The 115,343-nt window shown below is 51.9% G+C and carries 89 protein-coding genes (1 of these 89 running past the window's edge); 40 read left to right on the top strand and 49 right to left on the bottom strand.

The window, feature by feature from the left end; translation table 11 throughout:
- The 7 genes from ACN0YN_RS11135 to ACN0YN_RS11105 all read right to left on the bottom strand — a co-directional run.
- Positions 1-1,043, bottom strand: the 5' portion of a protein-coding gene (locus ACN0YN_RS11135; protein ID WP_417385090.1) for a hypothetical protein. Its footprint begins 658 nt before the window's first position; only the first 1,043 of its 1,701 coding nucleotides appear in the window; it begins with the start codon at positions 1,041-1,043; its stop codon lies off the left edge, out of view.
- Positions 1,044-1,112: 69 nt separating this feature from the next.
- Complete coding sequence (locus tag ACN0YN_RS11130; RefSeq protein ID WP_417385089.1) at positions 1,113-2,804, bottom strand: hypothetical protein; 1,692 nt, start codon at positions 2,802-2,804, stop codon at positions 1,113-1,115.
- Positions 2,805-2,855: 51 nt separating this feature from the next.
- Positions 2,856-4,517, bottom strand: a complete 1,662-nt coding sequence (locus ACN0YN_RS11125; protein ID WP_417385088.1) for a hypothetical protein — start codon at positions 4,515-4,517, stop codon at positions 2,856-2,858.
- An 18-nt stretch (positions 4,518-4,535) separates the two neighbouring features.
- Positions 4,536-6,209 carry a hypothetical protein gene (locus ACN0YN_RS11120; RefSeq protein ID WP_417385086.1) on the bottom strand — a complete coding sequence of 558 codons (1,674 nt, stop codon included), beginning with the start codon at positions 6,207-6,209 and terminating at the stop codon, positions 4,536-4,538.
- A gap of 18 nt (positions 6,210-6,227) precedes the next feature.
- Positions 6,228-7,886, bottom strand: coding sequence for a hypothetical protein (locus tag ACN0YN_RS11115; RefSeq protein WP_417385085.1), 1,659 nt, complete (start codon positions 7,884-7,886; stop codon positions 6,228-6,230).
- Positions 7,887-7,989: 103 nt separating this feature from the next.
- On the bottom strand, positions 7,990-8,895 hold the full coding sequence (locus ACN0YN_RS11110) for an ABC transporter ATP-binding protein (protein ID WP_417385084.1): 906 nt from the start codon (positions 8,893-8,895) through the stop codon (positions 7,990-7,992).
- Entirely contained in the window at positions 8,892-9,290 is a 399-nt protein-coding gene (locus tag ACN0YN_RS11105; RefSeq protein WP_417385083.1) for a GntR family transcriptional regulator, read from the bottom strand. The genes ACN0YN_RS11110 and ACN0YN_RS11105 overlap by 4 nt, the downstream gene beginning before the upstream one ends.
- A gap of 223 nt (positions 9,291-9,513) precedes the next feature.
- On the opposite strand from ACN0YN_RS11105, the gene ACN0YN_RS11100 reads away from it, so the two are divergent.
- Positions 9,514-10,983 carry a sulfatase gene (locus ACN0YN_RS11100; RefSeq protein WP_417385082.1) on the top strand — a complete coding sequence of 490 codons (1,470 nt, stop codon included), beginning with the start codon at positions 9,514-9,516 and terminating at the stop codon, positions 10,981-10,983.
- A gap of 11 nt (positions 10,984-10,994) precedes the next feature.
- The gene (locus tag ACN0YN_RS11095; protein ID WP_417385081.1) at positions 10,995-11,393 is read left to right on the top strand and encodes a glyoxalase superfamily protein; all 399 of its coding nucleotides are present in this window, start codon (positions 10,995-10,997) and stop codon (positions 11,391-11,393) included.
- A gap of 382 nt (positions 11,394-11,775) precedes the next feature.
- Here ACN0YN_RS11095 and ACN0YN_RS11090 read toward each other — a convergent pair whose 3' ends face one another.
- On the bottom strand, positions 11,776-13,152 hold the full coding sequence (locus ACN0YN_RS11090; protein ID WP_417385080.1) for a DUF1501 domain-containing protein: 1,377 nt from the start codon (positions 13,150-13,152) through the stop codon (positions 11,776-11,778).
- 630 nt (positions 13,153-13,782) lie between these two features.
- On the opposite strand from ACN0YN_RS11090, the gene ilvB reads away from it, so the two are divergent.
- From ilvB to ACN0YN_RS11075, 3 genes are all read left to right on the top strand, one after another.
- Complete coding sequence (ilvB, locus tag ACN0YN_RS11085; protein ID WP_417385079.1) at positions 13,783-15,564, top strand: biosynthetic-type acetolactate synthase large subunit; 1,782 nt, start codon at positions 13,783-13,785, stop codon at positions 15,562-15,564.
- A gap of 417 nt (positions 15,565-15,981) precedes the next feature.
- Complete coding sequence (locus ACN0YN_RS11080; RefSeq protein WP_417385078.1) at positions 15,982-17,415, top strand: hypothetical protein; 1,434 nt, start codon at positions 15,982-15,984, stop codon at positions 17,413-17,415.
- Positions 17,416-17,529: 114 nt separating this feature from the next.
- On the top strand, positions 17,530-18,918 hold the full coding sequence (locus tag ACN0YN_RS11075; RefSeq protein ID WP_417385077.1) for a glutamate decarboxylase: 1,389 nt from the start codon (positions 17,530-17,532) through the stop codon (positions 18,916-18,918).
- Between the two features lie 71 nt (positions 18,919-18,989).
- On the opposite strand, the gene ACN0YN_RS11070 is transcribed toward ACN0YN_RS11075, so the two are convergent.
- Both ACN0YN_RS11070 and ACN0YN_RS11065 read right to left on the bottom strand, forming a co-directional pair.
- A complete protein-coding gene (locus ACN0YN_RS11070) occupies positions 18,990-19,406 on the bottom strand; it encodes a hypothetical protein (protein ID WP_417385076.1) in 417 nt (138 codons plus the stop codon).
- Between the two features lie 117 nt (positions 19,407-19,523).
- Positions 19,524-20,534 (bottom strand): DUF1559 domain-containing protein, encoded by a 1,011-nt coding sequence (locus ACN0YN_RS11065; RefSeq protein WP_417385075.1) that lies wholly within the window; start codon positions 20,532-20,534, stop codon positions 19,524-19,526.
- Between the two features lie 602 nt (positions 20,535-21,136).
- Here ACN0YN_RS11065 and ACN0YN_RS11060 point away from each other — a divergent pair.
- Positions 21,137-21,919, top strand: coding sequence for a 3-keto-disaccharide hydrolase (locus ACN0YN_RS11060; protein ID WP_417385074.1), 783 nt, complete (start codon positions 21,137-21,139; stop codon positions 21,917-21,919).
- Between the two features lie 9 nt (positions 21,920-21,928).
- On the opposite strand, the gene ACN0YN_RS11055 is transcribed toward ACN0YN_RS11060, so the two are convergent.
- Complete coding sequence (locus tag ACN0YN_RS11055; protein WP_417385073.1) at positions 21,929-23,491, bottom strand: alkaline phosphatase D family protein; 1,563 nt, start codon at positions 23,489-23,491, stop codon at positions 21,929-21,931.
- A 242-nt stretch (positions 23,492-23,733) separates the two neighbouring features.
- Here ACN0YN_RS11055 and ACN0YN_RS11050 point away from each other — a divergent pair, with 242 nt between their 5' ends.
- Positions 23,734-24,516: an SGNH/GDSL hydrolase family protein gene (locus tag ACN0YN_RS11050; protein WP_417385072.1), complete on the top strand. Its 783-nt coding sequence runs from the start codon at positions 23,734-23,736 to the stop codon at positions 24,514-24,516.
- 30 nt (positions 24,517-24,546) lie between these two features.
- On the opposite strand, the gene ACN0YN_RS11045 is transcribed toward ACN0YN_RS11050, so the two are convergent.
- Positions 24,547-25,662 carry a WD40/YVTN/BNR-like repeat-containing protein gene (locus ACN0YN_RS11045; protein WP_417385071.1) on the bottom strand — a complete coding sequence of 372 codons (1,116 nt, stop codon included), beginning with the start codon at positions 25,660-25,662 and terminating at the stop codon, positions 24,547-24,549.
- A 53-nt stretch (positions 25,663-25,715) separates the two neighbouring features.
- On the bottom strand, positions 25,716-25,985 hold the full coding sequence (locus ACN0YN_RS11040) for a MoaD/ThiS family protein (RefSeq protein WP_417385070.1): 270 nt from the start codon (positions 25,983-25,985) through the stop codon (positions 25,716-25,718).
- Between the two features lie 211 nt (positions 25,986-26,196).
- On the opposite strand from ACN0YN_RS11040, the gene ACN0YN_RS11035 reads away from it, so the two are divergent.
- Both ACN0YN_RS11035 and ACN0YN_RS11030 read left to right on the top strand, forming a co-directional pair.
- Positions 26,197-28,551: a redoxin domain-containing protein gene (locus ACN0YN_RS11035; RefSeq protein ID WP_417385069.1), complete on the top strand. Its 2,355-nt coding sequence runs from the start codon at positions 26,197-26,199 to the stop codon at positions 28,549-28,551.
- Positions 28,552-28,777: 226 nt separating this feature from the next.
- Positions 28,778-29,440 (top strand): DUF6348 family protein, encoded by a 663-nt coding sequence (locus tag ACN0YN_RS11030; protein ID WP_417385068.1) that lies wholly within the window; start codon positions 28,778-28,780, stop codon positions 29,438-29,440.
- Between the two features lie 391 nt (positions 29,441-29,831).
- Here ACN0YN_RS11030 and ACN0YN_RS11025 read toward each other — a convergent pair whose 3' ends face one another.
- A complete protein-coding gene (locus ACN0YN_RS11025) occupies positions 29,832-30,851 on the bottom strand; it encodes an IS110 family transposase (protein WP_417385067.1) in 1,020 nt (339 codons plus the stop codon).
- A 544-nt stretch (positions 30,852-31,395) separates the two neighbouring features.
- Between ACN0YN_RS11025 and ACN0YN_RS11020 the strand changes: the two genes are divergently transcribed.
- Entirely contained in the window at positions 31,396-31,914 is a 519-nt protein-coding gene (locus ACN0YN_RS11020; RefSeq protein WP_417385066.1) for a hypothetical protein, read from the top strand.
- Between the two features lie 573 nt (positions 31,915-32,487).
- Here ACN0YN_RS11020 and ACN0YN_RS11015 read toward each other — a convergent pair.
- Positions 32,488-34,329, bottom strand: coding sequence for a hypothetical protein (locus ACN0YN_RS11015; RefSeq protein ID WP_417385065.1), 1,842 nt, complete (start codon positions 34,327-34,329; stop codon positions 32,488-32,490).
- Positions 34,330-34,902: 573 nt separating this feature from the next.
- Between ACN0YN_RS11015 and sppA the strand changes: the two genes are divergently transcribed.
- Together sppA and ACN0YN_RS11005 are read left to right on the top strand one after the other, a co-directional pair.
- Entirely contained in the window at positions 34,903-35,934 is a 1,032-nt protein-coding gene (gene sppA, locus ACN0YN_RS11010; RefSeq protein ID WP_417385064.1) for a signal peptide peptidase SppA, read from the top strand.
- A 44-nt stretch (positions 35,935-35,978) separates the two neighbouring features.
- The gene (locus tag ACN0YN_RS11005) at positions 35,979-36,809 is read left to right on the top strand and encodes a tetratricopeptide repeat protein (protein WP_417385063.1); all 831 of its coding nucleotides are present in this window, start codon (positions 35,979-35,981) and stop codon (positions 36,807-36,809) included.
- 21 nt (positions 36,810-36,830) lie between these two features.
- Here ACN0YN_RS11005 and ACN0YN_RS11000 read toward each other — a convergent pair whose 3' ends face one another.
- From ACN0YN_RS11000 to ACN0YN_RS10990, 3 genes are all read right to left on the bottom strand, one after another.
- Positions 36,831-37,769, bottom strand: coding sequence for an alpha/beta hydrolase (locus ACN0YN_RS11000; protein ID WP_417385062.1), 939 nt, complete (start codon positions 37,767-37,769; stop codon positions 36,831-36,833).
- A 28-nt stretch (positions 37,770-37,797) separates the two neighbouring features.
- Entirely contained in the window at positions 37,798-38,475 is a 678-nt protein-coding gene (locus ACN0YN_RS10995; RefSeq protein ID WP_417385061.1) for a hypothetical protein, read from the bottom strand.
- Between the two features lie 257 nt (positions 38,476-38,732).
- On the bottom strand, positions 38,733-40,562 hold the full coding sequence (locus ACN0YN_RS10990) for a UbiD family decarboxylase (protein WP_417385060.1): 1,830 nt from the start codon (positions 40,560-40,562) through the stop codon (positions 38,733-38,735).
- A gap of 219 nt (positions 40,563-40,781) precedes the next feature.
- Between ACN0YN_RS10990 and ACN0YN_RS10985 the strand changes: the two genes are divergently transcribed.
- On the top strand, positions 40,782-41,954 hold the full coding sequence (locus ACN0YN_RS10985) for a metallophosphoesterase (protein ID WP_417385059.1): 1,173 nt from the start codon (positions 40,782-40,784) through the stop codon (positions 41,952-41,954).
- 5 nt (positions 41,955-41,959) lie between these two features.
- Here ACN0YN_RS10985 and ACN0YN_RS10980 read toward each other — a convergent pair whose 3' ends face one another.
- Positions 41,960-42,991, bottom strand: coding sequence for an exonuclease/endonuclease/phosphatase family protein (locus tag ACN0YN_RS10980; RefSeq protein WP_417385058.1), 1,032 nt, complete (start codon positions 42,989-42,991; stop codon positions 41,960-41,962).
- A gap of 270 nt (positions 42,992-43,261) precedes the next feature.
- On the opposite strand from ACN0YN_RS10980, the gene ACN0YN_RS10975 reads away from it, so the two are divergent.
- Positions 43,262-44,410, top strand: coding sequence for a glycosyltransferase family 4 protein (locus tag ACN0YN_RS10975; RefSeq protein ID WP_417385057.1), 1,149 nt, complete (start codon positions 43,262-43,264; stop codon positions 44,408-44,410).
- On the top strand, positions 44,395-44,769 hold the full coding sequence (locus ACN0YN_RS10970; RefSeq protein WP_417385056.1) for a DNA polymerase ligase N-terminal domain-containing protein: 375 nt from the start codon (positions 44,395-44,397) through the stop codon (positions 44,767-44,769). Before ACN0YN_RS10975 ends, ACN0YN_RS10970 begins: the two co-directional genes overlap by 16 nt.
- A gap of 25 nt (positions 44,770-44,794) precedes the next feature.
- Here the strand turns inward: ACN0YN_RS10970 and ACN0YN_RS10965 are convergent, their stop codons facing one another.
- Positions 44,795-45,460: a hypothetical protein gene (locus ACN0YN_RS10965; RefSeq protein ID WP_417385055.1), complete on the bottom strand. Its 666-nt coding sequence runs from the start codon at positions 45,458-45,460 to the stop codon at positions 44,795-44,797.
- Between the two features lie 238 nt (positions 45,461-45,698).
- Here ACN0YN_RS10965 and gltX point away from each other — a divergent pair, with 238 nt between their 5' ends.
- Positions 45,699-47,270 carry a glutamate--tRNA ligase gene (gene gltX, locus ACN0YN_RS10960; RefSeq protein WP_417385054.1) on the top strand — a complete coding sequence of 524 codons (1,572 nt, stop codon included), beginning with the start codon at positions 45,699-45,701 and terminating at the stop codon, positions 47,268-47,270.
- A gap of 63 nt (positions 47,271-47,333) precedes the next feature.
- Positions 47,334-49,025 (top strand): glutamine--tRNA ligase/YqeY domain fusion protein, encoded by a 1,692-nt coding sequence (locus tag ACN0YN_RS10955; protein ID WP_417385053.1) that lies wholly within the window; start codon positions 47,334-47,336, stop codon positions 49,023-49,025.
- A gap of 103 nt (positions 49,026-49,128) precedes the next feature.
- Here ACN0YN_RS10955 and ACN0YN_RS10950 read toward each other — a convergent pair whose 3' ends face one another.
- Entirely contained in the window at positions 49,129-50,274 is a 1,146-nt protein-coding gene (locus ACN0YN_RS10950; RefSeq protein ID WP_417385052.1) for a hypothetical protein, read from the bottom strand.
- 603 nt (positions 50,275-50,877) lie between these two features.
- Here ACN0YN_RS10950 and ACN0YN_RS10945 point away from each other — a divergent pair.
- Positions 50,878-53,850: an MMPL family transporter gene (locus tag ACN0YN_RS10945; RefSeq protein ID WP_417385051.1), complete on the top strand. Its 2,973-nt coding sequence runs from the start codon at positions 50,878-50,880 to the stop codon at positions 53,848-53,850.
- Positions 53,851-53,856: 6 nt separating this feature from the next.
- On the opposite strand, the gene mnmA is transcribed toward ACN0YN_RS10945, so the two are convergent.
- From mnmA to ACN0YN_RS10895, 10 genes are all read right to left on the bottom strand, one after another.
- The gene (gene mnmA / locus ACN0YN_RS10940) at positions 53,857-54,966 is read right to left on the bottom strand and encodes a tRNA 2-thiouridine(34) synthase MnmA (RefSeq protein ID WP_417385050.1); all 1,110 of its coding nucleotides are present in this window, start codon (positions 54,964-54,966) and stop codon (positions 53,857-53,859) included.
- 148 nt (positions 54,967-55,114) lie between these two features.
- Positions 55,115-56,122 carry a cation diffusion facilitator family transporter gene (locus tag ACN0YN_RS10935; RefSeq protein WP_417385049.1) on the bottom strand — a complete coding sequence of 336 codons (1,008 nt, stop codon included), beginning with the start codon at positions 56,120-56,122 and terminating at the stop codon, positions 55,115-55,117.
- 199 nt (positions 56,123-56,321) lie between these two features.
- Positions 56,322-57,206, bottom strand: a complete 885-nt coding sequence (locus tag ACN0YN_RS10930; RefSeq protein ID WP_417385048.1) for an ATP-grasp domain-containing protein — start codon at positions 57,204-57,206, stop codon at positions 56,322-56,324.
- Between the two features lie 199 nt (positions 57,207-57,405).
- The gene (locus ACN0YN_RS10925; protein WP_417385047.1) at positions 57,406-59,541 is read right to left on the bottom strand and encodes a c-type cytochrome domain-containing protein; all 2,136 of its coding nucleotides are present in this window, start codon (positions 59,539-59,541) and stop codon (positions 57,406-57,408) included.
- 69 nt (positions 59,542-59,610) lie between these two features.
- A complete protein-coding gene (locus ACN0YN_RS10920; RefSeq protein ID WP_417385046.1) occupies positions 59,611-62,280 on the bottom strand; it encodes a DUF1549 domain-containing protein in 2,670 nt (889 codons plus the stop codon).
- A 92-nt stretch (positions 62,281-62,372) separates the two neighbouring features.
- The gene (locus ACN0YN_RS10915) at positions 62,373-64,823 is read right to left on the bottom strand and encodes a PPC domain-containing protein (RefSeq protein ID WP_417385045.1); all 2,451 of its coding nucleotides are present in this window, start codon (positions 64,821-64,823) and stop codon (positions 62,373-62,375) included.
- A gap of 133 nt (positions 64,824-64,956) precedes the next feature.
- On the bottom strand, positions 64,957-66,255 hold the full coding sequence (locus ACN0YN_RS10910) for a DUF1501 domain-containing protein (protein WP_417385044.1): 1,299 nt from the start codon (positions 66,253-66,255) through the stop codon (positions 64,957-64,959).
- Positions 66,256-66,686: 431 nt separating this feature from the next.
- On the bottom strand, positions 66,687-68,594 hold the full coding sequence (locus ACN0YN_RS10905; RefSeq protein WP_417385043.1) for a CRTAC1 family protein: 1,908 nt from the start codon (positions 68,592-68,594) through the stop codon (positions 66,687-66,689).
- 66 nt (positions 68,595-68,660) lie between these two features.
- Positions 68,661-71,474, bottom strand: a complete 2,814-nt coding sequence (locus ACN0YN_RS10900) for a tetratricopeptide repeat protein (RefSeq protein WP_417385042.1) — start codon at positions 71,472-71,474, stop codon at positions 68,661-68,663.
- Between the two features lie 150 nt (positions 71,475-71,624).
- Complete coding sequence (locus ACN0YN_RS10895; RefSeq protein WP_417385041.1) at positions 71,625-72,023, bottom strand: hypothetical protein; 399 nt, start codon at positions 72,021-72,023, stop codon at positions 71,625-71,627.
- Positions 72,024-72,383: 360 nt separating this feature from the next.
- On the opposite strand from ACN0YN_RS10895, the gene ACN0YN_RS10890 reads away from it, so the two are divergent.
- The 6 genes from ACN0YN_RS10890 to ACN0YN_RS10865 all read left to right on the top strand — a co-directional run bounded on the left by ACN0YN_RS10890 (position 72,384) and on the right by ACN0YN_RS10865 (position 77,113).
- Positions 72,384-73,364 (top strand): lysophospholipid acyltransferase family protein, encoded by a 981-nt coding sequence (locus ACN0YN_RS10890; RefSeq protein ID WP_417385040.1) that lies wholly within the window; start codon positions 72,384-72,386, stop codon positions 73,362-73,364.
- A gap of 126 nt (positions 73,365-73,490) precedes the next feature.
- Complete coding sequence (locus ACN0YN_RS10885) at positions 73,491-73,805, top strand: Rieske (2Fe-2S) protein (protein WP_417385039.1); 315 nt, start codon at positions 73,491-73,493, stop codon at positions 73,803-73,805.
- 28 nt (positions 73,806-73,833) lie between these two features.
- On the top strand, positions 73,834-74,487 hold the full coding sequence (locus tag ACN0YN_RS10880) for an HAD family hydrolase (RefSeq protein WP_417385038.1): 654 nt from the start codon (positions 73,834-73,836) through the stop codon (positions 74,485-74,487).
- A gap of 352 nt (positions 74,488-74,839) precedes the next feature.
- Entirely contained in the window at positions 74,840-75,058 is a 219-nt protein-coding gene (locus tag ACN0YN_RS10875; protein WP_417385037.1) for a hypothetical protein, read from the top strand.
- Positions 75,058-75,615, top strand: a complete 558-nt coding sequence (locus ACN0YN_RS10870) for a hypothetical protein (RefSeq protein WP_417385036.1) — start codon at positions 75,058-75,060, stop codon at positions 75,613-75,615. Before ACN0YN_RS10875 ends, ACN0YN_RS10870 begins: the two co-directional genes overlap by 1 nt.
- Before the next feature lie 139 nt (positions 75,616-75,754).
- On the top strand, positions 75,755-77,113 hold the full coding sequence (locus tag ACN0YN_RS10865; protein ID WP_417385035.1) for a glycerate kinase type-2 family protein: 1,359 nt from the start codon (positions 75,755-75,757) through the stop codon (positions 77,111-77,113).
- A 23-nt stretch (positions 77,114-77,136) separates the two neighbouring features.
- Here the strand turns inward: ACN0YN_RS10865 and ACN0YN_RS10860 are convergent, their stop codons facing one another.
- The 5 genes from ACN0YN_RS10860 to ispF form a co-directional block, all read right to left on the bottom strand.
- Positions 77,137-78,447: an HD-GYP domain-containing protein gene (locus tag ACN0YN_RS10860; RefSeq protein WP_417385034.1), complete on the bottom strand. Its 1,311-nt coding sequence runs from the start codon at positions 78,445-78,447 to the stop codon at positions 77,137-77,139.
- A gap of 260 nt (positions 78,448-78,707) precedes the next feature.
- Entirely contained in the window at positions 78,708-79,328 is a 621-nt protein-coding gene (gene ruvA, locus ACN0YN_RS10855; protein ID WP_417385033.1) for a Holliday junction branch migration protein RuvA, read from the bottom strand.
- A 29-nt stretch (positions 79,329-79,357) separates the two neighbouring features.
- Positions 79,358-79,888, bottom strand: coding sequence for a crossover junction endodeoxyribonuclease RuvC (gene ruvC, locus ACN0YN_RS10850; RefSeq protein WP_417385032.1), 531 nt, complete (start codon positions 79,886-79,888; stop codon positions 79,358-79,360).
- 31 nt (positions 79,889-79,919) lie between these two features.
- Positions 79,920-81,476, bottom strand: coding sequence for a cysteine--tRNA ligase (gene cysS / locus ACN0YN_RS10845; protein ID WP_417385031.1), 1,557 nt, complete (start codon positions 81,474-81,476; stop codon positions 79,920-79,922).
- Between the two features lie 81 nt (positions 81,477-81,557).
- A complete protein-coding gene (ispF, locus tag ACN0YN_RS10840) occupies positions 81,558-82,070 on the bottom strand; it encodes a 2-C-methyl-D-erythritol 2,4-cyclodiphosphate synthase (RefSeq protein WP_417385030.1) in 513 nt (170 codons plus the stop codon).
- A gap of 335 nt (positions 82,071-82,405) precedes the next feature.
- Between ispF and ACN0YN_RS10835 the strand changes: the two genes are divergently transcribed.
- Positions 82,406-83,290, top strand: a complete 885-nt coding sequence (locus tag ACN0YN_RS10835; RefSeq protein WP_417385029.1) for a hypothetical protein — start codon at positions 82,406-82,408, stop codon at positions 83,288-83,290.
- A gap of 85 nt (positions 83,291-83,375) precedes the next feature.
- Here the strand turns inward: ACN0YN_RS10835 and fbaA are convergent, their stop codons facing one another.
- Both fbaA and ACN0YN_RS10825 read right to left on the bottom strand, forming a co-directional pair.
- Complete coding sequence (gene fbaA, locus ACN0YN_RS10830) at positions 83,376-84,407, bottom strand: class II fructose-bisphosphate aldolase (protein WP_417385028.1); 1,032 nt, start codon at positions 84,405-84,407, stop codon at positions 83,376-83,378.
- A gap of 531 nt (positions 84,408-84,938) precedes the next feature.
- A complete protein-coding gene (locus ACN0YN_RS10825) occupies positions 84,939-87,848 on the bottom strand; it encodes a hypothetical protein (RefSeq protein ID WP_417385027.1) in 2,910 nt (969 codons plus the stop codon).
- Between the two features lie 504 nt (positions 87,849-88,352).
- Here ACN0YN_RS10825 and ACN0YN_RS10820 point away from each other — a divergent pair.
- On the top strand, positions 88,353-88,631 hold the full coding sequence (locus ACN0YN_RS10820; RefSeq protein WP_417385026.1) for a transcriptional regulator: 279 nt from the start codon (positions 88,353-88,355) through the stop codon (positions 88,629-88,631).
- Here the strand turns inward: ACN0YN_RS10820 and ACN0YN_RS10815 are convergent.
- Complete coding sequence (locus ACN0YN_RS10815) at positions 88,628-89,602, bottom strand: bile acid:sodium symporter family protein (RefSeq protein WP_417385025.1); 975 nt, start codon at positions 89,600-89,602, stop codon at positions 88,628-88,630. The two genes, ACN0YN_RS10820 and ACN0YN_RS10815, sit on opposite strands and share 4 nt — an antisense overlap.
- A 138-nt stretch (positions 89,603-89,740) precedes the next feature.
- Here ACN0YN_RS10815 and ACN0YN_RS10810 point away from each other — a divergent pair, with 138 nt between their 5' ends.
- From ACN0YN_RS10810 to mutL, 4 genes are all read left to right on the top strand, one after another.
- Positions 89,741-91,222, top strand: a complete 1,482-nt coding sequence (locus ACN0YN_RS10810) for a UbiD family decarboxylase (RefSeq protein ID WP_417385024.1) — start codon at positions 89,741-89,743, stop codon at positions 91,220-91,222.
- 23 nt (positions 91,223-91,245) lie between these two features.
- Positions 91,246-91,959, top strand: coding sequence for a bifunctional demethylmenaquinone methyltransferase/2-methoxy-6-polyprenyl-1,4-benzoquinol methylase UbiE (gene ubiE, locus ACN0YN_RS10805; protein ID WP_417385023.1), 714 nt, complete (start codon positions 91,246-91,248; stop codon positions 91,957-91,959).
- Positions 91,960-91,988: 29 nt separating this feature from the next.
- Positions 91,989-92,681 carry a UbiX family flavin prenyltransferase gene (locus ACN0YN_RS10800; protein ID WP_417385021.1) on the top strand — a complete coding sequence of 231 codons (693 nt, stop codon included), beginning with the start codon at positions 91,989-91,991 and terminating at the stop codon, positions 92,679-92,681.
- A 123-nt stretch (positions 92,682-92,804) separates the two neighbouring features.
- Positions 92,805-94,739: a DNA mismatch repair endonuclease MutL gene (mutL, locus tag ACN0YN_RS10795; protein WP_417385020.1), complete on the top strand. Its 1,935-nt coding sequence runs from the start codon at positions 92,805-92,807 to the stop codon at positions 94,737-94,739.
- Positions 94,740-95,795: 1,056 nt separating this feature from the next.
- Here mutL and ACN0YN_RS10790 read toward each other — a convergent pair.
- Together ACN0YN_RS10790 and ACN0YN_RS10785 are read right to left on the bottom strand one after the other, a co-directional pair.
- The gene (locus ACN0YN_RS10790) at positions 95,796-95,933 is read right to left on the bottom strand and encodes a hypothetical protein (protein ID WP_417385019.1); all 138 of its coding nucleotides are present in this window, start codon (positions 95,931-95,933) and stop codon (positions 95,796-95,798) included.
- Positions 95,930-96,445 (bottom strand): hypothetical protein, encoded by a 516-nt coding sequence (locus ACN0YN_RS10785; protein ID WP_417385018.1) that lies wholly within the window; start codon positions 96,443-96,445, stop codon positions 95,930-95,932. Before ACN0YN_RS10785 ends, ACN0YN_RS10790 begins: the two co-directional genes overlap by 4 nt.
- Positions 96,446-97,107: 662 nt before the next feature.
- Here ACN0YN_RS10785 and ACN0YN_RS10780 point away from each other — a divergent pair.
- The 3 genes from ACN0YN_RS10780 to ACN0YN_RS10770 all read left to right on the top strand — a co-directional run bounded on the left by ACN0YN_RS10780 (position 97,108) and on the right by ACN0YN_RS10770 (position 100,238).
- A complete protein-coding gene (locus ACN0YN_RS10780) occupies positions 97,108-98,451 on the top strand; it encodes a DUF1501 domain-containing protein (RefSeq protein WP_417385017.1) in 1,344 nt (447 codons plus the stop codon).
- A gap of 631 nt (positions 98,452-99,082) precedes the next feature.
- Complete coding sequence (locus ACN0YN_RS10775; protein WP_417385016.1) at positions 99,083-99,718, top strand: hypothetical protein; 636 nt, start codon at positions 99,083-99,085, stop codon at positions 99,716-99,718.
- Between the two features lie 10 nt (positions 99,719-99,728).
- Entirely contained in the window at positions 99,729-100,238 is a 510-nt protein-coding gene (locus tag ACN0YN_RS10770; RefSeq protein WP_417385015.1) for an Imm26 family immunity protein, read from the top strand.
- 497 nt (positions 100,239-100,735) lie between these two features.
- Here ACN0YN_RS10770 and ACN0YN_RS10765 read toward each other — a convergent pair whose 3' ends face one another.
- The 3 genes from ACN0YN_RS10765 to ACN0YN_RS10755 form a co-directional block, all read right to left on the bottom strand.
- Positions 100,736-101,698, bottom strand: a complete 963-nt coding sequence (locus tag ACN0YN_RS10765) for a prenyltransferase/squalene oxidase repeat-containing protein (protein ID WP_417385014.1) — start codon at positions 101,696-101,698, stop codon at positions 100,736-100,738.
- Between the two features lie 180 nt (positions 101,699-101,878).
- The gene (locus ACN0YN_RS10760; RefSeq protein WP_417385013.1) at positions 101,879-102,451 is read right to left on the bottom strand and encodes a TetR/AcrR family transcriptional regulator; all 573 of its coding nucleotides are present in this window, start codon (positions 102,449-102,451) and stop codon (positions 101,879-101,881) included.
- A complete protein-coding gene (locus tag ACN0YN_RS10755; RefSeq protein WP_417385012.1) occupies positions 102,429-102,923 on the bottom strand; it encodes a cupin domain-containing protein in 495 nt (164 codons plus the stop codon). The genes ACN0YN_RS10760 and ACN0YN_RS10755 overlap by 23 nt, the downstream gene beginning before the upstream one ends.
- A gap of 369 nt (positions 102,924-103,292) precedes the next feature.
- On the opposite strand from ACN0YN_RS10755, the gene aroE reads away from it, so the two are divergent.
- From aroE to ACN0YN_RS10740, 3 genes are read left to right on the top strand one after another with little or no spacing between them, the layout of a single operon-like run.
- Positions 103,293-104,789 carry a shikimate dehydrogenase gene (aroE, locus tag ACN0YN_RS10750; RefSeq protein ID WP_417385011.1) on the top strand — a complete coding sequence of 499 codons (1,497 nt, stop codon included), beginning with the start codon at positions 103,293-103,295 and terminating at the stop codon, positions 104,787-104,789.
- 10 nt (positions 104,790-104,799) lie between these two features.
- Positions 104,800-105,327, top strand: coding sequence for a shikimate kinase (locus ACN0YN_RS10745; protein ID WP_417385010.1), 528 nt, complete (start codon positions 104,800-104,802; stop codon positions 105,325-105,327).
- Between the two features lie 24 nt (positions 105,328-105,351).
- Positions 105,352-106,632, top strand: a complete 1,281-nt coding sequence (locus tag ACN0YN_RS10740) for a prepilin peptidase (RefSeq protein ID WP_417385009.1) — start codon at positions 105,352-105,354, stop codon at positions 106,630-106,632.
- A 43-nt stretch (positions 106,633-106,675) separates the two neighbouring features.
- Here ACN0YN_RS10740 and ACN0YN_RS10735 read toward each other — a convergent pair whose 3' ends face one another.
- A complete protein-coding gene (locus ACN0YN_RS10735; protein WP_417385008.1) occupies positions 106,676-107,098 on the bottom strand; it encodes a DUF1801 domain-containing protein in 423 nt (140 codons plus the stop codon).
- Between the two features lie 169 nt (positions 107,099-107,267).
- Positions 107,268-107,621: a hypothetical protein gene (locus ACN0YN_RS10730; RefSeq protein ID WP_417385007.1), complete on the bottom strand. Its 354-nt coding sequence runs from the start codon at positions 107,619-107,621 to the stop codon at positions 107,268-107,270.
- Between the two features lie 392 nt (positions 107,622-108,013).
- Between ACN0YN_RS10730 and ACN0YN_RS10725 the strand changes: the two genes are divergently transcribed.
- Positions 108,014-108,988: a DUF1559 domain-containing protein gene (locus ACN0YN_RS10725; RefSeq protein ID WP_417385006.1), complete on the top strand. Its 975-nt coding sequence runs from the start codon at positions 108,014-108,016 to the stop codon at positions 108,986-108,988.
- A 221-nt stretch (positions 108,989-109,209) separates the two neighbouring features.
- Positions 109,210-109,575 (top strand): carboxypeptidase regulatory-like domain-containing protein, encoded by a 366-nt coding sequence (locus ACN0YN_RS10720; protein WP_417385005.1) that lies wholly within the window; start codon positions 109,210-109,212, stop codon positions 109,573-109,575.
- Between the two features lie 166 nt (positions 109,576-109,741).
- Here the strand turns inward: ACN0YN_RS10720 and ACN0YN_RS10715 are convergent, their stop codons facing one another.
- Together ACN0YN_RS10715 and ACN0YN_RS10710 are read right to left on the bottom strand one after the other, a co-directional pair.
- Positions 109,742-110,302: a hypothetical protein gene (locus tag ACN0YN_RS10715; protein ID WP_417385004.1), complete on the bottom strand. Its 561-nt coding sequence runs from the start codon at positions 110,300-110,302 to the stop codon at positions 109,742-109,744.
- Positions 110,303-110,502: 200 nt separating this feature from the next.
- Entirely contained in the window at positions 110,503-110,958 is a 456-nt protein-coding gene (locus ACN0YN_RS10710; protein WP_417385003.1) for a DUF6882 domain-containing protein, read from the bottom strand.
- Between the two features lie 432 nt (positions 110,959-111,390).
- Between ACN0YN_RS10710 and ACN0YN_RS10705 the strand changes: the two genes are divergently transcribed.
- Complete coding sequence (locus tag ACN0YN_RS10705; RefSeq protein ID WP_417385002.1) at positions 111,391-113,154, top strand: phosphate ABC transporter substrate-binding protein; 1,764 nt, start codon at positions 111,391-111,393, stop codon at positions 113,152-113,154.
- A 179-nt stretch (positions 113,155-113,333) separates the two neighbouring features.
- Positions 113,334-114,530: an NAD(P)/FAD-dependent oxidoreductase gene (locus ACN0YN_RS10700; protein WP_417385405.1), complete on the top strand. Its 1,197-nt coding sequence runs from the start codon at positions 113,334-113,336 to the stop codon at positions 114,528-114,530.
- 127 nt (positions 114,531-114,657) lie between these two features.
- Here ACN0YN_RS10700 and ACN0YN_RS10695 read toward each other — a convergent pair whose 3' ends face one another.
- Positions 114,658-115,047 carry a DUF2513 domain-containing protein gene (locus tag ACN0YN_RS10695; RefSeq protein ID WP_417385001.1) on the bottom strand — a complete coding sequence of 130 codons (390 nt, stop codon included), beginning with the start codon at positions 115,045-115,047 and terminating at the stop codon, positions 114,658-114,660.
- Positions 115,048-115,343 lie beyond the last annotated feature (296 nt).

Raw genomic sequence — 115,343 nt, 5'->3', positions numbered from 1 at the left:
TTGGCAAGGAACTGCTTCATTTCGGTTCGACCTGCTCCCGTGGTCCCTTCCCCTAAAATGACGGCGGCGACAATCGCTGCAATCAGCCCGAAGAACATGGAGGAAACACAAAAAGTCTCTACAAGCTGATTGAAATTGATCTCACTGGCGCGAGCAGGATGAATTTTGAAGATGACCAGGAGATTAATCACCAGACAGGTCAGTCCGAATCCCACACCTGAGATCAACGCTGCCCGTTGACAGGAATCCCGCCAGTGCAATCGGGCCAGCGATGTTTTTCTTGAAAGGGGAACCGTCACCTGCTCGGGGACAGAGCCGGTCAGCAAAGCATTCCACCAGACGCGAACCTGTTCCCACTGAGGGCTGGGCAGAGCCGTACCATTTCGCACGTGGGCAAAGGCACGGGTTCCCTGGAACCATGAGGCAATACACACCACTTGCATCAGAATGAATTCACCCAGAGAGACATTCCGCCAGGGAACGATTTTTTCCTGGTAGCCGGCGGGATAGTAGCGGGAGATGAACCACCAGAACAGCGCGACAATCGCTGCCGTCCAGAAAACGCATTTTGTCAGACTGGGTGCATGCAGGCTCCAGTACGCAGCATGTCCGATCAGAATCAATGTCACCATAAACAGCAGTGGCCCCAGTAAAGGCCAGTAGTCCGTCAGCCAGCGATCGTCGAAAAACAGAACACGATACAGACCGTTGGTCACCAGTTGCAGCGCGACTACCAGCCCCACCATCGAGAGCATCATCCAGGTGGCGATGGAAGTGGAAGAGACCGGTAGACCCAGACAGAATTTCTCGCTGCCGGTCAGCGCCTGCAGACAGACCCCCAGAAAAAAGATGTACGACACCCCGAGGTAGGCAAAGTGATAATCGAACACATTCTGTTCGAGATGTTCCAGGCTCAACCCCTGCAGTCGCATGATGATCCGGGAAATCAACGGTCCCAGCACCAGCGTTCCCACCGCCAGAGCAGCACCGAGCCAGGCACGTTTACAGAAATTTCTGGTCGTCATATAAAAAGCAGATGACATCAGCGACACCTCAACTTTCAGGAAGATTCAATACAACATCCCATTCTCGTTTCACACCATGCATAACCGTCAGCGATGTCGATTCCACGAGAGCGCCAAAGGAATCGTGGCGAACGGCGCAACGATCAAAGCGATCAGTGCAGCAGTCAGCAATATCCAGAACACGTGATCGGACTTTATGGTCTGCTGGTAGACTCCGATTTCAAACAGGGACAGACTGGCAAGGGAAAAGCACAACGCCGCATAACCAGTTCGTTTTTGAATTAAGCAGCGTTTGCCGGCATCCAGAAAAGCGCCGACCGTCACACTGATGATCGTCAGTGTCATCACAAGAATGACGATTTTTTCCAGCAACTGTACGGCTTCATGGAATCCCTGGGAGGCCAGAATCTGACTGATAACCATGATACTGAAATTACCACCTATCACGACGCCGACAATCGTGTTGCAGATCCACTGACGCCCCGTCCAGCACAGAGCTAGTATATTGGCCGCCAGAATCCAGAACCCGATGATCCCCAGGCTGGAATAGATCAGGTTCTGTTTCAGCCAGTCACCCATGTCGTAATTTGAGTGATAGATGGTCGTTCCCTGCATCAACGTAAAGCCGACATAACTGAGCAGCAGCGCCAGTTGCAGCATCACAGTGCACGCCAGGCAGGTTTTCCACAGGTTGCCGAACAGCGAAGCAGACAATTCCCGGTCTGAGAGTGGCGTCATCGCCAGGAAGCGATTCATCTCGGCGTTGCCTGTTCCGGTAACACTGCCCGCCAGCATCACGGTCACGCCAATCGCCGCGATACCTGAAAGCACGAGCGTAGTAATCTGAAAAGTACCGGAAAGTTCCAGCAGGTTATTCAACTCCGGACTGCTGGAATCATACAGGGAAGCAGCCGTCAGGTTGACGATCAGAACTGCCACACTCAACAGCCCCCCACCCACAATGACGGCCCGCTGACAGAAACCACTCCAGTGCATCTGTGCCAGTGTCATTCTCCGAGACAGTGGAACCGGCATCCGTTCGGGAATGTCTCCGGTCATGACCGCCGTCCACCAGAGCTGTACCCGATCCCATTCAGGCGATGGCGTGGCCGCACCATTGCGAATGTGGGAGTAGGCGCGAATCCCCCCCAGCCAGGCAAACAGACTGACCAGTTGCAGTGTGACAAATTCTGTCAGCGTAACATGACTCCAGGGGACAATGCCGCGTGCAAAACCATTGGGATAATACCGGGTAACAAACCAGTAGAACAGCAGACCAAAGGCTGTCGTCCAGCCTGCCACTTTTAGAAAACCGGGAGCATGCAGACTCCAGAAACAGTCATAACCGACAATCACCAGCGTGCCAACAAACAACAGCGGCCCCAGCACGGGCCAATAGTCGGCAAGCCAGTGTTCGTCAAAAAAGACCAGTCGATACAGGCCATTCGTCACCAGGCTGAGCAGGACCACAATCCCCGCTGTAGAAAACATCAGGCCGCTGGCGATCCTGGCAGAAGAAATCGGCAACCCCCGAATCATCTGCTGCGACCCCTGCAGCGCATGCAGACAGACGCCGATAAACGTGATCCAGGAGGTCGCGAGAAACGCAAAGTGAAACGTAAACGGCTTGATACTGCCGAAATCCGTTGGTCCCTCCAGCAGGTAAATCAGCTCCCGAAACGAGAGCGGCCCCAATACCAGCAGACAGACCGCCAGCACCGCTGCCAGCCAGGCACGCTTCGTATATGTTTTTGAGATTACAAAAAGCAGATGTGTCATGATTTCACCACAAACTCATTGATCCAAAATTTACAATTGAAAAACTACTCATCACTGATGCCGGTTCCACGAGACCACCAGGGGAATCGTCGCGAAAGGGAGCACGGTGAATACCAGCAAGGCGGACAATAAAAACAAGTCTGATTTCGAGGAATCCCAGAAGGCGATGCAGAGCAGCAGAGAAAACAGGGCCGCCCGCCAGATCGTCTTCCCGCCGATCAGAGCAGAGCGATACGCGTGCCAAAAAGCGAGAACTGTTCCCCCCAGGATCAGGCAGGCATCCAGTAGAATCACTGGCGTCCGTAAAACGGGCAGCAGTTCACTCACGGTAACGGAAAAAATCAGCAAAACAATCAGCGAGGCTACAACCCACAACCCAACGCTTTGACGGGGGAACCAGAAGACTGAAATGAAATTCAGCATGATGGACCAGTAAGACAATATCCCGATGACACCTAAACCGATCAAAGTCGCAACCAGTTCACGCTCGACCAGCCACTGCCAGTCTGAACTGATCACTCCCAGTCCCTGGATCAGGGCATACAGGAGATAACTCCCTCCCACACCGAGAAGAATCATCGCCAGCAGCACCAGCATCCCCGCCTTGAGAATGTTCTGTTTCAACGCTGCTGCAAGTTCCCGATCTGTGAGAGGGACGGAAACCCAATAGTCCTTGATCTGCTGATTCGGCTGGGGTGCAACTGAGTATGCCTGCTTGAGCCCCAAAACGACAACTGCAATCTGCATGAACAGGTAGGTCAGATACATCACAGGCAGGAGGTAACCAGGTCTCGGATATGCACCGGGTTTCGCCCAGATGAAAAAGGCAGCCAGATTGCAGCAGAATGCCACGCCCGCCAGACCGAATCCGATGAGCACGCCACTGCGACAGGAGTTGCGCCAGTGCACCTGCTTCAGTGTGGCGATCGCAGTTTGCGAACGGGGATCGGTCTCTCTGTCAGAGCGCGCCCCCACTGCCAGTCTGTTCCACCATTGCTTCATCAATTCCCAGGCGGGACCGGGCTGTGCCGTGCCGGAACGGATCTGCGCGAAGGCACCGGTTCCCAGGTACCAGGCGCCCAGCGAGACGCCCAGCATCGTCCCCCATTCCCCCGAGGTCACCCGGTTCCAAGGCTCTAGACCTTCATTGAAACCATCCGGATAAAACCGGGCAACAAACCAGACCAGCATCCCCGGCAACAGGATGATGCCTGCCAGCAGACGAGGCAGACTGGGATTCTGCAGCAGCCAGTAAAAACAATATCCAACAAGAATCAAGGTCACGAGAAATAAGAGCGGTCCCTTCAGTGGCCAAAAATTGCTCAGCCCGCGTTGATCCAGAATCAGGAGACGGTACAGTCCATTTGTCATCAGTTGCATCGCGACAAACATTGCTACCACAGTCAACATCATCCAGCTGGCAATGACACGAGACGATACAGGAAGTCCCAGACAGATCTTCCGACAATCCTTTATCACTTCCATACTGACATTCATGAAAATCGCGCTGGACATGCACAGATACGAAAAATAATACAATGCATAATCGGTGAAGAATCGATTCCCACATCGCCAGGAGACTGGTCCTGCCAGGTACTGTTCGATTCTCAAAAACGCAAAGGGAATGAGTACAAACAACCCCGACCAGAACAGTACCGGCGGCCAGGCACGCTTCCAGATCAGTCGAGTTGTCATGACAAAGGCAGATGACATTGGTTGCACCTAAAACAATTATCGATGCCGGTTCCACGAGACCGCCAGGGGGATCGTCGCGAAGGGGAGCACTGTGAATACCAGCAAGGCAGACAATAAAACCCGGTCGCAAAACAGGTCTGATTTCCAGAAATTCCAGAAGGCGATGCAGAGCAACAGATAAAACAGGGCCGCCCGCCAGATCGTCTTCCCGCCGATCAGAGAAGAGCGATACGCGTGTAGAAAAGCGAGAACCGAGATTCCCCAGATCAGGCAGGCATCCAGCAGAAAGGCCGTCGCTCGTAGCCCAGGAATCAAATCGCTAATTAATAACGAAACACAGAACAGAAATGTGAGGGAGTACAAAGTTTTCCATCCTGCACAATGCACAGGTAGCCAGAAATATAAAATGGCGTTCGCAGCAACTGACCAGAAAAACAGCAGGTTAAGGACAACATAATAAAAGGCATTCAATACAAGATAAGTTTCGTACTCACATATCCATTCCCAGTCAGCTCTGACAAGCCACATTCCCTGGTTCAGGACGAACAGGAAATAACTCCCCCCCAATGCCACTGGAACGATAATCAGAAACAGCAGCGTGACACACCTCAAGATGTTTTCCAGGAACGCAGTTGCAAGTTCCCGATCTGACAGGGGGAGGATGCCCCAGTAACCTTTCATCTGCAGGTTGGCTTTTGTCGAAAGCGAAATCCCTAGTTGGAATACTAACACGATAATGCCAATCAGCAGAAATAGTCCGGTAAAATTCAGGTAACCGGAAATATAGAGTGGTCTAACGTCAGGGAAATAGGGATCCGGACGTTCAAAAAGCGCGGCCAGATTAATCAGAAATGCCATACCTGCCAGAACGCCTCCGATCAGAATTACCTTGCGGCACGATTCTCGCCAGTGTGTTTGCATCAGTGTGGCGGTTGCGGTTTGCGGGTGCTGATTGTGCTGCTTCGCTGCCTTACCTACAGCCAGTGTTTTGTACCATTGCTTGCAGCTTTCCCAGGCGGGGCTGGGAAGTGCCGTGCCGGAGCGAAGTTGAGCAAAGGCGCCGATCCCCAGATACCAGGCTCCGATCGAGACACTGAGCATGGTCCCAAATTCACTCGGAGTCACCCGGCTCCAGGGAAGCACGTCTCCGCCAAAACCGTCGGGATAAAATCGAGAAACAAACCAGACCAGCATCCCGGCGATCAGGATGGCTGAGGCACAAAGTCGCGTCAGACTGGGTGCCTTCATCAACCAGAAAATAGCATGACCAACCAGAATCAGCGTCACAAGAAACAACAGCGTTCCCGTTAGCGGCCAGTAATCCGTCAGCCAGTTTTGGTCAAAGAACAGCAGGCGGTAGAGACCATTTGTCAACAGTTGCATCGAGAGAAACAGTGTCACCGCCGTGAACATCAATCCGCTGGCAATCGTACGAGACGGAACAGGCAAGCCAAGACAATACTTCCTTAAGCCTGATGTCACCCCCACAGAAAGTCCCATAAATACAAAGCTGGAGAGGAAAATATAGTAGATAAAGTGGAAGCCAAACTTGAACATGTCGGAATTACTGCTGCTCCCAGGTTCTGCCATCAATTCCTGCACCTTTAAAATCACGTAGGGAACCAGCACGAACATGGCGACACAAGTCAGCACCAGCGGCCAGGCACGCTTCCAGATGAGTCGAGTTGTCATAACAAAGGCAGATGACATTGGTTGCACCTTGAACAATTATCGATGCCGGTTCCATGAGACCGCCAGCGGGATTGTCGCGAAGGGAAGCACAGGCAGGATCAGCAGTGTGGACAAGAAACAGCGGTCCAACAACTTCTCGGCCCCCCAGTAATTCCAACTGAGTGGAAGCACGACCAGACAAAACAGAATCGCCAGACAGATAGTTCTTCGCGTTACCAATTCACGTCGATAAGCAAAACGATAAGCCAGAATGGTAGTGGTCCAAATGAAACCAATGCTCAATAGTATCCAGGCGATTGAGAATAAGGTCCATTGATTTCTTAATGGCCCCATGGGCAGAATTATTGTTAAAAAAAAGAACACCATACCCAGGTAAAAGACCTGCCCGATGAATTTCGCATGCCCGGTCCAGATCAGTGCCAGTCCGTTGGCGATCAGCGTCCAGACAGTCAGCAGGTAGACCAGTGACACCAGGATGAAATTCTCTTTCGACTGATACTGCAGCATCCAGTTCCAGTCGGCTTTAAGGACAGCCAGTCCCTCGTGGTAGACCATAAAGAGATAGCTGCCTCCCAAACCGACAATCACCACCCAGAACACCAGATGCCCCAGTGATTTGAGCAGGTTGATGACCAGCGCGTTTGACACCTGCCTGTTTGAAACCGGCAATTGGGCCAGATAGTCTTTCATCGATAAGAAATCCCGAGGCGTCAGGGATAGGCCGAGAGTCAGCAATAATGAGAACGAGGATACCAGAAAGACCATCGTGGTGCAGACTGCGGGATTACTGCCAATCACCGGGCTCTCAACGCCGTACGCGTCCTTATACAGGTAGCCGGAGAGATTCAGGAGCAGACTGGCACCGCCAAAGATCATCATCGTTAACACCACGGGTTGACAGCCTTCCTTCCAGTGCAGGCGGGCAAAGGCCTGCGTACGGGAACCGGTGTTTGGAATAGTTTGATTGTGGCAGCGTAGCTGATCGCCATTTAACCAGGCTTCGACTCGCGACCAGATTGGACTTGTTACCGCAGCACCACAGCGAACAGTGGCATACGCACGGATTCCTGCCAGCCAGCCTATCCCACAAACCACCAGCACGGTGATCCATTCCGTTAGTGTCACCACCTTCCAGGGAACCAGCTTTCCCTCAGGATAATAGCGGGAGACCAACCAGGCCACGAGTGCCCCTACCGCGCTGGCCCAGAACAGCAGCCGCCAGAAACCCTTCGCCTGCAGACTCCAGTAAGCCGCCCAGGCAACCATAATGAATGCAGTGATAAACAGAGTCGGCCCCAGTACGGAGTAATCGCGGTCCGGCCAACTGGCGTCCATGAACAGGAGGCGCACCAGACCATTAATCAGCAGGGATGGTACAACCACCATCACCACCGTAGACCACATCACCCAACTGGCAATGCGGGTGGACGAGACTGGCAGCCCGCGGGTGAGCTGCAGCGGGCTCTGATAAGCGGCATGGATACACAAAAAGCCGAAGGCCACCCACGAAAGACCCAGTATAAAGAGTTGACTGTGAAACAACTGAGCAAGATCACCAGCGATAGAATCTGGCAACACCCGGAACACCGCCGGCAAGGTCACCGGCCCCGTCACGAGGAGCAACACTGTAATGAGTGCCCCGAGCCAGGCACGCTTCCAGATCAGTCGAGTTGTCATGACAAAGGCAGATGACATTGGTTGCACCTAAAACAATTATCGATGCCGATTCCACGAGACCGCCAGCGGGGCACGTTTCGTAAACGTTTCTAAAACAACAAAGAACTGATGCATCATGGTTTTACTCCCGGGCAGAAGCGCGTTGTGCTGATTTCATGCGGGCGACGAATATTTCTTCCAGTGTCGGTGCGGTCTGATCGAGGATCTCGGCTTCCAGCTGTTCCAGCTCTGTTTCCAGTTCCTGTTTCTGACCGTTACAGACAATCTTCCACTCTCTGCCGGAACCCGACCACATCAGTGCGCCGGTGAGTTGCGGGAAATAAGGCTGCGGTTCCAGGAAGCGGACCGTCAACTGGTAATGCGAGACGAGCACTTCGTCGAGCGGGCTGGTGAGCAGGAGTTTGCCCTGATCGAGAATCGCGATCTGATCGGAGACGCGCTGTACTTCGTCCAGCAGATGCGAAGAGAACAGCACCGTCCGCCCTTCATCGACGACCGTACGAATGATGGCGTCCAGAATGTCTTTTCGCACCACCGGATCCAGGCCGGACGAAGGTTCGTCCAGCACCAGCAGCGGCGGTCGATGTGCCAGCGCGACGAGCAGACCGGCCCGCGCCAGTTGCCCGCGTGACAGGGTGGGCACTTTCTGATTCAGCGAAAGCTCAAACATGATCCGCAGTTCTTCCGCATAAACCGGGTCCCACTTGGGATAAAAGGCCCGTGTGAATTCAATCAGTTCGCGCACCGTCATCCAGGCAGGCAGATCCCGGTTCTCCGAGAGATGACCAATCCGCCCCAGCACGCCGGGCGGGTCGGCAACCGGGTCCAGGCCAAACACGCGCACGCTCCCCTGCTGCGGTTTGAGAAAACCCAGCACGTGTTTTAACAGTGTGGTTTTACCGGCTCCGTTTTCGCCGACCAGTCCAAACACACAGCCTTCCGGCACCGACAGACTGACATCGGACAACGCCTGTTTCTTACCGAAGCGACGACTCAAATTGCTGATTTCGATGACATGTTCGCTCATTTTCCGACCTCTTGATGTGAATCAAATTTCTGGCTCCGCTGACGGAGCAGTTTCAACAGGGTCTCTTCATCTACGCCCAGTTGACGCGATTCGGTCAGCAGGGCATCCATGCGTTCGTTAAGGATGCGGCGTTTTTCTTTGCTGGAGAGGGGGGAAACGCCATTCGAAATGAAAACGCCGGCACCGCGCCTGGAGATCACGACACCTTCGGCTTCCAGCTCGCGGTACGCGCGCGCGACGGTATTGGGGGTGATCGTCAGCTGCTGTGCCAGGCCACGAACGGAGGGTAACTGTTCGTGGGCTTCGAGACGACCGGAGGCCACCAGAAACTTGATCTGGTTCACCACCTGCTGGTAATAAGGCGTGCCGTCCGCTTCTGATAATTGGATCTGCATGGGAAAAACCTCACTTAGAACTGTATCAACACAGTAATACAATTATCAGACACTGTCAATCAATTTATTTGTGTATTCTTTCTGGAGTTTTTTCACAAAAATTATTTATTCCGCAAATTTGAGCCCCTGCAAATCAATGCTTGCGGAAACGCGAAATGGACTTCAGAATAAAAACAGAGTCCCTTCTAATCGTTTTACATTCTTATCGTGAAAGACCGTGCTCATGATTTTTACTGGCAGACGCCGCTCTCCGCTGGTTCTGATGTTGCTCCTGATCTTCTGCCCTGCTCTCGGTTTACGTTCGGAAGCAGCAGAAAAACCAAACGTGTTGTTCATCGGCACGGATGACCTGCGCTGTGATCTGGCCTGCTACGGTCACCCGCTGGTGAAGACGCCGAACCTCGACAGGCTGGCCTCGCGCGGAGTTCTGTTCAAACAGGCTTACTGCCAGCAGGCGCTGTGCAATCCGTCGCGGGCCTCGCTCATGACAGGCCGCCGGCCGGACAGCCTGCAGATCTGGAATCTGCCGAAGCACTTCCGCGAAGCTGACCCGAACATTGTCACACTGCCTCAATTGTTTAAGCAGAACGGTTATTTCACGCAGAACATTGGCAAGATCTTTCACAACTGGCGACAGAAAATCGAAGGAGATCCCGCTTCCTGGAGTGTGCCCGCCGTCCTGCATTACGCCAGACACGACGATGATCAGCCACAACTGGAAGGCAATCAGGAAATACCGGAGAACCTCGCAACTGCACCGCGAACCGAACGTCGCGACGTACCCGACTCAGCGTACTTCGACGGACGCATTGCCGATCTCGCGGTCAAAGCACTGCAGGAATTCGAACAGAAACAGCAGCCCTTCTTCTTAGCGGTCGGGTTCTGGAAACCACATCTCCCTTTCAATCCCCCCAAACAATACTGGGACATGTATAAAGACAGTTCGGTTCAACCCGCCAGTAATCCCGGACCACCAGAAGGTGTCCCCCCGATTGCGCTGCATGACAGTCGAGAAATCTTGAGAGCCGTGAAGGGGAAGTTGACCGACGCGCAAACCATCGAGTTGCGCACTGGCTACCTGGCAGGCATCAGTTATCTGGATGCGCAGGTGGGCAAGTTACTGGCGGAACTGGACCGTTCAGGACTGAGCGACAACACGATTATTGTGTTCTGGTCAGACCACGGCTTTCACCTGGGCGAACACAGTCTGTGGTGTAAAACGTCGAATTTCGAAAACGATGCACACGTGCCGCTGATGATTTCGGTGCCACACATGAAGACGGCGGGAGAGACATCGGACGCGCTGGTAGAACTGCTCGACATGTACCCCACGCTAGTCGAATTATGTGGTCTCCCCTCCCCCGGCACACTGGAAGGCACGAGCCTGGTCCCGGTATTGAAAGACCCGACGCAGTCAGTCAAACCAGCCGCCTACACGCAGCATCCACGGCCCGCGTATTACAATAAGCAACCCGAGAACATGGGCGTATCGGTTCGCACTCCCCGTTATCGTTACACAGAATGGCGAGAGTTCGAAACGGGAAAGATCATCGCGAAAGAACTTTACGATCACAGTCGCGATCCGGAAGAGAATACAAACATCATCGAACATCCGACGGACCAGGCCGAGTTTGAGAAAGCGGTACAGCTGCTCGAAGCACAGTTTCCACGGAAGCCGGCTGGGAAAGATTGAGGACAATCTTGATGAGTGAATCAAAGCATGGATTCGAGATCCGATCTTCGAACCCGGTGTTGCGGATGTTTGATGAAGCGAAAGCGAAGGACTTCTATCTGGATTATCTGGGCTTTGAGGTCGACTGGGAGTCACGGTTTTCTCCGACGGCACCATTGTATATGCAGATCCATCTGGGCGAGGCGTTCCTGCATCTCAATGGACACGCCACGGAGGAGACTCCCGCTGCCGAAGTGAATATTCCCATCCTGGGATTGCAAAACTTTTGTGACTACCTGATTGCGAAAAACGCGAATTACCCGAAACCGATTGCCGTTGATCCCCGCTATCAGGGGAGGAATACGGATCTGAATCTCTTTGATCCGTTCGGCAACCTTCTGGTCTTCTGCTCACAGACCACCGAAGGATGAGAGAGATCATGTGGCTTACGGCGAACTCATAAAACTGATTTCTTTGAGCGGAATGGCACTCAGAAAAAGCGCAGATAAGCCCAAAGACTTATTCAGGCGGTTGTGTGGCACTGTTGGCTCGCCAACAGTGATTGAGAAATCGCAATCAACTATAGGAAACTCTTCTGAAATGGGTGGGCCCAAATGCAATTCGGGTCGAGCGCAGCGAGCAGGAGGTTGCTGGCTGAGCATTCGATTGTGGTCAGCGACTTCGATGCTTGATTGTATGAGGTGCGATTTCTCACCAGACAACAATTACTCTGCCACCTCCTGTTGCCTCTGGCAATCACGGATTGCAGCCGAGACCACCCCTGGTTGAGTCTATTACCATCTGCAGGCAGTATCAGCCCAGCTCTACAATCGGTTTTCCACTGGGGAGGATCGGCATGGGGCGGCCGCTGTAATCCAGAAATTCGTGGGTCTGATCGATACCCAGGAAACGATAGACGGTGGAAAGCAGATCGTTGGGGTCGAGTTTGTTGTCTTTCGCATAAGCGCCGTTGGCCGTGGTGGAGCCGATGACCTGCCCCATCTGCATACCGCCTCCGGAGACCAGGACCGACATCGCGCCGGGCCAGTGATCGCGGCCGGGCTGCATGACTTTGGAACGGGTCCCCTTCTGTGGATTGATGCGGGGGGTGCGACCGAATTCGCCGGTGACAATGACCATTACTTTTTTATCCAGACCACGCTCGTAGATATCTTCAATCAGCGCAGACACGGCACGGTCGAAGACAGGCAGGCGTCCCCGCAGGTCATCATAGAGGTGCCCATTCACTGCGTGGATGTCCCAGTTACCGGCACATCCTTTGACACCCGGATTCTGCATCTGCATCGTGACGAAACTGCTACCCGCTTCGACCAGGCGGCGGGCCAGCAGGGCACGCTGTCCCCATTTGTGGCGTCCGTATTTTTCGCGGGTTGCGTCGCTCTCCTGTGATATGTCAAAGGCGTTACGGGCCTTGTCGCTGGTGAGCATGTTCAACGCTTTACTGTTGAACTTGTCGATCGATTCCAGTGAGCCGTTCTGATCGATGTCACGTCGCATCTGGTCGAAAGAGGTTAACAGTGTCATGCGATCGTCGAGGCGTTCCTTCAGTTTATCGCCCATCGTGATGTTGGGTACCTGGAAGTTATCCAGGTTCGGATCGGCGCCGACTACGAACGGCAAAGCGGATTCACCCAGGTAGGCGCTGCCGCCCCCATACACGCGGGGCTGGTTACCGATGTAGTTCGGCAGACCATTGTTTACATGGTCGCGAATTTTGGAGACGATCGGTCCAATGGTCGGAAACTGTGAGATCGGATCGAGCGGACGCAGCGGATCGCGGCCGGAAAGAAACCGCCCTGCTCCGCCGGCATGATTGGCAAAGCCGTGTGAGATCGAACGGATAATCGTAAACTTATCGGCGACCTTCGCATGCAGAGGCAGATGTTCGCAGATATCCATGCCCGGCACATTAGTATGAATCGGGTTGAACTCCCCGCGGTATTCGATAGGCGCGTTCGGCTTCATGTCATACGTTTCCATATGACTGGGACCACCCTGCAGCCAGATCAGAATCACCGAGGTATCGGGAGTCGATCCTGATGTCGCAGCCGCTTCGGCTCTGAGCCGCAATAGATCCGCCAGGCCCAGACCTCCCAGTGTCAGAAAACCAGACTGGAGAAAGGAGCGCCGTGAAAGTGTCGCCTGCATCAGATTTGCCGGATCATTCATGTTCAGCACCTCAGCTCGCTGGTATCGGGAAGGAATTTCTGGTGGGATTCAAGCAGTCTCGTTTTGTTGATCTCTTCTATATACAGGTCGGCTGTGCCAGCAGACCATTTCATTTCAAAATTCGTTTATATATCATATCAAATGATTTCCCGCTCACAAACCTTTCCTGCGCAATCAGCGTTTTCCTGTCAAATGTGTTGAAGCAACTCCCCTTAAGCTACTAATATCAATACACTTAAACGTTCTTACATTTATCTACCGGGCTCTCAATCTGGCGATTCACGACGTGATGGCTGGACTGAACGTGTTAACCTGCACAATCGAAACAGTCTTTGTAACCCGTTGGCAGGGAGTGATTAACGGGGCTGTCTCTGGACGAATCTTGGATTCTGAGCAGGAAATGACTCGTTATTGTCCCTGAGAGAAGATAGAATTGACCGCCAATCAAGTGATTGAATACCAGAACGAACATTTGGCGTACGCGGTGCGTCTACGTATTTGTCTGTTGTGGTAACAGCAAGATATCGATCAGCCGGAAGCCGGTTTCGAACCGGTGAGAGTGGATTCTGGTCGGTCCCGTCATTAATAATTGAGACCATTAGAGATTATCGAAACAGAAGGGTGAAGACCGTGGCCACTGCCAACGAAAAAAACACGCAAACGAAGACAATCAATGGCGCTGAGATTCTGGTTCAGGCATTGGTGCGGCAGGGCGTGAAAACCATCTTTGCTTATCCGGGTGGTTGCAGTATGCCGCTGCACCAGGCTTTGATGAAATACAAAGACGATATCCGCACACTACTGCCCCGCCACGAACAGGGGGGCGGCTTTGCTGCTCAGGGGATTGCCCGGACAACCGGCGACGTGGGCGTCTGCATGGCAACCAGTGGCCCCGGTGCCACCAACCTGGTCACCGCACTGGCGGATGCCAAGCTGGATTCGATTCCCATGGTGGCCATCACCGGTCAGGTGCCTCAAGCTGTCATTGGTAGTGACGCATTCCAGGAAACTCCCATGGTGGAAATTTCCCGTGCGATCACCAAACATCATTACATGGTAACTGATGTCAAAGACGTCGCCCGGATCGTGAAAGAAGCATTCTTCATTGCAAACACCGGGCGTCCCGGTCCTGTGCTGATTGACTTCCCGAAAGACTGTCAGCTGGCGACACTGGATGAAGAACCCGATTACAATCCGGATACTTATCTGCCCGGCTATCGTCCTGAAATGCGTAAAGCGGCTCCCGAGCAGATCAAGCAGATTCTGGCAGCCATCAAACGCTCGAAGAAACCAATTCTCTACGTCGGTGGCGGTGCCATCATTTCGGATGCTTCCGAAGAACTGGTGAAGTTCGCCCGCCGCACCAATATTCCCGTAACCACTACAGTCATGGGCCTGGGCGTCTTCCCCGGCGATGATCCACAGAGCCTGGACATGCTGGGTATGCATGGAACCGTTTATGCCAACTACGCTGTGAACGAAGCTGACCTGCTACTGGCATTTGGCGTTCGCTTTGATGACCGCGTGACCGGCAAGCTCGAAGAATTTGCCAAACACGGCAAGATCGTGCACGTGGATATCGATCCTTCCGAGTTACAGAAAAACAAGGAAGCCCATATCCCCATCAATGCCGACCTCAAACAGGTCCTGGTCGCATTGAACGAAACAATCACCGATGACGATCTCCCACAAATTGATAACTGGCTGGCACAGTGCAAAGAGTGGAAAGAGAAATATCCGCTGAAATATCCTGAACTGGGCGACATCATGTCGCAACAGTACGCGATCCACGAACTCTGGCAGCAGACGAAAGATAAAGATCCCTACATCACCGTAGGCGTTGGCCAGCATCAGATGTGGGCGGCTCAGTTCTACAAGTTCAATAAACCACGCCACTGGCTCAGTAGTTCCGGACTGGGAACGATGGGCTTCGGCCTGCCCGCTGCGATGGGTGTCCAGGCACAGTTCCCCAACAGCCTGGTGGTCGACATCGACGGCGATGGTTCGATGCTGATGAATATTCAGGAACTGGCCACACTGCATACTGAGAACCTGCCAGTCAAGATCCTGCTGTTGAACAACCAGCACCTGGGTATGGTGGTGCAGTGGGAAGACCGCTTCATGGAAGGCCGACGTGCCCACACTTATCTGGGTCCCGTCCATCATCCGGAATGGGAAGGAAAGGGATCCGGCGAGCATGGCGAAGCCACCTACCCGGACTTTGTCTCCATCGCCAAAGGATTCGGTCTGCAGGCAAAACAGGTACGTTCCAAAGCAGAATACCCGGCTGCCCTGGCAGAAATGCTGGCATCGGATCAACCTTACCTGCTGGATGTGATCTGCACCTACCAGGAACATGTGCTGCCGATGATTCCCAGTGGCGGTACTGTGAACGACATTATCACAGAGTAATCAAAAGACTGTCGTCTGATATCGATTACCGGGCTCCTCAATCATCGATTGACGGAGCCCGTTTTTTTTCGTCGCAAAGATTCACGGCACCTGAATTCACCTCGCGAGAAATAGTCTGATTATATCAGGATACATACAAGCATATTATTTGCAGCGCTGATTCCACAGTCATCAGAAAGTCGAGAGCGCAGCACATTTCACCATAGCGTCACTCTATTTATAACTCTCAGTCCCAATGCCCCTGGAGACGCTGCAGTAATAGGTCTCGTTGCCACATTATCCATGCTGCATGCTGCGACAAATTGCCCGGGGTCCTGTAAAGTCGAAAAAAATCTCTCTGCCGGGCTGGAGAAACGTTCTCACAGGCCTATAAGATATCCATTACAGAGTTTTTTTCTGCTTCAACGTGAGGAAACCATGAGCCAGCAGAGACAGATCGGCGTGACGGTCTTACCGGAATACCTGCAGTACGAGGGAGTCGAGACAGTTCTCGACAATCTTATGAAGCGCGCAGGCGTCACGGCCGTTTCCACTTCACCTTATGTGATGCAACTGGCTGACGAACAGACAGGCGTACGCGAACCCCCCGCCGACGCTGGTGCCGGTCAGGTCCGCCTGCTGGATCGACCGCTGTGGGAAGGCAAACGGGAACTGTGGGTCAAAACATCGCCCAGTTTTGTGCCCGATCAATCTCTGTACTCTGGTCTGCGCTATCAACCAGCGCAAGCGGATGAATTGACTCACAGCGCGGGTCATGTCGTCGCAGAGTTCATTGAAGCCGCGCATGAACGAGGACTTGAAGTTTACTTCCAGGTTCAGGCTGCGATTCCCCCCGGCTATCGCGTGCAGTTTGGCGGACCGGTCGAAGAAGATATCCCCCGCCTGCCCGATGGATCACTGCCCCGCAGACGCGTCGCCAATAACGGCAGTCTGGCCAGCCCGCATATTATCGAATACCAGCATGCGCTGATTCGCGACTTGCTCAATCAATATCCTGATATCGACGGTCTGCGTTTTGACTGGCCCGAGTATCCCCCTTATTTCCTGGATTCCGCGTTTTTCGATTTCAGTGACCATGCCCGTCAGGCAGCAGAACGGCTGGGATACGATTTTGAACAGATGCGATTAGATTCACAGGGACTGTACCAGAAACTCAATGGGGGACTGACAGATTACGATCTGGAAAACTGGCTCTCGGAAGAAAATCAGGCCGCTAATTTTCCGGTCTGGTTGAACGATCACTTTCCCGGTGCTTCTGCGATGCTGCTCTTGAAAGCCCAGCTTTCCAAAGAGCTGCTGGCGGGCTTCCGAAAAACTATGGATGAATGTGGTAAACCGGGGGTCGAACTGGCACCCAGCGCGTTTCCTCCCCCCTGGTCGATTCTGTCAGGTATGAATTATTCCCTGGCTGCAAAGTACTGTAACTCGGTGAGTGTGAAACTGTATGGGATGCACTGGTCGATGATGCTGCGTTCCTACGGCGATCAGATTCTGGCAGCCAATCCCGGTTTGTCAGAATCGCTACTGGTACGTGCTTTGTTCAAATTTCTGGATATCACAGACTGGGCTCATCCCACACGCCTGTCAGAAGTCTATTATCCGGGCCCCGATCAACCCCACATCGCAGGGCCGCTGGCACAGGAACGAAAAATTCTGGCAGCCAGAAAACTCGCACGCCCCATGCCCATCTATGCTCTCGCGCACGGTTATGGTCCCACCGAAGATTTTCGGGCGCGGATGCAGGTCGCGACTGACATCAGTCCCGATGGTGTCTGGATCAACCGTTACTGCTATCTGAACGATGACAAGCTGGACATCATCGGCCAGTGTGCTGTAGGCTGCAATACATAAAGTTTGCAGAAAAACAGATCCTGCTTCTGATCTTCATTCAAATCTCAGCGCCAGACAGTAGGATAGCAGTACACGCTTTTGAATCCGTACTGATCAACCAGGAGGGCACTGTTCATGCTGCACGGCCAGAAAAATCTGCATCCATCTGACCCCGAATCCTTTATCACCCCCGCCTATGGGGGACGCTTCATTCAGGAACCTGTTCCCAAATACGAAATGCCGGGCGAAGGTCTGCCTCCCAAGGTGGCTTATAACCTGATCCGTGATGAACTGATTCTGGATGGCAACTCGCGATTGAACCTGGCAACCTTCGTCACCACGTGGATGGAAGATGAAGCCCGGCAGCTGATGTCAGAAACGTTCGATAAGAACATGATCGACAAGGATGAATACCCGCAGACTGCTGAGATTGAACTGCGCTGCACCAACATGCTTTCGAAGCTCTGGAATTCACCCGCAGAAGAAAACGCCGTGGGTTGTTCGACCATTGGTTCCAGCGAAGCAGCGATGCTGGGCGGGATGGCCCTCAAATGGAACTGGCGGAAACGCAGAGAAGCTGCTGGGAAGCCCGCGGATAAACCGAACATGGTGATGGGCATCAACGTGCAGGTCTGCTGGGAAAAATTCTGTCGTTACTGGGAAATCGAACCACGTTTTGTACCAATGGAAGGAGACCGCTACTGCCTGACCGCGGAAGAAGCATTAAAACTCGTTGACGAAAATACGATTGGCGTCGTCGTGATCATGGGGAGTACGTTTGATGGTCGTTATGAAAATGTCAAAGAAGTCAACGACGCGCTGCTCAAGCTCAATTCTGAAACCGGCTGGGAAGTCCCGATTCATGTGGACGCTGCTTCGGGCGGATTTGTCGCACCGTTTCTGCAACCGGATCTGGAATGGGATTTCCGTTTGCCGCTGGTGAAATCGATCAATACCTCCGGGCATAAATTCGGACTGGTCTATCCCGGTGTCGGCTGGATCATCTGGCGTGAGAAAGCGGAACTGCCGGAAGAACTGATTTTTCACTGTAATTATCTGGGGGGAGACCTGCCTAACTTTGCATTGAATTTTTCCCGCCCCGGAAACCAGGTTGTCGCGCAATACTATAATTTCCTGCGGCTGGGTCACGAGGGCTATCGTGAAATTCACCAGACATCACAGGATGTCGCCCTGCATTTGTCCGCAGGTATTGCGAAGCTGGGTCCCTTCGATCTGATCTCGGACGGGAGTGACATTCCCGTGTTCGCGTTTACCACGAATGAGACTGCGAATTTCAGCGTGTTCGATATTTCCAATAAAGTACGTGAACGTGGCTGGCTGGTTCCCGCTTATACTTTCCCCAAAAACCGTGACGATCTTGCCGTATTACGCTGTGTCTGCAAAGAAGGTTTCACGCGCGATATGGCAGAGATGCTGTTGGGTGATCTGCAGCACGCGATTGACTATTTCGCCTCTCACCCCCAGCACACTCCCCAGACAAAAGGGAGTGGATTTCACCACTGACCTGTGTCCGGGATTTCGAAAGTATCACCCTGATAGTCAGCGTCAGGAGTTTACCAAGCTAAAAAGCAGCTTTAGTCTTTGAGGTCGAACGTTAATTCGTTCGAACCTGCTTTGACATCTGCTTTGAGTGGCGTATCTTTCATACTGCGGTATTTCTGCGGGATATTGGGGTAGTCTTTTTTGGGAGCCGGATTATCGGGAGTCCCCTCCGGCGGGGTCACCGTCACGGTATAACTGCCGAGCACGACATCAGAGAGTTCCGTCTGCCCTGCTTCGTTCAGTGCGCCCATCGCACCTTCGCCTTGACCATCCATCATCAACCGGAGCTCTGCTTCGGTAACAGGTGCACCAGCATGAGTCACCGTGACGGTAATGTCGGCGCGTTGCTTTTGTTCTTCACTGCCTCCTCCGCAACCAGCCAGAGACACACTGCCACTGCAGAGAAGTAAGAACAATAGAGATCGCTTGATTCTTGTTTGCGTAACCATTTCAGAGTAATTCCAGTAGAGAACAGATTCAGAATACAAAAACAGAGCACAGACCCCGCTGGTCTGATGAGCAGAGTCTGTGCTTTTTTTCTTCAATTCAGCAATGCTGATTTCAGATTAAAACTCGCCCAGTACATTACCGTCATTTTTCGATGCCAGATTAGCCAGGGTGCTGAAGTCAATATTTTCAGAGACAAAGCGGACGGCCCCATCGGTCAGCAGCACATGCGTTCCGCCGGTATGGAATGAGTTCAGAACAGTATTGGCACCATAGGGTGCACTGGCTTCCGTCGGTGCGCCGGAGGTCCAGAAGCTGTTAATGGAGTACATCACCGTGGTTGTTCCTGAACCCCAGTTCGAACCGGAACCCAGAGACGGCATTTTGGAAGCCGTTCCAATTCCGCTCCAGCCGCCATAGTAATTGGAACGACAGTCTTTCCCGTTCACCTGGCCTGACTGCTCTGCCACGATCATCGTATTGGAAGTTCCGTCCTTGACGTCACGGATTCGGAAACTGTCATTGGGAGCCAGCAGTCCGTTGTTACAATAGGTGCCGTTCCCATAACCTGCTCCGGTAACCGAGCAGGAACCGGAACTGCTGCCCGGCGCGGGAGTGGCTCCGGCAATCCCGACGTAGTCCATCGTCTGACCCTGGTTGTAGTTATTCATACCATTGTCGTTGGAAGTATTGGAAAATGGACTGGACGGACAGTTATACACGGGAACCCGTAATGTTTTTAAGACTTCGTTGGTCCCGGCACCGGTCCCATAACCATAGGAACCACCGCTGTTCTCTGACATAAAACCACCCACAGTCGTGCTGATATTAAAGTTCATCTGGTTGTAAGCAGGTGCCTGATCCAGGAACGGCAGAATCGGTGCACGCCAGTTCGGACGGATGTAACCTGCCTGTTCTCCGATGGGAAACCGCAGATAATTATCGTGATAGTTATGCAGCGCCAGGCCAATCTGTTTCAGTTGATTTTTACAGGTACTGCGGCGTGCTGCTTCGCGTGCCTGCTGCACCGCCGGAAGTAACAACGCGATCAGGATCGCAATAATCGCAATCACGACCAGTAATTCAATCAACGTGAAACCACGTATACGTAATTTGTGCCTGCTTAACATGGACTTTGTCCTTCAAGAATAAAATGGAGAATCAGAGAGCTCGTTTCTTCAGAGGGAAGAAGTTATGAATGAGGGCAGGTAATCTGGAAGGAACCAGATTCATCTCAAATAACGTCGACTCTCAAGCTTTTACAATCGATAATTAAACCAGTGCTGTCGATTATGCAGCCCCTGCTGCCAAATCAATTAGCTGACATATCAACTAAGCGAATATCATGCCAATTCCACATGGTGGAACGCTCCCTTGATTCTGAAAAACAGGGAAAAATGGGGGACGAACTCCGTTTTGAAATTCAATTTTTCCCTGTGCCCTTTTTTTCACCAGCCAAAAAGAGGCGAATTATTTCGACTTAGCGTTGATACTCATTTCGCATCATCTTTCACCGATATTTGCGTTCGACGCATCGTTTTTTTAAAAAATTCGATGCAGGTGCCTGACACGCTGCAGGCACCTGCATCCCGGGTTGCACAGTAATAGAGCACATGCCACTTAAATTAATCCTGCTCATCTGACATCTGGAAATTTGCTTCAATAATTGTACTCCCCTTAAGATAACCTCATAATACAGTTTTGACCTACCCCTGTTAGACGAGGAATCACCATGCGCTATCCCGGATACCTTACGGCTCTGTGTTCTTTATTCTTCTTCCTGCCTTCCTGTCCGAGTGTACGGGCAGAAGTGGGTCTTGGTGCCAAAGCTCCCACGGATGCTGAAATCCTGCTGGACGGCAGCCGGGAAATGCTGGATCAGAAATGGACTTACTGGGAAGGCCCCCGCTTCAGTTCCTCCCTGCCGATCAAATGGAAAGTAGTGGACGATCCCATCGAGGCAGGAACGGTCGTCATGTCAGATGACCCGGCTGCAGCAGGTGGTAAATACGGAACCGCCGACATCGTGACAAAAAAGAAATTCCGCGACTTCCGTCTGCATGTGGAATTTCTGGTTTCCAAACCGGGGGGTAATAGCGGCGTCTATCTACAGAACCGTTACGAAATCCAGGTGCTCGATGGCGACAAAACCAAGCATGGGATGGGAGCCGTCATCAACGAAACCGAATCACCCTACCATGCTTATAATGGCACAGGAAAATGGAACGCCTACGACATCACATTTCGCGCAGCCCGCTTTAAAGACGGCAAACTTGTCGAGAAGCCATTAGTTTCAATGTACTTCAACGGGAAAAAAGTCCACGAAAACGTCACTATCAACAAAGTCTGGGGTGGCGCGAACTCCGGCCTGGATGGAGGCAATGATAACGGCTTCGGCATTACCGACACTCCAGGAGGGATTAAACTGCAGTGCGAAGGGCACGATGTCCGGTATCGAAACATCTGGATTGAACCCCTTGATCTGAAAACAGCCGATACCGATTTTAAAGAATAGCCGCTCTCATTAATCAGCCGACTTCCCTCCACCCGCAGGGATGTCGTGCTGGTAGAGCAGCTTTCCTTTTTCATCGTGGAACAGAAACGAGAGGGTCGCGGGGTCCTTATCTTTCTTCGGTGTGATTCTCACCAGCAGAAAGCCGCCGGAACGCGGGTCCTGCAGATAAGGCTGTTTGATCAGCCCCTTGGGGTCTGTCGATTTCGGGTCCCCCGCTTTGCGGCCCAGACGCGAATTCGCATCAACAAGTGCGCCGCTCGAAAATTCTTCGAAGCCGCTCGGATCGATGGCATGATACTGCCAGTGACGATCACCACAGACAATGAAAAAGTTCTGCTGATCCAGCCCGTTCTCTTTAAGCCAGTTGAAGAACTCGTCCCGTTCATGGCGGAATCCGCCGATGTCACAGTGATTGTCGGTCTTGCGCAGATCGTCGGGGCCGATCATCGGGGTCGGCGAAACGAGCACCTTGAACGTCGCATTACTTTCCTTGAGCGTTTTCTTCAGCCACGCTTTCTGCTCTGCTCCCCAGATCGATTTCCCGGGCCCGTCTTTCATGGCATTCGGACTGCGATACATCCGATTTTCCGGCAGCCAGATCTGCAGGTCTTTATTCAGCCGATGCGTACGATACGTCTTCGCTTCAGTATCCAGCATGGGTGCCACGGGCAACTGTTCCAGCATCATCGCACGACCTTCTGCCGGGGTGGGATGATGATCGCCTGTGTTATCGCCGTCATCAATCCGGTAATCGTGATCGTCAATTTCCCAGTAGGTGGGCACGGCTGCAAACAGATCGCGATAGCGGGGCTGCACAAACTGTTCATGCCATTTCCGTCGCATTTCTGGGATCGTTTCCGCGCGGGGTTTGTCGGGTGTGTCGTAATATACGTTATCACCAGTGCCGACAAAGAAGTCTGGTTCCAGTTTGAGTATCGTCTCCAGAGCCGGATAGCCCAGATGCTTATCCGGACCGGAATAAGGCTGTGGAAGCTTTGTGTTGTTTTCTTCAAGATGCTGTTTTTTATCGATTCGATCATCACCGTGAAACTTGGCGTAATTCATTCCGGTCACCACCACAAAATCGACGGGCGTCGTTTTACTGGCTCCGGGCAGCGTTTTGAATCGGGCCGTCGGACCATCGTGCAGTTGCTCTTCTGTCTCGCCGATCCGGGTTTTACACTCATATTCGGTATCAGCCATGAGCCCGTTGAAAGCAGCCCGGGCGATAAAGTCATGCTCGGCTACAGCCTTGACGACCTGGGTATCAACGTGTTTCGATGCCGTCTTTTCGTTCGCGTAAGGGCTGAGCGTAAAGATGACGACTCCCGGCATCCCTGGTACATCGCGATCGACCAGCTGATCCGTCCTGGTCAGGCGCACCTGTACCAGAGCCGTATCAGAAGTGACCTCTCCAGTCATGATGCCCATCCCCGCCTGTGGGAGTGCCTTTTCGCCTTCACCGAGAACTGATGTTGAATCCCCCTGTTTCAAGACAGATGCTGCGACTTCCGGCTTTGGTTTTTCACAGCCGAACACAAACAATAAACAGCAGAGGCAGAAAATTCTCATGCGAGCACTCCTTTGAATAACGGACTTCAATGTGTTTCCGGTTCCCATTCTATTGATTCAGATGACGAGTCCCAACAAAAAAAGCGGCGATTTACGGTATTCCTGAGATGCCGGTTTTTTTAAGAATTCCGCAGTAATCAAACTTGCTGTTCTGATCGTGATCTCATCAGAATAGAACAGAGGTCACCGCCTGACATTCTCACTGTTCCTGCCGATAATCTATTGATAAAAGAAGACGCATCATGAAATCGATCAAAGTGCCTGTCCTGTTCTCCGTCTGCCTGCTTGTATTCTCATCTGCAGTTGTTGCCGAGGAACAGGCGTCTGATGCCTGGAAAAAGCTGGTTCGTTCCCCCCGGTTCAACAGTCGCCCCACTTTTCAGTTTGTAGAGAACGACCCCAAACTGCCCAATGTCTTTCTCTACGGCGATTCAATTTCCATCGCTTATACCGATGCCACTCGCGAAGCCCTCAAAGGCAAAGCCAACGTCTATCGTCTGTACTGCAATGGAGGAGATTCATCCTCGGTCATCACCAAAATGAAAACCATGCACGACACGATGCGCAATCCCAAACTTGCCGGCCACTGGGACTTCGACTGGGATGTGATTCACTTCAACGTCGGCCTGCACGATCTGAAATACATGAACGGCAAAAAACTGGATCGCGTCAAAGGCAAGCAGGTGACTTCCACAGCAGACTACGAAAAGAACCTGCGCGCCATTATCGCCTATCTGAAAGAGCTGGCTCCCAAAGCAAAACTGATTTTTGTAACCACCACCCCGGTCCCCGAAGGAGAAGCAGGCCGCATCGCCGGTGATGCTGCAAAGTACAACGAGGTCGCTCTGAAAGTCCTGAAAGAGTACCCGGAGATCGGCGTCAACGACCTGTATGCATTCACCAAACCACATCACAAAGAATGGTGGACCAAACCGGGCAACGTACATTTCAATGCGGAAGGTGCGACAGCGCAAGGGAAAGAATCCGCCCGCGTCATCGAACAGGAACTGAAGAAACGGGATTAGCCAGACTGATTTTGCGAAGAGCGACTTCCGCTAACTCTTCACAAACCGGACACAATGAATGGGAGGCAGGCTGGTGGAGATCGTCTGCCAGTGGTCGCCTCCGTCTTCGGTGATCCAGAAGTTGCCAGTGGTCGAACCGACGGCCAGACAGTCGCCGGTTTCATCAATGTCCAATGCATGTCGATAGACAATGTCGTAGCTGTGCTCGCCCGGTAATCCGTTCGAGAGGACTTCGGAAGTAACGCCGCCATCGGTCGTGCGGGCGATTACAAATTTCCCGTCGACGGGGATGCGGCACTCGTCTTTCACGCCGGGTGCAAACCAGGCCGTTTCCGGTCGCTGCGGATGGACGGCAACCGCAAAGCCGAACACGGAAGGCTGAATCCCGGTCACTTCCTGCCAGGACTCCGCGCCGTCGGTCGTTTTAAACACGCCGTTATGATGCTGAATCCAGAAATGGTCCGGCTGCGTAGGGGACTGCACCATGCGATGTGCATCCTGAATATTGGGATCATGCGCGAGGTCTGGAGGCATATATTCCGCCCGCAACCCGTCTGCCTTGCAGGTCCAGCTGGCACCGTCATCTTCGGTAATCCACACTCCACCACAGGAAATCGCGATCGCAACATTCTGACTGTTCTGAGGATGCACGCAGATGGAATGAATGCCCGGATCATCCTTGCCGCCGCCAAACCATTTCATCCGTTCGGGCAGATCCCATAACGAATCCACCAGCTGCCAGCTGGAGCCGCGATCATCCGAACGAAACAGTCCGCCGGGAATCGTTCCACACCAGAGACGATAGGGCTGATCGACGCCCCCCGGTTCGAGTGACCAGATTTCGCTCAGACTCGCCGGCTTGGGTTCGGCATTTTCTGTAAAAGGATCACCCGCTTTTTTGGCCCCTTCCGGGTAAACGGGCACCGCACATTCTTCCCAGTTCTCACCCGCATCCGTACTACGGTGTAGTTTGACGCCGAAATGACCGTGATTCAATGCCACATAGGTAGTGTTATCCCGCGTGTCATGCAGAAGCATCGAAACATTTTCCCCCGGAAAATCGTGGCGTTTGATTTTCCAGCCAGCGGGATTGCGTTCGAGTTGAAACAGACCTTTACGGGTACCAATCTGAACCTGAGAACTCATCGCGAATGCCTTTAGAAATGGTGATGACAGAAATTGAACGAAGGGAAAAACAGTTAACCGCCTGAAAGTGCCTGCATCACATAAATCTCACTGTCGGGTGAGATGGAATCACTTAAATTGACCCGGTCCACAATCGTCTGACCATCCACAAAGATTACCATATGCTGACGCAGGCGACTCTGATCATCGAGAATGTAACCGCGGAGCCGCTGCTGAGTTTCAAATACGGCGTCCAATGCTTCCCGTACCGTTGTGCCGGCAACAGTTTCTTCCGGACAACTGAGATGACGTTCCAGATTGGCAGTAAATACAACGCGGGCCATAACCGTGATATCCTACACTGTACAAATTTCAGAGGCAATCAAAATCAATTTTGCGATCGAAAACAGTCGATCGGGGTTTTTGAAATTACGGCCTGAAAATACTCGAAACCATCGACATTCGCCTAGTCTCACCGGTAAAATGGCATGTTCTACATTGAATTATTCTCCAGAAGATGATTCACAATCCTCACTCTCATAAAAGTTGACTCACATGAACAACTTCCTCACCAAGACTATCCGTAGAAGCCCTGCTCTTCTGTTTGTGACTGCCTGCCTGGTCTGTCTGCCGCTTACAAAGGCACACAGTGCCGACAAACCGGCCGAGGATATCCTGGCTGGTCACTCTTATCATGGGGAAGTTTTTAACGAAGGTCCCCGCCGCCAGGCCTACCTGATGGGGGGGACTGGTAATGTGCACTTTGATGTCACGGTGAAGAATCCTGCCGCCCAGAAATTTCTCGACCAGGCTCTGGGACAGCTGCACGGTTTCTGGTATCTGGAAGCCGAACGATCCTTCAGGCACGCCGCGAACCTGGACCCCGACTGTGCGATGGCCTTCTGGGGTGCGGCAATGTGCAATCTGAAAAATGAAAAACGGGCCAAAGGCTTCATCGAAGAGGCTAACAAACGGCTCGACAAAGCCAGCCCCCGCGAGAAGCAGTACATCAAAGCGCTGGCAGCCTATATCAACGCCGATAAGAAAAAATCGAAAGAACGGGATGAAGCTTACACCAAAGCGCTGGAAGATCTGATTATCGAATATCCGGATGACCTGGAAGCCAAAGCCTTTCTGGCGGTCCACCTGTATAACACACGCTCTGCCAGCACAAGCTATATCGCTGCCGAAGCACTGCTGCAGGACATCTTCGCGAAGAACCCGATGCACCCGGCCCACCATTACCGCATTCATCTGTGGGATCACCGCAAACCGGAACAGGCACTGACGTCCGCGGCAAGCTGCGGTCAGACTTCGCCCGGCATCGCCCACATGTGGCATATGCCCGGCCATATTTATTCGCGATTGAACCGCTATGAAGATGCCGTCTGGCAGCAGGAAGCCTCGGCCCGCGTCGATCACGCACACATGATGCGCGACGCTGTCATGCCTGACCAGATCCACAATTATGCACACAACAACGAATGGCTGATCCGCAACCTGATCTTCATCGGCCGCGTCCACGATGCCCTCGCACTCGCCAAAAACATGACCGAGCTGCCTCAGCATCCCAAGTACAATAACTTCAAAAAACGGGGTAGCGCGAAATACGGTCGGATGCGACTGCTGCAGGTGCTGCGGACGTACGAACTGTGGGACGAACTGATCGCCTTGAGTCAGACCCCCTATTTAGAACCGACCGACGAGGAAGAAGAACAGATTAATCGCCTGCGGTATCTGGGGCTCGCCTGTTACCAGACAAAAAACATCAAGCAGGGTGATGCCCAGCTGGCCCAGTTGAAAAAACGACTGGATGATGTCACTACAGAACGTAAACAGTCAGTTGAAAAAGCGGTAACCAAAGCAAAATCCAGCCTGACCGCAGAACCACTGGTCGCACTGAGACCTGACGAAAGTCGTGCCTCGATCATTGATAATGCAAAAAACACAGCAGCGAAACCGTACATCTCACGTGTCCGCAAACTGGAACAGAACATCAAAGCATTAGAAGCCCACCAGGCGATCGCGCAGGGTGATCTGAAAGCGGGTTATGAACTGCTGAAGAAAGCGGGGGGCGCGGATGAAGTTTATCTGCTCGCCCTGCAATGGAAATCAGGCGACCGGAAAAAAGCAGAGAAAGCGTTACGCAAGCTGATCGGCTCTCATAAAAATGAAGTTCACCCTCAGGCGACACTCGTGGAACTGCTCTGGGAAGCTGGTGACAAAGACGCAGCGAAAAAAGAATTCGAAAAGCTGCAGAAGATCTCCGCCTCCATCGACCTCGACATGCCCCTCTTCACCAGACTGGCGCCGATCGCTGCGGAACTGAAATTCAAACCGGACTGGCGGATTGAAAAGACAGTCGCCACCGATGTAGGTGACCGTCCCGATCTGAATTCACTGGGTCCTTTCCGCTGGAAACCCTCCCCGGCTCCCACCTGGGAACTGAAAGACGCCACCGGCAAAGTGCGCCGCTCCGACGAATTTCGCGGCAAGCCACACGTGCTGATTTTCTACCTGGGTTTCAGCTGTCTGCATTGTGCCGAGCAACTGCAGGCGTTCGCTCCCATGGTTCAGGAATTCGAGCAGGCCGGCTTCCCTTTGATGGCCATCAGCACGGACAATCAGGAAGGTTTGAAAACATCGATCAAAAATTACGACAAAGGGGACCTGCCCATCCCGCTGTTTTCCAATGACAAACTGGACGTGTTCAAGTCATTCCACGTCTACGACGATTTTGAAAAACAGCCTCTGCATGGAACCTTCATCATCGATGGTAAAGGCAACGTGGTCTGGCAGGACATCAGCTACGAACCGTTCATGGATCCCAAATTCGTCCTGCAGGAAGCACAACGCTTACTGCCAAATACAGGTAACAAAGAAGTCGTCGGTGCAGTTTCGGAGAATTAAATAGAGTGCCCCTCGAATCGTCACGTATGTCATTCGGGGCTACTCACTTTTTGTTTTCGTATGTTTTCGAGAATTTCGTGGTAGAAAAAACGGTTGGTCCCGAATGCAATTCGCTTAATAGATTTGAGACCTCTCTGTTCCAGTCTTGAGTTGGACTGCCATCTACGCTCGAAGTATTTTCATTTTACATCGTTACGAGATCACCAAGTGATGCCGGAAAGACCGTATGCCTGACGTAACAGCAACGCTCCAGCAGATACTCACTGACCATGGCGTAGAAACAACGCGCAACCCCGACGGGTGGCTCACTTCGGACGGCTCCTATCCCGCGTGTCGCGCGACAACGGATGACCCGCAGTTCGTCAATGGCGGTTATAAGCTGCGAATGGACGTGGAGCTTGCCTTGTCGCACGATCGTGTGATTGTGGAATCGTTTTCCGATTTCGGCGAAGACCCGAGCACTGCGTTCCGTTCGTCTCTGCAAAACTTCTGTACCGGCACGTTGCATGTACTTCTCAGCGCATTCTGGGGTATCGTTGATGACTCGCAGGTAATCGTGGAACAGCACAAATTCGACGGCAAGCTGTGGACTCTGCACCTGGGCAACATAGTCCGCAAAGCCGCTAACGGCGTGGATGTCCCGCCCCCCAATGACCTGATGCCGATTTTCGATCAGGTCATTCCTGGCCTGCAGCCTGATCGATGTGTTCACTGGGGCCGCCTGTTCTATGCAAACATGCCCAACACGAATCACATCGTCGAAGTGCTGCTTGACAACCAGCCTTCTGCAGTAGCCCGGGAACAACTCGCTGCTGCTTCATGGGCAGTCACAGACTACTTCTACAGCCAGCGCATGTTCTGGGTACTGACCCCCAATGAATCGACATAACCAGAAAATGTAACCGAGTGACCGGTCGGACGTTTCCTGGAAGACTTTGTTGTGAATGGAACGCGTGAGCTGTAACCTCCTGCTCGCTGCGCTCGGCCCGAATTACATTCGGGCTTATCTATGAAGAGCATCTTGTCAAGTGGTTTTATTCTTCGCGCATGGGTACCTTTCTGAGACTGAATCAAGCGGTACGCTCAATCATCTATTCGGGATCGATCGCTGTTTCAGATCGTCGCCATTAAACTGGTATACGAAGAACGCCCCATTCACCCTGGCGAAGGTCGAAGAAATTTCCTCGCCTTCATAAGCCCGATCGGGGTCGTTCACACGTTTCCGATTGATGTTGTCTCTGTTTTCATGTAGTTCAATCTGAATTATTTAACAGCCTGCTTCAGGCAGGCTGGTGTGTTACTGAGAACGGTTCGCCTGATTTCATGATTGCCACCATCATTCCCAGCAGACGTCGGGCGATTGCCACGATTGCTTTTTTAGCTTTCAAACGTTTTTTCAATCTCTCATAGATCGTTTTCCAACGTGGGACCCGGCGAACCAGTTGCCAAGCTGCTTCCACAAGAGCCCAGCGCAAATGCCGGGAACCAGACTTCTCGATGTGCAGTTCTTTACTCTTCCCGGCACTTTCCCGTTGTCCTGGTGCCAGGCCAGCATAGGCCACGACCTGCTTCTGTGAGTCGAAACGATCGATGTCCGCAATCTCCGACAACACGACTTCGGTGGTCACAAAGCCAACTCCCGGGATACTCTGGAGCAGTTCCCGCTGGTGTTGCTCACGAATGGGAGCTGCACTGGCAAAAACTTTCAGGGCCTGATTGGCTGCCTGTAACTGCTGGCGAAAGAAATTCCATTCCGCAATCAGCTGGTCCATGGAGAAGCGGTCTGCCGCTGAAAGGGAGTATGTGCTGACAAACTCCTGACCGGCCTTGCTGAACAGATCCTGCCGATCTGCATTGTAATTACTCATGATACGACGGATTCGGTTTTTGACCGAGGTGATCCAGCGTTGAATGGTGTTGCGCTGGCGAACCAGGCTGCGATGATCACGCTGCCTGGGCGTTGCCCGGTAAGAAGTGGGAATGATGTCCAGTGCCAGAAACTCGGCCAGAATCTGAGCGTCAAGACGGTCACTTTTCCGTGTGGATTCAGCAATGATCCGTAGCTTGCCGGGGTGAGCCAGAACGACTTTCTCAGCCAGGGATTCAATGAGTTTTACGAACCATTCGTGGCTGGCTGTCGCTTCGACAACAGCACGAAAGAGCCCCAGCTCTGTGAAAAATGCAATGATGGCAGACTCGTTCGCACACATCAGACGTTTCCGTATCTGAACATTAAGATGTTTATCTACGACGCAAACTGTGATACTCTGTTTGTGAAGGTCGATGCCGGCGTAAAACATGAGTGGCTCCTTTCTTTTGTGGAAACAAGGTTCAATAAACTATGTTTACCACGCGTTAAAGAATACCACCACCGGCTCGACCTTCTTTCATAGTTTCACCCGCTTTTGCTTTCGTGTCCTTTCGTGTTTTTCGTGGTAGAAAAAACAAATTTGAGGATTACATTCGGGGGCTACCTTTTCTTTTTATTTCACCTGTTTGAGGTTCGTTGCGGTTTTGCAGTTCGGGGCATAACCGGAGCTAACGCTCTGCGGCTAATGGGGTTCGTTTTACTGTGGATTTTACACTGTCTCAGTTTAGTGGTGCGGGATGTTTATCTGCTTGGGGGTGGGGGAGATCGGGTAGAATCTGTTAGTAGATAGCTTGGGCACAGTCGGACAAGCCGACTGTGGCACCCGGGAATTAGATAGTTCTACCACGAAAAATATGAAATGACATGAAAGGAAAGTGAATGGTGCAGAGTTGGTGAACCGGTAGTATTATAGTTCTACACAAAATTTCCTGGGTTGTTCTGATTTGCAATATTCATCATACGAGTGAACTGTCATGAACCGGTTTGAAGTAGAAATTTCAGAGAAGATCAATTTACTTAGAGAACAGGTTGCTGCTTTCAATCCTGCGGACGCGAGAGAGAGGCAACTGCTGGCTGCTGAGGAATGGCTCGTACAACATCCCCGGGAGACAATCGAATCCATTCATAAGCTGCAGCTTACCAAGTATGACTGTCACATTGTTGGCCTCATTGAGAGGATTGGTTCTCCTCTAGCTGATATCTGTGCCCGTCAATTAATTGAACTTCTACTGGATATGAACTGGCCCGTTTATCAGTCAGCACTGTCAGCGCTCTTTAGTCTTGATGAGCAAGCTGTTCTGAACGCTGCGGAAGATCTGGTTAATGATGAGTGTTTTAAAGATTTGGACGTGTTTTGTTATCACGTGCTGCAGATTAGACCTCCCTGGATGCAGAAAGTAAAACCCTGTCTGACTGAGGCGATGCATAAAGTTTTAGAGTACGCCAACAATTCAGCATTGTCTGAATTAAATCAGGAATTAGATCCGTCATGAACGATCTCCTGGATATCCAGTCTGTTTCATCAGCAACATTGACTCCTTGCCACTGGAATTAAACTACCACGAAAAATATGAAATGATACGAAAGGGGGGGCGTGATGTCGGGGGTTTGGGAAATCGGGTTTGTTTTTTTGTGCGAGGGTTATCTTAGGGAGTGGCGTATGGGAAGCAAGGGATTTTTTCGAACCTTGTGGCGATACAGGGTGATACCGGGGCGAGCAATTGCGATGTCGAGACGGTGCCGGGCTGAATCTTGTCGATGGTGTGGCGACCCGCAGGGTGACATCACGAACGGGTGTGGTTTCAGGCAGTGCAAATCTGGAAAAAACAGGCCTGAATGCAGTGAAGAGCTGGAACAACTGGCTCGTGTTTCAGTGCACTGTAAACTGGTCACGCGCGCGACTCACTTAGACGCTTATTCTGGTGGGCAGCGAGGGGGAGTCAAGTCGAATCTTTTCAGTGTTTCATCGGAGCAGGGGGCTGCTGTTCAGGCAATAAAGAAAGCTCCCGATCATCATAAAGATCATCGGGAGCTTACCAGGAGCAGCAGGAACAAAGCTCACTTAGTTATTCAACACCTACATAGAGAGCAGGAGTTTTCATGAATACGCTCATATTCGTTTTGTTGCTGAACAGGTACAGACGACCTTTGTACCAGGATGCGAAGTCCAGAGTCCCTTCCTGGTCATCCTGTTTGTCAACCAGCAGCACGATATCACTTCCGCCAGCAGCCGGTGCGTATTTGGCAGGCTCGCGGTCAAACTTCAATTTGTTTTCCAGTGAGGCAAACTGATAGTTCATCGATTTGTAGGAAGAACTGAATTCGGGTCGAGCGTCGACCAGCAGTCGACTGTCTCGCAGTGCGACCGGGCAGAAGCCTTTCAGACCTTTGATATTTCCCCGGCTGGCAATCAGAGCCAGTTTCTGATCAATCGAACTGTCGTGCTCACTTGCGGCGACCTGTTTCTTTGGTGCAGGAGCCGGCGTGTCCAGTTTCTGTTCTGGTTGTGGTTTGAAAGGATTGTCTTCGACTGGTTTTTCAGGTGTATTCTCGACAATCTTTGCTTCAGGCTGAGCAGCCGGCTTTTCGGTCTCCGCAACTTTAGCAGCAGGCATTTCTGCTTTCTCTGCCGTTTTGGCGACGGGGACTTCAAACGGGTTCTCTTCCTTAGCCACTTTTTCCTCGGTGGGTTGAGGCTGTGGCTGTGGTTCGAACGGATTGAATTCTTTCGCCGGTTTTTCCTGAGCAACCTGAGGAGCTTTTTCCTGGGCTGGTGTTGCAGGTTCAGCCGGTTTTTCAGCAGACTTCTTCAGACCTTCTTCTTCGAGGACAAGTCCACTGAAAGGAGTGCTGCCGGCAGCTTTCTCTGCGACCTTCGGTTTTTTCATACCGTCGGCTTCTTCTTCCGACATTTCAGGAAAAAGGTTATTGAAATCGTCTTCCGGATTGATGACCACTTTGGCAGCTCCGGCTTCAGGCGATTGTTCTACGATCACCGGCATTTCTTCGGCTGCTTTTTTCGCCAGTTTCTCTGCAGCGATCCGCTGTTCTTCCAGGCGTTCTTCCGCTTCTTCCCGCAGTTCTTCGAGATCGTCTTCGTCCAGTTCTTCTCCTTCAGGAGACATGGTTTTGACGACGGACTCGGGAGCGGCCGCGGGTTGTTCCGGACCTGTTACGATCGACTGGTTCTCTGGAGCAGGAGCAGGAGGCAACTCAGGTGTGGCGGGTTGCTGTACTGTTTCTGTTTCCGAAGCATCGACGGGGGCCTTCTTCGCAATCTGATTTGCTTTAGGCAGCTTTTTCGGAGATTTCTTCGTTTTGGCTGGCAGGAACATTTCGTACCATTTTTTCTTGTCTTCCGAATCCTGCGCCACGTTTTGCTGTGGTGCCACGATTACATTGCGTGGTGCCGCATTCTGAGGTGCTGCCGTCTGAGGAGCCGCATTCTGTGGAGCAGGTGCGGTTTGTGCTGTGGCAGCTGGTGTCTGCTGCTGAGGAGCAGGAGACTTGCTGACCGTACCCCGTCCGCTGCCGGCATTGCCTGCTGTTTTGGGGAGAGCATCCATCGACATCGGAGGCATCTGACGGCCATCGCGGCGGTACAATGCTTCCAGCTGACGCTGAATTTCACTCTGTCCCGGTTTGGCTTCGGGCAGTGGAACAGCAGTTTTATATTGAGGTGCAGCGGTTTGAGCACCGCTGTTTACAATGATCTGACGTTTCTGTTCCGGTTCGCTGCTCTTTTTCTGAAAGAGTGCTTTGGGGTTCAGCGTGAAACCAGTCTGCTGAATTACTGCAGGCTGCTGTTCTGCCTGAGCAAAACGAACACGAGGCAGTGTGGTATTGCGACGTGCTGAATTCATTTCACGTTGAATGGCATTCTGTAATGTACTTTGCGGGTTCCGCACTGCCTTGGTACTTGAACGTGGTTTTGAATTAATCTCAACGGAAGTGTCCTCCGCAGAAAGGAAATTCAAATTCGTAAGCACTAAGCCAGAAATTGCGCTAAATAAGATAACGCGAGCGGAGAAGCGAGTTCCTGCTATCATCTCCTGAAATCTCCTGGTTCCTGAGTCTTGAATACTGATGAAAGATTTTTTCGACAGCACTCAAAAAAAGTTTCCGAGTGAATGATTTCTCGAATCAATGAGAGTTCATTAATCGGTATATTGCTTTCAACTGGTTGGTTCCGCATAATCGACACAATCATGCAGACTAGCCCTGCTGGGAATTCTATCGTCGTTAATCTGCTCCGGTTTTGATGCCTATGTCGATTGTAGAACTAGATTCTGGCGGGATCTTTGTGACGACCCGAATGACCGTTTTTATCGACAATCTCATCGCAGGGTCGCTATCGGCTGTAATTTTGCTATCTTTACATTTATCATCAGACTGTTTTCTGGGCGGTCAGTTCAACAATTCACCTTATTGTGTGAGCGGTTTCTGGATTCGAAACGGCGGATTTAAAAGGAGTTACAGCGATGCAGGAAGAAAAGGCATCAGCAGAGACATCCGGAGAAAAAGTGACAAAAAGCAGTTCCCCCGCACCGCCGGCAAGACGTTGGATGACACGTAGTCTGGTCGTGCTGTTGATGATTTCCGTGCTGTTTAATCTGGGTTTTTATGCCTGGTATCAGGAATACTTCACCATCGCCGGCGGCCCGACCGAGCAGTTTGAGACCGGCGATCAGTTTGCTTCCGATAAGATCGCGATCATCTCGATTACGGGTACGATCATGCCCCCGTTTACCGAGCGGATTCTGGAATCGATCAAAGCAGCAGCGGAAGACGATCGTGTGAAAGGAATTCTGCTGGAGATTGACAGTCCCGGGGGGCTGGTTGCGGACAGTCATCAGATTTACCATCGCCTGGTCGAGTTACGTAAGAAGAAACCGATTGTGGTTTCGATGAAACGGATGGCCGCTTCCGGCGGTTATTATGTCGCCATGGGGGCCGGTGAAAAAGGTGTGATCTTTGCAGAGCCGACCACCTGGACCGGTTCGCTGGGGGTGATCATTCCCCGCTTTGATTTAAGTGAACTGGCGGAGAAGGTAGGTGTGGTGTCTGACCCGTTGAAGACAGGAGAGTTTAAAGATGCCTTGAATCCGTTTCGCGAGATGACCAAACGGGAACGGGATATCTGGGACCATATTCTGGATGAATCGTACCAGCGGTTTTTAAATATCATCACCGAAAACCGTAAAGATCTTGATTATGAACAGGTAAAGAAACTGGCCACCGGTCAGATTTATCCGGCGACGGATGCCAAGGAGAACGGGTTGATTGATGAGATCGGCTACCAGGAAGATGCGCTGGCCCGATTACAGGAAATTGCAAATCTCAAGAATGTACGTGTGATAAGATATCGACATCCTGTTACACTGGCAGATATCCTGCTGGGATCAGCGGAAGCCAGTCAGGCGGAGAATCGCAAGCAGGCGTTATTGGATTCCACGGTTCCCCGCGCCATGTATTTTGCATCCTGGCTGGGAGAAATGCCTGGTTTACAGTAAGCAATATCTGAATCTATTAAGATCTATCAGAAATTCAAAAATATATGTTTGCACAACAAGAACCTGTTTCAGCTCCCCCGGACCCGTTCCTGAATGACCCGACACTGTATGAGGGTCCTTCGCCGCTCTGGTCATTTCTGGAGAGCGGGTTTGCATTCCTGTATCTGCTGTTCTGGATCTGGATGCTCGTTGATTGTCTCAGGAAAGATCCGGACCGGTTTCTGTGGTTCTGGGTGATCCTGGTCTTTCAGCCTTTTGGTGCAGCGATCTATTTCTTCCTCCGCTGGCTGCCGACGAACCAGTTTCAACTGCCGGAATTTGCCCGACCTCTTCTGCGCCAACGTCGTTTAAACGAACTGGAAACCGCGGCAATGCAGATTGGTAATGCCTACCAGTTTGTGCGCTGGGGGGATGCTTTGAAAGATGCCGGCGTCTTTCACAAAAGTCTGGCAGCTTACCAGCAGGCGTTAGCCAAAGAACCCGACAACCTGCAGGCGTTGTGGGGAGCGGCGCAAATGAAAATGAAGTTCAAGGACTTTCAGGAAGCGCAGTCGCTCTGCCAGAAAGTCCTCGCCATTGATTCAGAATATAAGTTTGGCGATGTTTCACTGATGTACTGCAAAACAATCTGCGAACTGGATACACCAGAGAAGGCACGGGAGCAGTTGGCAATTCATACTAAACGCTGGCGTCAACCGGAGGCGTTGTACATGCTGGCGAGTCTGGAGGCAGACGCAGGAGACTATCAGACCGCCCGAAAAACACTGCAGTCGATGCTGCTGGATATCAATGGCAGTCCCCGGGGAATCGCCCGCAAATTTGTACGCTGGAAAAGTAAAGCGAAAAGGATGCTGAAAAAACTTCCGAATGCATAACGCGAAACGGATACTGCTGCTTCACTGCTGACTGGCTTTACGAAAATTCTCTGCATGGAACTGCATGATTTTCAAACCGTCTTTTTCATAGATCTGGACTGCACTGTGAGGGACGCCGGGAACGATCAGTTTTTCGAAAGGAATCTTCAGTGACTTCAAAAAATCCATATACTCAAGATTGTTCTGATAGTTAAATCCTTTCGTACCGACATGAATCAGGATCGGGAGTTCCGGTTCCGGATGACCGGCGTACTTCCGCGCCAGATCGTAGGTGTTGTCTCCCTTGGCAAAGACCAGCCCGGGTCTTTCCTGACCGTTCTCTTCCGAGATTCGTTTTTCCGTCGAATGCCCGGCACCACCGGGGGCCGCTGAGCAGAAGAGCTGCGGATATTTGAACATGATCCGGGTTGTGCCTCGACCTCCCTGGGAAAAGCCTTCGATGCCCCGGCCTTTCCGATCTGCTATGGTGCGATAAGTGGCGTCGATGTGCGGAATCAGTTCTTTCACAAAGACATCTTCCCCCATCGCATTTTTTCGGTCGGCCATATTGTAATGACTGACTGGTCCGCCGTTAACAAAGACATAGATCATCGGTGCCACTTCACCTTTAGAAATATGCTCATGCATCTGCTGCGCCAGTCGCACACTTTTGGTTTCACTGCCGGGTCGACCGCCGTGCAGATAATAGACTACCGGAAAACGCTTCTGTTCGTTTCCTGCGGCGGTGTACTGGGGAGGCAGATAGATACAGTAGCCGACATCCACGTTCATGGAAGGACTGTGAAACGTCGCATGTTGTACTCCCGGGATTTTCAGCTTGAGTTCATTCACCCACTGGAACGGCGGCTGTTTTTTCTTCGGCTTCTGATTTTGTGCCGACCCGGTGCTGCAAACCACGAGCAGCAAAATGGCGATCGTGACTGGTAAGACTGATTTCAGTTGAGAGCGCAGACGTTGCATGATCAAATCTCGTTTTTAGAAAGACGCATTATTTTTCGTAACTGATGGCCATACAGAAGGGGGCCGCGGCGGTTTCGGTTTTGCGTCCGTTATAATCGATGCTGACTACTTTCTTATCCGGGTGGGGATTTTTCCAGGTCGTCATATAGAGTCGTACCCGGCACTTATATCGGCCGGCGGCTTTGTTGTCGTTTTCCCAGACGACCTTGCTATCAGAAGGTTCCTTTTCATCTTTGCGGAACCACCAGTCGCGTACATCTTTGCCGTAAACGATGGGGATTTCTGCTTTACTCTTGTCGTCATAGTGGATCACATATTCTCCCACCCGGGTACCATCCTCTACATGAGTCCTGGTGCCGAGAACATTGGGACCGCCTCCAAAGGCGGTACCTTGAATGATATGCAGTGCTTTCAGTTTATGATTGACTTCAATTTTTGTAACTTTGTCAGGACATTCGTCTTTGTAGAGACTCCCCAGTTGAATAATGCCTTTGCCAAGTTCAAACTCGACATCGCCAAAATTATATGTGCCGGGCGGCAGGCTCGGATTGTCGTACTCGGCTAATTTCTTCTGCATGGTCTGTGTATATTTTCCGGAAAGATCGACCGGAGTGAATTCCTTCTTCTCTGTCTTTTCCTCCTCGGCAAAAGCAACAGAAAACGAAAGCAGACAGCAGATCAGGGGGAGCAGAAGTCGACAATTCATATTCAGGTCTCCAATCAGGATTTCTACGACGGTTTTCATTTCTCAGAAGACGGCCGCAGATGATAGCAACGAGTTTCGGATTGGTTTTCCACAGAAAGATCCTCTCATGGCGATGGGATCTACTTAAGAGTCGATTCTATCCAAATGTGCACAGTATGTCTAAGAAGAAGAGATTAATTCGTCTTCATAACTGATACCTGGCACACATCAAATAATGGAGATCGCTGTAAACAGCACGCTGTTCGTAACTTCCCGATTTAAATGATCCCATGCAGCGGGCCACCGGGGGCGCCCAGTTGATCGACGCGTCGGGTGATCTCGGGGTCTTCAATCAGAGGCGGGGCGTGCCAGGGTTTAATCCGGGCATCGATCACCAAAGCACCACGACAGCCCCAGTGCTTGTTTTCAGTAAAGGCATCAATGCCGTCTATATCACTGGCGGGATTGGAGCGTGTGAAGACCGTCCATAAAAAGTTGTTGAGGCTGGCTGCCGTAAATTCACTGTCATCGACGAGGACGATCAGCGGGAACTGATTCAGAGCATGACTGGCTGGGAGTTCTGCAGCGAACCGCCGCAGGTCCTGATTCTGCTCCTGATAGGCAGGGGCTTTGATCGCAACGATTCCCGGTCGACAGAGGCGAGGGTGGGAGAAACCGTCGGGCAAAGCACAGTCCGCCGGAATATCTGTTGGCAGTTTTCGTTTCACCGGACCTGCTGCCGCCATGACGACTTTGGAGCCTGAATTGAATCCGGTTCCCGAGTAATCCAGCGTATCGATGGTAGTGCAGGTTTGAAAATGCAGATCACGTTTCCAGTCGATCCGTTCGAGCAGATGAGACAGGAATTCTTCCAGCTCTTCGGCATCCAGATCGGGGCGATCTTCCCGGGCCACGATCATCAGATATTTGGCGAGGCTCAATTGTCCCTGTCCAAGAATCGCATTGGCATTCGTCAGAATTTCCTGAGGCTTGCGTTCCTGGTCATACGGGGTATAGCGTTCGCTTCCTATCGCCAGGAGCAGGGGATGGACGCCGGCTGCATCGACGGCATGTACCTGATGCACGCCTGGGATGACGGACGGAATTGCAGGGCCGGTAATTTCATGGATGATGGCACCAAAGGCGGTGTCTTCCTGGGGAGGTCTGCCGACTACAGTGAAGGGCCAGATGGCATCATTGCGATGATAGACTGCTTCCACATTCATCACCGGAAAGGGGTGTGCCAGGCTGTAATAACCCAGGTGATCGCCGAACGGTCCTTCCGGCAACAGTTTTTCAGGATCGATCCAGCCGGTGATACAAAAGTCGGCATCCGCATAAATCGGCAACCCGTTTTTGTTCTTCACCATGCGGATGGCGCGTTTGCTCAGTGCGCCGGCAAAGGTCAGTTCGGAGAGTCCTTCCGGCAAAGGCATGACCGCTGAGAGCGTCATGGCAGGGCTGCCTCCGACAAAAATATTGACTTTGAGGGGCTCCCCTTTTTCAATCGCTTCTGCATGATGCACGCCGATACTGCGGTGAATCTGGTAGTGCATGCCGATCTGCTGGTCGGGTTGATATTCGTTGCCACTCAACTGGATGCGGTACATGCCCAGGTTGGAATTCATCAGTCCGCCCCGTTTGGGGGATTCCGTATAAACCTGAGGCAGGGTGATAAAGGGACCGCCGTCGTCGGGCCAGCTTTTGAGCTGAGGCAGATCGCTGATGCGAATCTGATTTTCCATCACGGGTCCGGTACGACGAGAGCGGGGCAGCATATGCAGCAGGGAGAACGGGACGTCCCGATATCGCAGAGGATGTTTCCAGAACCGGGTCGGGTCGACTTTCAGTTCCACCAGATGATTGACGGCCTGTAAGGCATCTCGAAAGATGTACCGTGTGCGTTCCAGCGTTCCAAACAGATTGCTCACCATGGGAAATCGGCAGTCTTTGACATTGGCAAAGAAGAGGGCGGGGCCGCCCGCCTGGTAAACGCGACGCTGAATTTCAGCCGCTTCGAGATTCGCATCGATTTCCTGCTCGATTCGAATAAGCTGACCTGTTCGTTCCAGTTCGTTGACACATGCACGCAGTCCACGGTATCCCATCGGGGCACGGTTCCATTATTTAAAAATTCATAGTTGATGAGCTGAGTTTTGCTGGCTGAAGCGTAACGTTTACTGAGGGATTATAGCACTTCAGGCCTGATCTGGTACCACTCTGGAGACTGGTTTCTATTTTCATTCCCGCTTTCATGATCTATGATACGCCGCGTTGTGCCTGCTCGGGATGTGATTTTTTCGGAAGTGCTATTAGAAAACAATTTCATGGATGAATGGATCAATGGCCTGATTTTGATCATGATAGCGATCGGCCATTTAGAGCTCTGGGTGACTTTCATAAACCGGACGCATGCGCTGCCGATACATGAACCAACGCTCAAAAGAACACGACACATTACCTATGTCATGCTGCTGGGTTTCCCACTCGTTCTGTTCGTTACGGTGGGGCTGTACTCTCCTGGAGTGCTGGTTGGCGGAGAGTGGAGTCAACTCTCATTCTGGTGGAAGCCGGTTTTCCTGCTGTGTGGCCTAGGGTTTCTGGGATTTCTCTTATCTGTATTCAGGCATCTGTTCTACCGTGTTCCCCGTCGTCAGACCGAGAGCCGTTATGAGTTAATCGACGTCCGCGAACGGCTGGGGCACGAGTTGATTGGAGACGGGCCTTATCACTATCTCGCCGGTCTGCCTTATAACGAAATCTTCCGTGTTGAGTATTCTCACAAGACCTTTGTCATGGATCGGTTACCTTCTGCATGGGAAGGGCTGACGATCCTGCATTTGAGTGACCTGCATTTCTCGGGAACGCTGACGCGGGATTATTTTAGCGAACTGTGCCGAATCGCTCAGGAATCCAAACCGGATCTGATTATTTTCTCAGGCGACCTCATCGATGAAATGCATTGCCTGGAGTGGCTGGACGAAACTCTGGGTCAACTGGAGGCGCCGCTGGGGCGTTACTTTATCCTGGGTAACCATGACTGGAACCAGTTGAGCGAGCCGATTAGATCGTCGCTGAGTGGTCTGGGGTGGATTGACGTTTCTTCACAGATCGTTCAACTGGAACACGCCGGTCATTCTCTGCTGATTGCCGGAACCGAAGTTCCGTGGATGGGGGAGCATCCTGTGTTGCCAGCTCAAGCGGGAGAGCAATCCGCTGATTTTCTGCTGCTTGTCAGCCACACGCCGGATAATTTTTACTGGGCCTGTGCGCAGGAATATGACCTGGTGCTGTCCGGTCATACGCATGGGGGGCAGGTGAGATTGCCTCTGGTCGGGCCGGTGTTTGCTCCCAGTGTGCATGGAACCCGCTATACCAGTGGTACGTTCTATCGTAAATCGACGTTGATGCACGTCAGTCGGGGCGTCTCAGGAATTCATCCTCTGCGCTGGCTGTGTCGACCGGAATTCAGCCTGTTGACCCTGCGGACGGGAAACTAATTTCATCAACGTTGCACAGGCTGTTGTGCAGACGCCTGTCTGACGGACCCGTTTTCGGAAATATGGAATTCGGCCCAGATCGGCAGATGGTCTGAAACGGTGAGTGCTTCTTTTTCTGACAGTTTGAACCGGGTTCGGAAATCATAAACCCCTGACTTGCCTGTAAATTCCTGAGAACGACGACGGCTGAAGAGAATGTTGTCGTATTGTTTTGATTTTCTGGTATTGGTGGGGGTTTTTGAAACGGTCCACATGATATCGTTGAGTTGCCCGAGTTCACCCAGGTGTTGATCGTCCACATTCAGATCACCCAGTAGAATCACGTCATCTTCCTGACTCCCGTCATTGGCGACGACACGATACACATCGTCCAGAACATTCAGTTCCTGATCGGTTTCATCGGGATCGGTATGGATATTGATCAGAGAAAACGTAAAAGGATTGCTGCTGGAAGGGCTGAGGGTCTGAAAATGAGCGACATAAGGGGGGCGATGTAATTTGTCATATTTATCGATGACCGTATAAGTCCACTTTTCGTTGACGGTAATGCGGGCCGTGTTATAGAAGTAGGCATACTGTTCCTTGCTGGCCGTGCGCCCCTGTCGGGGGCCAACCAGACAACCGTACTGCTGTTCTCCCGCATTGAGAATTTTCAGAAAGTCATCCAGAAACGACTGGTCTAACGCGCGAATTTCCTGGACTGCGACGACATCAAACTGCTGAATGATGCGGGCTAGAATCTGAGGGACTTCCGGTTTCTGCATCTTGCTTTGCCCGAACACCTGAATGTTAAAGGTGGCGATGCGAATGGTTTCCTCGGAGCGGGGCAGATCAATCTCCGTCGCATCCCAGTCAGAGGGAGTCGACGGGGAGACGGTCGAAGAAATAATATCCGTGACCCAGCGCGTAACCTGCTTCGGTTTGACAATGTCGAAATGGAACATGCCTCCGCCCAGCAAGCCGATGAGCAGCAAAGCCAGTCCGCGCAATTTCCATGATTTGACGAGAGATGTTTTCTTTTTAGACTTTTCGGCCATAGTACCATCCGTGGTAATGCGTATGACGGGAGTATCGAGAGAATCAGGGAGGGGAGAAGTCAGGCAGGAATTGAGAGTTGAGAGGCCCGCAATCTAACAGAAATAAGAATCAGCGCGTAGAGCAATTTTCCGTCGGCTTTAAAGTAAGAATTACAACGACTTGTGGTCCGTTCACTGATGCGGTAGTCTTGCTTTTAGTCCGAGATTCTGTTTTACGGTCTTACCGTATCTCACAGGATAACAATACCTTACATAATGGAGTTGCACGCCTTGTCGCGTCGTTTGACCATCACAGTTCCTTCTCTCAGCCTGGGCGGTGCCGAAGGGGTTGCAGCGATGATGGCCAATCATTGGGCATGGCGGGGGGAGGAAGTGACTCTGATTACCCTGGATTCTGCTGAGACCGATAGCTTTTCGCTGGAAGAAAACGTACAGCGGATTGCCTTGGATCTTATGCAGGATTCTAAAAACCTGTTCCAGGCGATTTCCAGTAACAGGTTGAGAATCAATTTCCTGCAGTCAGCGATTGCCCGCTCTCAGCCAGACGTTGTGATCAGTCTGACGGATCGAATGAATGTGTTGACGCTGCTGGCGGCAGGTCGAATGCGCTGTCCGGTAATCATCTCGGAACGTTCAGACCCGCGGCATCATCCGATTGGCAGGCTCTGGTCATTTCTGCGAAAACGGACCTATCCGCGTGCAAGTGCCCTGGTTGTTCAGACACAGGGGGTGGCTGATTTCTGCAGGCAGTGGTTGAAGTCAACTCATATCGAAGTGATCCCGAATGCAGTACCGGCACCCCGTTCTCCAGATGTACCTGCTGTTTCCCCAGAAACGCTTGTCGCCCGAAGTCCCTCCAAATTGATTCTGGGACTGGGGCGTCTTTCTCACGAGAAAGGTTTTGACCGTCTGCTGGATGCATTTGCTTCCATCGCTGGTGACTTTCCGGACTGGCGGTTACGAATTCTGGGAGAGGGCCCCCTGCGCGATTCGCTTCAGGAGCAGATCAATCACCTGGGATTACAGGACCAGGTTACGTTACCGGGCTGGACATCAGAGCCTGAGCTGCAACTGGATCAGGGAGCACTGTTTGTGTTACCTTCCCGCTATGAAGGTTTTCCCAATGCACTTCTGCAGGCAATGTCCCGCGGTTTAGCTTGTATCAGTTATGACTGTGAAAGTGGACCTGCTGAAATCATTCGACCGGAGTTGGATGGTCTGCTGGTTCCTGCGGACAGTGTGACAGAACTCGGTCAGGCATTGAAACGCCTGATGGGGGATGAAGCACTGCGGAGTCGACTGGCGAACGAAGCTTTGCAGGTAACAGAACGTTTTTCTGTCGAGAAGTACTTTCTGCATTGGGAGCAGCTGATCAATCAGGTTATTTCCGAAAGTAAGCCATCATGCAACAGTACGTAATACTCCACCACGATCATCCCAAAGTACACTGGGATCTGATGCTGGAAGAGGAGGGAGTTCTCAAAACCTGGAGGCTGCCGATAGCCCCCGAGATCGATCCTGCATCCGATGAAACATCACTGGATCTGACAGCCGAGTCACTGCCCGATCATCGTCTCGTCTATCTGGAATACGAAGGACCTGTCAGCGGAGAGCGGGGCACCGTGAAACGCTGGGACAGGGGATCGTTCACACTTCTGGAAAAAAAAGAGGGTCTGTATGTTGCGCTGCTGACGGGCGAAGAACTTGCCGGGCGCGTTACGTTGAAGCAGACCACTGAGGAATCTGTCTGGGATCTGAATTACACTCCTTTTTTCTGATGACGCTCAGCCGTCACTCAGAAATTCACTGGCTGTCTGATTCAGACTTACCAGCAATCCGAAAGAGGCCGGTTTCTACGGCTAACGCAGTCAGTTCGGGGAGTTCCGGTTTCCGACGATCCAGGTAAATGATTAACGTATCGTTTCCGTTGGATTCCCCCCATTCGATATACCAGCCTTCTTTACGCGCCTCCTGAATCAGTTCGGTCATGGCTTCGTCAATCGGGATGGGGAGCAAACCGGCGCGGGCCTGTTCAAGCTCGAGTACCAGGCGATTTTCTTTCATCAACCAGGGTTTGAATTTGAGGCTGATGATGCCCGACCATTTGGGGAGCGTCAGGTGAAATCCCAGCTCAACCTGATTCTTTTCGAACCGGATGCGCGGGTCGGTCACACCATCGGGGACCCATTTATCGTATTTCTGGTGCAGTTCCTCAGCCAGCCAGGCATTCACCTGCTGCTCGCTGAATTCCTGTGACCAGAGCGGCTCGTGATTGCGAACATCGTTCACAACCTGCATGGAACGCTGGACAAACTCTTTGGCTTCTTCCTGGCGTACTTCCGGTTCAACCTGTTCCTGTAGCGCCTCCTGATAAAAATCAGGGACCTGAGCAGAGGACCAATACAGCCCCCCCGTGATCCCTCCCAGGAGCAACAGCACTAAAAAAAAGAACAGCAGGAAACGTTTCATGCTGGAATGCTAGATCGCGTCGGGGGAAGCGTCAAGACCGGTACCAGTGGCGAAAGAAGCTCAGAAAACGTGAAAATGCACTAAGTTGTATCTCTAAATATACTTGTCGGATGGGTGGTGGTCTTTTATGATCAGTCGTCTGAATTAAATCTCCCGTGAGACGCCTGGCTGCCCCAGGTGTTTTTCGCGACTTTCCCAAAACCCGATCGCTTTCCCTGCGAATGATAAGAGTCTATTTATGAGTACCGTTCGAACGCGTTTTGCTCCCAGTCCCACCGGCTATATGCACATTGGAGGCATGCGGACCGCACTCTTCAACTGGCTCTGGGCAAGGCACAACGGGGGGCAGTTTATTCTCCGGATTGATGATACCGATCAGGAACGCAATCTGTCCGAGGCACTGGGCCCCATTCTGCAGGCATTTATGTGGCTGGGACTCGACTGGGATGAAGGCCCCGAAGTGGGGGGCGAGCATGGCCCCTATTTTCAATCCGAACGAAATGACCTGTATCGGGCTGCCGTAGATCAATTGCTGGCAGACGGGAAAGCCTACCGGGATTATGATACCCCCGAGCAGATTCAGGCCGATCGCGAAGCCGCCAGCCAGGAAAAGAAAAACTATCTGAATATTCGTCGTTCGCTGGAACTGACGGAGAGTGAACTGGAACAGTATGCAGCGGAAGGACGTCCGTCGGTGGTGCGTCTGCTGGTTCCCCGCGATCAGAAAATCCAGATCGATGATGCCGTACGTGGCCACGTGGAATTTGATGCCGGCCTGATGCCAGATCCGGTGATTCTGCGCGGGAACGGAACGCCGCTGTATAATCTGGCAACCGTGATCGACGATGCACAGATGCAGATTTCGCACGTCATTCGTGCGGAAGAACATCTTTCTAACACGCCGGTCCAGGTACTGATTTATCAGGCGCTGGGATATGACTTGCCGCAGTTCGCCCACATCCCGTTTGTGGCGGCACCGGGTGGGAAAGAAAAACTGAGTAAGCGAAAGCTCGATAAATACCGCAAGAGCCCACAGTTCAAGAAAATGTTCGATAAGGCGGAAGCCGTTTTTCCACGGATTGGACTGGAGAACGCGGGCGGCCTGGATCCGGTGATGGTCGAATATTATGAAAAGATCGGTTATCTGCCGGAAGCGATTTTGAATGCCCTGGCCCGCCTGGGCTGGTCACTGGATGATAAGACCGAAACGATGTCGTTAGACACGATTGTCGAGAACTTTTCCCTCGATCGCATTGTCAAAGCTGCTGCAGGCCTGGATCCCGATAAATTACTCAATTTTCAGTCATACTGGATGAACCAGTTGTCGCTGGAAGAAAAAATTGAACATTGCAGTCCGTTTCTGGAGAAAGCGGGGCTGGTACAGGATGCCAGTCAGCCTGAAACCAGGGAGCGGATCAGTCGCGTGATAGTTGGTATGGAAGATCGATTGAAAGTCTCCAGTGATATCCTGGAGTTCGACGAGTTTTTTGTAGCCGACGATCAACTCGAATATGATGACAAAGCCTTTAAAAAGCGGATTCAGAAATCTGATGACGCAGTCGCTCTGTTAGAAAAGTTAAAGGAGCAACTGGCTCAAGCGGAGGATTTCTCTGCCTCAGCCCTCGATCAGTTGCTGCACGAATTTGTAGAAGCAGAAGGAATTGGCATGGGGCAGATTATCCATGCTTTGAGAGTTGCTGTGAGCGGTAAAGGAACTGGAATCGGGATGTTTGACTGCCTGTCGATTCTGGGAAAAGAAGCTTGTATCAGGCGGATTGACCGGGCAATTGGTCTCACACAGAATGTTTGAGATAAGCTGAAAATTAAAAACAGGTGTGGCTTGTCACTGAAGAATTCCAATAAGGAGTAAGGGATGTCAACTCCCGAAGAAAAAACGTCAACCGACTTCATTCGTACGATCATTCAGGAAGATAACCGCACGGGTAAACACGACGGGCGCGTCTTAACACGTTTTCCCCCGGAACCCAACGGTTATCTGCATATCGGCCATGCCAAGTCGATCTGTCTGAACTTCGGGATTGCCAATGAAAATCCTGGTGGGCTCTGTAATCTGCGATTTGACGATACGAATCCTGAAAAAGAAGATGTCGAATACGTTGACTCCATTAAAGAAGACGTGCGCTGGCTCGGCTTCGACTGGGAAGATCGAGAATTTTACGCCTCCGATTATTTTGATGAGCTGTATGATCACGCTGTCACCCTGATCAAAAAAGGGAAGGCCTACGCTTGCGATCTGCCTGCAGACAAGATGCGCGAGTATCGGGGAACCGCCACCGAACCTGGTAAGCCCAGTCCGGGAAGATCTCGATCGGTAGAAGAGAACCTGGACCTGTTCGAGCGCATGAAGAATGGCGAGTTCAAAGAAGGGGAATTTGTACTGAGGGCGAAGATTGATCTGGCCTCTCCGAATTTCCACATGCGTGATCCGGTCATCTATCGAGTCCGCCATGTGCATCACCACCGGACCGGGGACAAGTGGTGCATTTATCCCATGTACGATTATACGCACTGTATTTCTGATTCGATTGAAAAGGTCACTCATTCAATCTGTACGCTGGAGTTTGAAGATCATCGTCCGCTCTACGACTGGATTCTGGAAGAACTCGAAATCTTTCATCCGCAGCAGATCGAATTCGCACGGCTCAACATGACTTATACCGTGATGAGCAAACGCAAGCTGCTGGAACTCGTGAAAGGCGATTATGTTTCCGGCTGGGATGATCCCCGGATGCCCACGATTTGCGGTATGCGGCGGCGCGGTGTCACACCGGAATCGCTGCGGGCATTCTGTAAAACGATTGGCGTGACCAAGTTCAACTCAATGACTGATAAAGTGGTGTTGGAGAACAGCATTCGCGATCATCTGAATCAGACCGCGCCCCGTGTGATGGGTGTTCTAAATCCACTGCGGGTGGTGATCGACAATTATCCTGAAGATACTTATGAAGAACTCGATGCCATCAATAATCCCAATGACGAATCGGCGGGAACCCGGAAAGTACCATTTTCCAAAGTGATTTACATCGAAAAAGAAGACTTCATGGAAGATCCTCCGAAGAAGTTCTTCCGGTTGTCTCCCGGCAAGGAAGTCCGCCTGCGGTACGCTTATTTCGTGACTTGTGTTGATGTGATCAAAGACGAAAATGGAGAGGTCATTGAGCTGCATTGCACATACGACCCGGAAACCAAAGGGGGAGATGCTCCCGATGGCCGCAAAGTCAAAGCGACCCTGCACTGGGTCTCAGAAGCACACGCGCTGGATGCAGAAGTCAGGTTATACGATCACCTGTTTAGCACACCCGATCCGGAAGATGTCCCCGAAGACGTCGATTACAAAACGAATCTGAATCCCCACTCGCTGCAGGTATTAAGCGGATGTAAACTGGAACCCAGCCTGAAAGAAGCGGGACCGGGAAGCCGATTTCAGTTTGAACGACTGGGCTACTTCTGTGTTGATACCCGCGATTCTACACCGGGGAAACCTGTCTTTAACCGCACGGTGACACTGCGTGACACCTGGGCCCGGCTGGAAAAACAGCAGTAAAACCAGCCGAAAGGCAAAAGTCACAGCGCAAAAAAACACTCGTCGAACTGAGGTTCGACGAGTGAGCCCATGCACTTCAAAGTGCTCATGTTTTAACTTTGAGTTATGGTGTTCGCTGTGCTACGGTAATGTCGCTGCCTGCTGTTACCGGAGCTGACTGTTCAGGACGAGGAACCCGACGGGTCCAGCCACTGGCACGAACGATTGATGGCAGTGGTCGCTCTGAAGTATCAGGTTCGTAACCGGCACGACGTGTGGGGGGGAAGGCCGGTGCCGTTGATTCCTGAGGAACTTCGTAAGAAGAGCGTCGGAAAGACGAATCATCATCCAGGCTGGATCGACGAGGATCTGTCGCAGGATCACGATTGTACTTGTTGGCATCAAACGAGTCATCGTACTTTTTCTTGTTTTCAGCCGACCGTTGACGAATTCGCTCAGGGGCTTCGGCTGACATATAAGGTTCAGGTGTTGGCAGCAATGCGGTTGTCGTTCCATTGAATCCACCATTGGATGGATAGACATAAGCAGTGCGTGTAGTTGGAATCGACCGCATCACGGTAACTGGTTTCATTGCCGTTACAGTGGTTTTGACATAACGTGTTGAATTCACGGCAACCTTACGTGTCGTCGTGTAGGGAACCATTTTCGCGACGTTGTATGTTACCTGACGGGTTTGCTGTACGGCGACCTGTCGTGTGACGGGGACGTTCTGTACAACCACGTTCGGTACATAATGTCGGGTTGTTTTGTATTGTGGCGTAAATGCCATCCGCATGGAGTACCCGGTACGATTCATCCAGCCCATTAAGTTGGCACGGTTATCGTATTCGCAGGGAGCTACACGGGGAACGCACTGGCGTTGTGTCACCCAGCGTCCCATGTCCTTCTGTACCTGACGGCACTCGGTGACATTCTGGTAAGTGGTGCAGGGAACATCGACTGTTCTCGGTTCCATTACCTGGCGATACGCGGTGACCTGCTGATCGACGTATTTAGTTTCAACGACTGGTTTCATCACAGTCTGCTGGACAGGTCGATACTCGGTGACGGGAACCTGACGATAGGTTGTCTGGGTCACAGGAATCGGACACTGCACCACAGGTTGTGGACAACAGTTTTGCACAACCGGAGGTGGTGCACAGGAATTACAGTTGTTAAAGGGCAGCCACTGAGCCTGAGCAGTTCCTGCAGCCAATGAAAAACATGTAATCCCCACTACGGGAATCGAACGAATGACGCTTTTTAACATGAGCATGTCCTACAAAGAGAGTCTTTGAGAGGGGGTATTTGATGGAGTTAATGTGAAGTGTGCAATCTCTGACGGTTAAGGCTGACCGCCGAACCATTGCGATGGGGCAGGTTTTTTATGAAATATTGAAATTGGGGTCAAGTCGGATTCAGCAAAATGCCGATACCGGTCAACCTGAATCATACCGAATCAGATCTAATCTGCTGTTTTCATTAGGGTTATGGAATTCTGATCTTTTTGTGAGTTTGATGGAACCATTAAAAATTTAAGGCAGGATTAACTGGATTAACCGAGAAAGTTGATCTCAACGATACCAGATTGCCGATGAAATCCCTGTTATCGGGCAAATTACGTACGTCACGTGGGGAGGTTCCTCCCTAAAATCACCAGACATTTATATGATCAACACTGAATTAAAGTTTTGATTTTCATGGACTTACACCTTTAATACAGGCTAGATTCATGTTGCCGGCAATACGGAGATTGCTGTAAAATCACAAGTTCGTAATACGCGAAATGCTCTCATAGACTCGATCCCTTCACTTCTGCCCGGTTGTTTAGATCGAACGAGAGATCGACTTAAGTAACACACGGAAGTGTTCTGTGGATAATCTCTCCCCCGACAATCAGGAACGGTCTTTCCTCAGCGAGACTCTGGCTGCGATGACACAGTTTGTGATCTCGCATTCAAAGTTCAGTCTGGCCTTTGCGCTGATCGTCTCGATCGGGTGTGTGCTGCTGACAGTCTTCCGTCTCGAATTCAAAACGGATCGTGCCGATCTAATCGACCCGACGGCTGCCTTTCATAAGAAATGGATCAATTACACCGAGAGCTTCGGCAGTTCATCCGATCTCGTGTGTGTGGTCGAAGCGGATTCACCTGAATCAATCAAATATGTCTTACGAACACTGGGACAGCGTATTGAAAAGCATCCGGAGTTGTTCGAAAATCCGCTGTACCAGATTAATCCTGGCGATTTACCCTCCAAGGGGCTTCAGTATTTAACGCCGCGCCAGTTGCAGGCAGGTCTGAATCGACTCGATGAATATGGACCGATCTACCGCAATGGACGTTGGGATCTGACACAGGTCGACTTACTCTACGATCGTCTGCGTTATCAGATCCAATCACGTTCTGCCAGCTACCGCGGTGCCGACACAGATCAGTATCTGGAACCGCTGTTTCAGCATGCTGCCATACTTTCCAGCAGCATGTCACGCTTTCTGGCTGATCAGAACGATTTCCGGTCTCCCTGGCCTTCAATTGTCCCCGTGAACGAACGCATGCGCGAGCGCTCTCGTGAAGTGATCTACCTGCTCAATGAAAGCGGTACGATGGGCTTCCTGAAAGTGTTCCCTGTTCATCAGCAAGATGGATTTGACGGTGCCACCAAAGCTATTGAAAAAATGCGTGGCATTATTGGGGAAGTGGTTGCTGAGAACCCGGAAGCCAAAATCAGCCTGACGGGAATTCCGGTCCTTGAAAACGATGAGATGCGTAAGTCGAAAGCTGATATGATCAACGCATCAATCATTTCCTGCTTTGGAGTGGGCCTGCTGCTGTTTATCGGGTTTCGCGGTTTTCGTCATCCTCTGCTGACACTGCTGATGCTGGCAGCCGGGATGGCCTGGGCCTTCGGTTATACCACGCTGACAATCGGTCATTTGAATATTCTCTCCGTCTCGTTTGCCGTCATATTGATTGGTCTCGGTATCGATTTTGGCATTCATTATCTGGCGAAATACATTGAGCTGCGGCATCGAGGCAAAGATCTCGAACCAGCGTTACTGCAGACCTCCCGGACAGTGGGAACTGGTATCGTAACTGCTGCGATTACGACGGCTCTTGCGTTTTACTGTGCCGGTCTGACTCCCTTTCTGGGGATCGCCGAGCTGGGTTTTATTGGCGGCGGTGGAATTCTATTGTGTGCGGTGGCAACATTCATTGTTCTGCCAGCACTGTTATCGCGGGCCGATAAAGATGTAGAAGTCAAACAGATGCCAACACCCTTCCAGGGTAAATGGCTGCAGAAAATGATCGTCCGCTTCCCGCGGACCGTTGCCATTGTATCTCTGGGGATCGTTGCTTTCTGTGCCAGCCAGATGGTTCATAAAACGGATGACGGCTGGAGTTCCAAAGTTGTTTACGATTACAATCTGCTGAACCTGCAGGCTTCCGGACTGGAATCGGTCGAAATTCAGAAGCGCATTTTCAATGATGCCCAGAATTCACTGTTATTCGCGGTCTCTGTAGCTGACAGCCCTGAAGAGGCACGTGAACTGCGTAAAAAATTCGAGGCCCTGCCTGCAGTGCATCATGTGGAAGAATTGGCCTCACGCGTTCCCGCTCATTCATCGCAGGAAACCAATCTGCTCGTGCAATCGTATCGAGCACAACTGACACATTTACCTCGTGAAGTACCGTTGGTCACGCGACTCAATCCCTCGACGATCGGACGCAAGCTGGAACAGTTTTATGTACTGTTGTCGCGCTATAATCACCCGACCGCACAGCAGACGGCTCGGATGCTGGACCAGTTTCTCAACCGTTTTGAATCGATGACATTGACTCAGCAGTCCCGGTTCCTGGACGAATTCCAGTACCGCACGACGGCATCTCTGCTCGGACAGTTTCAGGCATTACGTGGCGCATCGGATTCCACCCCGGTTCGTTTTTCCGATCTCCCTCGTTCTCTGACTTCTCGTTTTGTCAGTGCGGAAGGAAAATGGTTGATTCAGATCTATCCCCGCGATCATATCTGGGAGATCGAACCTCTGGAAGAATTTGTGAAGGAAGTCCGTTCCGTAGATCCCGATGTTACCGGTACTCCATTACAAAACTATGAAGCGGCACAACAGATCAAACTGAGTTATAAGACGGCATCGATTTATGCTCTGGCCGTCATTTGCGTTGTTTTGCTGATCGATTATTTGAGCCGCAGTCATGCTACGATGGCATTGGTCCCTGCTGTGATTCTGACGGTCTGTACCTGGTTCATTCTATTCAACCGGGGGACGCCGATCAGCGTTGAAGCAGCGATTGGTATGTTTCTGGTTATGAGTTTTGCTGTCTCCTTCGTTTTAGATCGCAGTAGTGTCTGTCATGCATTACTCACCATGCTGCCGCCAGTCGTGGGGGGGATTGTCATGTTTGGAATCCTGGCAATGACTTCGATTGATCTGAACCCTGCCAATCTGATTGTGCTCCCGTTGATTTTAGGCATTGGCGTCGATGACGGTGTGCATGTGGTACATGACTTCCGCATGAAAAATGGTCCGTACAAGACTTCACCCAGTACTATCAATGCGATTGTGATGACCTCTCTGACCTCGATGATCGGTTTCGGCAGTATGATGGTTGCCACGCACCGCGGGCTCTACAGTGTAGGGCTGGTGCTGGTGATTGGTGTCGCCTGTTGCCTGTTTATCTCGCTGGTAACATTGCCGGCGCTTTTGACCTGGATCTCCAATCGTCAGGAATCAGCTGATTCCCTCAGTATGGATGACGAGGATGATTCCCGGCAGAATCGTAAGAAGAAGCGACAGAATCAGGATCGAATGGAAGCGGCTGCCTGATGCCGCTTACATAATCCAGCCGCCACCCAGGACACGGTCTTCATCATACAGTACCACCGCCTGGCCGGGGGCAACCCCATATTCCGGATTATCAAAGGTGACACGGAAGCGGTCTTCATCGAGTATTTCGACCAGGCAATCTGCTTCTTTATGCTGATATCGAATCTGAGCCTGACAGCGGATCTCTGAGCCTGGATCATCAATCAGCCAGTTGCTGCGATTCGCTTCCAGAGAGTTGCGTGCCAGCTCATCTCGCGTGCCGATAACGACGCGGTTCGTTTCGGGCTCAATTTTGATCACGAAGCGAGGCGTGCCAAAAGCCACACCCAGCCGCTTACGCTGACCGATTGTGTAATTCTCGTAACCCGTATGATGACCTACGACATTGCCGCTGGTATCAACCATTTCCCCTGCGGTTTCCTGCGGTCCACGATAGCGGTTCAGGAATCCGAAATAGTCATTGTCGGGAATGAAGCAGATTTCCTGGCTGTCTGGTTTGTTGGCTGTTCTCAGTCCTGCTTCGCCGGCCATCTCCCGGATTTCCGGTTTAACGAATCCACCGACGGGGAAGATGATTTTATCGAGCAGTCCGCGATTGATTCCGAACAGCACGTAAGACTGATCTTTCGATCGATCGAGCCCGCGAATCAGAGCGGGCTGAGACTCTCCGGGGAGTGACGTCAGTTGTGCATAGTGGCCCGTGGAAATGTAAGAGGCACCTACCTGTTCTGCGAATTCCCAGAGCTTGCCGAACTTCAGCCAGTTGTTGCACATCACACAGGGATTCGGCGTGCGTCCCGCCAGATATTCATCGGCGAAGTAATCTTTGATTCGCCCGAATGCATCTTTAAAGTTGAGGGCATGAAAGGGGATGTCCAGCATATCCGCCACGCGGCGTGCATCCGCGGCGTCGCTGGCCGAGCAGCAGCCCTGTTTGTGCGATTTGAGATTGAGGACGGGCAGACTGTTCTTGTCTTCTATCGCGCAGGCTGTTTCTTCCGTCGCGCCGGACCGCATGAACAGTCCGATGACTTCATAACCCTGTTCCAGTAATAAATGAGCGGCTGCGGAACTGTCCACACCACCACTCATTGCCAGGACAACACGCTGAGACATATCAACTTAACTCGATGTAACATGACGGTAAACTTCGGAAAACTCAGCCCCTATTATAGGCGGCTCCCGGAATGATCACAGTTTAGCAGACCGCGGAAACCCGCGAATTCAAATGAAATCACGGGAATTGTCGCGTTCGTGGGGCACCTTAGTTAGCTTCCAGGTCGAGATGTTGTGCCTCGGGAATCTGACGCTGGATTTCCGCCTCGATCTTGTCAATTTCTTCCGCCAGCATCTCTAAAACATCTTCTGTATAGTTCTGACAAAACAATTCGAAATCCTGTTCGCTTTTGATTTCCGGGTAGGCGGCCAGTGCTTTTTTCTTGAGACGTTTTGACAGCTCTTGAGAATTAAAACTGAGATCGACTTTGATGCGATAATTATCAATGGAAAGAATGCGTGAACGGAGATCGAGGACCTCTTCGACCAGCGGGTTATTTTTCAAAATGCGAACCACCTGTTCGCGGGTCTGAGGAGGGATACTGGGGCCGACCAGCAGTTCCTGATTGCGGATGATCAGCCAGACTGCGATTCCTCCCAGCAGCACACCGATGCCAATGGAACCGATGGCATCCCAGTAGTGGTGTCCCGTCATCTGGGTCAATAGAATTGCGACGAGGGCAATTACTACGCCCAGACAGGCGGCACCATCCTCCAGGATGACAGCGACTGCAGCCGGATCGGCTTCTTTGCGCAGATACTGGTGAAACGGGCGACCTTCGCGGGCGGCATTTTTCCATTCCCCTTTGAGGGCGAGAATAAAAACCACCCCATCAATCACCAGCGCGAACAGCAGGGCGGCGATGGCCCATTTCATTTCTCCCAGGTCCAGTTCCGGCGGATGGATCAGGGACTGCACACCATGATAAACGGTCACGCCACAACCCAGGAAGAAAATACCGACGGCTGAAATGAGTGCCCAGACATACCGCTCGCCAGCGTAGCCGTATTCAAAATGCTTGTCAGGCGCCTGATCAGCGCGGACCAGGCCGATCAACAACAGTACCTGATTCAGAAAGTCAGCGATGGAGTGAATGGTTTCAGACAACATGGCACCGGAGCCGGTAATCAGAAACGTTGCTCCTTTGGCAACCGTGATTAAGGCATTTCCGGTCAGGGCGGCGATGACTGCGAACCGGGAATTGCTTTGTGCCATTCTTTGCTGCTCCACTTCAGGTGAGAAAACTCCATCGGGTGATATTCATGATTAAAATAGCACAACAGAATTGAGAGTTCCATTCATATATTCTCTCTTAAAGGGATCGATATTACTTTTGTTCTCTCAGATTCCAGATTGCAAATGGAAATGACGGACATCTAACTTTCAGTCTACTAACCAGGCGCAGGCAATCAGGTCATTGATTCACTCGTTCTGAGAACGATCTGTAGAAAAACAGAGGGTCGAGATCGACAGGCAATCCCGAGACACCCCCATCACCTGTTTCCACGATTTTGTAAGTACCGTCCGTTAGCGCAGCAACATCAATCGTAATAAAGGGAGATTTAAACTGACATGCGATATTTTCCCATTTCCGGAGTTCGCTTTGCGGTAAAGAGAAATTATCCTGAGGAAGGACGATGATCTTGCCATTCCAGAAGAAGAGTCGTGTTTCTTCTACAAGAGGCATGCCACGCATATCATTTCCATGGGTGATGAGAGGCATGAACTCTCGCAATACGATGCCGCGATTAAATAGATTCCCTCGTTCTTCCCGGAAGACCTTGTAAATTTCCTTAAATCGTATTTCGTCTGTACCGGCAGGAATAAAGCAGCCGTCATTCCAGCGATTTTTCGCTGACTTTACCCAGTCTTTGATCATGACATCGGAATCAGCGAAGTCTGAATAGAGTCGCCAGGCTGATTCAATATCATCGCTTGAATTCCAGGTGGTACGGGCAGTCTCGTGCTTGATGAGTGGATATGCCAGAGGGAGATAGTGTGCCTCTTCATAGGCTTCAGGAGATGTAACCAGTTCATAGCCCTTGGTTCGTACAGCCTGGTAGAGCTTTGCATAGGTTTCACCCGGCAGCATCCAGCCCCTCAAGATGAGTTTCTGTAAAGACGTTGACAGTGGTAATTCCTGTATCGCGAGCGTAGATTCACCCTGTTCAATCGCATCATGATCGTAAAAGACTGCTTTCCATCCAGCTGTCAGTGCCGCTTCATATTCATCTGAGAATGCCGAATCAATTTCATTACGTGAGAACGCTTCATGGGGGAAGAGGATCAGATTGGACATGCAGCAATAGTCCTTATCCAACTATGCGAGTTGATCATGAGGATGTAAATATTTCTGAGGTTACAATGCTATCGGAAATAAGGCGGATTGATATCTTTGTGGATTGTGACACGAAACAGCTCAAACGTGTTCGATTTCTGAGTACAAAAAAAGCCCTTTGAGCTGGTGCTCAAAGGGCTTTAAAAAAATGTGATGCAATTTATTTGGCAGTGCTGGCCTGAGCGTTATTGAATTGCTTGGAGAATTCAATTTCTGCCTGCCAGCGTTTAACTTCATTCTGAGCGGCAGCCAGGGCAGCAGCAGCGGCGTTGGCGGCATTCTGTGAAGCGGTTGCCTTATCGGTGGCTGGCTTCAAAGTCTTCTGAAGTTCGACGACTTTGGCTTTGGCAGCGTTCAACGCATCTGTTGTCTGTTTGATCTGGGGCGTGTACTGAGCAATCTTCTGCTGATTGTCTTTGACTGCTGCCTGATGCGCTGCCAGAGTTTTCTGTTCTGCTGCTTTCGCTGCTTCGCGTTTATCAACGGCTGATTTCAGTTTTGCTGCAGCTTCTGCCAGTTCTTGATCTCCGGCCACCTGCTTGCTGATCGCATCGGCTTTTGCATGTGCTTCTTTGATCGCAGCCAGTGGCGTTTCGATCGCTTTGATCTGGTTTGTGGAATTGGTTTCACCAGCCTGCGCTGCTGCCAGCGCTTTTTGTGCTGCTGCCAGATTCGCATTCAGACCATTCAAACCGTTTTGCAGGTCAGTCTGCTGTTTCTGTGTGGCGGCGAGATCCGCGTTGATTTTCGCGACGGCAGCCTGATCTGCCTGAGCGGCAGCCAGTAATTTCTGATGATTGGCCTGGCTGGCCTGTACGCCGGCAGTTGCCGCTGTCAGACGTTCTGCCAGAGGAACGGGATTCGCAGATAGTTCACCCACTTCTTTCCCGTCTGCGGCATTCCAGACTTTAATCTTACCAGTCCAGTCGCTGGCAATCACGCGGTTGGTTTCATCACAGATGGTCACGCTGACAGCGATGTCTCCGAAGGCGGGAGTTGCTATCAGCTGTTTGCCTGCCTGATCCCAGACTTTGGTAACGCGGTCGCGACCACAGGTCACCAGTCGGCCGTCACGTGCAAATTCGACACTCGATGTTCCGCCGCCATGCGCGTTCCATGATTTGATATTCGTACCATTCTGGACTTCCCAGAGTTTGACAGACTGGTCTTCGCTACTGGTCGCTACCAGATTGGAATCGCTGCGCCAGGTGATTCCCGTGATGCCGCCTTTGTGGCCTTTGAGTGTCAGGTATTCGTTTCCTGAAGCAGCTTCCCAGACAAAGGCGCCGCCATTACGATCGCCGGAGCAAAGCAGAACCGAGTCCGGGCTGAAAGCCAGGGAGGTCATCCAGTCTGTGTGCTTACGAATTTCATAAGCGAGTTCACCAGTGCTGGTTGAGTAAACACGAATCACTTTACTGGGACTTCCCAGCGCAATGAATCGTTGATCGGAACTGATATCGGCACAGAGGACTGAATCCAGTTCATCACCTACTTCAAACAGTCTTTTGCCGGTCTTGACATCCCAGACAACAACACGTCCACTGGCAGCAGCATGACCACCGCCGGCCAGTAACAGGCTGCCGTTACGGCTGAATTTCAGAACATGTGGCACACCTTCAGGGAAGGGGAGCACGCCCAGTAACTGCAGGGTATTTGTGTTGTAGAGGAGCACCTGTTTCTGACCGGCGACAGCAGCTAAAGAGGACCAGGGGTTGGTGGCCAGTGCGGTCACTGTCGTGGGAAGGCTCGTATGAACGATGGGCTCCAGGCTTAAATGTGGCGGCATCGGAGGCGGTCCCGCTGGTTTCCCGGTAGAAGCCCCCTGCAGAGCGAAATCGAATTTAGGTTTTTTGATGGTGACTTTACTGCCGGCGTTTTCTGGAGCACCAGCGGTGATCCATTCCTGGATGAGTGCCAGTTCATTGGCAGGTAATTTATCTGCCTTGGGTGGCATGAAGGGTTCAGATTCATGTGTGACCAGCATATACAGGTAACTGCCTTGTGCATCACCGGGAGCAACGGATTCGCCGGCGGCTCCCCCCTGCATCAGACCTGTGTAGTTCGTCAGGTCCAGTCCTGAAGCCTTTTTGTCTGTATTGTGGCAGGCAAAACACTTGGCACGAAAGATCGGTTTGATGTGCTCATCGTAGGTGATCTTCGGTTTTTTCTTGTCATCCTCTTTTTTCTCTTCGGCTGAAACCGGAGTAGAAAACAGTGCGATCGAAACCAGACCGGAAGCGATCAGAATGCTTCTGGTAAGATTGTGCCACTCAGTAGAAAGTAAATTTTTCATTATGGTAACCATATTATGTCTGGAGCCAGCCGCAGCAGGTTCCGGTGTTAGTTCAACTGGTCTGAAAATTTAGTGATTGAAGATGAATTCACGGGAATTCAACAACGACCAGAATACATCGTTCAATGTATTCGTTTCATCTTTCTTGTTTTCATCCAGGACCTGAACGAGCGAAGAATATTCTTTATCCGTCGGTTTACGGCTCAGGCAGGTGATATACATCTCATCAATGACTTCCAGAGGCTTCTTGCCGGCTTTCAGCCGCGATTCCACAAATTTACCCTGGGCAATTTTCTGGTTGACGGTGTCACCATTCAACAGATGCAGGGCCTGTGACAGGCTGGGTTCCATGCGAACTTCGCAGGAGCAGACTGTATCGCGTTTGGCACGACCGAAGGTTGTCAGGAAGTAGTTTGTTGTATTTCCGTCAGCGATCTGAACCGCACGTGCTCCCAATGGTAACCCGCGGAATTTATTCGGGGCACTGGTGACCTGTGAAATACAGTCCAGCAGAATTTCTGCCCGCAGACGACGAGGTTGTGCATGCGAGAAATTCGTCAGATCACGTTCGTTGGAAGGATTGGTCTGGGTCGAAAGCTGATAAGTCCGCGAAGTACAGATATCGCGTACCAGCTTTTTGAAGTCATAGTTGTATTCGGTGAAGCGTTTTGCCAGTTCGTTCAGCAGTTCCGGATTGACCGGCGGGTTACTGACGCGGACGTCATCCACTTCGTTAATAATCCCTTTTCCAAAGAAGTGAGCCCAGACAATGTTACTCAGGTTGGTTGCAAAGTAGGGGTTCTCGTTTGAGGCCAGCCAGTTTGCCAGCACAACACGTCGGTCCTTGCCACGTGTCTCAGGTTGGGCACCGCCCAGGAATTTAGGCTGCATGACCCGGTTGTCGACGGCGTGGCGAACTTCTCCGCTGCCGCGATTGTAGATGATGGATTCACGAGGGTCTTCACTGCCTTTACGACCGATTTGCGAGAAGAAGGCAGCGAAGCTGTAATAATCATCCATGGTCCAGCGGTCAAAGGGATGGTTATGACACTGAGCACACTGAATCCGCATGCCCATGAAGACCTGGGCCACGTTTTCGGATACTTTGAGTGTATCCCGTTCATTTTCATAATAGTTGGTTGCTGCATTCGCAAAGGTACCACCAGTAGAGCCCAGCAGTTCCTGAACCATCTTGTCGATGGGTACGTTTGAAGCAATCCGCTCCTGCAGCCAGTTGTAATAGAGCAGGGCTGACTTGTAACTGATGCGGTTGTTGACCGTGCGGATCTGCAGTAACTCAGACCATTTCATCACCCACATCTCTACAAATTCTTTTCGATTCAACAGCTGGTCGACCAGTTTGTCCCGTTTTTTAGGGTCTTTATCGGCGACGAAGATATTGAATTCTTCGATGGTCGGCATCACGCCACAGATATCCAGGCTGGCGCGACGCAGGAATTCGGCATCGGAACAGACTTCTGAGGGGACAACGCGCAGTTTCTTGAGCTTATTGTGAATCAGTGTATCGACATAGTTGTACTCAGGTACGCTGGGCCATTCGAAGTCCAGGCCTTTGGGAAGTACAACAAAATGTGAACCGACAGTGTGAGTGTCGAAGCGTGCCATGATGAAGGCTTCGCCACGGTTGCTGGCGGTGATCAGACCTTCTTTTGAAATAGTGGCTGAGTTATCGTTATTGGATGAGAAGAAAGCCAGTGTGGTGACATCACGGGTGGTACCATCCGAGTAGTATGCCAGAACAGATACCTGTTGTGTTGTCCCTTTGCCATCCATGACGCCACCTTCGGGATAGATTTCCACTTTTGTGACAGTCGGGATTTCACCGGCATCATAGGGAGCACCCGCCTGTAACCAGCGGAGTGTAGCGTTGTAGTGTTCGGAATCTTTTTCATACAGTTTTCCACCTGTATGTGGCACGGCACCGGTGGCTTTTTCGAGCAACAGACTTTCATGAGGCAGGCTCAGATTGATGCGGCGTCCACTTAATTCACGAGTCAGGCGGTTGTAGTCTCCCTTGGGATCGAAGCCAAACAGCGAGAGACGGAAACCATCTTTACCACGGGCGGCACCATGACAGCTACCCGTGTTACAGCCTGCTCGCATAAAGGTCGGCATAACGTCCAGATTAAAACTGATGGGACGATCTACTTTACCTTTGACGACTTTGGAGTGCAGTTTGACATCAGCACCACCAAAACTGGCGATGACATCGGTTTCCCCGTCACCCTCAGGATAAACCATGTTTTTATCGATGCGTACAATACCAGGTTGTACTGGTTTTAACTGTAACTGAGCGGTCACATCCTGAGTCAGGCCGTTATCGAAAACTGCCTGGGCAATCACAGATTGACGATCCCGGCTGGTAGTAAGCTGAATATCCGTAGGATACACGTTCAACTTGACCATTTTAGGGGCTGGTTTTGCGGGAGCTGCCGGTTTAGGTTCCGCAGGTTTAGCAGGAGCTGGAGTCGCCGGCTTTGTTTCAGCAGGTTTGGCAGGTGCCGGTTTTGTTTCTGCCGGCTTTGCTGGAGCGGGGGTCGTTGCCGGAGCTGGTTTCGCCTCGGCTGGTTTTGTTTCAGCTGGTTTCGCTTCTGCCGGAACTGGCTTTGCTGGTTCGGGTTTTGCCGGTGCTTTCTCGTCTGCGTGTGAGAGAGAGAGTCCGCTGGCAAAAATCACCAGAGAGAGAACACTACCTGTTAAAAGTCGATGACGCCACATAATTGAAAACCTTTATTCGTCAACAAAATCCAGTTGATGAAGGTAATAATAAACAGAGAAAGTATTTTGAAACTGCGCGAGTTCAGTCCCGTTTATTTCGTGCCAGATTCGAGTCGCTTCTGTGCTTCCAGTCTGAGCTGTTCCAGTCTGGTGAGCCGTTTAGGAGCTTCCTTCTTGGGCTCTTCTTTTTTCGCTACCGTAGCAGGTTTGGCCGGCTCATCTTTCTTGGGAGGGGCCGGTTTGTCAATTCGCAATTCGGTGCGACCGGTTGTATGCACAACGGTTTCGCCGTTGATCGGGATTTCCACCTGACAGAACAGGCTCTTATGCCGTCCCTGTGGGGAAGCCGGATCTGTTTTGACTTTAAAGACCAGTTCTTTGCTCTCTTTATTGAAAGAGATATCTTCGGTGGTCACTTTTGGAGGCAGGCCAACCAGTTTGATCTTGGCATCACCTTCAAACGGGTTCTTCATATTGACTTTGCAGATAATCTCGGTCTCCTGACCCTGCTCGACTGCTGTACGGGCCAGATCAAGATCGACAAAGGAATCTGCGACTTCCAGTGGAGCAAGCTGAGACGAAACCCAGGCATTGCCGCCGACGTTCGCGGAACCAATGACAAAGACCTTCCACTTTTTCATTTCCGCATTGCCATTGGCATTGATCGGATAGAAGACTTCATTCTGTCCCTTGGGAATTGTTACCCGACTGGAAGCACCCACTCCCGGTGGACGGAAAGGAAACTGCAGGGTAATTGGTTCGTCAAACCCTTCTTTTCGTGTCGCCACAACTTTGAGCTGCATGGAGCCATTTCGAGTCAGTGGTGCTTTCGGCTCGACGATATCCAGTTTAAAGGGGAGTTCTTCCACAACGGCGACGGGTATCTGAGCGACATCTTTCATCCACAACAGCTGATTGTTACGGACACGCACCAGGTCAGCCCGGTTGGTGAATACTCCGGAAATATTCTGTTTGGGATCAACATGACGCCCCGTGAGTTCGATCAGTTGACCTTCGATGGGGGCATCAGCGGCAGCTTCGAAGACAACGGGCATGGTTGTCAGGTTGGCAGCCATCGGTTCCGCAACGACACTGATGCCTTTAGGGAAGTTTGAGGCATCGAGGGCAATTTCACCACCGAAGTTGGTCCGTTGGGCACTGACCACGGCAGCAAAGCGATTACCGCGTGCGACCACAATTCTCTGTCGTTCCTGTGAATAGCGGGCATTGCGGGGAATTCCCAGCTCCAGGGCAGGTGAGACAGGCAGCATCTCGATACGGTAGACAAAATCTTCCCCACCACGTGCGAGGTGGTCTGTTACGGAAATAAAGTATTCACCGTCAGCGGGGAATTTGTAGCGGAAGTAGCTGTCTGGTCCTCGGGAGTCATCGTTGCCGCCGAGTCGCTGTGATTTTTCGTTATACAGATTCACGACAGGATCCAGTGGAGAACGAATCCGACGTGCATAACATTCGATTTCCAGAGTCTGGTCTTTTTTGGCCTGGAATTTGAAGAAGTCGATATCGCCTTCTTTTTCAATGATTCCGTTGAATGCATTCGGTAACGCTGCTGCAGATGCCGATTTGAGATCGTTATTGGGTTCCTGTTCCATGGAGTTACCATGAGGGAACAGACGGAAAACGTTTCCTGAGGGGGCACTGCCACCAGCGTCGGAGGCAAACAGTTCGAATTCCGCATCTGGTTTATCGGGGAGCTGGAATTCCTGCACCAGGTTTTCAACGGTATTCCCTTTGAAGGTGACCTGCTGCTTTGTACCCAGTTGGCCTCCCGCCGGATAGACGGCTGTGGGACGCGGGTAAGTTCCTACGTGCAGTCGGTAGAAAGCAGCACCGTTTCCACCATAAGAGCTGTCACGGACGAGAATGGTATATTTCCCGTCTGCAGGAGCAACTACCGAAATGGCCGCATCATTTCGCAGCAGAGGCAGGTCGTCTTCTGCTTTGAGTTCAAAGCGTTTTTCATCCAGAATCGCGATGTATGGATCAAACAGAGTGGTTGCCAGGCGAATGCCTTCAATTTCTGCTGAGATCCGCTGGCCCTTTTTCGCGGTTACCACAAAGTGGTCCACATCTTCGTTCTGAACCACTCCGGTCACGGTATGATTCAGTTCAATTGCCTGAGGCGTTTCGAATTCGCTGTTCGGTTCTTTTTCTGCGACTTCAGGGAACTGTCCGACCCAGAATGTTTTGTAGTCGGAGATGCCGCTTTTCGTGCGAACCTGAAACGTGTGTTCGCCCAGGGCACAGTCGGGAGCAATCTTGACGATGGCAGTACAGACATTTGCGTTTTTGGGATCGGCTTTGACTTCCTTGAATTCAAAGCCTTTTTTGTAGGATAGAATTTCGACGGCGTCAGAAAGTCGGGCACCGATAAAGGTGAGACTGACCTCTGTTCCTCGTTGACCTCCTCGCGGACGAACGTAGTTCAACCCCGGGTCAGCAGCCCATGCTGGAGCAGCCAGCAGTAAGCCCATTGCGATTGTCAAAATTCCGGTGCAAACAGACCTGTACTTCTGCAGCATCACGGTTCCCCCCTTGGAATGTTGATGTTCGAGAATCAGTTTTATTTCCGTCCGAATAAGAATGTCAGCACGGGGACAGGGTCCCCATGCCAACGGTTCTCATTCAATTTTATATCAATTTACCTGGCGGTGATTAAACCAGCAGGTCTTTGATGACTTTACCGCCATCGACGATTTCAATCGGACGATCGCCGGGAGCCATCAGTTCTTTGTCAGCAACAATGCCCATACAGTGGTAGATGGTGGTTGCCCAGTCCATTACAGACAATGGGTTATCTTCGGGTTCGCTGGCAATTGCATCTGACGAACCATAAATGTTTCCACCTTTGATACCACCTCCGGCCATGACAACACTGAAGACTTTCGGCCAGTGGTCGCGACCGGCAGTTCCGTTGATTTTCGGAGTACGACCGAATTCACTACAGACACAAACGAGTGTGCTGTCGAGCAAGCCACGATCGTAAAGGTCGGTAATCAGAGTCGAAAATGCCTGATCGAAGGAAGGTACGTTGCGTTCGATACCGGTCTGAATCCGGTCGTGCATATCCCAGCCACCGTAAGTCATGGTGACGAAACGTGCTCCGGCTTCTACCAGACGACGAGACAGCAGCATGCGGGCACCGGCCTGATTGCGTCCGTAGGCGTCTCTGACTTTGGCGTCTTCTTTATCCAGGTCAAACGCTTCCTGTGATGCTTTGGAAGAGACCATGTCATAGGCCTGCTTGTAGAAGGTATCGACAGCATCGAGTGAGTCTGCTTTTTCTTTCGAGACAAAGTGCTCGTTGACAGCACTCAGCAGAGAACGACGGCGGGTAAACCGGTTGTTGTCCACGCCACCAGGCAGGTTCAGGTCTCGAACTTTGAACCCGTTGGATGCAGGGTCGGCACCTACACTGAAAGGAGCGTAGGAAGAACTCAGGTAACCGGTGCCTGCGAACTCATTGGGCTGATTGGGAATACAGACATATTGTGGCATGCTGTTTTTAGGACCGAATTCATGAGTCACCACACTTCCCATACTGGGGAACTGCAAAGCAGGGCTGGGACGATATCCGGTGAACATATTGTGTGTTCCCCGTTCGTGTGCTGCTTCGCCGTGTGACATGGACCGGCAGACAGTCAGCTTATCCATGATCTTTGCTGTTTTTGCCAGCTTTTCATTGAAACGTACGCCGGCAACATTGGTTTCAATGGATCCCATCGGGCCACGATACTCGACAGGAGCATATGGTTTAGGGTCCCAGGTTTCCTGATGGGCGGCACCACCGGGCAGATAGATGAAGATAACCGACTTAGCTGTACCTTCTTTTGATTCGTATTTTTTAATTTCTGCCTGGGCACTTTTCATACGGAGAAATTCAGGCAGAGTCAGACCGATTCCACCTGCAAAACCAACATGCAAAAAATCGCGGCGTGATTGTCTCAAGCTCATAGTGAAATCTCCATTTTCGTTTGTGGGGATAGTTTTGTGTCTGGGTTTTTGGCTCTCAAAGGCCAGAGGCTTAACACATGCTGTCAGGTTTGAGCACTAAATCTTATCAGGTTGGAATATAGCCAGTTTTCACTGGCGGATGGCTCGGTACTACTCTTCATCTGGCCCGAGTTAGTATGTCAGGTGATTCTGGTAATGTTTCTAATACTATCACATTAAACCAGTGGGGGGAGGAATCGTTTTCAAACCACCTGAGGGTATTATGCCAAATTCCCACTCTGGAATTCAAGGACAATTTTGAAATCCGGCAATCTGGACACACCTCAACACCGCATATATCAAACAAAGTTGATGCGATTGTGTCAAGGATTTACTGTCCAGATTCTGTCAAGTCAGGGAAATATCGGAGATACAGCGGTGTCGAGATGATGCTATTTTTCAACAAGCCCGGATTGTTCTGAAATCCGATATTGCTGGTCGGATTTCAGATTTTTCAGAGAAGTCTCTTTCCCTGAGGGCCATTTAATGGAAACCGACTCGATTTCCTCATTCTTACCCAGTCCAAATGTCACTGGCAGCTCGGTTTGTGCCAGATAACTTCTGGTAGGCATGACCATCCGATTCTGGATGCCAGCGGCTGTCTTGATCTGAATGTGTGCTCCCAGTGCATCGTGCGGAGAAGCAGCCGGGTTCTCCTTTTCAGGTTTGCCTTCACTGAACAGATGAAAGCGAACCCAGTGATTCCCTGTCTGCTGATCATTTCTCAACAGGCGGGGTTTGTTCCCTGTCGTCATGATGATCAGATCCAGGTCGCCGTCCCCGTCAATGTCGCCAAACGTCGCACCGCGTCCAACCAGTGGTTTGACAAAATCCTTGCCCACCAGCGATTCATCCAGGGGAACGAACTCGGTGGTATATTGCGGGCCACAGTTCCAGAAGAGTTGCGGTTCCTGCTCGTAGTGCTGACGCTCCTGAACGATGTTGATGTCTTCTTCCAGGTGTCCGTTTGCGGAAAACAGATCCAGCCGTCCATCCAGGTCCGCATCAAAAAAGAAGACTCCAAAGGTCAATGCCTGGCGTGTCTGGGGTCCCAGGCCATTTGAAATTGCCTCATCAATGAACTGCATCTCTTTTCCTGGAGAGGTATACAGGGCTGTCATTTCATTGGCAAAGTTTCCGATGGCAATCCCGAGGGTGTCATTGTTTCGGAAATTGGCGATGTCGATACCCATGGCACCGCGGGCATTGCCTTCCATGTCAAAGGCCACTCCTGAGAGCGCTGCGGTTTCGCTGAAGGTTCCATCCTGCTGATTTCGGAACAGCAGATTTTGTACGGTATCATTTGTGATGAAGATATCGAGATATCCATCTTCATCAAAATCGTAGAAGTTGAGCCCCAGCGATTTGGCCAGGGGCATACCGGTGCCTGGCGAGAAGACTTTAAGTCCTGCCTGCTCAGTCACGTCCCTGAATGTTCCGTTTCCCTGATTCTGATAGAGCAGGGGATTCACGCCATTAAAATTCTGAGGACGACCATAAGCGCGGATGCCTCCTTTGAGTGTGAAATTCTGCGCGCGGTCATAAGCGGGAGTCCAGTCAAGATAATTGCAGACGAGCAGATCCAGGTCGCCATCCCGATCGTAATCGAACCAGCCACAACTGGTGCTCCAGAGATGGTCTGGACCGCCCACTCCTGCCTGTGCAGTCACGTTTTTGAATCGCGTTCCTTCATTTTTCAGCAGGAGGTTACTCCCCAGAGACGAAATATAGAGGTCAACCAGGCCATCATTGTCATAGTCTCCACAGGCGACTCCCATGCCGTACAGTGACAGAGTCAGTCCCATGCTTTCGGTGACATCCTGAAATTTTCCCGTACCGTCATTCTGGTACAGCGCCAGTGAAGGGACCGATTTCTGTTGTTCAGCCGCTTTACTCCACGGCCAGTGCTGAGACCCTACCAGCAGTAAATCCTGGTCACCGTCGTTATCGTAATCAAAAAACGCGGCTCCTCCGCCCATGGTTTCGGGCAACAGCTTTTCACCGGCGGCACCGTTGTTGTGCACGAAGTGGATGCCGGCCTCTTCTGTGATATCGGTGAACGGAATCTGGGGAAGTGTGATTTCTGCCACTTTCCGTTCAGCGGGAAGACTCAGTGGAGTTTCCTTGACGATTTCTTCCGGTTGCTGCATCTGCTTCCAGGCATAGATGCTGCCACCACAAATGGCGATGATCAGAATCGCTGAGAAGGAATACCAGAATGCTCGTCCGATCGACTCATCATTCTGTTCGGTTTCAATTTCCAGTTCGGGACTCAGATCATCAGGGTTTAAGTCTGACATGAGTATCACTTTCGTTTATCTGTATTCGGCTCCCCGCGCTGCGAATCAGTGCAGGGAGCCGATAAGTTATGGTTTGACGGTTCGGTTCAATGAATAAATCACGGGTTGTTCTGCCGCGTGATTGGCAGCAGGATACTTTTCGCGGGCTTTACGCTCCGCGAAACCTCGTGCGGTATCATCAACCTTATATTTCTGATGCAATTTTCGATGCTTATCAGACAGTTCCGGTTTCTCTAACTGGTCATAAACCAGAGAGAGTCCGTAGTGGGCGGTGACATTCTCCGGGTCCAGGACCAGCGTTTTCTGAAACTGTTCAACTGCCTGGTTGAGCAGTTGATCGCGCTGTTCCCGGTTTTCTTCCGTACGGAACCGCTTGGCCTGATCAAACAGGTTTTGACCGAGATCATTGATGACCACGTAGTCTTTACTGAAGTCAAACCCGCGGCGGGTGCGTTCTTCGGTCTGATCTTCCAGAACACTGCGGAAGTTCTTCTCCGCTTCTTCCAGGTGTCCCTGCTGCTGATTGACCTTGCCACTCAGCCAGGCCAGCGTCCAGGGAGGTGCCGGCGGATCAGTGTAGGATGCCGTCCGTTTCAGGGCATCGACGGCATCTTCCAGACGTCCTTCCGTGAAGTACACTCGTGCCAGATTCAAGGAACCATCGTAGCGGTCGAGTTGATCGACGTGCTCGAACGCTTCTGCTGCCTGGCGTAATTCCGCCTTGCCTTTCAGGAACAGGCCGATGCCATAATCGTTCCAGCGTTGCCAGACAGGAATCTCGACTTCCTTGTTTTTCACTTCCGCGGTCACCCCTTCGATCGGAAACGTAATCGTATCCGAGGCGATCGTTGTGATCGGCAGAGTATTCACATAGGGCACGCCTTTTTCCTTCCAGGAGAGTGTCTGGCCTTTGGCTTCCAGCGATGAAGCGACAAACTGCATGTAATGGGTATCAAATTTACGATACTGCAGTTTTGCCTCAACGGTCACCGGAGCGGTCAGGTCATCGGGTAGATTCAATTCATAATGAATGGTCTGACCAGCACCGGGTGGCATCTGATTATTGTATAAAGGCACAAAAATATCTTCTGGATTTCGTCGTGAGATGCGGTTTCCTTCTCGATCAATCACAAAGGCATTGACGAAATGCGACCAGGGATCCACGGTTCCGTCTTCTTCGCGGGAGCCACTGCGTCCGATAATCCGATCGCCGCTTTTGACCGTCACATCCAGCCAGATCTCGTTTGAATCTGCTGTTCCCTGGGTGAAGTGATGACCGACTTTCAAGGTACGCAAGACGGTTTCCAGCAGATACTTGTTGCCGGGTTTGAGAGTGGGGACTTCCGGTCGCAGAGGCGCGATCAGTTTCCCTTCAATACTACCTTCTTCGCGAATGCCAAAGAAATCAACGCGTAGATTGTCTTTGAGGAAAGCCTGATGAACGGCGACGGTTTCCGGATCATTGCGTAAAGCGGCGATGCCGGTGTTCGCAGCCGGGAACAGGTGATTGTGAACACTGAGTTCTTTCGAATCGTAGAAGTGCCGTGCGCCAAAGTCGTTGGATGGCTTGGCTGGCATGTGACATTTATTGCAGTTCTCCTGGGCTTTGGGGGGATAGTAGAAACTGCGTGCCCCATGACCTGACACGCCGCTCAACAGGAAGGAATCGTAATGGTTCTGCCCGCGGAGGAATTTATACTGATTCAGCTCTTCAGGCAGATGTACTTTATGACAGGTGCCGCAGAACTCCGTTGATTTGTGCAGATCTTTCAGGAAGGTTTTCTTATGGAACGCCGGTTTGGCTTTTACCAGCTGATTGTTGACCCACTGCAGAAACGTATTGTCGCTGTAGGCAAACGGATAATGAATCGGTTCTTCAATCGTGTAGTCACTGTTGCCGCGCACGCTGTTGACGTTCGTAATGGCATGGCAGGTCGTGCAGGTGATGCCCGCCTGCGAGGTGATGTGGTTGATGTCATCAAAATTCGGATCGTCAAAGGCACCACTGAAGAAGGGGACCGGATCGTGGCAGCCGGCACAGAAGCGGGATGCCTGCAGATTCCCGTCGCGTTCGAAGGAGACTTTGCGGGTTTCTCTAACCGAGGCGAGGTACGCGGGATTATTAAACGAACTGAAATGATGCACGCTGTTTTTCCAGTCGGCGTGGGTATCGGGATGACATTTCTGACAATAGTCGTCCATCATCAATGCTTCCGCGGGAATGAAGTCCCCCGTTGAAGTCCGCGAGAGTGAAGGGAAGAAATATTTCTCTCCTGATTTGGGACCGACGACATTCCATTTACGGGGATCGGATGAATGAAACATCAGCATGCCAACCACCATTGCGGTGATGACACCCATGTAAGCGAGCCCGCCTTTCCATTTGATCTTCGGTCCGACCAGACGATGTAGCCAGTACATCCAGAGAGCGAACACCGGCGCAATCACGTGACACCAGTAGGTGACCGATCGCGCGGTGGGGTTTTTCATGTCGAATGAACCAATGCGTAACAATAAGATTCCGGAAACCAGTACCAGGCATGAGATAAAGAAGAGGCCATACCCCACGCGGACAGCACGCCGGTTGAGGCGGTTCTTCGTGTTATAAATGTGTACAATGCCGAACAGGATAAAGGGAGCCAGCAGCACCAGGCCCAGAATCAGATGTGCGAGAAACATGTACTGGTAGAACCAGTTTTCCAGCGTGTCACCACTCAACCAGTCGTAGACGGTAATACTGACCAGGTAGATCGAATTGGCACCCAGCAATGCTACCAGGAAGAAGAGCAGATAGAGAACTTTACGTAATTTCGGTCCGACGGCTTTGCGGACGATACGACGGGGCTTTGTCTCCGTCGTGGAAGAATCAGTGGTTGACATATCGACAAGAAGTCCTGCACTAAATGGCTATCAGGAAAAACTTGCAGGTAAACAGCGCTCAATCAAAGCGCAGGCAAACACGTTGAAGGGAACGGTTCGCGCAGGCAAGTTTCATGAAACAACAGAGACGATGTCCCTGTTTCCAATGTTTCAGATGCCAGAAAGTTGTGGAGGACGGTCGATGCGTTCTCGATTGGCAGAGGAACACATCAATGCGGAGCAGGAAACAAACCTGCTGTGTCGCGGTTCAGAATTCAGCGTCTCAACTCCGACAGAACAGGCGGGTTTGAGAATGGTAATCACGAGCACCGGAGCTTCCGGAGCAGGATCGGGGCGATGTCTTTGACAGCCGGGCCCCGAACAGGGTTGGGCTGGTGGCGTCTGTGTGGGATCAGAGAGCAGTTCCAGCTGCGAACTTTCATCCTGCCCTGCATGAGACAGATAATCTCCACAGGTGGCTTGAGCGGATTCGGGCGATATCAGATTCACAGCGCAGACGGCTATTGCAGTCAACAGCAGACGAAACGCCAATGAAGATCGATCAGCCATGGATAATACGAGAAGGAACAGGAAAGGAAATGAGCTGCTTACATCCAGATCTCTTTATAAATATACTCTGCCAGCTGTTCAATTCCGAGTAAAAAGTAATTGATCCCATGCAGTTTTTGCAGAAATCAAAGGGAACTGATGTCAGGTTAACAGGGGCCAGGATGGGGCTTGACGAAAAACCCGATTCCGTAGACACTTTTACAACTTTGAACCTGAATCCGGAAGCGGAATGGTCATTTATATGATCGTTGTCTTTAAGAGTTAAAGTAAGACATAGTCTGGGGTTCAGTAGAATTCGATCCCGTCTGATCTTCAGGATGAAGCGGGCCATCACAGCAGGGAAGTTGGGGGAACGATCGCATGATCAATTGGCGCATGGCAAGATACCGACTGGAATATCTGATTTTCCAGACACTGGTTTGTATTGTCAGATCTCTACCGCTACGAGAATCGGTAAAGCTGGCGAAAGGGATGGCGTTTTTCATTCATCGTTGTCTCCCCCGTAAATTGACCCGTTATCATGTGGCTGCAGCCAATCTGCGGACCGCCTTTGGCGAAGAATTATCCGATCAGAAAATCGACGAGACGATCTATCAGATGTGGACGCATCTGTTTCGCATGGTGGTGGAAATCATCCAGCTCCCCCGCAAGCTGCATCGTGGGAATATCTTTGATGTGCTGGAATTCGATTATCCACCGGAGTTAATTACCGCGCTCTGTTCCGGCAGGCCGGTGATTTTATTGAGCGGACATTACGGGAACTGGGAGATTGCGGTTTCCGTTTTCGGGCTGTTTGGTTTTCCGATGGGGGTCGTCGCCCGGGAACTGGACAATCCTTTCCTGAACGCATGGTTTGAAAAATTCCGACAGCATACCGGGCATCGTGCGATGGCGAAAAAAGGGGGCTATGATGACATGATTGCCACCATAGAACGCCGCGGGCATCTGGCATTGCTCGGCGATCAGGATGCGGGCAAACGCGGATTGTTCGTTGATTTCTTTGGCAAACCTGCTTCTACTTTCAAATCGATCGCTTTGCTGGCTCTGGAGTACCGGGCTTATATCTGTGTCGGGTATGCCCGCCGTCTGCCCGATTATTTTGAAAACAATCAGTGGGTCAAATTTGAAATGGGCTGCGAGCAGCTGATCGATTCGACTCAGTGTGTCTCAAAAGATCCCGTCGGTGAAATTACCCAGCAGTTTACGACCGCTTTAGAAAATGCTGTGCGGAAATCACCCGAACAGTATTTCTGGGTGCACCGACGCTGGAAGAGTGAGCCAAAGGTTCGTGCGAAAAAGAATCGCCAGACCGAAGCGATTCCGGAAAAAAAGGCAGCCTGAATTGATTCAGACGCTGATCTGCACTACAACCGCAGTCAGAGGTCGCTTCCCTGAAACAGATATCATTTGTTCAGAAGAAGGCCTCTACAGTGACATCAGAATCAGACAGCCGACCTGGAGACAGTCATGGGTAAGAAAATACGAATCGCCGATCTCACGACCGTACCTGAAGGAGAGTCAGGTGAGTTTGTCGCTGAAGATCGTATTATCGCCCTGTTTCATGTGGATGGTGCCTATTATGCAATGGACGGTGTCTGCCCGCATGCAGGAGGCCCGCTGGGGGAAGGGGCGTTGACAGGAAATGTCGTAACGTGCCCCTGGCATGGCTGGCAGTTTGATGTGACGACAGGCAAACACTGTCTGAACGAACGTCTGTGTCACCCGACCTATCCCGTCTTTGTGGAAGAGGACGGGATTTATATCGAACTACCTGAGTCATAGCGAAGTGAGAAGCGAGTCAGCAGGCGACATGAAATACAAAGCGGTAATCTTTGATTGTGATGGTGTGCTGGTCGACAGCGAAACCCTGGGAAATCGCGTTCTGGCCGAGATGATTACAGAGATCGGATTCCCGCTTTCACCCGAACAGGCGGTGGAGCAGTTCAAGGGGGGCAAGCTGGCCGATTGTCTGGCGGTCGTTGAAGATCAGATGGATGCGAAGCTACCGGCAGATTTTGCCACTCAGGTCCGTGCTCAAATGGCAAAGGTTTTCGAGAAAGAACTCCAGGCCATTCAGGGAGTCCGGGAAGCGCTGGAAGCAATTCCCGTTACCAAGTGTGTCGCTTCGAATGGACCTGAAGAAAAGATGGCACTGACTTTGAAGATCACCGATCTGTCACGTTATTTTGACGGTCGTATTTATTCTGCTTATACCGTCGGCGTCTGGAAACCAGAACCCGATCTCTATCTGTATGCGGCTGACCAGATGGGTGTGCATCCGAGCGAGTGCGTGGTCATCGAAGACAGCAAACTGGGAGTGCAGGCAGCAGTGGCAGCGGGCATCCCGGTACTCGGTTACGCCGACCACAGTTCACCTGTTGAACTGGAGTCGTACGGGGCAAAAACCTTTCGCTCAATGTATGAACTTCCCGCCTTACTTGGCGTGCAGTCATCTCTTTCCTGATTCAAGGTGCAGCCAGGCTTCATTTCAGTCGGCAAAGATTGCTGTTTGATAATTCTTTCCGTCATCTCAATGCGCGAATTACGCCGATCGACTGGTAAATTTTACATCTTCGATTTCAAAGTGGCGAAATTGGGTCGACCTTACAGCCGATAAAATCGAAAAAAACTGAACTTTTCGGTCAAGAAGCTAAATTGATTAAGCCGATAAATAATATGAGGCTGGAGTAATCCCGGTCTCCTGTTTTGTTCAGCTCAATCAAAATGATACTGGTTTGCAGGGAATTGCCTCTGCCTGACTGTGGATTCAGTCGGTCCAGAAATCATTGAGTTCGATATAGGAAGGATCCTTATTCATGCAACATCGACTTCGAATTTTTACAGGTGAAGAAGAGACTCTCGAACAGAATGACAGTCTGGTCAATGTTCGATTTGGGGAAATTGCAGATGCCCTGGCGGAAGCAGTTTACTATCGTCGTACCTGGATTTCTGATTTTTCAGAAGACGAAGTGAAGATTCCCTCGGATCTCTACGCCATCCTGTCCGCATATAGCCATCTCCGCCCAGGCGCCTGATGGCCAATCGACCTCTCTCGCAGAAGTTTCTCATCGGTGCGCTCGTTGCTGCAGGTCTCTACCTGGTAGTTATTGGCGCACAACGACTCTATGAGCATTATCGGGTGGAGCAGATCGCGCTTGAGTTTGTGGACGCTCTGGAAACAGGGAATGAATCACAGATTCGCGCTCTGCTTACACCTGAAAAAGCGGATCTGGCGAAGAAACTGAAACAGGAGTCGCACAACGATCCGCTGCCGCTGGAATGCCGCGTCCTGGACGTCAAATTGAACTCAGCTACAGCCCAGGTACGTGTTCAGATTCAGAAAAATGGTTACGCCATCAAACCGGATATTCATCTCGTCAAAAGTCAGACAGGGGTCTGGAAAGTTTCTGAAATCACCCAGGCAAAGGTCGACCCTCTCTGGTATGATCAGGAAGATGAGTTGGCCCGGAAAAAACTGACAGAGGAGGGAGTCCCTCCTGCAGAGGTTCAGGGACGTGTACTTGCAAAAGAACTGGCACGTTCGTTAAATACAACTGTGGAAGACTCGGGTTCGGATCAGGCAGATCCCTGAAACGTATGATTTCTCTCCAGCGATAGCCAGTCTCGACCAGAGCACATCCCTGTTAATCACCTTCCGTGCAACTGCATGGAGATACGAAAAGTAATCTGGAATTCAGCCGGTCTGCTTTTCTCATTTATGCGAGGTATTGATGTCGCAGGCATCTTCAACGGCCCAACGTGCTTTTCAGATCTGGAAAGCCGGAGTCAGAGCGGTCGACTCTGAAACGCTGGTCTCCCAGGCCATCCAGGTGACAGACCAGGAACTGACGATCTGCGGGCATAAAATTCCTCTGAAAGGTCATGAACGACTGCTGGTCACAGGGGCAGGCAAAGCAGGCAGTGGGATGGCTGCAGGTGTGGAATCTGCACTGCGGGGTTCATCGCTGTCTGAAAGAACATCTGGCTGGGTCAATGTTCCCGCAGATTGTGTGCGACCTCTATCAAAAATTCATCTCTATCCGGCGCGACCGGCGAGCCTGAACGAACCGACTGCGGAAGGCGTTTATGGTGCCCGACAGATCCTGCAGAAAATGTCGGATCTGCAACCGGATGATATCTGTATTGTCCTGATCTCTGGTGGCGGGAGTGCATTGCTGCCAGCTCCCCTGCCGCCAGTGACCCTGGAAGACAAACAACGGGTCACCCGGTTGTTGATGTCCTCGGGGGCAACCATTCAGGAATTGAACTGTGTCCGCAAGCAGATCTCTGCAGTGAAAGGGGGACGACTGGCTCAAGCCGCTGGTTGTCGTCAGCTGTTTGCCTTGATTATTTCCGATATTGTCGGCGACCCGCTCGATCTGATCGCTTCCGGTCCGACGGTCGCAGATGAATCGACGGCTCAGGATGCCCTGCAGGTTCTGCAGCGATTTGTTTCCGATCCCGCGCAGATTCCTGACAGCGTATGGAGCATCTTGAAGTCAGAACAGACACCAGCAGATCCGCAAAAGTCGGTGAGTCAGGCGACCGTGTTCAATCAGATTATCGGCAGTAATGCCACGGCGTTGGAAGCAGCCTCAGAGCAGGCTCAGGCATTAGGCTATGAAGTCTATTCGCTTGGTTCAGCGAATGAAGGGACCGCGATTGGTACCGGTGTGGAACTGGCTGAGCTCTGTCTGCAGTTACAGGCGGGAACAGGTCCGGTGCAACGCCCTGCCTGTATCCTCAGCGGCGGAGAGCCGGTTGTCGATCTATCATCGTCCCCCAATCCGGGAAAGGGGGGCCGCAATCAGGAACTGGTACTGGCGGCAATGGAACGTCTCTGGGATGAATCGCTATCGGGGTTCTGCATCCTCTCAGGAGGGACTGATGGAGAAGATGGGCCTACTGATGCAGCCGGTGGAATTCTGGATGAGTTGAGCCTGAAACGTGCCCATGAACGGGGGCTGGATCCTGCGCTCTATTTGCGGGATCACAATGCCTATCCGATTCTGGCCGCAACAGGCAGTCTGCTGAAAACAGGTGCCACACAGACCAACGTGATGGATCTGCGAGTGGCCATCGTCGATTGATTTACGACCCGGTGCTGACTCGCTTACAGATTGAGCGTTTCAAGTTCGGCGTGGGGGATGGCTCGGATGACGCGCAAATCTTCGTGTTCCTGCAGGTTGAAAAGTTCTGAGCTGCCATCGGGATGCAGTACACTGACAACCGGTGCATCATATTTCGTGCGATTTGTTCGCAGTACGGTTGCCAGTTGTCCCTGATTTAATTCGACGACGGATCCCACAGGGTAGAGTGAGATCGACTGCAGCAAGGCGCGAACTGCTCCGCTGTCGAAGGTTCCCTGCGAGGCGCCGTAAATCAACTGTTCTACCGCCTGATAAGGATGGGTTTCAATCTGATCAGCAGCCAGAGAGACCAGCGAAATGAATTCATCTGCCACGGCTGCAATTTTAGCAAGCGGGTGAATCTGATTTGCTCTCTTTCCCCGGGGATAACCGGAACCGTCACAACGTTCGTGAATCTGGTATGCGATAATTCGGGAGACCATGGGGAATTCATTGGATTCATTGAGTAAGTCATATGTAATCGTCGGGTGCTTTTTGAGCTCCAGGCTTTCGAGTGGACTGACAGACTGAAGTCCCTGCTTTCCGGAACAATTTATTTTGACCATGCCGGCATCATGAACCAGACAACCGATGCAGAGTTGAGCTAAATGCTCTTTCTGCAGTCCAAGCTGAGTTCCCATCGCCATTGCCAGGCTCGACATCTGCAAACCGTGCCGACAGAAATTTCCCAGAGTGACGGGAGTGATTCCTTCCAGGACGAACAGATCCATGTCCTTTACCATTTGCGAAAAGGAACTGTCAGTCACATTTTTAATCTGAGCCATGCTGATGCGAGAAGCACCCAGAACCTGACGGTAAATGTCATCGGTTACCTTTGTCAGGACTTCAAATTCTTTTCGATACTCCATTTGTAACGCAGGAGAATAAGCGGTTGCTTCAGGCTGAGTGACTTCATGTAAAAAGGACCGGGACTGAATCTGCCAGGGAGAACTGGTGCGTTCTGTTTCCGCCTGTCGATCTGCAGAAAGGCCTCCAGCCCGGTTTCTTGCCTGCTGGCTGCGCAGTCTCAGGGAAGAAGTGGAAGACTGACTTTCACCGGGCGCCAGCGTCAGGTTGGACAGATCCCGTTCATGGACCCGCACATTGCGAATGCCACGTTTTTTCAGATTCTGGATTGTCGAGTTGGTGATGGTCTTGCCGCTGGCCAGCAGCAGGATGTTTTTTTCCGTTTCGGCGTCGTAAATGGGGGCCTGTAATTTGACCCCCATTCTTAAACGGTCAATATTCAGCGCACTATAGGGGCTGGATTTCTGTTTGATAATTTTGGCAACCATAATGTGAGACGCTGCTGTGCCTGGAGATTTGCAATTTAGATCGTACGATAAAAGCTGAATGATCTGACGACAGTAGAAAAGAATCGGATTGCATAAACCAATTCGCTAGCATAAGCGATTTCTTAAACTTAGTTCAGTCAGACTGTTCGGTCAGATCGGAAGCTCACGAGATGCGCAGACAGGCACATTCAGACAGAGATGATAACGAATCTGTCGGTTACAGCGATTATAGCAGCGGAAAAACGAGCCGTTGATCAGGCTCAGCTCCGTTCCTGCTGATAGAGAGTGGTCAGAAACTCTTCGATGCTTTTGAATTTCTTTCCTTCCGCGGCGATGGTTTCCACCTTGCTGCGCGCTTCGGTTGCCGAATATCCCAGGCTGAGCAGCGCTTCATAGGCTTCGCTGAATACATCGGTGCGGCCTTCGTCGGCGGGAAATTCTTTGGCAACAATCAATGCGAATTTTGTCATCTTGCGTCTGAGCTTGGCGACGATTCGCTCCGCGACAGCCGGACCAATCCCCGGCAGTGTGGTGAGCTGTTTAATATCTTTTTCCTCAATGGCCGTCGCCACTTCTTTGACGGGACGGACCATTGCCCGTAACGTTTTTTTGACTCCCACCCCATCGACCGAGCAGACCAGTTCGAAGAACTCCCGTTCGGCGTGACTCATAAATCCAATCATGCGGGGAGTGAGTCTGCCTTTCTGCGGATTCCCCTCGATGTACTGAATGGTTTTCAGGCTGACTTCGCTGCCAATCAGGGGCTGCAGCTGGCGGCGGACAAATTCGGGAATAAAGACTTCGTAGTCGAAAGCCCCGACTGAAATAATGGCTTCAGTTAAGCTTAACTCAATCAGTTCGCCGCGAATATTTGTAATCATGGATGCTCAGTCGATAAGAGAAACGGGTATCACAGACAGGTGACACGGATAGTGTGGTAATGACATAAAGCAGCCGCGAAGGCATCTGCCACGTCATTGGGTTCCAGAATGGTCTTTAAGCCCAACTCTGTTTTGATAGCGTGCTGCATCTGTTCTTTTGAAGCTCGGCCGCTGCCGGTAATCAGCTTTTTAATCTGAGTCGGAGTGTAATGCACGACCGGTATGCCCGCATCATGGGCTGCAAACAGGATGGCGCCACGGGCATGAGCCATGATGATTGAGCTCTTAGGGAAACGGGGGGTTGTAAATACCTGCTCAATCACCATCACGTCCGGCTGATATTCGGTAATCACTTCCCGGATCCCGGAAGCGATTTCATGAATTCGCGCAGCAAGGTTCGCTTCCTGATTCGAACGGATAATGCCACCTTCGCACAGGACCGGGCCTTTCGCAGACTGCTGTAACAGAGCATAACCCGTCCGATTTAATCCCGGGTCAATTCCCAGAAAGCGGACCGCTTTCGTCAACTCTGTTTCATCCATCATTGAATTCAGATTCATGATTGGCTCAATCTGATCGCAGAAAACGTGATTAGCCGCGTCGCCACAAACTACCTTCCGGACGATCTTCTACCGTGATCTGGCAGGCAGCCAGGCCATCACGGATTTTATCAGCGATGTCCCAGTTTTTGCTGGCTCGGGCATCTTTTCGTATCTCCAGAACCAGTTCCATCAGTTGATTGACCAGTCCGTCATCGGCACCCGAATCTTTGGCAGGGGCTTTACGGAACACACCCAGCAGGTTGGAAAGTTCCTTGAGCTGGCTGGCACCGGTTTTCAGGGCATCAATCATTGCCTGGTTCTGCTTGCCTGCACCTTCCAGGTTCTGCGAATGAATCAAGGCGTTCAAAGTCGAGCGTAACTCAAACAATATGCCAATCGCACCACCTGTATTAAAGTCATCGTCCATTGCTTCCAGGAAGCGCTGACGCAATTCAGAGAGCTGCTGGAAGTATTCTGCCGGATCTCCTTCCAGACCTGTCGACTGCTCCCGCTTCTCTGCCGTGGGAAGCTGGTAGAAACTTTCTCCGGTGATACGTTCAAACGTTTCAAAGAAACGGTAGAAGCCTTCGATACCTTTTCCGGTCTCACGGATATTCTCATCGCTGAAGGCGATCGGGCTGCGATAATGCGTGGAGAGCAGAAACAACCGTACGATTTCCGGCGGGTGAACGGCGAACAGCTCTTTTACGGATGCAGCTCCTTTGGAACCAGAGAGTTTGTCGGCTTCCTGTGCCTGCTGGTCTACGGCGACATCACCGTGACGGTCATGCTGGCCGCCTACTTTTCCAGGAGCATCGCTGGCCTGCATCAATCCGTTATGAACCCAGTAACGTACGTAGGTTTTACCCGTGCAGCATTCTGACTGAGCCCGTTCGTTTTCATGATGCGGGAACATCAGATCGAGGCCACCGCCGTGAATATCAAAGGAATCACCCAGCAGTTTGCGACTCATGGCGGAGCATTCAATATGCCACCCCGGTCGACCGGGGCCCCACGGACTGTCCCACGCAGGCTCACCCGGACGTGATTTCTTCCAGAGCGCGAAGTCTGCCGGGTTCCTCTTTTTATCATTGGCTTCGACACGCGTCCCCGCAATCATTTCCTCGATTTTGCGACCGCTGAGACAGCCATATTTACTGTCTGTTGCAGCGGAGAAATAGACATCACCATCCAGCGGGTAGGCAAAGTCTTTATCAATCAGCGACTGGATGATCTCCTGCATTGCTTCGATATAGTCGGTGGCTTTGGGGAAATCGGTAATCGTATCGACGCCCATGGTATCCAGGTTATCGAAATAATCCTGTGTCATTTCCGCCGCCAGCTTCTCGACAGAGATATTCAGCTCGGCTGCTTTATTGATCAGTTTGTCATCGATGTCGGTGATATTATTGACGAATTTGACTTCGTAATTGTTATAGGTCAGATAGCGGGCGATCGTATCAATAATGACCGGACCAACCATGTGACCGATATGCGAATGCTTGTAAACTGTGGGACCACACAGATAGATGCCAACCTTGCCTGGTTTGATCGTCTGGAAATCTTCTTTTTTGCGACTGAGTGTGTTGTAAATTCTGAGTGTCATTGTGTGCGATACCTGAATTTCTTCCTGTAATCAAATTAATGAGAAACCTGAATGGAAACAGGTTCCGTCTGAGAATGAATATCATTGAGTTCGCGTTAAAAGCACGACAGCATCTGCTGTCATCGCTTCCTGTCTGCCGACGGGGCCAACGCGTTCTCCTGTTTTGGCTTTGATGTTGACTTGTTGTTCGTCCAGCTCGAGTAACCCTGCGACCGATTTCCTGATCTGAGGCTTAATGCTGGCTAGTTTAGGACGTTCTGCCGAAATAGTGCAATCCAGGTTTACAATTTGCCAGCCAGCCTGTTGTACTTCTGAGAACGCTGCTTTCAACAGGTCACCGGAGTCGGCACCTTTCCAGCGGTCATCTGTGTTGGGAAACATCTCTCCAATGTCACCCAGGCCGGCTGCTCCCAGCAGGGCATCGGTGATGGCGTGCAGCAACACATCGGCGTCGCTGTGTCCCACCAGGCCCAGTTCAAATTCAATTTTGACTCCACCCAGTATGAGCGGGTAACCTGCTTCCAGCCGATGGCAGTCCTGGCCTGCGCCGATTCGCAATTCTGGATTTTTCCGGGTTTCAGAGGCAGATGTCATGAGTTCAAATCAATGACCGTCGTCGAAATCATTCAGATCACGGCGAAGGCTGTTCTTATGAATATGGGTTTGGGTCGGGTTCAGCTGAAGCAGGCAAATCATAGCTGGAGCACTCAAACAAGGCAATATGAGCCAGGATTCCCAAGTCGTTCCCTGATCGAGAGTAGCGTAATTGTGGTACAAACCCCGCCGGTTCAGCAGGATGCGGCATATCGGGAATTTCAAATTGACATAAAATCTGATTCCCGTTAGACTCCCGGCCCCTTCAATTCAAAACGCGATATCCTGTCGTGCACTGATCTCTCAAACTGATACCTCTCTCAACTAAACCTTTCATGAAGTTACTCCCTCTCAGATCCTGTTTGGCGGTTGTGACACTGGTTTTACTGGTCGTCAAAATATCCGGCTGCGCATTGATGGAAGAGAGTGCCGTGTTCGGATTGAAGAAATACGCGGAGAAACAGACGGTCAATAAGCTGCCTGCAATTCCGGTTTCTCAGGATGCCATGCAGGTCGAAATTGTCTTTATTGAACGCCCCGTCACAGATCCTCTGCTGGGGTCGGCTCTCTGGAATGAAGTGGATGAAATCGGAGCCATCGAGCTGTTGAACCAGGAAAACCTGAATCAGAATGGCCTGCGAGTCGGCCATGTGAGTTCAGTTCCCCCCATGGCGTTGCAGACGCTCCTCGGTTTGAAATCGCATCTGGGAGGTCTTTCCCGGGAAGATGAGTCACTACTGCTGTCCGGCAGACGTCTGATGCTAAGGTCGGGCGTGCCTACAGATATTCAAACCAGTGACTTCTATGACAAATGCAGCTTGAAACTGCTGACAGGCGATGACGAAGAGCCTGAGGAAGTCAAAGAGTTTGAACAAGCCCGCTGCGTGATGCGAGTCAAAGCACATAAAGTGCAGGATGGCTGGGCGAAACTGGAGTTCACTCCCGAAGTGCATTACGGAGCACAGCAGTTGCGTCGTACGCCAACGACAATTGGCTGGCAGCTGGAAAATCGTCAGAATACCAGCCCTTTCTATAACCAGAAATTTGAAGTCACTCTGAACGTAGGCGAGATGGCGATCATCACTGCCACCGATGGAGTCAAGCAGAACTCGGCAGGGCACCTGTTTTTTCGCGGAGAAGGTTCCAAAGCGGACATTCAGAAAATTCTGGTCGTGCGTCTGTCCAACATGTCGAAGATGGACGTGGTTCGCAGCGAGTAACACGCAGCTCATAAAAAAAGTGAGCTGCTTCGAAAAGAAACAGCTCACTTGAATCTCTGTTTTTCGGCTGAATCACAGCAGTGAATCAGACTTTACCGAAAATCGTTTTTCCGCTGGAGAACAGGTCATCGCAGGCTTCACCCATACGCTGAGCCACTCCCTTTTCACCGGCTTTCAGATAGCTGCGTGGGTCGTAAACTTTCTTGACTCCGACTTCGCCATCGATTTTTAATACGCCGTCGTAGTTCTTCATCATGTGATCCACAACAGGACGGGTGAAGGCGTACTGAGTATCGGTGTCGATATTCATTTTCACAACGCCGTATTCCAGTGTTTCCCGCAGCTGATCTTCGGGAGTTCCGGAACCACCATGAAATACCAGGTCGAATTCTGCTTCTTTACCGTACTTGGCGATCACAGCTTCCTGACCCAGTTTCAGAATTTCCGGACGCAGTTTGACGGCACCTGGTTTGTAGCTGCCATGCACGTTGCCGAAGGTGGCAGCAAACATGTAACGTCCCAGTCCGTTGAGTGCTTCGTAAACGGCGACCATGTCTTCTGGTGAAGTATACAGCTTGTCGGCTGGCTGATCGGAGTTATCCACACCATCTTCTTCACCGCCGACCACGCCGGCTTCTACTTCCAGAATGATTTCGTTGGCCGCACACAGCTTGAGCAGTTCAACCGATAATTCCAGGTTTTCTTTGAGAGGCAGTTCTGAAGCATCCAGCATGTGAGACTGGAACAGGTTCGGCAGACCAGCTTCGCGACGACGGGCGGTTTCTGCAATCAGTGGCTTCAGGAAGGAATCGACTTTACCGGGCTGGCAGTGGTCTGTGTGCAGAGCAATCAGTACATCGTAACGTTCTGCCAGTCGGTGAGTGGCTTCTGCTAAAATGATCGCTCCTAAAACAGCGTCTGCCTGATCCAGACCTGAAGCGAATTGACCGCCGCCGGTAGAAACCTGGATGATTCCGTCTGACTTCTTATCTGCAAATGCTTTCAAAGCTCCGTTGATTGTGGTCAGCGAGGTGACATTCATCGCGGGGTAGGCATAGTTACCTTCTTGAGCGGCATCCAGCATCGCTGCGTATTGAGCTGGGGTTGCAATCGGCATTGGTTTTTCCTGTTCAGTTTAAAGTGATAAAAAGTTTGATTCTGTATGAGCTTTAAGCCGATCCGACACGATGATACCTGATCTGGACCTGCTTGGTTTCCGGATGAATTGACGAGACAATGTTCATCACAGACTGGAAACAGCAGGGAACTGAAAAAGATGATCGAGAGAATGGCCTCTGAGTTTCCGCTGATTCAATCCTTAATCCAGCCAGCCGTCATTGCACTCAGAACATCAGTTCTGGTTAACAAGACCATAGCGATTGTGAATTAAAGTTGGATGCGGTTTGAAAACTGTTTGACAGAGCATAAAACCCCGAGCCAGATTTTCACTCTGTTTATACTGTTTATTATCAAGTTCTGCCCGGTCATTCAAGTGTCGGGGGAAACCGTCAAGCGAAGCTTTGCAGAGGTTTTCGCCGGTGCTGTCATAAAATGCCCGTTTTGACCGGGGATTTGCGAGAAAACCGAGAGAGCGGGGTACGCTTTTACAGGACTCGGAGACGAGCGTTTTCAGTCGTGGTTCCAGGCTTTATTTCGGAACCTTGTTCAGTAATTCGACTCCCGATAAGCCGGTTGCCTTTGCAGGCAGCGCTTCCAGCCCCTGGGTCTGCTGGTAAATTCGGGGCTCAGGGGTATAAGTCATTACCCGTAAATCGTCGAAGAGAATCGCTCCCAGTCCATTCAATGACAGCGTCAGAATGAAGTTTTCGCTTTGTGGCACTTCTCTGATCAGATCAATCTTCTGCCACTCACTCTTTTCATTCCAATGTAAAGCACCGCCAGGTCCCATGATGCTGTCCTGCAGTGTTGCCCCCAGCGGGTTGCCTGTGATCGAAGTTGATACTTTGGCCCAGCCTGTGACATGCACAATCTGTCCGCTGCGAACCGCCAGGGGTGGCGTTGTGAGCTGTACCAGTGGGCCTTCGATATTTTGTGGAATGTCATTCCGGTTCAGCGGGACTGCCAGCAGTCTCAGGCTGAAATCGCCCGAACGTTTGTCACGGGGATACAGCTCGGCAATCGCCTGGGTTCCCTCAATCGCATGTTGCACGTGAGTCCAACCTTCGCCAACCATCGTGTCGATGTCTTCACAATCCCCCGATCGCAGCATATTGGGATCGATGCGTTTGGCACTGCGACCAATCTGTTCAATCATTCTCCAGTGATCGGGCAGGGTACTGTAAGAGACGGTATAAGGGCTCGTCATGGACAGGGAAAGAGTCCGGGTTGCTTCCCGCCATTGAATTCGCTGTAAGATTCGCAACATCTGTCTGCAGTCGCGGGCCGCATTGTGAGCACTATGATAATCCTGCGCGGAAAACGCCGACTCTGCCTGACTCAATCGCTCCCGGGCTCGTTCCAGGATGGCTGGTCCATCCATACGCGCAACCTGGCTCACGCCCAGTTCCAGCAGTTCTGCGTTTGTATTCTGACAGCGCTCCAGCTTGGCGCGGCTCAGTTTTAGACTGGTTTCTGCGGCGTGCGGGCTGATCAGCGCCACTTTTTTTCTCAGCTTCTCAATCAGTCCCTGATCGGAAGTCATGATGATGATTGACGTCATATCGAATTTGGGAAGCGAAATTTCAACGCCCCCGTTCACGCGTTTCCGATCCAGGTTTTTAATTCGGGTCGTGCTCAATTCCCAGACCGAGGCGGATACGTTTCCACCCGGGATGACAATTGTGGCGTCGTTACCCGCCATCTGATCGGGGACAAACTGGGCGCCGTCGCGATACCAGACCGGTAGAATCAATGTCCCATATTCAGAATGAATGACGGCTGCCTGGAGTTCTTCAGCCGCAGCTTTTTCCCGCTGGAGCTGCATTTCCCGTTCAGACAGTTGTTCGTTCACCTGGAGTCGCTTGGAACTGGATTGCTTGAAATCGACCCCTAACTGGGTGATCTGAGGAGTTGATTTTTGCTTAAGCCTGAAAGGGACATGGGAAATTACAGAACCAGTCGCCAGCCACGGCTCAATGAGATCGATCTCGCGATTTAATTGTTCGATGACCAGTTTGCGTTCCAGTGCACCGGGAGTACTCGTATCATCCAGTCGGTTCGTGGTCCAGTAACCGACCGCACGACAACCGGAAGAGAGGGTGGCGTAGACCTGCAGACGGATTTGCTCAGGCTCTATGACAATCGGAAGTTTATTGGAAGAATCTCGCCAGCGTGCATTGGCAAACGTCGGTTCTGTCTGGATCCAGGTCCAGAGAAATCGTCCCGGGGCAAATCGGGTTTTTTCAATCAGTGTATTGCGGTATTCCAGCAGGCTGATATCGGTGTTCAGGATACGCGGGCTGGAACCAATCATCGAAACTTCCCGGGCAATCTGCCGTTCTTTCCCGAGGACGTCTGCCATGATTGGTCGTTTGAACTGCTGGTCGGCACTTTGAATCTGACCGACGCGACTGCGGATTTCATTCCATTTACTGCCGGGAATTTGTGTTCCCAGATACCAGAACACAATCGGCGCTGTCTGCTCATCAAAGGGGATCAGTGTCGCATCGCGAGAGGCAAGAAACGTACCGTCCTGAGCCTGGGGACGCGGCGGCGTTGCCATGGCCCATAATCCCTGGTTGCGCAGTTCTGAGAGAAACCGGTAGTCATCAAACTGGGGGGCCTCGATAATATTCAGACCGGCCTGTTTGAGTGATTCCAGGTTTTCGCCATGATACTGTGACATACGGGGAAAGAATGGTCTTCCCTCCAGTTGAACCCGGTCCAGCAGAAATTCCACGATCGGCTTGGCCTTCTGCTTACTCAGCGCCGCAGCCGTCTGCATGATCGAATCATTGGGGCGGACAATCGGGGTCAGTTTCAGATCGTCCAGCAGGAATTCGACCTGATCTGAGGAAGAACGTGTCACAACCAGAACCCGTTCCACATACATCTCACGGGTATCCAGTTGACGGAGCTTACTGCGTCCGCGTAACAGTCCCAGTGACTGGTTCACCAGTGCTTCGGTAGTTGTGCACTTCAACTGCTGCCATTTGCCTTCTTCCGAATACGTATCTCCAATCAGATACATGCGGGCGACTGCACCGGTTTCCGGATCGATCTGATGGGGCAGGACCGCTTCCAGACCCACGCGCGTCCCGCGTCGATTGGATTTCAGCCACAAAGACACAGTCAGTTCGTTAATAATTCGACTGGAAGGGAGTGGGTGCGACACTTCAATCAGTGAACCCAGGTTTCCTGTCGCCACCTGCAGATGCTCACAGGCAGCACCGGAGTGCATCACCGTTGTATTACGGACATGCCACTTTTTCTGAGCCTGGTTCGGGTCGATGCGCACTTCCCAGCTGACGCGGGAGGTATCATCGAAGTGTTCATGATAAGTTTCTGCGCGCAGAACAGGCTCGCTGAACACTCCCGTCAATAGAAAGATCAGCAGGCAGAGGTGACTCTGAAACAGCTTATTCAATATACGTGGCATCGATGCCTGAACTCGAACCCATCCCTGGGATAAAAATGATCGTAACGCTGCAGTTTCTATACTGATTTACACATCCTGATCACTCAGGAATATGATTTTCCATCCCGACGGTCTACGGAAAATATTCCCCATTTTCCACAAACCAATCACCGTTCAGCATTCTTTACGAAATGTTGTACGCTGTCCGGTTTTCGTTGCAGTCAGTCAACAAAGGTGTTGCCATAATACAACCAGCCATAACATTGCCAAAAATGACTACATTCTCAGAGGATTTTAGAAGAAATTGCAATCTAAGCCAAGACGAAGCCTCTCTTTTTTGTGAATCTGTCATTTGAGAGCGTATGATCAAATGTAGTTCTAACAGGCCTGTATGTAGTGACTTAGAGTAAATCCTTTATTAAATATTCATATTCGGCATGAAATCTGTTCTATTGGCTTTCAGTTCATCCTCTTGATGAAATCATTGATCGTGAAAGTACTGGCACAAGCTGAGAATTGAAACTTATGAATATCCGACTCACCGACGAAACAGATAGTGCAAGTCTGCCCCGCGAAGTAATCGACCTGGGCAAAAAAATCGCTGAACTGCCCCGCGAACAGCAACTGCTGCTGGAAGTCTCTTACTCACGTGTCGTGGAATCAGTAAAGCGTCGCAGACGAATCCTCGGTTTGATCCAGGAAGCACTGGCTCAATTACGTCTGGATGTGAAGTACCTCATGTTCGATCTGGATATCACCAAAAAAGAACGCGACGAACTCAAGGCCCGCCTCGAAGAAACTTAATCTTCAGCGGGCACAACTGAGGGCTCGGTCACTTCTTCGAATCGCTTCAGTGACCAGTACTGTGCCAGAATCGTTCCGGTCAGCATGCAGCCAAACATATACAATGCCGGCGGTAATGCGATCATCTCCTGTCCCGGAAACAGCTGACTCGCCAGAACCGCTCCCAGCCCTGCGTTCTGCATCCCCACTTCTAATGTGAGTGCCCGCCGCATCGACTCATTCAGTCGAATCGCTGCTCCAGCCAGATAGCCACACAGATAGCCCAGCAGGTTAATCACCAGCAGTGCCACCGCCAGCGAAGCAAAGACCTGCTTCAGTTGCGCTTCCTGCAGACTGATGATTGTCGCGATGATCCACAGGATCGAAAAATTCGCGAAAGCAGGCCCAAAAAACTGCATCATTCGACTGAATCCGGAGTGATACAAAGCCAGCAGATGTCCGCTGATGACAGGGAGCACGACCTGCGTCAGCAGCTGGAAGAACGAATCTTTCGCCAGTTCCGCAGCATTGATATCCGTACCACTGACAGCCAGATAAAGCACAATCGGCACAAAGACAGGTGAGAGCAGGGTGGCCGACGCGGTCAGACAGACCGAGTAACTCACATTGCCCCGCGCCGCCAGTGTCAACACATTCGAAGCCATCGCCCCCGGCACACAGCCCACCAGGATGATGCCGATCCGTAATTCCTGTTGATCGATAAATAACAGGCTCATCAGGAAAGCCAGGCTCGGCATCACCGTGTATTGCACAAATGTGCCGCCCAGCACCTGATGCCAGCGCCGAACCACCGCCCGCACCTCATCCGGGGGCAGTAACGACCCGATCACGAACATCGTGGCGGTAAATAAATACGAGAGATATGGCTTCGATTCATGAAACGGATGAAACGTATCGGGCAGGAGCTTGTCCCACAGAATCGCAGCTGCAGAAAGCAGAATCAGCCAGACTAACAGGTAACGTTGCAGCATAAGAGCGTTTCCGGGGCTTAAATGGCGATGACAGGCCTGGGATCGTAAGAATCTGAGAGGTTCACAGCCACGATCATTTGTTGACAGTAATGAATCGGTTATGATTCCTGACTGTAATCAATGCCATTCCGAATTTCTATGAACAACACCATAATGATGCATGCGGACCATCTGGCGGAATTCGTCAGCAACTTTGAAGAAGCAGGGCTGCTCGTCCGGATCTCATCCCCGGTAGAGACACAGCTCGAAATCGCTGCCATCACCGAACAGGTCGTCAAATCCAGTCCGCCCGACTCCGCACCTGCACTGTTGTTCGATCAGGTCGTCGGCCACAAAATCCCCGTGTTGACGAATCTCTTCGGCAGTCTCCCTCGACTGTTGCAGATTCTGCGAACCGATTCGCTCGATTCCATCGCCGACCGTGTCGCCGGACTCCTGTCCCCCGATCTGCCGGAAGGCTGGCTCGATTCGCTGAAAATGATTCCGCAGTTCTCGCAGCTTCTCAACATCAAACCCCGTATCGTCAAAACCGCCAGTTGTCAGCAGGTGGTCAAGCTCGGCCGCGATGTCAATCTCAGCGAATTCCCGCTGCTCACCTGCTGGCCCGATGAAACGGCACCCACCATCACCGCCGCCCAGATCGTTACGTTCGATCCGGAAACCAAAGCCCGTTTCGTCAATACCCGACCCATCCAGGTCCTCTCCGATCAGCAACTGGCGATCCGCTGGAGTCAGCATGACGCCGGTTATCAGCTCCTGCAGAAATTCCAGGCTCGCGGTCAGCAACTGCCCGTCGCCATCGTGCTGGGCGGCGATCCGGTCGGCCTCTATACGGCTCATGCACCATTGCCGAAAATGACCGACCCATATGCCTTTGGTGGCTTTCTGCGAAACAATGCTTTGGAACTGGTTCGGGCCCGCTCCATCGAAATCGATGTCCCCGCGCAGGCGGAAATCGTGATGGAAGGCTTTATCGATCCCGCCTCTGATCCTGTCGAAGTCGGTCCTGTCGCGAATGCCACCGGCTATTACAGCCCGGCTGAAACGGTGATGCCGCTGAATCTGTCCGCGGTCACCCATCGGGCCAATCCCATCTGGCACGCGCTGATCCCGGCTGCACCCCCTTCCGAAGCCGGTTTCTTCGCTCAGGCCACCGAACGTATCTTTCTTCCGCTGTTGAAGCTGATGGTTCCCGAACTCGTCGACATCCATTTTCCCGAAGCCGGTGCAGGCCGTTATCTGATGTTCGTCAGTATTCATAAATCCTATCCGCAGCAGGCCCGTCGGGTCGTTAATGCATTGTGGAGTCTGGAAAGTCTATTATCATTGAAGCTGATCGTGGTCGTCGATGCTGATGTCAACGTGCACGACGAACAGCAGGTCTGGTACCGTGTCAGCACGAATCTCAATCCCGGTCGCGACCTGATTCGCTCGGAAGGGCCCGGCGATGATGATGACCACAGCGCCGTCGTGCAGGGGATCGGCCACAAACTCGGTCTTGATGCCACCCGTAAATCCGCAGCAGAAGGGCATCCCCGCGAATGGCCGTCTGCCTTGAAGATGCCCGCTGAAATATTAGAACGCGTCCAGAGCCGTCTGAATGAACTCGGCCTGTCTTGAAAATATGAAACGATCCTGAAGTTATGAATGTAGATAAAACCGGCTCCCGTGTGCAGCAGATGTTTGGCGAAATCGCGCCCCGCTACGATTTCATGAACCACTTCCTCTCGGGTGGCGTCGACTATTACTGGCGCTGGCGCACCGTGCGGAAAGTCGCTCCTGCTGGCGCTGCGCCCATTCTCGATGTTTGTACCGGTACCGGAGATCTGGCTCTCTCCTATCTCAAAAAAACAGGCGGCAAAACGCAGGTCGTCGGAGCCGACTTCACCCATGAAATGCTGCAGCTGGCGTTGAAGAAAAATACCAGCAGCCAGCTCACCTTTCTGGAAGCAGACACCCAGGAACTCCCCTTCGCCGACAATCAGTTTCAGATCGTCTCCGTCGCGTTCGGTCTGCGCAATGTCGCCGATACCCGACAGGGGCTCAAAGAAATGATCCGCGTCTGTCAGCCTGGCGGTCAGGTGGCCGTCCTCGAATTCTCCATGCCCACCAATCCGCTGTTTCGCGCCTGTTATCAATTTTATTTTCGACATATTCTCCCCAAAATGGGACAATTACTCGCCCGCAACAGACAGTCTGCCTATAACTATCTGCCCGAGTCGGTTTCGGAATTCCCTTATGGAAAAGCTTTAGCCGACCTGATGGATGAATGCGGGCTGGAAGGCACACGCTGGTATCCGCTCACGTTCGGCATCGCCACTCTGTACACAGGCGTGAAACCAGCGGTTTCGAAATAACGTTCAATGAAAGATTGTGAGGTCTCCTCATGTCCAATGTAGTCGTCGCCATGACCGGCGCCAGCGGCGCCATCTATGCTGTCCGCCTGATCGAAGTCCTGATGGCCGCCGGCCGCACCGTGCATCTCACCATGAGTGAATCTGCCGCGCATGTTCTCAGGCATGAACTCGGCTTGAAAATCGACCTGGAAAACTTCAATCCCGGCGAACTCCTCCCCGATTCTTCCAGTCAGCCCGATGACAGCGTCATCCGCAAACTCAGACCGACACACAGTGAAGACTTCGCCCTCAGTTCCGTCCTCGGCGATTCCGAGCTCAAACAGGGGTCTTTGATCTATCATCACTACAAAGACTTCTCCGCCGGCATCGCCAGTGGTTCGTTTCTGACCGATGGCATGGTGATCTGTCCCTGTTCGATGGGAACCCTGGGCAGCATCGCTTCCGGCGCCTGTGGCAATCTCATTCACCGCGCTGCGGACGTGCATCTCAAAGAACGCCGCAAACTGATTCTGCTCGCCCGCGAAACGCCGCTCGGGCTCATTCCGCTGGAGAACATGGTCAAACTCACCCAGGCCGGCGCCATCGTCATGCCTGCAGCGCCCGGCTTTTATCATAACCCGGTCACCATCCACGATCTGGTCGACTTCATGTCGGCCCGCATCTGCGATCATCTGGGAATCAGGCACGAAATCCATCAGCGCTGGGGCAGTCAACCTTCGTAGCTGATTGTGATATGTGTTCAGCACAGTCACTCCTCTCGAACGCTCTTTCTTGCGATTCTTGCCTGGAACCGTTAAAAACAGGTCACACACATTACTTGATTCATCAGTCGGACTGATCAGCCAATGGAACGGAAAGCCGTCGTGGAATCCATTTCCCGCATTCATCAACTCGATACCAGCGTCATCAATAAAATTGCCGCTGGCGAAGTGATCGAACGCCCCGCCAGCGCGGTCAAGGAACTCCTCGATAACAGTATCGACGCCCTCGCCACCCGTATCGAAGTCGACATCATGAATGGCGGTGCCGACTTCATCCGCGTGGTCGATAACGGCGAAGGCATTCATCCCGACGACCTGCTCCTCGCGGTCGCCAGCAATGCGACCAGTAAAATCACAACCGCCGACGACCTGTTCAGCGTGCAGACGATGGGCTTTCGCGGCGAAGCGCTCGCTTCGATTTCCGAAGTCAGCCGCTTCCGCATCCGCACGCGTACCGCCGAGCAGACCCAGGGGCTCGAATTCGAAGTCAACACCGGAACCCCCGGCAAACCGCAACCCTGTGGCTGTCCGCTGGGAACTTCCATTGAAGTCAGGCAGCTGTTCGCCAACACTCCCGTGCGGCGGAAGTTTCTGAAAACCACCAAGACCGAGTTCGGTCACATCAGCGAGCAGTTCACCCGGGCTGCCCTCGCGCATCCGCGACTCTACATGGTGCTCAGGCACAACAACAAAGTCATCTTCGATCTGCCCCCCTCTGACAATCTGCTCGATCGGCTCCGCCTGTTTTATGGCAGCAAACTCGCCGACCAGCTGATCTGGGTCGAATCCGAAGTCGACGACATCCGCATCTGGGGCTACGTCTCGCATCCCAGCGAAAACAAGTCGACCCGCAAAGGGCAGTACCTGTTCCTCAACGGCCGCTGGATTCAGGACCGCACGCTGCAGCATGCGTTGACCGAAGCCTATCGCGGTCTGCTCATGGTCGGGCGGCAGCCGATCTCGTTCCTGTACCTCGACATGCCCGCGTCCCTGGTCGACGTCAACGTACATCCCACGAAATCCGAAGTCCGTTTCCGCGACGGGCAGCACCTGTATCGCCAGTTGCTCTCCACACTCCGCAGTCAGTTTCTCAGCATGGATCTGCAGTCGCAGATGTCGCTCGGCAAAAAAGCCGACTTCGATATTTCCGCACCACCGCCGCCACTCACTCCCGAACAGAAACAGACCCAGCTCGAACTGACCAGCTGGGCCAAGGAACAGCTCAACCAGGTTCACGATAATCTCTCGGATCTCAAAATCAGTGCGGCTCCCCGGTCGATTTCCCCCTCCTCGGATCTCGCCGCCCCCTTTACCGCCGCCGATGCGATTCCGCTGTCGCACTTCCAGCAGAACCGGGAGCAGGCTCCCGTTGAGTCGTCCGAACCCGCCGACCTGGTCGTTCCTGAAATCGAGCGGCCTGCCGACAAATTCACCGACGTCGCGACATCCGACCTGCGACCGATTCAGGTTCTGAACTGTTACATCGTGGTCGAGATCAAAGGCGCGTTGACCATCATCGATCAGCACGCCCTGCACGAACGCATCATGTACGAGTACTTCCGCAAACGGGTCCTCGCGCAATCGGTGGAAGCACAGAAACTGCTGGTTCCGCTGACCCTCGAAATGAGCGCCAAAGAGGCGGCCCTTCTGCTGGACCACGCTGACATGCTCAACAGCTTCGGGCTCGGCATTGAAGAATTTGGGGGCAACACGCTGTTGATCACCAGTTATCCCGTGATGCTCAAGAAGGTCAATCTGGAACAGCTGGTCCGCGACATCGCCGACAATCTCGACAACGCGAAACAGCCTTCGCGCCGTGATCTGCTGGATGAACTGATTACGATGATGTCCTGCAAAGCCGCCATCAAAGCGGGACAGCGACTGACGCAGGAAGAAATCTACAGCCTGCTTGAACAGAGGCACCTGATTGACGATGCTCACCACTGTCCGCATGGTCGTCCTTCCGCGCTGGTTCTCAGTCACGCCGAGCTCGATCGCCAGTTCGGTCGCATGGGCTGATCTCTCTCCCTCTGAAAAAACTGGACTTGACCCCGCCGCGCCAACGGCGATAAGCGTTGTTTCGGGTCGCGCGCGTGCCCAGTTTACAGTGCACTGAAACACGCGACAGTTGTTCGAGATATTCACCGTAAAACAGCCGGTTTTTTCCAGATAAGCAGTTTGCACACCAACATCGGTTCCCCATGTATGCCTGCGGGTCGCCACACATCGCCGCTCGTCACCACAAAACCGCCCCGACGTCGCAGCAGATCGGACTCCTGTCAACCGGTATCGCCACCCGATTCTGTTCATGCCCCCTTGACGCCCCCACGCCCCTGAATAAGATTTTCCATCAATCAAGGAAGACAACGTGATCCTGGAATCCGCTCTCACACAACACTCAACAAGAAAAGTATTATCAAAACGATCCATCACTCTCACACATTCCTCCTGAAGTAAAGCCACCGTAAACGTTCGTGTCTTTTCGTACTTTTCGTGGTAGAAAAAAAACAAAAAGTGCAAACATCCGTGTGCCCTGCTGGCTCGTCCAGCATGAAGATGGCTGATCAAGTTTCAGAAAGCATTATAAAAGAAGTGCATCCCACCCCCGCAGATGAAAATCCGGAACGACTGAATACTCAAAAGCAGTCTGAATTGGGTACCCTGGTGATAAGCTGGAGAACGTCCCCCAATTAGCCGCAGAGCGTTAGCTCCGGTTGTCTCCCGACTTGCAGAAACCGCATCTAACACCGTACAGCTCATGAAAAAGAAAGGGTACCCCCGGATGCAATCCGGGGTTGTCACAGACAACAGGAAACCGTCAGGGAAATCGCCCAATCAGGTTTCCGACCACCAACCTGCCTGGCCTAGGGGCGGAACCCATGTGTCCGCCCGCTGGCGAAGTACAAACCAGTATCACCCCATAATGGGAACTGATGAACCGTTCGAACTGAAATTTTCTACCACGAAAAACACGAAACCACACGAAAGTAAAATCGGGTAAGCCCGGATGTAATCCGGGCCGAGCGCAGCGAGCAGGAAGATGCAGATCCTGGATTCGTTGCAGAACAGAATCTCCTATTCTTTCCCGGCTGGGGCAACATCGGCGTCTGGACGAAAGCCGACGCCGTCACCACGTTCGACAACCTCCGCTCCCGCTACACAGAAAAATTCGCCCTCGAAGGACTCTGAAGAAATCACTTTTTGTGACTTCATTCCTCCAGAACGCAATCGCGTCTGATATGAATCAAAAACAGTCTCATGGCTTTTGCTTTGGGGACTTTCAGCTCATACCAGAAAAGCGGTTCGCCATCGGTCGTGTAAGCATAATAAAGCGTATCACCTTTCGAATTTTTCGAATGCAGATACTCTGGCCCTCTGATAAAACCCTCCTGGTTAGGAGAGCTTTTAATAATGCTCCCGCCATGCAAATGATCGTAAAGTGAATCGACTCGCCAAAAATCATCAGCAGAGAGTTTCAGTTCTAACTCGTCGATCTGTTTAAAAGATGCCATGCCCGTAGGATGTTCTGGATTCAAAGCTACTGTTTTGAGGGCGTCGAATTCTGTCTGATACTTTTCCTCAATCCGCTTCTGTGCCTGTTTTAACTCGTTGAGCCGAGATAAATAGAGCCAGGTCAAACATATCACGATCAACAGCATAAAGCCTGTTGCGATCAGAATGATATTAAACGAAGGCGATCGATTGATGTTTCGGAAAAGGTTCATTGCAGACGGTCAAACTGGTGATTTTAAAACAGGTGCATTGGCCCGTTAGTCTAATATATCAGTTAAGAGAGAAAAGCCAATTATCTCTGAAGCTGCTTAAATAAATCCGGGGTTGTCGCAGACAACAGGGAACCGTCAGAGAAATTGCCCAACCCGGTTTCCGATCACCAACCTGCCTGGCAGTAGGGGCGGAACCATGTGTCCGCCCGCCTGGCGAGGTACAAACCAGTCTCAAACCACAATGGGAACCGATGAACCGTTCGAACTGGATTTTTCTAACACGAAAAACACGAAACCACACGAAAGTAAAAGTGGATGATGGCAGTGTAATCAACGGAATAGCGCCCCAATTAGCCGCAGAGCGTTAGCCCCGGTTGTCTCCCGACCTGCAGAAACCGCGTCTAGCGCCATACAGCTCATGCAAAAGAAAGGCAGCCCCCGTTGCAGCGTCAACAGGTCAATTTCCCGGGTCTGTCTCCCTCCTGGCGAATCTGCTTGCCGTGGTGCTGAACGGATTGTAAAATAATCAGGCCTCAACAGGGCAGTGCAGCAAACCAGAGATTCCCAGCGAGCGACTTCAGGCTGACGGACCGGATTGTTCCGTCTCCCACCTGCAATACCCCCGACCAGAACCCTCCTGCATTCTTTTGGAGAAGAACACGATGCTCTCAATCGCAGGTCCCTCACAACGACAGTGTAACGGCTCGCGCCGCCAGTTCCTCAAGATCGGCGGACTGGCACTGGGCGGACTTTCGCTCCCCCAGATCCTGCAGGCAGAAGCACATGCCAGCAATCCTACGGGCAAACTGGGGCACAAAGCCATCATCATGATCTTCCTGTCCGGCGGACCTTCCCATCAGGACATGTACGATCTGAAGATGGACGCTCCCTCGGAAATTCGCGGCGAATTCCGTCCGATCGACACCAATGTTCCCGGCATCCAGATCTGCGAACACATGCCCCGCCTGGCGACCATGATGGATAAGTTCGCCATCATCCGCTCGCTGCATGGCTGCCCCGATCAACACGCATCGGATCTCTGTATGAGCGGCTGGCCCATCAATGGTGAGGGGCGGCAGTCGGGTCATCCTTCTCTCGGCGCTGTACTCTCGAAAGTACAGGGGCCCGTTGACAGAGCAGTTCCCCCGTTCGTCGGCCTCAGTATCCCGAGCCGCCACGAACCGTACGGCAATCCCGGCTTCCCCGGTTTTCTCGGAAAATCCCACGCCCCGATGCAGCCGACCGGCGAAGGCATGGACAACATGCGACTGCAGGGGATCTCGCTGGATCGACTCCGCGATCGCAAAGCGTTACTCGACGGCTTTGATGCCTTCCGCAACTCCGCCGACAACGCGTATGACGGACTGGATGCCTACTCACAACGGGCTTTCGACGTTCTCACTTCGAGCAAACTGGTGGAAGCGATGGACCTCGATAAGGAAGACCCCGCGCTCCGCGACCGCTACGGACGGGGCGACAACTCCCCCGCGTTCGGCGAAGACGCCGGCCCACACTGGCTGGATCAGTTCCTGATGGCCCGCCGTCTGGTGGAAGCGGGCGTGCGCTGCGTGACCCTCTCGTTCGGCAGCTGGGATCGGCACCATTCCAACTTCGCCCGTCTCCCGCTGCAGTTGAATAAACTGGATCAGGGCATCACTGCTCTGGTTGAAGACCTGCACCTTCGTGGCCTGCAGGATGATGTCAGCGTGATTGCCTGGGGCGAATTCGGACGCACCCCCCGCATCAACGAAAACGCGGGCCGTGATCACTGGCCGCAAGCCTCCTGTGCGCTCCTGGCCGGCGGCGGTATGCGAATGGGGCAGGTCATCGGCTCCACCAATCGACTCGGCGAAGTCCCCCAGGATCGCCCTTTGCATTATCAGAACGTCTTCGCCACGCTCTACCGCCAGTTGGGCATCGACACCATGACGACCACCGTCCCCGACTTCGCCGGCCGCCCGCAGTACATGCTCGACATCCGCGAACCGATCGACGAATTGATCTGAGCAACTTCTGACATTACAGAATTTTCTACCACGAAAAACACGAAACCACACGAAAATAAAACTGGGTGGTGGCAGTGCAATCACCGGTATAACACCCCCCCCAATTAGCCGCAGAGCGTTAGCTCCGGTTGTCTCTCAATTTGCAGAAACCGTGTCTAACAAAGTACAGCTCATGCAAAAGAAAGAGTGCCCCCGGATAAAATCCGGGGTTGTCGCAGACAACAGGAAACCGTCAGTGAAATCATACAACCAGAATTCCGATCACCAACCTGCCTGGCCGTAGGGGCGCGACCCATGTGTCCGCCCGCCTGGCGAGGTACAAACCAGTTTCACACCACGATGGGAACCGATGAACCTCTCGGATTTGATTTTTCTACCACGAAAAATACGAAACTACACGAAAGTATAAGTGGGTAATCCCGAATTCTATTCAGGCCCCCTCCGATATTTTCGTGAGTTTTCGTGTCCTTTCGTGGTAGAAAAAATGAACCCGTCTGCTCGTATGAAAACAGCGGGAATTCGCAGAAAAGTTTTCCCGTTTTTGTTACCCCTTGTTGAGAACTGATTGTTAAACTGGAGTCGGTTGTTTATTCCCTTCAGATCAACTCACTTCAAGAAAGTGGTACCACTCATGAAAAAACTGTTTTCCTGCCTCTGTCTCGCTTTGACATTACTGGTTCCCGCTCTGCTCCAGGCGGAGAAAAATTCGGACATCAAACCGGTACTGGGTAAGACCGGCGAACCGACGGCCGTTGACTCCTTTGACAAACCCAGGCTCAGCAAACAGTGGGCGGCTGCGAAGGGGGAGTGGAAGGTGGAGGATGGCGTGCTGACCGGTAAGGAACTCAAAGCCGACAAACACGCCGCCGTGATGACCTGGAAGCTGCCTCACCGCAATTCCACCATCCGCTGTTCGTTCCAGTTGAAAGACGCCGACTTCTTTCACCTGAGTCTGAATCATCCCAAAGGGCACCTGTTCCGTGTGATTCTCGACGAGTCCGGCATGATCCTGCGGACCGACAGGAACAAGAAAGATCCCAAGTCGAAACCCATCACCCTGGCCCAGGCCAAGCGGACGCTCGAACCAGGCAAGTGGTACACATTGCAGGTCGAGATGCAGGGGGACAAGGTCGTTGCCCAGCTGGACAACGGGTTGAAAGTCGAAGGCCAGCATCCCTCGCTCGACATCGACAAAACCGGCTACCGCTTCATCATGAAAGGCAACACGCTGCTGCTGGATGACATGACCGCCTGGAAGCAGGAATAGTTCGAAGCTGATGCCAAAATACGTCATCAATTACAGTATCGGTACCGTATTTTGTGTTCCGCTCAAAAATGGAAAGTATGCCCGAGGTGTCGTTGCGCGCTCTGATGGAGAGTTGGGGATCTTTGGATATTTTTTCGGCCCCTGTCTGGATTCCGTTCCCGCTGCCCTTGATGAAAGCCAGCTTTGCATTGATGAGGCTGTGTTTGCTGGCATTTTCAGTGGCATGGGGTTGAGCAACGGAGAATGGCAACAACTGGGCACGATCAAGTCGTTTCAACGTAAAGAATGGCCGATGCCGTTATTGATTAACACAGAAGATGAAAGTGACCGGGTAGAACTGGTTGAGTACGATGAAGATACACTGGAAGAGAAGTCTGTCAGCGTCTCAACACGCAGTGAGGTTGACATCGACGCTTACCCGGAAGATGGACTCATGGGGTATAAATACGTTGAAGACGTGCTGACGATGAAGCTGGATCCCTCCTTTCAGAGTCCAGACCAGACAGAGGCAGATACCTGATGCGCATCTGCCTCCGGTCTAAAAAATAATCGATGGTTCTAGATCGCGTCACTTTTAACTATCGCGTCTTTCAATCTAATATACTCGGTCCAAATGGACCTGGAAACGCTATAGTAAAACTGGACACAGTCTAACGCAACAACAGGAAACCGACGGGTGGGCCCGAATGTAATTCGGGCCGAGCGGAGCGAGCAGGAGGTTGCAGATCCCGCGTTTCCTTCAGAACCGGGTTACGTATAGATTCAACCGCAGTTAAAATGAGGCACACTTCCTCACAAGCTCAAGTTCACACCGCCACCTCCTGTTGTCTGCGCCAACACCGAATTACATTCGGTGCCACCCGCCGAGTTGAATTTTCTACCACGAAAAACACGAAAGAAAAATGTGGATGGTCCCGAATATAATTCGGGCCGAGCGGAGCGAGCAGGAAACTGACAGAGGGACCGTTCGATATAGAATAAAAGTTTCCTCAACCTCCATTCTGGAAAGACTACGAATTACCGCGGCAAACTCTCCACCAGTCCGATCACGGCCCAGGTGGTTCCCCAGAAAACAGCCGTCTCCTGAACGCTCTTTTTCTTCTTTTCTTTGGTGCCCCGTACAGGCCACGAACCATCGTCGCGTTGCGTGCTCACCAGAAACTGTTGCGCCCCTTTGACAGCAGGATCGTTCCGATCGACGCCTGCCGAGACGAGCGCGTATAAGGCCAGGCCGGTTCCCAGGGCATCACTGTCGTCGGCGATCATCCAGCCCCAGCCGCCATCCGGATGCTGCTGGCTGCGGAGCTGTTTCACCAACTGATCCCGCACTTCCGTTTCTCCCGACTGGACAGCCAGCAGTAAGCGGACGGCGTACCATTCGACACTTTTGCCTGGTGAACTCGCTGCGATAAATTTCATCGCGCGGGTGAGGACGGGCGTGCTGGCTTCGTTCTTCCCTTCCGCGAGCAGTGCCAGTGTCAGCCACATGGTGGAAACAGCGTCTGTTTCGGCGGCAGGACGTTTCTGAAACGGGAGCTGGCCCCCCGCTTTCCAGGAACCATCGGGCCGTTGTTCTTCGAGCAGGATTGCTGCCAGTTTTTTGCGGGCTTCGACCTGAGCCGTATCAGTGTCAGCGCGATCCGGGCTCAACAGCAGCTGAGCCACTCCTTCTTTATTGCCCAGGCCGGTGACCTTCCCTTTGTCGTTGTTCGCCAGCGACTTGTCGATCGACCACTGCCTCCATTCCGCCAGGCGATCACTGACCATGAAGCCACTCTGTTTCGCGGCCTGCAGGCTCCAGACCATGTTACCCACACGATGGCAGGTGACGCATTTCTTTTCTTCAATCCACCACAGCCCCTTTTCTTCAATGTAGGGAATGCCGCGCTGTACCGTTTCGCGAATCTGAACGGTCGTGGGCTGTGCGTCGGGCAGGGCGCTGATTGAAAGTGTCAGCAGCAGCGAGCTTAATGCAAACATGATGACAGCCATTCCTTAAGTGATGCGTCAGCAGAAAGAGAAAAGCAAACTTGAACAGAACCTCAATTATACACTCACGTCTGCAGGAAAAATACTAAAGATTGAAGGTTGTTTTCTGGCTGGGAAATACCGGGGTACAGGGAATCAGCATCGCTCAGGTGTTCTCTACGGTACCTGAGCTTATTCTTTCTTCTGAATCGGTAAATTCTTACGGCAGGCGGAGAGAATCTGTCGCGCCAGGGCAGGGGACTTGACGGCCCGTGCCAGCGACAGTCCGCCAAAACAGAGTGCCAGGGTCGAAAGTATTTCCTGTCGGGAAAATTCGTTGTGGGAGCGTTCCTCAAACTGCGCGGCCATCCACTGGATTACTTCTTCAAACTGGGCCTTCGTTTCTTCATCGGCGCGGCCCAGATCGGACAGCAGAGGAGGGATCGAACATCCCTCCTCCACATGCTCGCAATGTTTGCTCGACAGGTACCGCTGCATGATCTCGATCAGCTGCTCGGGAGTTTCGCATTCATTGAGTGCCCCGTTCATGGCGGACTGATCTTCGATGAACGACTGCACCAGCGCTGCGCCCAGCACATCCGTTTTCGATTCAAAGTGACCATAAAAGGCCCCCGAGGTCATCCCGGCTTCTTCCATAATGCCGTCCACGCCACTCCCCACGTACCCCTGACGCTTAAACATCCTGAGTGCGGCGTTCAGAATGTTTTTGCGGGAACGGGTTTTACGATCCGTGGGGGGCGTCATCCTCGGGTCCTTCTTTCCAGGCGATCGGGTAATTCTCCAGACGCTCGCCGTCTTGTATGGTGCCGGTCACACTGCTGTCGGCGCGGTACTGGATCACCAGATAGTATAACGGCTCCTCCGAGTGATTTCGCCAGACCCGGGGTACTTCCGGCGAAAGACGAATAAAGAATCCTTCCGAGACGTCGAACACGTCTTCCCCCGCCTGAAACTGTCCCTGCCCCTGAATGACGAAGTAAATCTCGTCGTTCTCCTTGTGACGATGTACGAACGGCATCTCGCGACCTGCGGGCAACGCGTTGACAGACATCTCCAGCCCGTCGGAGTTCAGATACTTCCGCAGAAAATATTTTCCCCGCGCAGGTATCGGCGTATCGGGGGGCGACAGACGAAACCGCGTCCAGCTCTCCATTGGTCCCGCGTTAAAACAGTCGTATCCCTGGCCGTGCATGACGTCTTCACTTACTTGACTCATCCTGTTTCTCCCTGAAATTCAGATTGGAATTGTTAATATAACGATCGTTATATAACGGTCGTTATGTTAAGTCAATCCCGTTTTCAGAATCCGCAGAATCCCTGCAGGCCCGACAACCGGAATGACCCGTGACCGAATTCACAGCGGTTTCTGAACGGCATCGCTGTCGGGAACGGCAACATCAGTCGACATCGACCCTGATTCGCTATAATAAATGGGTCTGAGCGGCAGGCACTTGTTTGAGTCAGCGTCAGAAATTGGGTACACTGGTCGCTCTCTCTGTTGTTCATTCGTCTGCCTGTCAGAAACATGCGTGAAAAATCACGTTCGCTGACAGCCCGGCTCCTTATAGAAAGCTGAAGTAATTCAATGATTTGTGTCAGCATCGGTCGAACCCGACACAAAATGGTGATGATGGAACACCGCTCCCTCGCAGAAAAAGGGGCGGAACTGGTAGAGTTGCGGCTGGACTGGATCGCCCGCGCTCCCGATGTGAGCCGCCTGATAAAAGACAGACCCACGCCGGTCGTCATCACCTGTCGTCGCCAGGAAGACAAAGGCCGCTGGAGCCGCACCGAAGAACAGCGGCAGGCGTTGCTGCGAACCGCCATCGTTTCCGAAGTGGAATACGTCGATATCGAAGATGACATTGCCGGGTCCATCCCCCGTTACGGCAAAACCAAACGCATTATCAGTCATCACAATTTCGATGAGACTCCCGACGACCTCGAAGAAGTTTACGCTTCGATGTGCGAGAAAGATCCCGATATCGTCAAGCTGGTGACCATGGCCAATTCGCCCGGCGACTCGGTCCGCATGCTGCAGCTGGTCGCGAATGCCAAGGTTCCCACCATCGGTTTCTGCATGGGTGAGTACGGCGTGATCAGCCGCATTCTCTGCGGAAAATATGGAGCGCCCTTCACCTACGCCACGTTCAGCCGCGAACGCGAACTGGCTCCCGGACAGCTGGCCTACTCGGAAATGTCGCGAATTTACCGCTACGATCAAATCGGTCCCGAGACCCCCGTGTACGGCGTCATCGGCGATCCGATCGCGCACAGCCTGAGCCCGCTGATTCATAACATCGCGTTCAAGCACGACAAGCTCGACGCTGTCTACCTGCCCTTTCGGATTCCCAAAGACCGGCTCAAGGAAACACTCAAGGAATTCGAATGGCTCAAAGTACAGGGCTACAGCGTGACGATTCCCCACAAAGCCGGCGCACTGGAACTGGCTGATGAAGCCGACGAAGCTTCCAAAAAAATGGGGGTCGCCAACACACTGTTCAAAGATGAAAAAAACGCCTGGCAGGCTCGCAATACCGATTACGATGCCGCCCTCGACAGCATTCGACTGGGACTTGATCCCGCAGGCAAAGCGACCACCGATCCCATTAACGGAAAACAGGTGCTGCTGCTGGGGGCCGGCGGTGTCTCACGGGCGATTGGCGCGGGTATCGTTGCCGCGGGTGGCGTGCTGACGGTTTCGAACCGAAGCCGTGCCCGGGGGGAACAACTGGCGAAAGACCTGGGCTGCAATCATTGCACCTGGGAAAATCGAGGCAGCGGTCGTTACGACATTCTCGTGAATGGCACCGCGGTCGGCATGTATCCCAATGTGAACGATACCCCCTTCGCGCAGAACTTCATGCAGGAAGAAATGCTGGTTTTCGATACCGTGTACAATCCGGAAAATACGCTGCTCCTCAAGCAGGCGCGCGAACGGGGTTGCAAAACGGTTTCGGGAATTGAAATGTTTGTCCGCCAGGCAGCTGCCCAGTACAAGCTGTTTACCGGCAAAGAGGCGCCTCTGGAAGTCATGCGGACCACCCTGCGAAAAGGGATTTCCGCAGTCGGAAAACTGTGAGGGGCACAGCATGACGGTAATCACATTGATCGGCTTACGGGGCAGCGGCAAGAGCAGCGTCGCCGCACCCCTGGCCGCCAGACGAAATGCCACCTGGATCGACGCCGACGACGCAATCGAACGCCGCGCCGGTAAATCGATTTCCGCCATCTTCGCAGACGAGGGGGAACCACACTTTCGCCAGCTGGAACGGTCGGTCATGCAGGATCTGCTATCGCGCGAGTCACTCATCATCGCTGCCGGCGGGGGGGCGATTCTGAATGCCGAGACCCGCGCCGAAATGCGAACCGCCGGACCGGTGGTCTGGCTGAATGCCAGCGTCGGAGCACTCGAACAGCGGATCAATCTGGATGCGACCACAGGCAGCCGCCGACCTGCTTTGACGACGCGTGCTTCCCAGCGCGAAGAGATACAGCATCTGTTCGAACAGCGCGAACCCCTGTACCGGGAGGCCGCGACCATTGTGATTCAGACCGATGACAAATCGGTGACAGAGATCGTCGATGAAATCATTTCCGCTCTGAATTCCTCCTCGTAAGGCACGACGAAAGTTTTAACACCTATGACACCGTTTGGCATCAATCCCTGTTTTTTGCTCGTGCTGCTGTTTCTGCTGGGGGCATGCCTGGGGCGAATTGTCAATCTCTGCATCGAAGAAATTCCCCGCGAAGAACGGGTCGGCCCTGCCTGGCGACGCGTCGGTCGTCGACTGCGGCATCTCTGGTCCCGCTATCATATTCCCATTATCGGCGTCTATTTAACACGCTCGTCTCACTCAACGTTTCCTTACCGCCGCGCTCATCGCGAAGCTTTGGTCGAACTGTTGAACGGCGTGATCTTTGTGCTCCTGTATCTGGCAGAAGTTCCGTTGAGTGCTCAAGCGACGCTGCAGCAGAGCGGCCTGTTTTCCCTGTATGCACCCGATCCGGTCGCGATGAATTCCTGGATGACGCCCGTCATGCTGCTCAACCTGCGGTATGCCTTTCATCTGGTCCTCATCGAATCGCTGATGGTCGCGACCTTCATCGACTTTGATCTCAAAATCATTCCCGACGGCGCGACAATGCCTGCCATGTTCATCGGCGTCGTTGGCTCGTTCGCATTCGGCCTGCTCTATCTGGTGCCGGTCTGGTTCCAGGAACCCTCTGTCGTGCGTCTGCTGGGCGTCTATTTTCCCGAACAGTATCGTAGTGCCTTCGTCGTTGAAAAAGTGCCGCAGTGGGTGACGTTGTATCCGCATCTGCACGGTCTGGCCGTCAGTCTGGTCGGCCTGGTCGTAGGGGGCGGCGTGGTCTGGGCCGTCCGTATTATTGGTCAATGGACACTGCGCCAGGAAGCGATGGGCTTCGGCGATGTGATTCTCATGGCAGTCATCGGCAGCTTTCTGGGCTGGCAGGCGACGGTGACCGTATTTGTGATCTCGCCTCTGTGTGCCCTGGGGGTTGTGGCGGTTTCCATCTTTTTTAAACAGTCGCGCGAAATCCCCTTCGGTCCCTATCTCAGTCTGGGCGCGCTGCTCGTGCTGCTGGGCTGGCCGAAGATCTGGCCGTTCATGGAACGCATCTGTCACCTGGGTCCGCTGCTCCCGATTCTGGCAATTGTCATGATGCTGCTCCTGGGGGCCTGCCTGATGACGACGCAAATGATCAAATGGATGCTGGGCATCCCCCTGTATTACGGCGACGAGTGGGTCGAAGAATGGACGTCCGCCGATCAGCTTACCTATCAGTCGGGCGAAAATGTCAACGAAACCCAGGGCCGCTGGGATCTGACCAGGGAGACACACACCCGGGCCGGGCGGGGAACGCAGCACTATCATCAATGGAAACACGGCAACAGATGATCTGAATTGCCGACGGTTAGCTGACGTCTCTCATATCAAAAATCTAATCGATGGTCGCGCCGGCAATCGCCGGTGATTTGTATGCTTTCGTGATCAGCTTCTTGAGTGTCGGCAGATGCGCGTCAGCCAGCTTTTTGATGTAGAGACAGGACTTGCCGATCTTATGTTTTCCCAGTTTCTCCAGTAAGGCATCCTGCTTTTCCAGTTCACAGTGCAGGTAGAGTACCAGATCCTGTTTGCGGGGAGAGAAGCCGACGTGGAACCAGTCTCCCTCGGACGTTTTCCCCCGATAGTGAAAGCAGCCAAAGCCAACTTTGGCGGCTCCCCACATGACGGCTGGTTCTCCTGTCATTTCCTGCATCAACTCCAGCAAAGCCAGGCAGTCGGCCTGTTGCTGTTCGTCTTTAATACCGGCAAGAAACTGGTCCACACTGGCATCATTCTTCTGCGTTTTCGGTTTTGACATGGGGGATACCCTTTTCAAATGAGACTGGTTCACCAGGTTTGTTTTTTAATTCGTCAAACATCATGCCTTTGTAAAAAGTTTGCGGGAAAGCGGCGTACTTCGATTCACCCTGTCATCCTATTCTCAGTTATACGGCGGTACAAGCAGATTCCAGAGTGATTGACATCTTTTATGCACGTGGTTTCTTTTCTCTCAAGCGCGGGACACACCAGGCCCAGTCGCTGTTTGCAAGCTGCTCCCAGGTAACCTGAAAGTCCGCCGTCGCATTCTTCCCAATCCATGGACGGTCGTTCGGAATTGGACGACCACAACCCAGACAATCAAATGAGCAGTTAAAGACTGAGCAACGTTTGGTGAGGTCGCGTCCATCAAGGTAGGCTGTGTCGACTTCATATTCAATCATGTAAACCCGGTCGCAAAATGGGCACTTGAATAATGCGAAATCTTCGTCGCCGCAGTTATGACCGCCACGCCGATAAACCTCCTCGTAATCAATCTCCTCTTCCGCGACAAAATCACTCATAGCGCGAATGACACCTTACTATTACCATGTAAAAACCAGATTCAATTCCATCTCAATCTACCAGTATTATGTGTCCTGTCATCGTAGTCTCACAAGGACTTACGTGCATGACAGATGATTTCTATTGGACTGACATGACAGTGAACAGTCAAGCTGTTCCCCGGTTATGTGAACTCAGACAAAGATCTCCGGAATGTTGTGAGCATTTGCACGGTCGGTTTTGTGGCATTGATTTTGCAGTAATTAAGGTTCTCTAAATATCTCCTTTGCTTTTTACTTATCTGTTCTGCCTGTTGCACACTTCTCGTGCAATTGTGGATGTTTTCAAGGCAGAAATCATAGAACTGTTATCGTTCACCCAGATTTATTTTTTTATTTCTAAGGAGTTATTAATGTCTCATTCTCTAAAGCGAAGACGCGGCTTTACTCTGATTGAATTGCTGGTGGTAATTGCCATCATTGCCATTTTGATTGCACTCTTATTGCCGGCAGTGCAGCAGGCGCGTGAAGCAGCCCGCAGGAGTACCTGCAAAAATAACCTGAAACAAATCGGCCTGGCGATTCATAACTATCATGATACTCACAGGATCCTGCCTCCCAAGGTCGTCATGCCGGGGGTGACAGACACACCAGCCGTACATGGGGTCGATTCGAGTGGGAATCCGCTTGATCCTGCCACGACGATCCGTAATATCACCGGGCACTTGTTACTGCTTCCCTATCTGGATCAGGCAAACATCTATAATAAGTTGAATTTCAGCATTCCCATGGGGCCTTCGAGTTACTCCAGCAGTAATCCTGACATGACTGGAAATACCAACCCGACCAACACAGATGTGGAATTGCCTGTGTTTGTCTGTCCCAGTGATGTCCCCAATCCCGTTCCGAATGTTGCCACAGGGGCGTATGCCAGAATTAACGGGAAACGAACGAGTTACGCATTTGCCGTGCATACTTATGACAATAACTTCAGGGTGAACTATACGTCGAGCAATACAGCAGCCAAGGGGGCCTTTGGTACGAATGGCGCTGCAGTGATCGGTCATGTCCAGGACGGTACCAGTAACACGATGTTCATGTGCGAAACTCCTCTGCGCAAGACCAGTACCAGCTATGGTCCCTTATGGAACCAGTGGACTTACACGCAAGGTATTGCACCTGGTGCTTATGGCATCAATGTAAATTATGTGAGTGGGACCACTCAATACGATACTGTGTATGCCTTCCGTGCCGGCAGCGCGCACGTGGGTGGCATGCATATTCTGATGGGTGATGGTGCTGTTCGCTTCCTCAGTGAAAATATCGATTTAGCAACTGTCAGAGCCTTAGTCAGTATTAACGGCGGTGAGATCGTTTCAGAATTTTAATGGTGGAAATCATCATTCCATTTTGAGTTTTTGATTTGATCGCGATTTTACTGCGACACAAAGTCGAACTGACAGATCATGTTTTCTTTTTCACTGGAAGCTCGTTCTCTGAGCCATTCTTTTTCATTAAGAGAGAGTTTAAGGGAATCCCAACAATGCGATCGCTTTATAAAATTCTTCTGAGCAGGACGAATCTGCGCAATGCCTGTGTGGTATTGATCATGTCTGTCTTGGTTGCTGGTTGTGGATCTGGTGAGGAGACTCCTCCGTTGGCTGAGGTCAGCGGGACCGTCACCATCGACGGCAAGCCTGTCTCAGGTGCATCGGTTATTTTTGAACCGAAATTTCAAGCCGCTTCCGCTTCAGGGGGGACCGACAAAGACGGTAAATTCACACTCATGTATGGCGACATTTCCGGTGCAGCCATCGGTGATTATATCGTCCGTGTGTTTCACTATGGGGATGATCCGGAACTGCCCCAGGAAAGTCTTGTTCCTGAATCTTATGGTGCTGCCAGTACCTTGACAGCTACCGTAAAAGAGGGGAAAAACGAGATCGATTTCGATCTCAAAGGTAAAAAGAAATAAGCAAAGACCGCCTCTCATTTCCGATGAGAGGCGGTTTTTTAACCGTGTGAGAAACGTTTGGGTATAACGAACGAGGACAAGAATAACTTCTGCTATAACCGGGTCCCCGCAAAGAATTCATGATTTCGAAAGCGAAGTCATTAGCGGCATCACATTCGTGGATTAGTTATTCGCGTTTCTCGATGATGTTCCGGAAATGGACGAAGTCAGTTTTGGCTTCTTCGATTGACAGTCCGGGATTGATCCTTCGATGTTCTTTGATGAATGATATTTTATCGTTTTGCCATGCAAACAATGACAGGTCTTGCGTCGTGACCTTTGGCAGTGGCAATTGGAGATAAATAAAATCGGGTTCCCATGAGCCCCAATCAAGTCCACGCTTGAAGTCGCCCCATTTGTCGTCGTCTTTTCGGCAGTGCAATCCATAAATGCGATCAACATCGAGAAAGATACACTTGGCACATTTTCGCGGAATCTCAACTTTTGATTTGATGAATTCATCTTCGTAGACAATGGGATCAGTCGGGCCGTCAATTCCGCAAGGTCCGTGATCAAGGTGTAGATAGTGCCCGACATCGTCGATGTACCGCGTGCATTCACCCTCGAATAAATGTTGACATTCAGAACATTTCTTTGGCACGCCACCACGTAACACCATGTGGCCGAACGGAACCGGCGGTTCAATTGGACCATCAACAGGACAGGGGGGAAAGTAATTACGGTGCATGCGACTTGAGAGGGAAAATGATTGATAGACAGAATTCGCTTCCTTCTCAATCTACCAGTATTTTGTATAGTGTCAATTAAAAATTACCAGGGCTTCAGGGCATGGAAAGATGATTCAGGGAGGACCGTTATGGCAGCGAACTTTGAAATTCTGAACTCTGTCAGGATTACGTGACCTGTAACTCGAAGTCCAACACATCATTATGGCTTGTGCAGCTCGATTTCACCAAACGTCATGTAGACCAGCGCAGTACCTGAAGGACCACAGTAAGCGCCATTCGCATCAGCCAGGCGTGCCGCAACGGCAGTGAATTCCCACGCCTCGGATTCTGCACACTCCACGATACGTTCCGTGAAATTTGACAGTTTGTGTTGTTCTCCGAATTGTCGTGCAAGTTTGGCGTGAGCACGAAGTGGTTCCTGGATATAGGGATGATCCCAGCCCCAGAGAAATGTGCCGTCATCGGTATTGTAAGTACCAATGATCTGCATGTCTGCCTCAGCAATCGTGCCGTCAGCAAATGAAAACTCAATGCGACCGGAATCCTGCTCGGCCGACCAGTTGTCTTCGTCACCAAGATTCCACGTCGAAGAATGAGCCGCGGTTTGAACACGCAGACCTTCGATAGCCTGTTGAATGTAGAGATCAGCGTCCACGTCTTTTATCCTTTGTCTGCAGCCAAAAAAACCGACAATGTGTTGAAGGCGATCAGGCTCAGTGATGGTGATTGTGCTAAAACAGCGATTCACTCCAAAACCATAACGATTGATAGACTAGAGCGCATCACATTTAAGTATAGCGTCTCTCAATCTAATATACTCGGGCCAGACTGTCCTGGAAACGCTACAGTAAAACTGGACACAGTCTAAATTCGATTTCATCTCAATCTAACAGCATTTAGTATAGTGTCAATTGAAATTCACCAGAGCTTACTGCCATAAAAAAACATTCGTGTCAGGCCCGCATGAAAGTGGATGTGAAACACTCCTCTGTCTCGCTGCTGTCGCGACGGCTTTTTTTCTGATAGGCTATCGCTGCGGTGTATTTCTCTGAAACGTCACACTTCAGCATCAGGATCCTCAATCAGAATGAAACCACTTTTCCTTTTTGTCGCCGTCATGGTTCTGTCGGTCACCGACTGTTTATCCGCAGAGAAACCGCAGCCCGCTTCGGAGCAGTCACTCCTCCAGCGTGACATTGTTGGCCTCTGGTTAATGGGGCAATCGTTATGTGAAGGGGCCGAGTCGCTGCCTGTTGTCACGCACTCTGATGCTGACTGGGGAAACCTGATGTTCCAGCGTGGCGTCCGCACCTGGTCTTATGGGAAATATTGTGACAAGCCACACGAGCGACCTGCCGAACAGTTTTCCCTGGTGCCACTCAAGGCAACCGTCAACGGCGGACTGGGGGAGACCATCGCCAATGGTCTTGCCGATCATTTGAAGTTCAGTCTCACCGCTGCTCAGCAGGATGTGAATCAGAGGCAGAAAAAAACGCCTCATTTTTTAGTGACGTATGCAGGTCAGGGGGGACGGATGATTGATGAACTCTCCAGCGTCGATCAATCGACGGATCCCCGTACGCCTGAGTCCAGGCAGCATGGGGGCGGCTATTATCGAACGAGTCTGGATGATGCCCGCCGCGCCACAGCACAGGCAGCTGCCCGGGGAGAAACGTTTGGAATCGCCGCGTTAGTCTGGATGCAGGGGGAAGGCAATGCCGGGCCGACAGGCGGGATCAATCCCAGTCGCTGGGGCCAAGAAATTCCCCGTCCGGCAGGACTGCACTGGTATCGGGATCGGCTCATCGAATTCCGAAAACAATGGTCGCACGACTTACAGAAGATTACCGGGCAAACCGCTGAGATTCCGCTGTTTACCTATCAGACTTTGAGCACCGCCGGTGAGGCCCAACTGATGGCTGCGGACCTGGACCCGCACATTACGCTGGTCGGCCCGCATTACATGGTGGCGAGTGCCTTGAACAGTCGCTATGCCGGCAGATATGGTGACCCGATCCATCTGTCAGCCGATGGCGAACGCTGGTTCGGCGAACAGGTGGCCAAGGTAATGCACCGTGTTCTCAAACTGGGAGAATCCTGGCAGCCCTTGCGTCCTTTGAATGCATGGGTTTCTCAAGATCGCGCGAGTGTGCTGGTCGACTTTCATGTACCCCGACCGCCGCTGGTGTTGGACGAAACATTTCTTCCCCGCGAACAATTGATTCGTGGCGAAGGTTACCACTCCCTGTATGGATTCCAGGTTCGGAGCTCTACTCAGGCGGTCTCAGCGATCAAGGCCATCGAACTGGAATCGCCTGCCCGCCTGCGAATTCAACTGGTCTCTCCGCTCGAAGCAGGCACACAATTTACGCTCAGCTATGGACTGCCTTACGCAGGGGAGTTGGGAAGCATCACTCAGATCAGAACGGGACCGGTCATCGAGGGGCAGCCCACAACCGAACTGATCCTCAATCAGAAATTCAATCCTCAACTCAAACCGCTACTGGCGGAAGGTGCCTTTTTCGTCTCCAACATGCAAGGAGGCGAAGCATACGCCCAGGCCCCCATTCGTCACGTGGCTGAAGGTGAAGGTAAAACCGTCCTCCGCTTTGAGAACCGGGAGCTTCGGAAGAATACACCTTTCGAGACCGGGCAGACGCTCACCGCTTATCGCGGTTTTTCGTTTGGAAATCTGCGGGATTCTGATCCCGAACAAGCCGTCTATTCATTTGCTGACCCGGGTTATGGCACGCGTGCAGGGGAACCCTATCCGCTCTGGAACTGGTGCGTCCTGTTCAAGCAGTTTCCCATTTCAGATCAGAGGGAAGAGAAGCCAAGCCCGAAACAGTAGTATTCAATACGATTGGCGGAAAGAGGGAAGCTGCATGGGTGAATTCAATCCGTTGAACTGCTACACTCGGGCCTGCCGCAAGTTAAAAATCCGAAGAGGCTTTTCGTTCGGCTGAGTTTTTGACCACACGACGTCGGTCGCGTATTCTGGCATTTCATCCGAGGCGAAGAAAATTGAAAGTGATTGTGATTGGTGGCGGCGCAGCGGGATTCTTCGGAGCGATTGCGGCTGCCGAAAACGGTCACGAGGTGACGATCCTCGAAGCGGCTGCGTCTGTATTGGCCAAGGTCCGTATCTCCGGAGGCGGTCGCTGCAATCTGACGCACAGTTGCTTCGAACCCCGCGAACTGGTCAACAGCTACCCGCGAGGCGGAAAGGCACTGCGGGGGCCCTTCAGCAGGTTTCAGCCGTCCGACACGATCAACTGGTTTGAGTCGCGAGGCGTTCGCACCAAAACCGAGCCGGATGGCCGCATGTTTCCCACAACCGATGATTCCGCCACCATCGTCGATTGTCTGCAGGACGCAGCGAAAGACGCAGGAGTCGTAGTTCGGCTGCGTGCCAACGTGTCGTCAATTCAGAAAACAGACTCGCACTTCCTGGTTACTCTGCATTCGGGTGAAACGCTGCAGACGGACCGGATTCTCCTGGCGACCGGCGGCAGCCGCGCCGGTTTCGAACTGTCGCACAGCCTCGGGCATCAGATCGTTCCGCCGGTCCCCTCGTTGTTCACCTTTAAAGTTGACGATCCACGGATCAAAGACCTGCCCGGCGTTGCTGTGGAACACGTTGAATGTCAGTTAGTCGCCGACGCAAAGACGTTCCAGCAGTCGGGGCCGATCCTCGTGACGCATTGGGGGCTGAGTGGTCCTGCCGTGTTGAAGCTGTCCGCCTGGGCGGCCCGGGAACTGCACGATTCCGGTTACAACGCCACACTCCGCATCAACTGGCTGGCGGGATCGCGTGTCGAGGAGATTCGCGGAGAACTGAATTCCTTCAAGGCAGATCAGTCCCGGAAAACCGTCGATGCAGCGTGCCCCTGGCAGTTGCCAAAACGGTTGTGGAAATCGCTCGTCGATCACGCCGTCGGATCGCAGCCCGTTCGCTGGGCGGAGCTTTCCAAACAGGCAACGCAGGCACTGGTGACCGAACTCTCTGCCGGCGCATTCCAGGTAGCCGGCAAGGGGGTCTTCAAAGAAGAGTTCGTAACCTGTGGCGGCGTGAACCTGAAAGAAGTCGATTTCCGCACGATGGAAAGCCGCGTCTGCCCGGGCCTCTATTTCGCCGGCGAAATACTGGACATCGACGGCATCACAGGCGGCTTCAATTTTCAAAACGCCTGGACCACAGCCTGGATCGCCGGCAACGCGATGTAGGGTCGATGCAAAAAAAGACCAGCTGAAAATTTCTCGTGACTATGACAGTCAAGAGTAGATACAAGGGCGTTAGCCCCGGTTGAGCCACTTTGGCAAAGACCCCTTCAAATTTAGAAACACGACCTGATCAACGATGCAAACCGGGAACCGACTCCACGATGAGGTCCTGCAGATATGTTTTAATGATTTCAAATGTGAAACCTCCGACAACACTAAGGGCATTTCTCCATCGCGTATTGTCTCTCGCGGCAGCTATAAATTCACAACCGTTCCATGTTAGTGGAAAATACAGACATGAATGGCCATTATTTTCAAACTCTCGGCCGTCTACTGGGAAGAAACGCCTTGGGCTACCAATTGGAGATGAGTCAGCGAGGCGTCCGGCAATAAGATTAGCCTCAATCAACCAAATAATGTGCTGATCAATCACATCACTACGAGCATCGGGATATGGCAGTGTGCAATCACTCTCGTAGAACAAAAGGAGCTCACGGATCAGATTCATATCGCGTTTCATAAGTTGATCCTCATTTAGTGTAATGAAATTTAGAGACAACTAACTGACAATGCATTACCGCTAAATTAATCACTTTATCAAATCCGAATTTTATTGGTATCAATTCATCAATGTTTTCTGAAATTGCAATTACTACCTTGAGTATGAACGCCTATTGCCGATGTTTGCGGTTAATCGGAAATGATTTACATTGGGGATTATTTTTTCCAGCTCGACGATAACCGGGGCTAACGCCTAATGGCACTTACTTCAGATCAGTGTGTTTCAATTTTTCTGGAGGTTTTTTTCTTTTTTCG

The sequence above is a fragment of the Gimesia sp. genome (genome assembly GCF_048260065.1).
In the GTDB taxonomy this organism is placed as follows: domain Bacteria; phylum Planctomycetota; class Planctomycetia; order Planctomycetales; family Planctomycetaceae; genus Gimesia.
Note: the sequence above shows the minus strand (reverse complement) of the source record. Positions and strands in the feature narration are given on the sequence as shown.

What these genes read in the sequence shown, in the direction of transcription:
- ACN0YN_RS10755 (WP_417385012.1), bottom strand. Translation starts at nt 102,923, where the DNA reads ATGAGTCAAGTAAGTGAAGACGTCATGCACGGCCAGGGATACGACTGT.
- ACN0YN_RS10765 (WP_417385014.1), bottom strand. Translation starts at nt 101,698, where the DNA reads ATGTTTGCATTAAGCTCGCTGCTGCTGACACTTTCAATCAGCGCCCTG.
- ACN0YN_RS11050 (WP_417385072.1), top strand. Translation starts at nt 23,734, where the DNA reads ATGAAATCGATCAAAGTGCCTGTCCTGTTCTCCGTCTGCCTGCTTGTA.
- ACN0YN_RS11065 (WP_417385075.1), bottom strand. Translation starts at nt 20,534, where the DNA reads ATGTTAAGCAGGCACAAATTACGTATACGTGGTTTCACGTTGATTGAA.
- ACN0YN_RS10905 (WP_417385043.1), bottom strand. Translation starts at nt 68,594, where the DNA reads ATGTCAGACTTAAACCCTGATGATCTGAGTCCCGAACTGGAAATTGAA.
- ACN0YN_RS10695 (WP_417385001.1), bottom strand. Translation starts at nt 115,047, where the DNA reads ATGAAACGCGATATGAATCTGATCCGTGAGCTCCTTTTGTTCTACGAG.
- ACN0YN_RS10775 (WP_417385016.1), top strand. Translation starts at nt 99,083, where the DNA reads ATGAAAAAACTGTTTTCCTGCCTCTGTCTCGCTTTGACATTACTGGTT.
- ACN0YN_RS10890 (WP_417385040.1), top strand. Translation starts at nt 72,384, where the DNA reads ATGATCAATTGGCGCATGGCAAGATACCGACTGGAATATCTGATTTTC.
- ACN0YN_RS10715 (WP_417385004.1), bottom strand. Translation starts at nt 110,302, where the DNA reads ATGCACCGTAATTACTTTCCCCCCTGTCCTGTTGATGGTCCAATTGAA.
- ispF (WP_417385030.1), bottom strand. Translation starts at nt 82,070, where the DNA reads ATGACATCTGCCTCTGAAACCCGGAAAAATCCAGAATTGCGAATCGGC.
- ACN0YN_RS11055 (WP_417385073.1), bottom strand. Translation starts at nt 23,491, where the DNA reads ATGAGAATTTTCTGCCTCTGCTGTTTATTGTTTGTGTTCGGCTGTGAA.
- ACN0YN_RS10995 (WP_417385061.1), bottom strand. Translation starts at nt 38,475, where the DNA reads ATGAATTGTCGACTTCTGCTCCCCCTGATCTGCTGTCTGCTTTCGTTT.
- ACN0YN_RS10815 (WP_417385025.1), bottom strand. Translation starts at nt 89,602, where the DNA reads ATGCTGCAACGTTACCTGTTAGTCTGGCTGATTCTGCTTTCTGCAGCT.
- ACN0YN_RS11000 (WP_417385062.1), bottom strand. Translation starts at nt 37,769, where the DNA reads ATGCAACGTCTGCGCTCTCAACTGAAATCAGTCTTACCAGTCACGATC.
- ACN0YN_RS11060 (WP_417385074.1), top strand. Translation starts at nt 21,137, where the DNA reads ATGCGCTATCCCGGATACCTTACGGCTCTGTGTTCTTTATTCTTCTTC.
- fbaA (WP_417385028.1), bottom strand. Translation starts at nt 84,407, where the DNA reads ATGCCGATTGCAACCCCAGCTCAATACGCAGCGATGCTGGATGCCGCT.
- ACN0YN_RS10810 (WP_417385024.1), top strand. Translation starts at nt 89,741, where the DNA reads ATGAACAACACCATAATGATGCATGCGGACCATCTGGCGGAATTCGTC.
- ubiE (WP_417385023.1), top strand. Translation starts at nt 91,246, where the DNA reads ATGAATGTAGATAAAACCGGCTCCCGTGTGCAGCAGATGTTTGGCGAA.
- ACN0YN_RS10955 (WP_417385053.1), top strand. Translation starts at nt 47,334, where the DNA reads ATGTCAACTCCCGAAGAAAAAACGTCAACCGACTTCATTCGTACGATC.
- ruvA (WP_417385033.1), bottom strand. Translation starts at nt 79,328, where the DNA reads ATGATTACAAATATTCGCGGCGAACTGATTGAGTTAAGCTTAACTGAA.
- ACN0YN_RS11130 (WP_417385089.1), bottom strand. Translation starts at nt 2,804, where the DNA reads ATGACACATCTGCTTTTTGTAATCTCAAAAACATATACGAAGCGTGCC.
- ACN0YN_RS10800 (WP_417385021.1), top strand. Translation starts at nt 91,989, where the DNA reads ATGTCCAATGTAGTCGTCGCCATGACCGGCGCCAGCGGCGCCATCTAT.
- ACN0YN_RS10745 (WP_417385010.1), top strand. Translation starts at nt 104,800, where the DNA reads ATGACGGTAATCACATTGATCGGCTTACGGGGCAGCGGCAAGAGCAGC.
- ACN0YN_RS11020 (WP_417385066.1), top strand. Translation starts at nt 31,396, where the DNA reads ATGAACCGGTTTGAAGTAGAAATTTCAGAGAAGATCAATTTACTTAGA.
- ACN0YN_RS10740 (WP_417385009.1), top strand. Translation starts at nt 105,352, where the DNA reads ATGACACCGTTTGGCATCAATCCCTGTTTTTTGCTCGTGCTGCTGTTT.
- ACN0YN_RS11040 (WP_417385070.1), bottom strand. Translation starts at nt 25,985, where the DNA reads ATGGCCCGCGTTGTATTTACTGCCAATCTGGAACGTCATCTCAGTTGT.
- ACN0YN_RS10780 (WP_417385017.1), top strand. Translation starts at nt 97,108, where the DNA reads ATGCTCTCAATCGCAGGTCCCTCACAACGACAGTGTAACGGCTCGCGC.
- ACN0YN_RS11110 (WP_417385084.1), bottom strand. Translation starts at nt 8,895, where the DNA reads ATGAGCGAACATGTCATCGAAATCAGCAATTTGAGTCGTCGCTTCGGT.
- ACN0YN_RS10990 (WP_417385060.1), bottom strand. Translation starts at nt 40,562, where the DNA reads ATGGGATACCGTGGACTGCGTGCATGTGTCAACGAACTGGAACGAACA.
- ACN0YN_RS11105 (WP_417385083.1), bottom strand. Translation starts at nt 9,290, where the DNA reads ATGCAGATCCAATTATCAGAAGCGGACGGCACGCCTTATTACCAGCAG.
- mnmA (WP_417385050.1), bottom strand. Translation starts at nt 54,966, where the DNA reads ATGTCTCAGCGTGTTGTCCTGGCAATGAGTGGTGGTGTGGACAGTTCC.
- ACN0YN_RS10920 (WP_417385046.1), bottom strand. Translation starts at nt 62,280, where the DNA reads ATGTGGCGTCATCGACTTTTAACAGGTAGTGTTCTCTCTCTGGTGATT.
- ACN0YN_RS10900 (WP_417385042.1), bottom strand. Translation starts at nt 71,474, where the DNA reads ATGTCAACCACTGATTCTTCCACGACGGAGACAAAGCCCCGTCGTATC.
- ACN0YN_RS11115 (WP_417385085.1), bottom strand. Translation starts at nt 7,886, where the DNA reads ATGTCATCTGCCTTTGTCATGACAACTCGACTGATCTGGAAGCGTGCC.
- cysS (WP_417385031.1), bottom strand. Translation starts at nt 81,476, where the DNA reads ATGACACTCAGAATTTACAACACACTCAGTCGCAAAAAAGAAGATTTC.
- ACN0YN_RS11035 (WP_417385069.1), top strand. Translation starts at nt 26,197, where the DNA reads ATGAACAACTTCCTCACCAAGACTATCCGTAGAAGCCCTGCTCTTCTG.
- ACN0YN_RS11120 (WP_417385086.1), bottom strand. Translation starts at nt 6,209, where the DNA reads ATGTCATCTGCCTTTGTTATGACAACTCGACTCATCTGGAAGCGTGCC.
- ACN0YN_RS10880 (WP_417385038.1), top strand. Translation starts at nt 73,834, where the DNA reads ATGAAATACAAAGCGGTAATCTTTGATTGTGATGGTGTGCTGGTCGAC.
- ACN0YN_RS10720 (WP_417385005.1), top strand. Translation starts at nt 109,210, where the DNA reads ATGTCTGTCTTGGTTGCTGGTTGTGGATCTGGTGAGGAGACTCCTCCG.
- ACN0YN_RS10915 (WP_417385045.1), bottom strand. Translation starts at nt 64,823, where the DNA reads ATGCTGCAGAAGTACAGGTCTGTTTGCACCGGAATTTTGACAATCGCA.
- ACN0YN_RS10820 (WP_417385026.1), top strand. Translation starts at nt 88,353, where the DNA reads ATGAATATCCGACTCACCGACGAAACAGATAGTGCAAGTCTGCCCCGC.
- ruvC (WP_417385032.1), bottom strand. Translation starts at nt 79,888, where the DNA reads ATGAATCTGAATTCAATGATGGATGAAACAGAGTTGACGAAAGCGGTC.
- ACN0YN_RS11100 (WP_417385082.1), top strand. Translation starts at nt 9,514, where the DNA reads ATGATTTTTACTGGCAGACGCCGCTCTCCGCTGGTTCTGATGTTGCTC.
- ACN0YN_RS11125 (WP_417385088.1), bottom strand. Translation starts at nt 4,517, where the DNA reads ATGTCATCTGCCTTTGTCATGACAACTCGACTGATCTGGAAGCGTGCC.
- ACN0YN_RS11090 (WP_417385080.1), bottom strand. Translation starts at nt 13,152, where the DNA reads ATGAATGATCCGGCAAATCTGATGCAGGCGACACTTTCACGGCGCTCC.
- ACN0YN_RS10935 (WP_417385049.1), bottom strand. Translation starts at nt 56,122, where the DNA reads ATGGCACAAAGCAATTCCCGGTTCGCAGTCATCGCCGCCCTGACCGGA.
- ACN0YN_RS11075 (WP_417385077.1), top strand. Translation starts at nt 17,530, where the DNA reads ATGCTGCACGGCCAGAAAAATCTGCATCCATCTGACCCCGAATCCTTT.
- ACN0YN_RS10735 (WP_417385008.1), bottom strand. Translation starts at nt 107,098, where the DNA reads ATGTCAAAACCGAAAACGCAGAAGAATGATGCCAGTGTGGACCAGTTT.
- ACN0YN_RS10875 (WP_417385037.1), top strand. Translation starts at nt 74,840, where the DNA reads ATGCAACATCGACTTCGAATTTTTACAGGTGAAGAAGAGACTCTCGAA.
- ACN0YN_RS11080 (WP_417385078.1), top strand. Translation starts at nt 15,982, where the DNA reads ATGAGCCAGCAGAGACAGATCGGCGTGACGGTCTTACCGGAATACCTG.
- ACN0YN_RS11005 (WP_417385063.1), top strand. Translation starts at nt 35,979, where the DNA reads ATGTTTGCACAACAAGAACCTGTTTCAGCTCCCCCGGACCCGTTCCTG.
- ACN0YN_RS10980 (WP_417385058.1), bottom strand. Translation starts at nt 42,991, where the DNA reads ATGGCCGAAAAGTCTAAAAAGAAAACATCTCTCGTCAAATCATGGAAA.
- ACN0YN_RS11070 (WP_417385076.1), bottom strand. Translation starts at nt 19,406, where the DNA reads ATGGTTACGCAAACAAGAATCAAGCGATCTCTATTGTTCTTACTTCTC.
- aroE (WP_417385011.1), top strand. Translation starts at nt 103,293, where the DNA reads ATGATTTGTGTCAGCATCGGTCGAACCCGACACAAAATGGTGATGATG.
- ACN0YN_RS11095 (WP_417385081.1), top strand. Translation starts at nt 10,995, where the DNA reads ATGAGTGAATCAAAGCATGGATTCGAGATCCGATCTTCGAACCCGGTG.
- ACN0YN_RS11045 (WP_417385071.1), bottom strand. Translation starts at nt 25,662, where the DNA reads ATGAGTTCTCAGGTTCAGATTGGTACCCGTAAAGGTCTGTTTCAACTC.
- ACN0YN_RS10895 (WP_417385041.1), bottom strand. Translation starts at nt 72,023, where the DNA reads ATGGCTGATCGATCTTCATTGGCGTTTCGTCTGCTGTTGACTGCAATA.
- ACN0YN_RS10925 (WP_417385047.1), bottom strand. Translation starts at nt 59,541, where the DNA reads ATGAAAAATTTACTTTCTACTGAGTGGCACAATCTTACCAGAAGCATT.
- ACN0YN_RS10725 (WP_417385006.1), top strand. Translation starts at nt 108,014, where the DNA reads ATGTCTCATTCTCTAAAGCGAAGACGCGGCTTTACTCTGATTGAATTG.
- ACN0YN_RS10705 (WP_417385002.1), top strand. Translation starts at nt 111,391, where the DNA reads ATGAAACCACTTTTCCTTTTTGTCGCCGTCATGGTTCTGTCGGTCACC.
- ACN0YN_RS10785 (WP_417385018.1), bottom strand. Translation starts at nt 96,445, where the DNA reads ATGAACCTTTTCCGAAACATCAATCGATCGCCTTCGTTTAATATCATT.
- ACN0YN_RS10865 (WP_417385035.1), top strand. Translation starts at nt 75,755, where the DNA reads ATGTCGCAGGCATCTTCAACGGCCCAACGTGCTTTTCAGATCTGGAAA.
- ACN0YN_RS10885 (WP_417385039.1), top strand. Translation starts at nt 73,491, where the DNA reads ATGGGTAAGAAAATACGAATCGCCGATCTCACGACCGTACCTGAAGGA.
- ACN0YN_RS10825 (WP_417385027.1), bottom strand. Translation starts at nt 87,848, where the DNA reads ATGCCACGTATATTGAATAAGCTGTTTCAGAGTCACCTCTGCCTGCTG.
- ACN0YN_RS10985 (WP_417385059.1), top strand. Translation starts at nt 40,782, where the DNA reads ATGGATGAATGGATCAATGGCCTGATTTTGATCATGATAGCGATCGGC.
- ACN0YN_RS10910 (WP_417385044.1), bottom strand. Translation starts at nt 66,255, where the DNA reads ATGAGCTTGAGACAATCACGCCGCGATTTTTTGCATGTTGGTTTTGCA.
- ACN0YN_RS10930 (WP_417385048.1), bottom strand. Translation starts at nt 57,206, where the DNA reads ATGTCCAATCTGATCCTCTTCCCCCATGAAGCGTTCTCACGTAATGAA.
- ACN0YN_RS10790 (WP_417385019.1), bottom strand. Translation starts at nt 95,933, where the DNA reads ATGAAGTCACAAAAAGTGATTTCTTCAGAGTCCTTCGAGGGCGAATTT.
- ACN0YN_RS11025 (WP_417385067.1), bottom strand. Translation starts at nt 30,851, where the DNA reads ATGTTTTACGCCGGCATCGACCTTCACAAACAGAGTATCACAGTTTGC.
- ACN0YN_RS10770 (WP_417385015.1), top strand. Translation starts at nt 99,729, where the DNA reads ATGCCAAAATACGTCATCAATTACAGTATCGGTACCGTATTTTGTGTT.
- ACN0YN_RS10730 (WP_417385007.1), bottom strand. Translation starts at nt 107,621, where the DNA reads ATGAGTGATTTTGTCGCGGAAGAGGAGATTGATTACGAGGAGGTTTAT.
- ACN0YN_RS10950 (WP_417385052.1), bottom strand. Translation starts at nt 50,274, where the DNA reads ATGTTAAAAAGCGTCATTCGTTCGATTCCCGTAGTGGGGATTACATGT.
- ACN0YN_RS11030 (WP_417385068.1), top strand. Translation starts at nt 28,778, where the DNA reads ATGCCTGACGTAACAGCAACGCTCCAGCAGATACTCACTGACCATGGC.
- mutL (WP_417385020.1), top strand. Translation starts at nt 92,805, where the DNA reads ATGGAACGGAAAGCCGTCGTGGAATCCATTTCCCGCATTCATCAACTC.
- ACN0YN_RS10965 (WP_417385055.1), bottom strand. Translation starts at nt 45,460, where the DNA reads ATGAAACGTTTCCTGCTGTTCTTTTTTTTAGTGCTGTTGCTCCTGGGA.
- gltX (WP_417385054.1), top strand. Translation starts at nt 45,699, where the DNA reads ATGAGTACCGTTCGAACGCGTTTTGCTCCCAGTCCCACCGGCTATATG.
- ACN0YN_RS10760 (WP_417385013.1), bottom strand. Translation starts at nt 102,451, where the DNA reads ATGACGCCCCCCACGGATCGTAAAACCCGTTCCCGCAAAAACATTCTG.
- ACN0YN_RS10970 (WP_417385056.1), top strand. Translation starts at nt 44,395, where the DNA reads ATGCAACAGTACGTAATACTCCACCACGATCATCCCAAAGTACACTGG.
- ACN0YN_RS10870 (WP_417385036.1), top strand. Translation starts at nt 75,058, where the DNA reads ATGGCCAATCGACCTCTCTCGCAGAAGTTTCTCATCGGTGCGCTCGTT.
- sppA (WP_417385064.1), top strand. Translation starts at nt 34,903, where the DNA reads ATGCAGGAAGAAAAGGCATCAGCAGAGACATCCGGAGAAAAAGTGACA.
- ACN0YN_RS10860 (WP_417385034.1), bottom strand. Translation starts at nt 78,447, where the DNA reads ATGGTTGCCAAAATTATCAAACAGAAATCCAGCCCCTATAGTGCGCTG.
- ACN0YN_RS10835 (WP_417385029.1), top strand. Translation starts at nt 82,406, where the DNA reads ATGAAGTTACTCCCTCTCAGATCCTGTTTGGCGGTTGTGACACTGGTT.